This window comes from Streptomyces sp. NPDC102270, assembly GCF_044766405.1.
Classification (GTDB): Bacteria; Actinomycetota; Actinomycetes; order Streptomycetales; family Streptomycetaceae; genus Streptomyces.
On the sequence record NZ_JBIWLX010000012.1, the window covers coordinates 1 to 96,922 of the forward strand.

The 96,922-nt window shown below is 70.5% G+C and carries 71 protein-coding genes, 3 pseudogenes and 1 riboswitch; of the genes and pseudogenes, 45 read left to right on the plus strand and 29 right to left on the minus strand.

Features of this window, described 5'->3' with window-relative positions:
* Both ACIRP7_RS25095 and ACIRP7_RS25100 read right to left on the minus strand, forming a co-directional pair.
* A partial coding sequence (locus ACIRP7_RS25095) for a maltotransferase domain-containing protein (RefSeq protein WP_403663622.1) occupies positions 1-695 on the minus strand: 695 nt, incomplete at its 3' end.
* A 191-nt stretch (positions 696-886) separates the two neighbouring features.
* A complete protein-coding gene (locus ACIRP7_RS25100; protein ID WP_403663625.1) occupies positions 887-2,089 on the minus strand; it encodes a S8 family peptidase in 1,203 nt (400 codons plus the stop codon).
* 333 nt (positions 2,090-2,422) lie between these two features.
* Between ACIRP7_RS25100 and ACIRP7_RS25105 the strand changes: the two genes are divergently transcribed.
* On the plus strand, positions 2,423-5,041 hold the full coding sequence (locus ACIRP7_RS25105; RefSeq protein WP_403663628.1) for a glycosyltransferase family 1 protein: 2,619 nt from the start codon (positions 2,423-2,425) through the stop codon (positions 5,039-5,041).
* A gap of 31 nt (positions 5,042-5,072) precedes the next feature.
* Here ACIRP7_RS25105 and ACIRP7_RS25110 read toward each other — a convergent pair whose 3' ends face one another.
* The 13 genes from ACIRP7_RS25110 to ACIRP7_RS25170 form a co-directional block, all read right to left on the minus strand.
* Entirely contained in the window at positions 5,073-5,582 is a 510-nt protein-coding gene (locus ACIRP7_RS25110; protein ID WP_403663631.1) for a DUF1990 domain-containing protein, read from the minus strand.
* 71 nt (positions 5,583-5,653) lie between these two features.
* Positions 5,654-7,321, minus strand: coding sequence for a M4 family metallopeptidase (locus ACIRP7_RS25115; RefSeq protein WP_403663634.1), 1,668 nt, complete (start codon positions 7,319-7,321; stop codon positions 5,654-5,656).
* Positions 7,322-7,605: 284 nt separating this feature from the next.
* Positions 7,606-9,654, minus strand: coding sequence for a M4 family metallopeptidase (locus tag ACIRP7_RS25120; protein ID WP_403663637.1), 2,049 nt, complete (start codon positions 9,652-9,654; stop codon positions 7,606-7,608).
* A gap of 254 nt (positions 9,655-9,908) precedes the next feature.
* A complete protein-coding gene (locus tag ACIRP7_RS25125; RefSeq protein ID WP_403663640.1) occupies positions 9,909-11,663 on the minus strand; it encodes an ABC transporter ATP-binding protein in 1,755 nt (584 codons plus the stop codon).
* On the minus strand, positions 11,660-13,351 hold the full coding sequence (locus ACIRP7_RS25130; protein ID WP_403663642.1) for an ABC transporter ATP-binding protein: 1,692 nt from the start codon (positions 13,349-13,351) through the stop codon (positions 11,660-11,662). The genes ACIRP7_RS25125 and ACIRP7_RS25130 overlap by 4 nt, the downstream gene beginning before the upstream one ends.
* A 55-nt stretch (positions 13,352-13,406) precedes the next feature.
* Positions 13,407-14,708 (minus strand): DUF2087 domain-containing protein, encoded by a 1,302-nt coding sequence (locus ACIRP7_RS25135; RefSeq protein WP_403663645.1) that lies wholly within the window; start codon positions 14,706-14,708, stop codon positions 13,407-13,409.
* 23 nt (positions 14,709-14,731) lie between these two features.
* Positions 14,732-15,457 carry a hypothetical protein gene (locus ACIRP7_RS25140; protein ID WP_403663648.1) on the minus strand — a complete coding sequence of 242 codons (726 nt, stop codon included), beginning with the start codon at positions 15,455-15,457 and terminating at the stop codon, positions 14,732-14,734.
* Positions 15,454-16,785, minus strand: a complete 1,332-nt coding sequence (locus ACIRP7_RS25145; RefSeq protein ID WP_403663650.1) for an MFS transporter — start codon at positions 16,783-16,785, stop codon at positions 15,454-15,456. Before ACIRP7_RS25145 ends, ACIRP7_RS25140 begins: the two co-directional genes overlap by 4 nt.
* Positions 16,782-18,041, minus strand: coding sequence for a hypothetical protein (locus ACIRP7_RS25150; RefSeq protein ID WP_403663653.1), 1,260 nt, complete (start codon positions 18,039-18,041; stop codon positions 16,782-16,784). The genes ACIRP7_RS25145 and ACIRP7_RS25150 overlap by 4 nt, the downstream gene beginning before the upstream one ends.
* 87 nt (positions 18,042-18,128) lie before the next feature.
* A complete protein-coding gene (locus ACIRP7_RS25155) occupies positions 18,129-20,369 on the minus strand; it encodes a B12-binding domain-containing radical SAM protein (RefSeq protein WP_403663656.1) in 2,241 nt (746 codons plus the stop codon).
* A gap of 214 nt (positions 20,370-20,583) precedes the next feature.
* Positions 20,584-20,733: a hypothetical protein gene (locus ACIRP7_RS25160; RefSeq protein WP_403663659.1), complete on the minus strand. Its 150-nt coding sequence runs from the start codon at positions 20,731-20,733 to the stop codon at positions 20,584-20,586.
* Positions 20,734-21,019: 286 nt separating this feature from the next.
* A complete protein-coding gene (locus tag ACIRP7_RS25165; protein ID WP_403663662.1) occupies positions 21,020-22,882 on the minus strand; it encodes an ABC transporter ATP-binding protein in 1,863 nt (620 codons plus the stop codon).
* Positions 22,879-24,675: an ABC transporter ATP-binding protein gene (locus ACIRP7_RS25170; RefSeq protein ID WP_403663665.1), complete on the minus strand. Its 1,797-nt coding sequence runs from the start codon at positions 24,673-24,675 to the stop codon at positions 22,879-22,881. Before ACIRP7_RS25170 ends, ACIRP7_RS25165 begins: the two co-directional genes overlap by 4 nt.
* Positions 24,676-24,868: 193 nt before the next feature.
* On the opposite strand from ACIRP7_RS25170, the pseudogene ACIRP7_RS25175 reads away from it, so the two are divergent.
* Positions 24,869-25,051, plus strand: a pseudogene (locus tag ACIRP7_RS25175) (ABC transporter permease); the annotation flags it as partial.
* A pseudogene (locus tag ACIRP7_RS25180) lies at positions 25,045-25,155 on the plus strand (LuxR C-terminal-related transcriptional regulator); the annotation flags it as partial. The pseudogenes ACIRP7_RS25175 and ACIRP7_RS25180, both read left to right, overlap by 7 nt.
* Here ACIRP7_RS25180 and ACIRP7_RS25185 read toward each other — a convergent pair.
* A complete protein-coding gene (locus tag ACIRP7_RS25185) occupies positions 25,152-26,558 on the minus strand; it encodes a sulfatase (RefSeq protein ID WP_403663668.1) in 1,407 nt (468 codons plus the stop codon). The pseudogene ACIRP7_RS25180 and the gene ACIRP7_RS25185 overlap by 4 nt on opposite strands.
* 53 nt (positions 26,559-26,611) lie before the next feature.
* The gene (gene glgX / locus ACIRP7_RS25190; RefSeq protein WP_403663671.1) at positions 26,612-28,846 is read right to left on the minus strand and encodes a glycogen debranching protein GlgX; all 2,235 of its coding nucleotides are present in this window, start codon (positions 28,844-28,846) and stop codon (positions 26,612-26,614) included.
* A 254-nt stretch (positions 28,847-29,100) separates the two neighbouring features.
* Between glgX and ACIRP7_RS25195 the strand changes: the two genes are divergently transcribed.
* From ACIRP7_RS25195 to ACIRP7_RS25220, 6 genes are all read left to right on the plus strand, one after another.
* Positions 29,101-30,333, plus strand: a complete 1,233-nt coding sequence (locus ACIRP7_RS25195) for an Ig-like domain-containing protein (protein ID WP_403663674.1) — start codon at positions 29,101-29,103, stop codon at positions 30,331-30,333.
* Between the two features lie 162 nt (positions 30,334-30,495).
* The gene (locus tag ACIRP7_RS25200; protein ID WP_403663677.1) at positions 30,496-31,740 is read left to right on the plus strand and encodes an Ig-like domain-containing protein; all 1,245 of its coding nucleotides are present in this window, start codon (positions 30,496-30,498) and stop codon (positions 31,738-31,740) included.
* Positions 31,741-32,125: 385 nt separating this feature from the next.
* Positions 32,126-32,893, plus strand: coding sequence for an enoyl-CoA hydratase/isomerase family protein (locus ACIRP7_RS25205; protein ID WP_403663680.1), 768 nt, complete (start codon positions 32,126-32,128; stop codon positions 32,891-32,893).
* 262 nt (positions 32,894-33,155) lie between these two features.
* Complete coding sequence (locus tag ACIRP7_RS25210) at positions 33,156-33,659, plus strand: ATP-binding protein (protein ID WP_403663683.1); 504 nt, start codon at positions 33,156-33,158, stop codon at positions 33,657-33,659.
* 42 nt (positions 33,660-33,701) lie between these two features.
* The gene (locus ACIRP7_RS25215) at positions 33,702-34,457 is read left to right on the plus strand and encodes a polysaccharide deacetylase family protein (RefSeq protein ID WP_403663686.1); all 756 of its coding nucleotides are present in this window, start codon (positions 33,702-33,704) and stop codon (positions 34,455-34,457) included.
* Complete coding sequence (locus ACIRP7_RS25220; protein ID WP_403663689.1) at positions 34,457-35,665, plus strand: YncE family protein; 1,209 nt, start codon at positions 34,457-34,459, stop codon at positions 35,663-35,665. Before ACIRP7_RS25215 ends, ACIRP7_RS25220 begins: the two co-directional genes overlap by 1 nt.
* Here ACIRP7_RS25220 and ACIRP7_RS25225 read toward each other — a convergent pair.
* The gene (locus tag ACIRP7_RS25225) at positions 35,636-36,316 is read right to left on the minus strand and encodes a GNAT family N-acetyltransferase (protein WP_403663691.1); all 681 of its coding nucleotides are present in this window, start codon (positions 36,314-36,316) and stop codon (positions 35,636-35,638) included. The two genes, ACIRP7_RS25220 and ACIRP7_RS25225, sit on opposite strands and share 30 nt — an antisense overlap.
* A gap of 174 nt (positions 36,317-36,490) precedes the next feature.
* On the opposite strand from ACIRP7_RS25225, the gene ACIRP7_RS25230 reads away from it, so the two are divergent.
* A complete protein-coding gene (locus ACIRP7_RS25230) occupies positions 36,491-36,709 on the plus strand; it encodes an EF-hand domain-containing protein (RefSeq protein WP_007384825.1) in 219 nt (72 codons plus the stop codon).
* Between the two features lie 90 nt (positions 36,710-36,799).
* A complete protein-coding gene (locus ACIRP7_RS25235) occupies positions 36,800-36,958 on the plus strand; it encodes a hypothetical protein (RefSeq protein WP_403663694.1) in 159 nt (52 codons plus the stop codon).
* On the opposite strand, the gene ACIRP7_RS25240 is transcribed toward ACIRP7_RS25235, so the two are convergent.
* Together ACIRP7_RS25240 and ACIRP7_RS25245 are read right to left on the minus strand one after the other, a co-directional pair.
* Positions 36,955-37,497 (minus strand): MOSC domain-containing protein, encoded by a 543-nt coding sequence (locus ACIRP7_RS25240; RefSeq protein WP_403663697.1) that lies wholly within the window; start codon positions 37,495-37,497, stop codon positions 36,955-36,957. The two genes, ACIRP7_RS25235 and ACIRP7_RS25240, sit on opposite strands and share 4 nt — an antisense overlap.
* A 27-nt stretch (positions 37,498-37,524) precedes the next feature.
* Complete coding sequence (locus ACIRP7_RS25245; protein WP_403663700.1) at positions 37,525-38,082, minus strand: glycoside hydrolase family 25 protein; 558 nt, start codon at positions 38,080-38,082, stop codon at positions 37,525-37,527.
* Between the two features lie 717 nt (positions 38,083-38,799).
* Here ACIRP7_RS25245 and ACIRP7_RS25250 point away from each other — a divergent pair.
* The 3 genes from ACIRP7_RS25250 to ACIRP7_RS25260 all read left to right on the plus strand — a co-directional run bounded on the left by ACIRP7_RS25250 (position 38,800) and on the right by ACIRP7_RS25260 (position 40,327).
* Positions 38,800-39,219: a hypothetical protein gene (locus ACIRP7_RS25250; protein ID WP_403663703.1), complete on the plus strand. Its 420-nt coding sequence runs from the start codon at positions 38,800-38,802 to the stop codon at positions 39,217-39,219.
* Between the two features lie 174 nt (positions 39,220-39,393).
* Complete coding sequence (locus tag ACIRP7_RS25255; RefSeq protein WP_403663706.1) at positions 39,394-39,786, plus strand: hypothetical protein; 393 nt, start codon at positions 39,394-39,396, stop codon at positions 39,784-39,786.
* Positions 39,787-39,871: 85 nt separating this feature from the next.
* Positions 39,872-40,327: a hypothetical protein gene (locus ACIRP7_RS25260; RefSeq protein WP_403663709.1), complete on the plus strand. Its 456-nt coding sequence runs from the start codon at positions 39,872-39,874 to the stop codon at positions 40,325-40,327.
* Between the two features lie 155 nt (positions 40,328-40,482).
* On the opposite strand, the gene ACIRP7_RS25265 is transcribed toward ACIRP7_RS25260, so the two are convergent.
* The 4 genes from ACIRP7_RS25265 to gcvT form a co-directional block, all read right to left on the minus strand.
* Positions 40,483-41,850, minus strand: a complete 1,368-nt coding sequence (locus ACIRP7_RS25265) for an L-serine ammonia-lyase (RefSeq protein ID WP_403663712.1) — start codon at positions 41,848-41,850, stop codon at positions 40,483-40,485.
* Between the two features lie 56 nt (positions 41,851-41,906).
* Positions 41,907-43,169 carry a serine hydroxymethyltransferase gene (gene glyA, locus ACIRP7_RS25270; protein ID WP_403663715.1) on the minus strand — a complete coding sequence of 421 codons (1,263 nt, stop codon included), beginning with the start codon at positions 43,167-43,169 and terminating at the stop codon, positions 41,907-41,909.
* A 14-nt stretch (positions 43,170-43,183) separates the two neighbouring features.
* Positions 43,184-43,561 carry a glycine cleavage system protein GcvH gene (gene gcvH, locus ACIRP7_RS25275; RefSeq protein WP_031058756.1) on the minus strand — a complete coding sequence of 126 codons (378 nt, stop codon included), beginning with the start codon at positions 43,559-43,561 and terminating at the stop codon, positions 43,184-43,186.
* A 98-nt stretch (positions 43,562-43,659) separates the two neighbouring features.
* Positions 43,660-44,778 (minus strand): glycine cleavage system aminomethyltransferase GcvT, encoded by a 1,119-nt coding sequence (gcvT, locus tag ACIRP7_RS25280; protein ID WP_403663718.1) that lies wholly within the window; start codon positions 44,776-44,778, stop codon positions 43,660-43,662.
* A 165-nt stretch (positions 44,779-44,943) separates the two neighbouring features.
* Positions 44,944-45,041, minus strand: a riboswitch (glycine riboswitch).
* A gap of 182 nt (positions 45,042-45,223) precedes the next feature.
* Between gcvT and ACIRP7_RS25285 the strand changes: the two genes are divergently transcribed.
* From ACIRP7_RS25285 to ACIRP7_RS25360, 16 genes and pseudogenes are all read left to right on the plus strand, one after another.
* A complete protein-coding gene (locus ACIRP7_RS25285) occupies positions 45,224-45,892 on the plus strand; it encodes an AAA family ATPase (protein ID WP_403663721.1) in 669 nt (222 codons plus the stop codon).
* Positions 45,893-46,003: 111 nt separating this feature from the next.
* Complete coding sequence (locus tag ACIRP7_RS25290; protein ID WP_403663724.1) at positions 46,004-47,851, plus strand: amino acid adenylation domain-containing protein; 1,848 nt, start codon at positions 46,004-46,006, stop codon at positions 47,849-47,851.
* Positions 47,848-50,898: a type I polyketide synthase gene (locus ACIRP7_RS25295; protein WP_403663727.1), complete on the plus strand. Its 3,051-nt coding sequence runs from the start codon at positions 47,848-47,850 to the stop codon at positions 50,896-50,898. Before ACIRP7_RS25290 ends, ACIRP7_RS25295 begins: the two co-directional genes overlap by 4 nt.
* Before the next feature lie 92 nt (positions 50,899-50,990).
* Positions 50,991-52,061, plus strand: coding sequence for a 4-hydroxyphenylpyruvate dioxygenase (hppD, locus tag ACIRP7_RS25300; protein ID WP_403663730.1), 1,071 nt, complete (start codon positions 50,991-50,993; stop codon positions 52,059-52,061).
* The gene (locus ACIRP7_RS25305) at positions 52,051-54,483 is read left to right on the plus strand and encodes an aminotransferase class I/II-fold pyridoxal phosphate-dependent enzyme (protein WP_403663733.1); all 2,433 of its coding nucleotides are present in this window, start codon (positions 52,051-52,053) and stop codon (positions 54,481-54,483) included. Before hppD ends, ACIRP7_RS25305 begins: the two co-directional genes overlap by 11 nt.
* Positions 54,484-54,533: 50 nt before the next feature.
* On the plus strand, positions 54,534-56,402 hold the full coding sequence (locus tag ACIRP7_RS25310; RefSeq protein WP_403663736.1) for a BTAD domain-containing putative transcriptional regulator: 1,869 nt from the start codon (positions 54,534-54,536) through the stop codon (positions 56,400-56,402).
* 106 nt (positions 56,403-56,508) lie between these two features.
* Positions 56,509-62,781 (plus strand): amino acid adenylation domain-containing protein, encoded by a 6,273-nt coding sequence (locus ACIRP7_RS25315; RefSeq protein WP_403663739.1) that lies wholly within the window; start codon positions 56,509-56,511, stop codon positions 62,779-62,781.
* Positions 62,778-67,577, plus strand: a complete 4,800-nt coding sequence (locus tag ACIRP7_RS25320; protein WP_403663741.1) for a condensation domain-containing protein — start codon at positions 62,778-62,780, stop codon at positions 67,575-67,577. Before ACIRP7_RS25315 ends, ACIRP7_RS25320 begins: the two co-directional genes overlap by 4 nt.
* 7 nt (positions 67,578-67,584) lie before the next feature.
* On the plus strand, positions 67,585-68,937 hold the full coding sequence (locus ACIRP7_RS25325; protein ID WP_403663744.1) for an MFS transporter: 1,353 nt from the start codon (positions 67,585-67,587) through the stop codon (positions 68,935-68,937).
* A gap of 23 nt (positions 68,938-68,960) precedes the next feature.
* A pseudogene (locus ACIRP7_RS25330) lies at positions 68,961-69,167 on the plus strand (MbtH family protein); the annotation flags it as partial.
* Between the two features lie 276 nt (positions 69,168-69,443).
* Complete coding sequence (locus ACIRP7_RS25335; RefSeq protein ID WP_403663747.1) at positions 69,444-70,391, plus strand: thiamine pyrophosphate-dependent dehydrogenase E1 component subunit alpha; 948 nt, start codon at positions 69,444-69,446, stop codon at positions 70,389-70,391.
* The gene (locus ACIRP7_RS25340) at positions 70,388-71,425 is read left to right on the plus strand and encodes an alpha-ketoacid dehydrogenase subunit beta (RefSeq protein WP_403663750.1); all 1,038 of its coding nucleotides are present in this window, start codon (positions 70,388-70,390) and stop codon (positions 71,423-71,425) included. The genes ACIRP7_RS25335 and ACIRP7_RS25340 overlap by 4 nt, the downstream gene beginning before the upstream one ends.
* Complete coding sequence (locus ACIRP7_RS25345; protein WP_403663753.1) at positions 71,422-72,588, plus strand: 2-oxo acid dehydrogenase subunit E2; 1,167 nt, start codon at positions 71,422-71,424, stop codon at positions 72,586-72,588. The genes ACIRP7_RS25340 and ACIRP7_RS25345 overlap by 4 nt, the downstream gene beginning before the upstream one ends.
* A complete protein-coding gene (locus ACIRP7_RS25350; RefSeq protein ID WP_403663756.1) occupies positions 72,572-74,167 on the plus strand; it encodes a hypothetical protein in 1,596 nt (531 codons plus the stop codon). Before ACIRP7_RS25345 ends, ACIRP7_RS25350 begins: the two co-directional genes overlap by 17 nt.
* The gene (locus ACIRP7_RS25355; RefSeq protein WP_403663759.1) at positions 74,167-74,937 is read left to right on the plus strand and encodes a thioesterase II family protein; all 771 of its coding nucleotides are present in this window, start codon (positions 74,167-74,169) and stop codon (positions 74,935-74,937) included. Before ACIRP7_RS25350 ends, ACIRP7_RS25355 begins: the two co-directional genes overlap by 1 nt.
* Before the next feature lie 93 nt (positions 74,938-75,030).
* Entirely contained in the window at positions 75,031-75,843 is an 813-nt protein-coding gene (locus ACIRP7_RS25360; RefSeq protein ID WP_403663762.1) for a BTAD domain-containing putative transcriptional regulator, read from the plus strand.
* A 52-nt stretch (positions 75,844-75,895) separates the two neighbouring features.
* On the opposite strand, the gene ACIRP7_RS25365 is transcribed toward ACIRP7_RS25360, so the two are convergent.
* A complete protein-coding gene (locus ACIRP7_RS25365; protein WP_403663765.1) occupies positions 75,896-76,723 on the minus strand; it encodes a class I SAM-dependent methyltransferase in 828 nt (275 codons plus the stop codon).
* Positions 76,724-76,915: 192 nt separating this feature from the next.
* Here ACIRP7_RS25365 and ACIRP7_RS25370 point away from each other — a divergent pair, with 192 nt between their 5' ends.
* From ACIRP7_RS25370 to ACIRP7_RS25410, 9 genes are all read left to right on the plus strand, one after another.
* Complete coding sequence (locus ACIRP7_RS25370) at positions 76,916-77,716, plus strand: enhanced serine sensitivity protein SseB (protein ID WP_403663768.1); 801 nt, start codon at positions 76,916-76,918, stop codon at positions 77,714-77,716.
* A 110-nt stretch (positions 77,717-77,826) separates the two neighbouring features.
* Positions 77,827-78,621 carry an enhanced serine sensitivity protein SseB C-terminal domain-containing protein gene (locus ACIRP7_RS25375; RefSeq protein ID WP_403663771.1) on the plus strand — a complete coding sequence of 265 codons (795 nt, stop codon included), beginning with the start codon at positions 77,827-77,829 and terminating at the stop codon, positions 78,619-78,621.
* 335 nt (positions 78,622-78,956) lie between these two features.
* Positions 78,957-79,955 carry an ABC transporter permease gene (locus tag ACIRP7_RS25380; RefSeq protein ID WP_403663774.1) on the plus strand — a complete coding sequence of 333 codons (999 nt, stop codon included), beginning with the start codon at positions 78,957-78,959 and terminating at the stop codon, positions 79,953-79,955.
* A gap of 59 nt (positions 79,956-80,014) precedes the next feature.
* Positions 80,015-81,763: an ABC transporter substrate-binding protein gene (locus ACIRP7_RS25385; protein ID WP_403663777.1), complete on the plus strand. Its 1,749-nt coding sequence runs from the start codon at positions 80,015-80,017 to the stop codon at positions 81,761-81,763.
* Positions 81,764-81,832: 69 nt separating this feature from the next.
* Positions 81,833-82,840 carry an ABC transporter permease gene (locus ACIRP7_RS25390; protein ID WP_403663780.1) on the plus strand — a complete coding sequence of 336 codons (1,008 nt, stop codon included), beginning with the start codon at positions 81,833-81,835 and terminating at the stop codon, positions 82,838-82,840.
* Positions 82,837-83,928, plus strand: a complete 1,092-nt coding sequence (locus ACIRP7_RS25395; RefSeq protein ID WP_403663783.1) for an ABC transporter ATP-binding protein — start codon at positions 82,837-82,839, stop codon at positions 83,926-83,928. Before ACIRP7_RS25390 ends, ACIRP7_RS25395 begins: the two co-directional genes overlap by 4 nt.
* On the plus strand, positions 83,925-85,340 hold the full coding sequence (locus tag ACIRP7_RS25400; protein WP_403663786.1) for a dipeptide ABC transporter ATP-binding protein: 1,416 nt from the start codon (positions 83,925-83,927) through the stop codon (positions 85,338-85,340). Before ACIRP7_RS25395 ends, ACIRP7_RS25400 begins: the two co-directional genes overlap by 4 nt.
* Before the next feature lie 99 nt (positions 85,341-85,439).
* Positions 85,440-86,831, plus strand: coding sequence for a M1 family metallopeptidase (locus tag ACIRP7_RS25405; RefSeq protein ID WP_403663789.1), 1,392 nt, complete (start codon positions 85,440-85,442; stop codon positions 86,829-86,831).
* 22 nt (positions 86,832-86,853) lie between these two features.
* A complete protein-coding gene (locus tag ACIRP7_RS25410; protein ID WP_352389325.1) occupies positions 86,854-87,510 on the plus strand; it encodes a trimeric intracellular cation channel family protein in 657 nt (218 codons plus the stop codon).
* Here ACIRP7_RS25410 and ACIRP7_RS25415 read toward each other — a convergent pair.
* Positions 87,419-88,639, minus strand: a complete 1,221-nt coding sequence (locus ACIRP7_RS25415) for an alpha/beta hydrolase (protein ID WP_403663792.1) — start codon at positions 88,637-88,639, stop codon at positions 87,419-87,421. The two genes, ACIRP7_RS25410 and ACIRP7_RS25415, sit on opposite strands and share 92 nt — an antisense overlap.
* Before the next feature lie 145 nt (positions 88,640-88,784).
* Here ACIRP7_RS25415 and ACIRP7_RS25420 point away from each other — a divergent pair, with 145 nt between their 5' ends.
* Positions 88,785-89,639 (plus strand): thioesterase family protein, encoded by an 855-nt coding sequence (locus ACIRP7_RS25420; RefSeq protein WP_403663795.1) that lies wholly within the window; start codon positions 88,785-88,787, stop codon positions 89,637-89,639.
* Between the two features lie 499 nt (positions 89,640-90,138).
* Positions 90,139-90,519, plus strand: coding sequence for a hypothetical protein (locus tag ACIRP7_RS25425; RefSeq protein ID WP_403663798.1), 381 nt, complete (start codon positions 90,139-90,141; stop codon positions 90,517-90,519).
* A 79-nt stretch (positions 90,520-90,598) separates the two neighbouring features.
* Here ACIRP7_RS25425 and ACIRP7_RS25430 read toward each other — a convergent pair whose 3' ends face one another.
* Positions 90,599-91,225: a TetR family transcriptional regulator gene (locus ACIRP7_RS25430; RefSeq protein ID WP_403663801.1), complete on the minus strand. Its 627-nt coding sequence runs from the start codon at positions 91,223-91,225 to the stop codon at positions 90,599-90,601.
* Between the two features lie 133 nt (positions 91,226-91,358).
* Here ACIRP7_RS25430 and ACIRP7_RS25435 point away from each other — a divergent pair, with 133 nt between their 5' ends.
* From ACIRP7_RS25435 to ACIRP7_RS25445, 3 genes are all read left to right on the plus strand, one after another.
* Positions 91,359-91,523, plus strand: a complete 165-nt coding sequence (locus tag ACIRP7_RS25435; RefSeq protein WP_352389330.1) for a hypothetical protein — start codon at positions 91,359-91,361, stop codon at positions 91,521-91,523.
* 35 nt (positions 91,524-91,558) lie between these two features.
* A complete protein-coding gene (locus tag ACIRP7_RS25440) occupies positions 91,559-91,825 on the plus strand; it encodes a DUF4190 domain-containing protein (protein ID WP_403663805.1) in 267 nt (88 codons plus the stop codon).
* A gap of 66 nt (positions 91,826-91,891) precedes the next feature.
* On the plus strand, positions 91,892-93,061 hold the full coding sequence (locus ACIRP7_RS25445) for a cysteine desulfurase family protein (protein ID WP_403663808.1): 1,170 nt from the start codon (positions 91,892-91,894) through the stop codon (positions 93,059-93,061).
* Positions 93,062-93,100: 39 nt separating this feature from the next.
* Here ACIRP7_RS25445 and ACIRP7_RS25450 read toward each other — a convergent pair whose 3' ends face one another.
* Both ACIRP7_RS25450 and ACIRP7_RS25455 read right to left on the minus strand, forming a co-directional pair.
* Positions 93,101-94,651 (minus strand): multicopper oxidase family protein, encoded by a 1,551-nt coding sequence (locus tag ACIRP7_RS25450; RefSeq protein WP_403663811.1) that lies wholly within the window; start codon positions 94,649-94,651, stop codon positions 93,101-93,103.
* A gap of 175 nt (positions 94,652-94,826) precedes the next feature.
* A complete protein-coding gene (locus ACIRP7_RS25455; RefSeq protein WP_403663814.1) occupies positions 94,827-95,498 on the minus strand; it encodes an N-acetylmuramoyl-L-alanine amidase in 672 nt (223 codons plus the stop codon).
* A 60-nt stretch (positions 95,499-95,558) separates the two neighbouring features.
* Here ACIRP7_RS25455 and mnmA point away from each other — a divergent pair, with 60 nt between their 5' ends.
* Positions 95,559-96,683, plus strand: coding sequence for a tRNA 2-thiouridine(34) synthase MnmA (gene mnmA, locus ACIRP7_RS25460; protein WP_403663817.1), 1,125 nt, complete (start codon positions 95,559-95,561; stop codon positions 96,681-96,683).
* Positions 96,684-96,922 lie beyond the last annotated feature (239 nt).

A 96,922-nucleotide genomic window follows, 5' to 3' on the forward strand; every position in this document is an offset into this window, starting at 1 on the left:
CCGAACAGCGCCCGCTCCCGCTCCACCAGCAGCGGCAACGTCTCCGACGCCGTGATCAACTCCCGCAGCGGATGGCGGGCGAGCACCGCGTCCACCTCGGGCGTCAGCGCTGCGGCGAGGCGGGCGGCGGCCGGCCGGGTCTCGTCGCGGAGGGCGCGGACGGCCGCGAGGATCACGCCGCCCCGGCCGTCTTCGGGGACTCCGGCCGCGGCTCGTTCGTAGAGCCGGGCGCCCTCCTCCAGGACCAGTTCGGTGTCCATGCCGGCCGGGATCTTGATCTGGGCGTGGTGGCGCCAGGTGGTGATCGGGTCGCCCCAGGCCTCGACGGTGAAGGTCCACAGTCCGGGTGCCCCGGCGGTGACGGTGGCGCCCCAGCGGTCGGTGCCTGGGGTGAGTTCCCGCATGGGGGTCCAGGGTCCGGCGCGGTCTTCCGGATCCCTCAGTACGACATTGGCGGCGACCGCGTCATGACCCTCACGGAACACGGTGGCCGAGATCTCGAACGTCTCGCCGGTGACCGCCTTGGCGGGCCGGCGTCCTCGCTGGACGACCGGGCGGACGTCGAGGACGGGTATGCGGCCGACGGCCGTAGCCGGTCCCGCCTCCGTGGAGGGTCGCTCCTGGGGCGGTGGTCCGGGGTCGACGGGGCGTGTGCTGGACGTCAGGGGTGCTGACTGGTGGTGCGTGGCGGGCATGACCGCTCCTGTCCGCGTCAACTTCGGGTGGGCGGATGGATGTGGGAGGGGGTCCTGAGGCGTCTACCGCAGGAGCCTTCCCACCCTATTCGGGTGAGCAATCCGGCACTTTGCTAACTACTCACGCGTATGTCTTTACACAAAACCGGCCCCGTTCTGGCCGAACGGGGCCGACTTGCGGACGCCTTCCCCTAGGAACCGGGCACCTGAAGGAGTTTGTCCGGTGAACCGGCCCCCCGACCGGACACCGTCCCGGAGGCTGCCAGTTTGACCAACGCTTTGCCGACCTGGGCCGGAGTGGCCCTCGGATGGTCGGCCAGGTAGAGCGCGGCCGCGCCCGCCGCGTGCGGGGTGGCCATCGACGTACCCGAGTAGGTCGCCCTGGCGGTGTCACCGCTGATGCCCGCAGAGGTGATCGATACACCTGGTGCGAACAGATCGAGAGCCGATCCGTAATTGGAGAAACCCGCCCGCGCGTCCGTCGGGTCGGTCGCGCCGACCGTGATCGCCTGGGGCACGTCGGCGGGGGAGTACAGCCCGGCCGACCGTCCGTCGTTGCCCGCGGCGACCGTGTAGGTCACCCCGGACGCGATGGAGGTGCGGACGGCGGTGTCGAGCTGGGCGCTGTGGTGACCGGCCAGGCTGAGGTTGGCGACCGCCGGCTTGCGCGCATGCTTCGTCACCCAGTCGATACCCGCGATGACCTGGGCTGTCGTGCCCGATCCGGTGCTGTCGAGGACGCGTACGGCGACCACCTCGGCCCGTTTCGCGACGCCGTATCCGGTGCCGGCGACGGTGGCCGCGACATGGGTGCCGTGGCCGTTGCCGTCGCCCGCCGAGCGGTCGCCCCCGACGAAGTCCCAGCCGTAGGAGGCCCGGCCCCCGAAGTCCTTGTGGGAGATCCGGATGCCGGTGTCGATCACGTACACCGTCGTCCCGGCGCCCGCGGACCGCGGCCAGGTGTAGGACCTGTCAGGCGGCGCCTTCGGCTGGTCCAGGCGGTCGAGACCCCAGGACGGCGGGTTCCTCTGGGTGCCCTCCAGGGTCACCCGGGTGTCCTGGACGACCGAGGCGACCCGTGGGTCCGCCGCCAGCCGCCCGGCCCGTCTCTCGTCGGTCCGCACGGCGTAGCCGTTGAGCACCGCGCCATAGGTATGGCTGATTTTCGCCCCGTACTTCTCGGCGATGTCCTTTCCGGCCACCGACCGGGCCTGCGTTCCCCCCTTGAGTGTCACCAGGTAACTCCCGCTGACGGAACCGGGCTCTCCGGCGCCGAGTATCCGCCCCTCCGGTGCGGCGTGCGCGGGCGGGGTGATGGCCGAAAGTGCGGCGGCACAGCTCACCGCGGTCAGGCCCCCCACCCAGCGCAGACGCCGATTGCGCGTCCGTGCCATGACTTGAGTTCCCCTCCTCACCTCGGCGTACGGCAGCCGCGGCAGGCCGGGTGGACCCGGCGCCGGGCGGTACGCCATGGGGCAGCCTCTCGTGCGGTGTGAAGTACCACAAGGACGCCTACGGGGGTGTAATCGGCCATATCCGCTATGGGAGGACGTGGGGAGGTTGCGGCGATTTCCGGACTGTTCGATCCGGGAGGGCTTGAGGGCGACACGGCCTTCTGCTGTGAACCGCGCCGTGGTGACGACACCCTCCGCACGGATACCGTCAAGGCTGAAGACGGGACGCACACCGCCGTGTGTCCCACTCCGCTCCGCTCGCCGAGGTGGAATGTGAAGGCGATCCGTCGATTCACCGTCCGACCCGTACTCCCCGATGCCCTGCGGCCCCTGAGCGATCTGGCGCGCAATCTGCGCTGGTCCTGGCACGCGGAGACCCGTGATCTCTTCCAGTCCGTCGATCCGGAGCGCTGGGCCGCTTCGGGCGGTGATCCCGTACGGCTGCTCGGCAGCGTGCGCCCCGCCCGGCTCGCCGAACTCGCCGAGGACCGCCGTTTCCTGCGCCGGCTCACCGCGGCCGCCGACGATCTCCACGACTACGTCACCGGTGAGCGCTGGTATCAGGCCCACACCGGTGAACTCCCGGCCGCCGTCGCCTACTTCTCGCCCGAGTTCGGCGTCACGGCCGCCCTGCCGCAGTACTCCGGCGGTCTGGGCATCCTGGCGGGCGACCATCTGAAGGCCGCCAGCGACCTGGGCGTACCGCTGATCGGCGTGGGTCTGCTGTACCGCCACGGCTACTTCCGCCAGACCCTGTCCCGGGACGGCTGGCAGCAGGAGCACTATCCGGTCCTGGACCCCAACGAGCTGCCGGTGGCGCTGCTGAGGGAGGCCGACGGCACCCCGGCCCAGGTGTCGCTGGCCCTGCCCGGCGGCAAGCAGCTGCACGCCCGGATCTGGCTCGCCCAGGTCGGCCGCGTGCCCCTGCTGATGCTGGACTCCGACGTCGAGGAGAACGACCTCGGCGAACGCGGGGTGACCGACCGGTTGTACGGCGGCGGCAGCGAACACCGGCTGCTCCAGGAGATGCTGCTCGGCATAGGGGGCGTCCGGGCCGTACGGACGTACTGCCGGCTGACCGGGCATGTCGACCCCGAGGTCTTCCACACCAACGAGGGGCACGCCGGATTCCTCGGTCTGGAGCGGATCGCCGAACTCTGCGACCAGGGGCTGGACTTCGACGCCGGTCTGGAGGCGGTCCGCGCGGGGACCGTGTTCACCACGCACACCCCCGTCCCGGCCGGCATCGACCGCTTCGACCGTGAACTGGTCGCCCGGCACTTCGGCCCGGACGCCGAACTCCCGCGCATGGACGTGGGCCGCATTCTGGCGCTGGGCATGGAGACCTACCCGGGCGGCGAACCCAACCTCTTCAACATGGCCGTGATGGGTCTGCGCCTCGCCCAACGCGCCAACGGCGTCTCGCTGTTGCACGGGCAGGTCAGCCGGGAGATGTTCTCCGGACTCTGGCCGGGATTCGACCCCGAGGAGGTGCCGATCACCTCCGTGACCAACGGGGTGCATGCCCCGACCTGGGTCGCGCCCGAGGTGTTCCGGCTCGGTGCCCGGCAGATCGGCGCCCAGCGCACCGAGGACGCGATGACCGTCGGCGGCTCGGACCGCTGGGACGCCGTGGGAGACATCCCCGACCAGGACGTCTGGGAGCTGCGCCGCTCGCTGCGGGAGCAGCTGGTGATGGAGGTACGGGACCGGCTGCGCGCGTCCTGGCGTCAACGCGGCGCCGGTACAGCGGAGTTGGGTTGGATCGACGGCGTCCTCGACCCCGATGTGCTGACCATCGGATTCGCGCGCCGTGTCCCGTCGTACAAGCGGCTGACCCTCATGCTGCGGGACCGCGACCGTCTGATGGACCTGCTCCTGCACCCCGAGCGCCCGATCCAGATCGTGGTGGCGGGCAAGGCGCACCCGGCGGACGACGGCGGAAAGCGGCTCGTCCAGGAGCTGGTGCGGTTCTCCGACGACCCGCGGGTGCGCCACCGGATCGTGTTCCTGCCGGACTACGGCATGGCGATGGCGCAGAAGCTCTACCCGGGCTGCGACATCTGGCTCAACAACCCGCTGCGGCCGCTGGAGGCGTGCGGGACGAGCGGGATGAAGGCGGCACTCAACGGCTGTCTGAACCTGTCCGTCCTGGACGGCTGGTGGGACGAGTGGTTCCAGCCCGACTTCGGCTGGGCGATCCCGACCGCGGACGGCGTGGGGACCGACCCCGACCGCCGAGACGACATAGAGGCCGACGCCCTCTACGACCTCCTGGAACAGCGGGTGACACCCCGCTTCTACGAGCGCGGCCAGGGCGGCCTGCCCGACCGCTGGATCGAGATGGTCCGCCAGACGCTCACCCTGCTGGGCCCGAAGGTCCTGGCGGGCCGCATGGTCCGCGAGTACGTGGAACGGCTCTACGCCCCCGCGGCCGAGGCCCACCGCACGATGGTCCCGGACGCGGCGCGCGAACTGGCGGAGTGGAAGGCCAGGGTGCGGGCCGAGTGGCACGGGGTGACGGTCGACCACCTGGAGACCACGGCCGCGACGACCACGGCCGAACTCGGCACCACGCTGGGACTGCGGGTCCGTGTCGGTCTCGGCGCGCTCGGCCCGGACGACGTGGAGGTCCAGGCGGTCTCCGGCCGCGTGGACGAGGAGGACCGCATCGCGGACGCGGCGACGGTCCCGCTGAAGTCGGTGGGCGGCCCGGACCCGGACGGCCGCTGGGTCTACGAGGGCCCGCTGTCCCTGGACCGCACGGGCCCCTTCGGCTACACGGTCCGCATCCTGCCCTCGCATCGCCTGCTGGCGTCGGGCGCGGAGCTGGGAGTGGTGGCGGTGCCTTCGGAGGATGCGGTGGAGGGGGCCGGGGTGCTGCTGCGGTGAGCGGCGGGGGCGCGGGCCGGGCGGCTTCCGCTCAGCCCGCGTCCTCTCCGCCGCACAGCTTCCGCAGCACCGTCCCGCACTTGCGCGCGTACGCGTGCTGCAGGCCCCGGGTCGCCGGGCCGCCCGCCCTGGAGTACCACTTCGCGCCCCTGCTGAACGCCGACACCGTCAGCCACACGGTGCCGTCGCCCGTGCGGTCGACGACGAAGGACTCCTCGCCGCATTCGGGGTGGCCGGTCAGGGTGCCGTAGGCCCAGCCCGCGCGGCGGTGTTCCTCCAGCGTCCAGACCACCCGGCAGGGGGCCTTGATGACGCCGGCCAGGGTGACCGTCACGTCCACGTCCGGGGCCGCGCGGTCCGCGGTGGCGTCTATGCCGACGCCGAGGGCGCGGTGCATCTCCCAGGTCAGGACCGCCTCGGAGGCCTTCCGGAAGACGTCGTGGCCCTCGCCTATGCGCGTGCGGACATGCAGGGGGTGGAAGCCGGGCGGGCAGAATCCGCTCCGCCGGGTCGCGCCGACGTCGTCGTAGGTGAAGGACATGGGACCCAAGAGTAGGGCGGCACCCGGAAATGCCTTCGTTCCGGGTACCGCCCGTCGTGTCTCTCGTGGAGCTAGCTCACGTTGACCGCGGACCAGGCCGCGGCCACCGCCTTGTACTCGGTGCTGGTCGAGCCGTACAGGGCGGACGCCGCGGAGAGCGTGCCCGTGCGGGCCGACTTGTAGTTGGTCGTCGACGTGAAGTACGTCGTCAGCGCCTTGTACCAGATCTGCAGCGCCTTGGCGCGGCCGATGCCGGTGACCGTGGAGCCGTTGGACGTCGGCGAGTTGTAGGAGACGCCGTTGATCGTCTTGGCGCCGCTGCCCTCCGAGAGGAGGTAGAAGAAGTGGTTCGCCACGCCCGACGAGTAGTGGACGTCCAGGTTGCCGACGGAGGAGGACCAGGAGTCCGCCGAGCCGCCGTCCTTGCTGGGCTTGTCCATGTAGCGCAGCGGGGTGCCGTCGCCGTTGATGTCGATCTCCTCGCCGATGAGGTAGTCACCGACGTCGTTGGAGTTGGCCGCGTAGAACTCGACACCCGTGCCGAAGATGTCCGAGGTCGCCTCGTTGAGGCCACCGGACTCGCCGGAGTAGTTCAGGCCCGCCGTGTTCGAGGTGACGCCGTGGCTCATCTCGTGGCCGGCCACGTCCAGCGAGGTCAGCGGGCTGACGTTGCCCGACCCGTCGCCGTACGTCATGCAGAAGCAGCTGTCGTCCCAGAACGCGTTCACGTACTGGTTGCCGTAGTGCACGCGGGAGTACGCGCCGACGCCGTTGTTCTTGATGCCGCTGCGGCCGAACGTGGACTTGTAGAAGTCCCACGTCTCCTGGGCGCCGTAGGTGGCGTCCACGGCCGCGGTCTGGTCGGCGGTGGAGCTGGAGGCCGCGCCGGTGCCCCACACGTTGTCGGCGTCCGTGAACAGCGTGCCCGCCGACGAGCTGGTGCCGTGCGACTTGTTGTACGTCTTGTGGCTGCCGCGCGTGGCGTCCGTGAGGTTGTACGTCGAGCCGGACTGCGTGGTGCTGAGGCTGACCGTGCCCGAGTACAGGCTCTTGCCGGTGCCGGTCGCGTTCTCGATGCCCTGGTACTCGTAGAGCTTCTTGCCGGTGGCGGCGTCCGTGATGACGTGCAGCTGGTTCGGGGTGCCGTCGTCCTGGAAGCCGCCGACGATCGTCTCGTAGGCGAGGACGGGGGTGCCCGAGCCGGCCCAGATCACCTTGCGCGCGCCGTCGGCCGCGGCCTTGTCCGAACCCGCGGCCTTCGCGGCGGTCAGGGCCTGCGTCTCGGCCTTGGCGACGGTGACCTTGGGGGTCAGCGAGGCGACCTTGATGGTGGCCTTCGTCGCCTTGGAGACGCCCTCGGTCGCACCGGACTTCGACTCATGGACGACCAGGTCGCCGCCGAGGACGGGCAGACCGTCGTAGGTGCGCTCGTAGCGGGTGTGGACCGTGCCGTCGGCGTCTCTCACGACGTCCTTGACGACCAGCTTCTCCTTGGCGCCGAGGCCTATCTCCTGGGCCGTGGTGCCGGCGTCGGCCTGCTGCTCCTTGATGAGGGAGGTGCGCGCGGCCGCGGACAGCTGGACCGGGGCGCCCGCGAGGGTGGCCTTGCCGGTGCCTTCGGCCGGGGTCACGGCGGCGGCACTGCCGGTGGTCAGGCCGGTGGTGAGCAGGGCTCCGGCCGCCACGGCGGTGGCGATGGCCAGAGTGGTCCGCTTGTGACGCGCGTAGAGGGGGGTCACACAAGCTCCTTCGTGGGGGAGCCCGGACGGCGTGGGGTTGCCCTCCGGGGTGGTTGTGAAGTTGTGCGGCGGTTGTGAGGAAGCGTGGCATCAAGGCGCGTACATGTCATGACCCCCAAGTGATGTTGGCTGAAAGTCGACGGCTGGATGAACATTGCAGGCATGTAAACCGCGTTGACCTGGGCAAAGCCCCAACAAGCCATCAGTCATGGGAAGGTAAAAAGAGGGCGCCGCCCCGGGGATTCGAACCACCGGGACGGCGCCCTGACTTGAGGGTCGCGGACCTACGGGAAGGTCAGCTTCCAGCCGTTGATGTAGCCGGTGTCCTGGGCCGCGTTGTCCTGGACCCGCAACTGCCAGGTCCCGTTGGCGACCTCGGAGGACGCGTTCACCGTGTACGTGGTGTTGAGGTTGTCGGTGCTGCCACCGGTGCCGTACGCCTTGAGCGTGTACGCCGTGCCGTCGGGGGCGATCAGCTGCACCTGGAGGTCACCGATGTAGGTGTGCACGATGTCGACCGAGACCGCGAGGTTCGAGGGCGCGTTGCCCGTACGCCCTGAGACGGTGATAGGCGAATTGACCGCCGCCCCGTTGTCCGGAATCGATACGTCGGTGGTCGACTCGAACGAGGTGCCGCCACCGCCGCCACCGCCGGGACGCGAGCCGACCGCCACGCCCGCCCAGGCGTTCGCCACGGCCGTGTACTCGGCGCTCGTCGTGCCGTACAGCTCACCGGCCGCCGCGAGGGTGCCGGTGCGGGCCGCCGCGTAGTTGGTCGTGGAGGTGAACTTGGTGGTCAGCGCGCGGAACCAGATCTTCTCCGCCTTGTCCCGGCCGATGCCGGTGACCGGGAGGCCGTCCGAGGTCGGGGAGTTGTAGGTGACACCGTTGATGGTCTTGGTGCCGCTGCCCTCCGACAGGAGGTAGAAGAAGTGGTTCGCGGGGCCGGACGAGTAGTGGACGTCCACCGACCCGATCCCCGAGTACCAGCTGTCCTTGGACGCGCCGTCCTTGCTCGGCTTGTCCATGTAGCGCAGCGGGGTGCCGTCGCCGTTGATGTTGATCTTCTCGCCGATGAGGTAGTCACCGACGTCGGAGGAGTTGTTGGCGTAGAACTCGACGGCCGTGCCGAAGATGTCGGAGGTCGCCTCGTTCAGCCCGCCGGACTCACCCGAGTAGTTGAGCCCGGCGGTGTTCGAAGTGACGCCGTGGGTCATCTCGTGACCGGCCACGTCGATCGCCGTCAGCGGGTGGGTGTTGCCCGACCCGTCGCCGTACGTCATGCAGAAGCAGCTGTCGTCCCAGAACGCGTTGACGTAGTTGTTGCCGTAGTGGGCCCGGGAGTACGCGCCCACCCCGTCACCGCGGATACCCGAACGCCCCTGCACGTTCTTGTAGTAGTCCCACGTGAGCGCGGCACCGTAGTGCGCGTCCGCGCCGGCCGTCTCCGTGTTGGAGGCGCTGCCGTTGCCCCAGACGTCGTCCGGCCCCGAGAACAGGGTGCCGGTGCCGGAGGTGCCGTGGTTGAGGTTGTACGTCTTGTGGCCGCCGCGCGCCCCGTCGGTGAGGGTGTACGTCGACCCGGACTGCGTGGTGCCGAGGGTGACCGTGCCGCTGTACATGGTGGTGCCGGTGCCGGTCTCGATGCCCTGGTACTCGTAGAGCTTCGCGCCGGTCGCCGCGTCCGTGACGACGTGCAGTTCGTTCGGCGTGCCGTCCTCCTGGAGGCCGCCGACGACCGTCTCGTACGCCAGGGTCGGGGTGCCGTTGCCGGCCCAGATCACCTTGCGCGGGGCGCGGTGGGTGTCGGCCTTGTCGGCGCCGGCTGCCTTCGCGAGCGTGAGCGCCTGCTTCTCGGCCTTGGCGGCGGGCAGGGCCGCGGTCGTGGTGGCCGGCTTGATGGCCTTGGCGGTCGCCTTGACGACACCCTCGGTCGCACCGGACTTCGCCGTCTCCACGACGAGGTCGCCGCCGAGGACCGGCAGACCGTCGTAGGTGCGCTCGTAGCGGGTGTGGAGCGTGCCGTTGCCGTCCTTGACGACGTCACGGACGACCAGCTTCTCCTTGGCGCCGAGGCCGAGGTCCTTGGCGGTGACCGCCTTGGTGGCGTTCGCCTCGCGTATCAGCTCGGCGCGCTGGGCGGGGGTGAGCTTGAGGGACTCGGCGCCCGGGATCACCTTGCTCGCGGCCGACGGTGCCTTCGCCGGGGCTGCGGTGGCGGCGCCCGACTGGACGGCCGCGGCGATCAGGGCGGACACACCGACGAGGGCCACGGCGGCGGCCTTGCGGTGCAGGGTGTGGGGGGTGCGTCTGTGGGAGGACCTGTCTCTCAACACTGACTCCTTCTGCGCGGCCGCGGATCACGCGGCCAGGGGAGACCGGACGGTGGGTCGACCGTCCGGGCGGTACGCGGAACGAGGTGCAGGCGGCCGAGGATCGGAACACAGCGAGACGTCTGTGAGGTTGCTGTGAGGCGGCCGTGGGAAGAGTGGCACCGGAAAGCCCGTACTGTCAGGAGCGCGTCAGGAAGTTGGCCAAAAACGGTTCGTTGTCCGGTAGTTCATGTTCGATATACGGTCCCGTGGGATCAGCTCCCGTCCGGCCCTCCGTGCCACGACCCCCACAGCGCCGCGTACGCCCCGTCCGCCGCCACCAGCTCCTCATGCGTGCCGAGCTCGGTCAGCCTGCCGTTCTCCATCACCGCCACCCGGTCCGCGTCGTGCGCGGTGTGCAGCCGGTGCGCGATCGCGATGACCGTGCGCCCTTCGAGTACGGCGCCCAGGGCACGCTCGGTGTGGCGCGCGGTGGTGGGATCGAGGAGCGCGGTCGCCTCGTCGAGGATCAGTGTGTGCGGGTCCGCCAGCACCACCCGGGCCAGGGCCAGTTGCTGCGCCTGCGAGCCGTCCGTACGGTGACCGTCCTGGCCGAGCGCGGTGTCGAGCCCATCGGGCAGCTCCCGCACCCAGCCGTCGGCCCCTACGGCGGTCAGGGCGGCCCACAACTCCTCGTCCCCGGCGCCGGGTTCGGCGATGAGGAGGTTGTCGCGGACCGTGCCCAGGAAGATGTGGTGCTCCTGGGTGACCAGGACGACCTGGCGGCGCAGCTGCTCCGGGCCCAGGCCCACGACGGGGACCCCGCCGACGGTCACCGATCCGGAAGTCGGCGCGTCGACGCCCGCGAGCAGCCTGCTCAGGGTGGTCTTCCCGGCGCCGGACGGGCCGACCACCGCGAGCCGTTCACCGGGGCGCACGGTCAGGTCGACGCCGTGCAGGACCTCGCCGCCGCGGCCGTAGGAGTAGCGCACGCCGGTCACGTCGATGCGGTCGTCGGCGGGGACGGGGGAGTCCTCGGAGTCGGCCCGCGGGGCCGCGGCGAGACCCTCGACGCGGGCGAACGAGGCGCCGCTGGACTGGAGTTGCTCGATTCGTATGAGGATCTGGTCGAGCGGAGTGACCAGTTGCTGCAGATACAGGGCCGCCGCCACGACCGAGCCCAGGCTCAGCACGCCCCGCGCGTGCAGCATTCCGCCGACCAGGAGCACACCGGCCACGGGCAGGATGTACGCCACCTCCACCACCGGGAAGAACACACTGCGCAGGTAGAGGGTGTACAGCCGGGTGCGGCGGGACGTGTCGAGGGCCTCCCGGCTCGCCCGGACACGCCGCTCCTCGACACGCAGCGCCTCGACCGTGCGGGCACCGGACGCGGTGGCCGCGAGGATCTCGGCGACGTCGGAGGTGGCCTCGCCCTCGGCCAGATAGCCGTCCCTGGCCCGGCGCAGATACCAGCGCAGGACGAACCAGATGGGCAGCAGACCGAACACGCCGACCGCGCCGAGCAGCGGGTCCAGGACGAACACCGCGGCGAGCAGGAACACGAACTGCACGGAGTTGATGAGCAGTTCGGGGCCCGCGTCGCGGAGCGTGGTGCCGACGGTGGCGACATCGGCGGTGCCGCGGGCGGTCAGGTCACCGGTGCCGGCGCGTTCCACGACGGAGGCGGGCAGGGCGAGCGTACGGTCCACGAACTCCTCGCGGACCCGGGCCAGGGTGCGTTCGCCGAAGCGGTGGCCGACATAGCGGGCCCAGCGGGCCAGCAGGAGCTGGGTGCCCGCGCATCCCACGAGGACGAGGGAGAGCCGGTCCACCGCGGCCACACCCTCACCTGCGCGCACCTCGTCGATGATCCGGCCGAGCAGCCACGGACCGGCGAGGCCGGTGACGGCGGCGAGCGCGTTCAGGGCGAGTACGGCGGTGAAGGCGCGGGCATCCTTGCGGATCAGCCGGGCGGACGCGCGCCGTACGGTGGCCTGGTCGGCGACCGGCAGATGGCCCCTGCTCACTTCATGACCTCCACGTCCCGGGCGACCAGGGCGCGGTATCCCGGTTCCGTCGCGAGCAGTTGCTGATGGGTGCCGGTCGCCGCGAGTTTGCCGTCGACCAGGTACAGGACGGTGTCGGCGTGGTCGAGGACGAGGGGCGAGGTGGTGGTGACGGCCGTGGTGCGGCCTTCGCGGGCCTCGCGCAGGCGCTCGGCCACGAGGGCTTCCGTGTGGGCGTCCAGGGCGGAGGTGGGTTCGGTGGCGAGCAGGACCTGCGGGTCGGCGAGCAGGGCCCTCACCAGCCGGACGCGTTGGCGCTGGCCGCCCGAGAGGTTGCGGGCCTGGGCGTCGATCGGTGAGTCGAGGCCGTCCGGGAGACCTTGGACGATGTCGTCCGCCACGGCCGCGTGCAGGGCGGCCGCGGGGTCGCGGTCCCCACTCATGATCACCTCGCGCAGGGTGCCCGCGAACAGGTCCGCCTCGTGGTCCGCCATCAGGATGTGCTCCCTGATGTGGGGCAACCGGATCTCGTCGAGGGGGACTCCGGCCCAGGTCGCCTGCGACGGCGTGTAGCGGGCCACCCGGTCCAGCACCGCCGACGTGTCCGCGGGGTGGGCCGAGGCCAGCGCCGTCAGACGGCCCGGGAGGATGCGTACGCCCGACTCCGGGTCGTGCAGCACCGACGGCTCCGCCGGGGCGTCCCGCGTGCCCCGGTCCTCCAGCGGCTCCAGGCGCAGGAAGGCGACGACCCTCCGCGCCGCCACCACGCCCCGGCTCAGTTGGTACCCGCACTCCACCCAGAACGCCACCGGCCCCACCAGGACCGCGACATAGCCGTACACCGCCACCAACTCGCCCACGGTGATGTCCCCCTGGGCGGCCGGCCGGGCCGCGAGCCAGGTGACGACGGCGAGGAACAGGGTGGGCAGGCCCACACCGAGGGCCTGGACCCAGCTGGTGACCGCGCCGACCCGGTAGCCCTGCGCCTGGAGCCGCCGGCTGTCGCGGTGGAAGGCCTCGGCGACCAGGCCCTTGCCACCCAGGCCGTTGAGGACCCGCAGACCGCCCGCGAGGTCGGCGATGCGGGCGGTGAGGACGCCCTGGCGGTCGCGGTACTCCGTCTCGGCACCTTGGAGGCGGGACAGGAAAGGGCCCACCAGGAGGACGATCGCCGGGATGCCGAGGAGGACCACGGTCGCGAGGACCGGGGAGACCGAGACCAGCAGGGCGGCGACCGTCAGATAGGCGACACAGGCTCCGACGCCCGGGCCGACGACGGTCAGGGCCTGGGCGATCGTCTGCACGTCGCCCACCCCGATCGTGACGACCTCACCGGCCCCGGTCCGGCGAGAGAGCGCGGCGCCGAGCCGGACCGCCTGCCCGACGACCACCTTGACCGTGCGGAAGTTGGCGTCCATCCGCACCCGGGTCATCGTGCGGTGCCGCATGATGCTCAGCCAGGCGTTGAACGAACCGACCACGAACAGCGCGCAGCTCCAGCCGGCCAGCGCCGCCCAGTTCCCCGGCTCCAGCCCCTCGTCGATCGCCTTCGCCATCAGATACGGCGTCGCCGCCAGCAGCACCATCCAGGTGCTGCCCAGCAGCGCCCCGGCCACCGACCGCCCCGGCTGGCAGCGCACCAGCCACCACAGATACCGCCAGCCGCCCCGGACGTCCGGCGCGCCCGGATCTTCGTAGGAGTCGATCACACGTCCCCCTGGCCGTTGTTCCGGCGAGCTTGCGCGGGCCGTTCCTTCGGAACCCTCACAGGCGCCAATACTGCCCATCGGCCCGACCAAGCAGTTGTTCTTCCACCAGGTACCGGCGCAGCGCGGCCACATCCGGGTGGATCCTGCGCAACATTTCGTTGACCGAGCTTTCCGGGTACTGCCGTTGTGGCTCGAAGAGCTGTACCAGGTTTTCCAGGAACATCCTCCGCTTGCCGCGCTTCGAGGGAATCGTCGTCTGCAACGGTGGCTGCACAGGGCGGGACGGGGCTTGCCGCCAGATGTCCTTGACCGGGAACCAGCCGTCTTCCGTGTGCGTGACGAGTCCAGCCTGTTCCAGTGCGGCGAGAGCCTTCGCGCTGCGCGCGGGAGCCATCCTCAGGCGCTTCCCGACGCCCTGGGCAGTGTCGGCCTCCAGGACGATGGCGCTGTAGACCGCGCGTCGCGTTTCGTCGGCCAGCGCTGCGAAAATCCGGTCCGTGACGTTTCCTCCTGAGCCACTCGTCGGATTGGCGGGCAGTGAGCCCAACCGGGGTGGCTCGGTGGATCCTGTCTCTCCCAGGGCTTTGAGTTCCTCGGAGAACGGGGCGCCCCGGTCGCGTTCCCACGACGCCTGCTTGCGGAGTAGCAGGAGGCCCGTCTGGCGGTGCTTGTGTGGCTCGCTCAGGGCGAGGACGTCCATCCCGCTGCCCGGTGCGGCAGCCTGACGGCGGAGCTCCTGCAGTAGTGGTGTGGGCACAATCCGGCCTGTTACCCGGGTGCGGCCCTGCCTGTCGGAGTTCTCGACAGTGGTGGCCACGTACGGCTCGTGCAATACGACCGTGCCACCAGGTGACACGCGGGGCCAGAGGGATGTGAGGAATCCCGCGTCGTCAGCCTGGGTGCCGGCATCGAGCCAGACCAGGTCCAGCGGCCCCCAACGGTCGAGTTCCTCGTTCGTCAGTGCGAAGAAGTCGCGCTCGATGAAGGTGAGCATGTCATCGAGACCGAGAGAGTGGGCAGCTTTCCTCACCTGGTTCGCGGAGGTGCCCGGTACGGAGATGTCATCGATGACGAGTAGCTTCGGTGCGTAGTCTTCGATGACTGAACGGGGGTGCAGAACCGAGGCGCGTTCGTGCGCCGCGATCTCGCCGTTGATGATCCGTCGGTCTTCAGCTGCCTCGGAGCGGGCGTCGCGCAATCCCAGAAGGAGGTGAAGTGTCGATGAGCCGGCACCCACCTCGAGCACCGTGCCCGGGCGCAACATCGTGGTGAGTGCCCGCAGGGCGGGACCGGCGTTCTCCGTTCCCATTCCGGGACGGGTGAGAGCGGTCAACGCCTCAGAAGTCGGCTCACTCATGGATCATCCTCTCTTCCACTTACTCACGATCCGCAGTCAGCCGCCCTCACTGCCCGAAGCATGCCGGCGGACAGCATCTGGTCCGCCACATCGTGGAGCGGCGAGGGGAGAGAACTGGCAGGGATTCCGTCCCCGGACCCGGCGCACTGCCACAGACGGAGAGCCACCTTGCCGACCTTGAGGAAGTTACCGGTGGGGATGCTGGCGAGGATGTGCGCGCCGGGGGCTCTCTCCACAGCCTCCACCCAAGCCTCCTGTACCAGAAGCCGACTGCCCTGCCCCTCCTGCACAGCGGCCGGTGAAGGATCAGCGTTCAGCAAACCCAGGCGCAGCAGGCCTACCAGGAGGTGGTCCACGGCTTCTTCGGGCTGCTCCCATGCGTCGCGCACGGCAGCTACGGAAGTGCCACCCGCCAGGAGTTCGCCAACCGGCTCGGGAACTTCCGCGAATGCGGGCAGCTCCGTACCGAAGAGGGCTGTTACAGGGCCTCCGTCCCGCACGAACGGCACAGGCGTCCTCTGGACCCGCACACTCCGTGGCAGGCGAAGCCCGGTGCCGGCTGACAGCAGACGGGGCCACACGAGGCGGTCGATCTCCCGGGGGGCGGGCGGCGGCACGAGGCTGATCACGGTGTCCTGGGCCTGATCCTGTTGCGACCAGGCCAGCTCCCACGCGAGCGGTAGCGAGGCCCCGGTCTGGGCGCAGAACCGTGGGATGACAGGATCCAGGAGGATTCGGTGACGGGTCACGACGCCTTTTCCTCCGGCACCTGCAGAGTGGGGACGGACACGCTCCCGTCGGTCGGCGCGGAGGCGGTCAGTGCCCGTGTCAGAAGCCAACCGAGCGAGCCCGTGAGAAGGGCGACGGCGCCTCCGACGAGGATGCCCCAACGGGCCCAGGCGGCGGGGACGAGCCCAGCAAGAGCGAATCCGATCGCCACCGAGCTCTGCAGGGTCGCGCCGTAGGCGGCGCCCACGCGGCCCCGCACGCCCGGCGGGCAGTCGGCCATGACGTGCGTTCGCAGCGCCACGTTCTGTACCGCGTTGGCCATGCCGCCGCACAGGCACGCTGCCAGCATCACCCAGAGAACGAGATACGCGGCCGTCACCAGATAGCTGAGCCCGATGATCGAGGCCGCTCCGACCGCGACCACAGCCGTGGGCCGATCGCCGAGCCGGCTGCGCAGTACGAACGGCCCCACCACCAGTCCCACGCTCCAAGTGGCCAGCAGGGTGCCGTAGGAAGCCGTGCCACCTGGAATCTCGTGAGCGAAGAAGGGCATCAGCACGTTGACGACAGAGGTCGCTGCGACGGTCACGACGATGGTGGCGAGTGCGGCTCGCCGCTGCGGTCCCGTCCAGAGCAGGGACAGGCCGACGCGCATGCCGCCCTTGGCCGCTTCGTGCGGTTCCTGACCAGTGGTCTCCGTTTCCGTGGCCGTTTCGTCGACTTCCGCGGCGGGCGGAGGGGCGGGGTCAGGCGCGGGCGAGAGCTGCACGGGTCTGGCGGTCAGCCAGTGAGTGATGACGGGCACGGCCAGCAGGGCGAAGGCGAAAGTACCCGCGTCGACCGCCAGCGCCAGGCCGGTCCCGCCATGCGCGGTGAGCAGACCCACCAGCAGCGGGCCGACGATGTAGCCCGCGTTCCTGGTCGACTCCATGACGCCGTTGACCCTCAACTGCGCCTCGGAAGCCGGAAACAGCTGGGGTACGAGAGCCATCACGCATGTCTGGGCGACGGCTCCCAGAGCCCCCAGGAACAGCATGGTGGCGATAAGCAGCACCGCGCCGTCCGCGAACGCGGCGGCGGTCGCCGCGATCAGGCACTCGAGTACCAGCGTCACGCCCAGCACAACGTCAAGCCGGAAACGATCGACGATCCGCCCGATCGGACCGCCCAGAGCGATCCCCGGCACCAGACCGGCGAGCATCTGGGCCGACACCACCGACGTGAGCCCGGTACGGTCCGCGCCACGCAGTGCGAGCGCCACCAGGGCCACCTCGTCACCAACTGTGCTGATCAGCAAGGCGACGACGGCCAGCAGAGCCGCCCCCTTGCTCAGCCGCACCGACGTCACAGGACCGGCTGGGCGGCACCGGCGGTGCCGGATCCGGTGCTCTCGACGTGAGTCGCCCGCCAGGTCGACAGCCTGAGCAGGACGGCGTGCAAGAGGGGCACGGCGGCGGTGTCCGTCCCCTGTTCCCACCGGCCGAGATCGAGCGTGTCCCCTGAGGCCAGCGCGGCGAGAGCGGCTTCGACCCGAGGATGGTCGGCGACCCTCAAGGTGTGCCCCTGCACGGCGACGGCGCGGCGCCCGTCGGCGAGCGGCCGCTGGTGCATCACCACATTGCTGCGGAGCCGGACGCGGGCATCGCGGGGCACGGGCACGGGAGACTCGGACGGTCGGCCCATGCCCAGACCACCCGACGTCACCGTACGCATGCTGTGCTCCCAGACGGCGTCCTCGATCTCGCCTCCCGACAGGCCAGTCAGCGCATCGAGGGCCTCGGCAGCCGCGCCCGGTATGCCCTCCGGGACCTGCACGTCGGGGCCGGACCCGCGTGCTCCGCGTGCTCGGCCCAGCAGGCCGCCCACGGCTTCGAGAACGAGGGCGGCAGGATCACTCCTGGTGAAGAAGGCGATGTTCACGTTGACCGTGACCGTCTCGGGAGACTCGCCGACGTGCAGCTGCTCGGAGGGGAAGTACGTCAGCGCTCCGGGCACGCCTACCAGGACATCGGCCAGCTCGCGGGCCGACGCGTAGTCGGCGGTGTGCTGTGGGACCTGTTCGGCGTGGTCGGGTGCCCAGGTGAGAAGGGTCTTTCGGCCGCGCAGAGTGAAACCGAAGTTCCCCGCGTGGTCGACGTGCACACCGACATTGGTGGAGGTGTACCGGCCGATGAAGGTGTCTATGTCCACCCGGCCGGCGACCCTAGTTCCAGTGAACCGGAAGACATCATCGGACATCTGCTTGGCCCGGTCCCACAACGGCGCTGAGACTGCGTGGAGGCCGGACACCGCGATGCTCCACTCGTGGTCACGCATGGAGCGGTCCACCCGTGCGAGGTAGTCGTCCAGAGAACCGTCCTCGGGCAGCGGGAGAAAGGCCCGTGTGTCGATGGGCTGCGTTCGGCCGTCCACCGTCACCACGACTTTGGGCAGCCCGGACCCCTTGGGCCGGTTGTTCGCGTCGGCCGCCAGGACCAGAGCCCGCAGCAGCTCCTCGTCGCCGATGCCCAACTGGACAGGGGAAGCAGGCAGGGAGAGTGGCTCCTGCTCCCAGTGGCGGGAGGCGAATTCCTTCCAGAAGCGGTCCGTTTCGGATCCTGCCACGTGGAGGGGGTGGGGCACGGCTGAGACTCCTGAAATTGGGCCGCGACGTGCGGCGTTCGCTGGTGTGACGGTGACGGCGATCAGTCGTCAGCCGGAGCGTTGAGCCGCACCGGTCGGCAGAAACGTATCGAGAAGCCCTGGATGGAAGAAAGCCGACGCCAGGACCCCGTGTCCGGTCAGCTCATCCAGCAGCGGCATGAGCCGCTCTTCGGGCAGCCGGGTCCGGGTCGACAGTTCGGACGCAGTCGCGCCGTCGGCTGTGAGCAGCCAGGCGAGCCGACCCGCGGCGGAGACCCTGACCTGCTTGTTGGTCTCCGGGGAGGCCAGCAAGCAGCTTCCGTCAAGTCGGCTGTCCGCCACCTCATGTGGATGAGCGGCGTACCACAGCAGCGAGCGCTCTTTGAAGGTGTCGGCCGCCTCGACGGCCAAGGCTCGATGCGCTACGAGTCGTGCCAGCGTCGCTGCAGCAGTTCTGACGGAGGGCAGGCTCTCCAACAGGTCGGCCACAGTGCACGACTGACCGTCGAGCAGCCAGTGCCACTGCCGCGGTACGGCCAGCAGGGTGTCGCCCGATGGCACGTGCAAGAGGGTCCCTCGCCCGGTGGCCGACATCCGGACATGCACCTCGTCCGCGAGCCGTACGAGCGTCCCGGGATGCAACTCCGGGCGTGGAGCGACCGGTGTGGCTATCTTCCGGGCCGGCAGCTCCGCCTCGGCCATCGCCCAGAGGAACGACCACTCCTCCGCGTCCCCGATCCAGGTTGCCCTGTGGAATGCGGAGCCTGCGGAGCTGCTCGGTCCCCCTGAGGTGAGACTGGCTGCGTCCTCCTGCGTGAGGCCGCGGGCGACTGTGTAGTCGAGGTCGAAGGCGAGGTCCTCTCCCTCATCTGGCGGGATCAACTCGACGCCGAACAGATCAGGGCGTTCACCTACGGGGGAGAGCACGTCCAGGATGAACGGTCCATTGGCGGCCGTGGAATAAGGCACGTCATACTCCTCCACGGAACGGCGCAGCGCCTCCGTGGCGAACTCCTGGGTCCGGACGGCCTCTTCTTCCGTCTCACCGGGAAAGCCGGTCATGCAGAACAGGTGGACCGGCACCTTGTTGCTGAGCAGGGCGTCGAGGGAGGGCTCGATATCAGCAACCTTGGTGCCCTTGCGCATCAGATCCAGCACTCTTTGGTTGTAGGACTCCAGGCCGAGGTCGAGTCGGCGGCATCCCGAACGCCGCAGCGCGGTCGCCAACTCGTCGTCGAGTCCCTTGCTGAACCGCGTCTCTCCGTACCAGAAGAGCTCGTGCCCACCGTCGATCAGCTCTCGGGACACCCCACGCAGTGACGTGAGTGTCATGATTTCGTCCACGAACATGAAGGTGTCGGTGCCGTGTTTGGCAGCCAGGGCGGCCATGTCGTGTACGACGTGTTCCGGGCGCCGGATGCGGAACTTGTTGCTGGCGAAAGGTATCGAGCAGAAGGCGCAGTCCCATGCGCAGCTTCGCGACGCCTGGAGCGGGAGCACAGGACCGGGCGCGAAGTAGCGGTCCAGTGGCAAGCCGTCGAAGTCCGGCGTCGGCAGGTCGGAGACGTCGACCATGGCTGCCGGAGTGCGGAGCAGCCCGCCACGGCCGTCACGCTCCAGCAGCCCTGGGACGGGGCGGTCGTCGACACCGCTGATGCGATCGCAGAGCGCGGGTAGGGCGTCTTCTCCTTCGTATGACACGAAGGAGTCCACGTACTGGAAGAACGGGTGTTCTTCCTGCCAGCGGCCAACCATGCGTGTGGTCAGGTTGCCGCCCATGACCACATGGACATCGGGACGGGCATGCTTGACATGGCGAGCCACGGTGAGGGCCGCTATGAGCTGAGTGTCGGCGGACACCGAGATGCCGACCACAGCCAGGTCGGAATCTTCCAGCTCACGGATCGGCTGGTGTGCCAGAGCCCAGCCGTACACATTCCGGTCCGGTGATCTGGTCGCATCCAGGATGGAATCCGAGCGCCGGTGCGAAAAGCACGAGAAATTGCCCCGCAGGTCGAAATTGAGTCCGGGAAATGAAGCAGAGACACAACTGAGCCCATTGCGGACGACTGTCGCAGCGTCGGTGAAGGCGGCCGGATCCGTCAGGACGGAGCGAGACTTGAGTGTCGTGCGGGCGCTGTCGATGCGGGCGATGGTGTCGCTGAATACAGCGAGGGTCTCCTCATGGGCTTGCCGTTCGCCGGCGGGCACCTCGCCCAGACGTTGCTCGGCTTTCGGAAGCAACGCCGTCAGCCCCTCGCTGGAGAGCAGCCAGTCCGTCTGCTCGATGCTCAGATCGAGGGACGACACCTGCCATCCGTGCCGTCGCATCACCGCAGCCAGTAGCGGGACTGCGAGGTGAGGAGCGTAGACATTCCAGATAGGCGGGTTGACGAGAAGAATTCGGGGTTTCCGCATATGAGTTCTCGCTGGAGTCCGTTGCTGGATAGGGGAGTCGAGTAGTGGCCATCGGAGCGCGGACGGAGCGCGCTTCAGCGAGTCATTTTGATCAGCTCGTGGCTGGTCAGCTGTTGGCGGACTCCTGGAGAAGGGCGTACTTGCTGTTGACACGGTTCGGAACGATGGCCTCGACGGAGAGGGCCTCGTCGACCTCGGCGAGGGCGAGAAGGGCGTCGACGTCGAAGTCGTTGGGGGTCTCGGCGTTGAGGTTCATGAAGTTCTCCTCTTCGAGTGAAAGGTGCTCCGTGGAACGGTTACTTCTCGGCCTTCGCTCGGCTCCCCAGCCGTCCAGCGCCTGAATGAACGTATCTTCATGATCGATACAGCACTAGAGGACCTTGCGTCAGCGACACCGCGACTTTGAGCCATGTCAGCCTTGAGGTCTTTGGCGCAAGGCCATGAAGTTATGGGTCCGGTCGTGCCGCAACTGGGGTCTGATCGGGAAGGGCGCCGGACGCGGGAAGCGGGGCCCCGGTAGAACTGGCTGGACCCCTGGTCGCTCACGCCAGACTGTCCCGCCAGGCCCGGTGCAGTTCCGCGAACCGGCCCGTGCCCGCGACGAGTTCGGCCGGATTGCCGTCCTCGACGATCCTGCCGTGCTCCATGACGAGCACCCGGTCGGCGATCGCCACGGTCGACAGCCGGTGCGCGATCACCACGGCCGTACGGCCCTTGAGGACCGTCGCCATCGCCCGCTGCACCGCCCGCTCGCCCGGGATGTCGAGCGAGCTGGTCGCCTCGTCCAGGATCAGCACCGCCGGATCGGCGAGCAACGCCCGCGCGAACGCCACGAGCTGGCGCTGACCCGCCGAGATGCGGCCGCCCCGCTTGCGTACGTCGGTGTCGTACCCGTCGGGCAGCGCGCTGATGAAGTCGTGCGCCCCGATCGCCTTCGCGGCCTGCTCGATCTCCTCGCGGGTAGCGTCCGGGCGGCCGAGCGCGATGTTCTCGGCGACCGTGCCGGAGAACAGGAACGCCTCCTGCGTCACCATGACCACCCCGCGCCGCAGCTCGGGCACGGCCAGCTCGCGCAGGTCCACGCCGTCCAGGAGGACGCGGCCCTGCGAGGGGTCATAGAACCGGGCGAGGAGTTTGGCGAGCGTCGACTTCCCGGCACCGGTCGAGCCGACCACCGCGACGGTCTGCCCGGCCGGGAGTGTGAGGTCGAAGGGGGGCAGCACCTCGCCGCCGGTGCGGTAGGCGAACGAGACCCCCTCGAAGACGACCTCACGGCCGGGACGGTCCGCGGACTCCAGTGCCGGCAGCTGCCTGGGCGTCGACGGCTCGGGCACGGTCGGGGTCTGGGCGAGCAGGCCCGCGATCTTCTCCAGGGAGGCCGCCGCCGACTGGTAGGAGTTCAGGAACATCCCGAGCCGGTCGATCGGGTCGTACAGCCGCCGCAGATACAGCACCGCGGCCGCCAGTACACCCAGCTCCAGCGAGCCCTGCGCCACCCGGTAGGCACCCCACAGCACGATCCCGGCGACGGCCGTGTTGGCGACCAGCCGGGACCCGACGACATAGCGGGCCATCTCAAGGAGCGCGTCGCCGTTGACCCGCTCGTGCCGCTTGTTCAGTACGGCGAACTCGCCGTCGTTGGCCGCTTCGCGGCGGAACGCCCGCACCGGCCGGATGCCGTTCATCGTCTCCACGAACTTCACGATCACGGCGGCGATCGCGGTCGACCGCTTGCGGTACACCCGGCCCGCGCGCTGCCGGTAGACCCGCACGAGCAGATACAGCGGCACGAAGGACGCCACCGCGACCGCGCCGAGCCCGAGGTCCAGCCAGAGCAGCAGGGCGGAGATGTAGAGGAAGGACAGGATGACGGTGACGAGCTCCTGAAGCCCCTCGTTGAGCAGTTCGCGCAACGACTCCACGTCCGTCGTCGAGCGGGAGATCAGCCGGCCCGAGGTGTAGCGCTCGTGGAAGTCGATGCTCAGCGCCTGCGCATGGCGGAAGATCCGGCCGCGCAGGTCCAGCAGTACGTCCTGGTTGACGCGCGCGGAGGCCAGGATGAACGCGTACTGGAGCCCGCCGGAGGCCAGCGAGCACAGCAGATAGCCGGCGCCGACGGCGATCAGCGGACCGTTGTCGTGGTCGCGGAACGCGGGCACCGCGCGGTCGATGGCGTACGCCACCAGCAGCGGACCCGCCTGCACGGCCGCCTGCTGGAGCAGCAGCAGGAACGTGGTGAGGGTGACCCGCGCCCTCATCGGGCCGAGCAGGGAGCGCAGCAGGAGGGAGGTGGCGCGCGGGGGAGTGGGCAGGACGTCGTGGTCGAAGGCGTCCACCGCGTCCTCGTGGCGGCTCGCTTCCGGCTCGTCGTCCGCCGTGGGGGCGTTGGTGGTGGGGGCCGTCATCGGTCGTCCTCCGCTTCCCCGGTACCGGACATGAGGTGGGCGTACTCGGCGTTCGTGCGCAGCAGTTCGTGGTGGGTGCCCACGGCGGTGATACGGCCGTCGGACAGCAGCGCGACACGGTCGGCGAGCAGCACGGTCGAGGGGCGATGGGCCACGATGAGCGCGGTGGTCTCCGCGAGGACGTCGCGCAGCGCCGCCTCCACGGCGGCCTCGGTGTGCACGTCCAGCGCGGACAGGGGGTCGTCGAGGACGAGGAACCGGGGCTTGCCGACCACGGCCCGCGCGAGGGCGAGGCGCTGGCGCTGGCCGCCGGAGAGGCTGAGGCCCTGCTCGCCGACCCGGGTGTCGGTGCCGTGGGGGAGGGCGTGCGCGAAGTCGGCCTGCGCCACGGCGAGGGCGCGGTCCAGCTCCTGTTCGTCCATGCCCAGCAGGACGTTGTCCTTGACGCTGGCCGAGAAGAGGGTGGGCTCCTCGAAAGCGACGGCGACTTTCGAGCGCAGCTCTTCTCTGGACATGGCGGTGATGTCCTCGCCGTCCAGGGTGATGTGGCCGGATGTCACCTCGTGGAGGCGGGGGACGAGGGCGGTGAGGGTCGTCTTGCCGCTGCCCGTCGTGCCGACCAGGGCCATGGACTCGCCGGGGCGGATGTGGAGGTCGATCAGGTCGAGGACGGGCGGGGAGCCCTCGGGGGCGTCGGGGTAGCGGAACCGGACGTTTCGGAACCGGAGGCCATCGTTGTCGGCTGACGGCCGGTGGGGGCTGGTCGCGCCGTTCCCCGCGCCCCTTGAGTAGGTTTCCTGCTCCGGCACTTCATTGATCACCTCGAAATAGCGCTCCGTCGCCGTCACCGCCTCCTGAGTCATCGCCAGGAGGAAGCCGATGGACTCCACCGGCCACCTGAGCGCAAGTGCCGTCGACAGGAAGGCCACCAACGTGCCTGTCGACAAGTCCCCGTCCGCCACCTGCACACAGCCCAGAACCAGCGCGGCCCCGATGGCCACCTCGGGCAGGGTGGTGATGACGCCCCAGATCGTGGCCAGCAGCCGCGCCTTGTGCAGCTCGGTTCCCCGCAGCTTCCCGGTCAGCTCGCGGAACGCCCGCGCCTGCGACCGGTGTCGCCCGAACCCCTTGATGATGCGGATGCCGAGCACGCTCTCCTCGACGACCGTCGTGAGGTCGCCGACCTGGTCCTGGGCGAGCCGCGCCACCCGGTGGTACCGCTTCTCGAAGACCACGCACGTGATCATCACGGGGATGGCCGGACCCAGGATCACCAGCCCCAGCGTCCAGTCCTGGAGCAGCATGATGGTCACGCCGACGACGATCGTCACGGCGTTGACCAGCAGGAAGGTCAGCGGGAAGGCCAGGAACATCCGCAGGAGCATGAGGTCGGTGGTGGCCCGGGACAACAGCTGGCCGGACGCCCAGCGGTCGTGAAAGGCCACCGGGAGGCGCTGGAGGTGCCGGTACAGGCCCGCCCGCATCTCCGCCTCCACATGGGAGAGCGGTCTCGCCACCAGCCACCGCCGCAGCCCGAACAGCAGTGCCTCCGCGAACCCGAGCAGCAGCAGGTACAGCGCCCCGCGCCATACGCCCGCCGTGTCCCCGTCGGCGACCGGGCCGTCCACCATCCACTTCAGGACGAGCGGGATCACCAGCCCCGCGCAGGAGGCGAGGATCGCCACGAGCGCGGCGGTGAACAGTCGCGCGCGGACCGGGCGGACGTACGGCCACAGGCGCAGCAGGGACCTTACGGCCGATCGGTTCTTGGTGGTTGCATGTGTGAGGGACATCAACAGCGAGCCTACGGACCGGCACTGACAACGCCCACCTGGTTTTGGCCGGACCTGGATCGGCCGCTGGTCCTACGACCTGCATGTTCGAGGGGTCGTACGGCCGCATCCACCGATCGGTTGATGCCGGGTCGAGCGCGACGGGCGATGTGGCGGCGGGGTCCGGCCCGGGACGCCGGGGCCATGTCGGGTCGCTCTCGCGCTCGGCGCGGTCATCTCCGCCCTGTCCCGCACGACGGAGATCACCGGCGCCATCGGGTCGGCCGTGTTCTTCCCATCGATGTTCTGCGCGGGCGTGTGGGCGCCGGTGCAGACCATGCCGGACCTCCTCGCCCGGATCGTCGGGTACACGCCGTTCGGCGCGGCCGCATCAGCGAGGCGACCGTGAAGACCCACCTCACCCACCTGTACGCCAAACTGGCCGTCAAGGACCGCGCGGCGGCGGTCGCCGCGGCGTACGAGCGGGGGATCCTCGGCTAACCGGGATACGGCAGCAGCCCGGCGGCCGTCCTCTCCCATGCGGCCTTCAGTTCCGCGAGCAACTCCGGCTCGTCCGGGGCCAGGTCGGCCTGTTCGCGCAGGTCCGCGCCGAGGTCGTAGAGGTGGTCCTTGCCGGCCGCGTCCTGGTAGTACTTCCAGCGTCCGCGCCTGAGCGCCCGGTTGGCCCTGACCCGCCAGAACAGGGCCCGTTCCGGCAGCCGTTCGTTCCGCAGCAGGTACCCGGCCAGGCTCCTGCCGTCCAGCGGGTACGCCGGGTCGGGGCGGGCGCCGGCCAGCTCCAGGAAGGTCGCCGTCCAGTCGGGGGAGAAGTTCGGCTCGTGGCTGACCTGGTTGCCGTCGATGCGGTGCGGCCAGCGCACGATCGTCGGAACGCGGATGCCGCCCTCCAACAAGGAGGCCTTCTCGCCGCTCAGTGGCCACAGGTACGACCAGCGCTCGCCGCCGTTGTCGCTGGCGAAGTACACCAGCGTGTGCTCCTCCTGCCCGGAGCGGCGCAGCGCGGCGAGCACCTCGCCGACGGCCGCGTCCAGGCTTTCGACCATCTCGGTGTACTTCGCGACCGAGCCGCCGTCGTTGTGCAGGAGCGCGGCGGTCACCTCGGCCTGGCTGCCGGCACTGCGGATCTTCTCCGCGATCTCGGCACCCGTCTCCTCGTCGCCCTCCGCGAGCCACGGCCAGTGCGGGGTGGTGAAGTTGAGGTTGAGCAGCCACGGCCGGTCATGGTCGCGGCTCACGTACTCCACGGCCCGCTCGGTCAGGACCTGCGTGTAGTAGCGCAGGTCCTGGTACTCGGCGTCGCCCTCGTAGAGGTCGTAGTCACCGAGCTGCCCGAGCTTGGAGAAGTACTCCAGCACGCCGCCGTGGTTGCCGAAGAACTCGTCCCAGCCCGACTTGGTGGGGCTGTAGTCGGGCAGCCAGCCGCAGTGCCACTTGCCGATGAGCGCGGTGGCGTAACCGGCCTGCTTCAGCAGCGAGGCCAGCGTCGGGTGGTTCGGGTCGAGCCCCTGCGTCCTGTTGGCGATCGGTTCGGCGAGGCCGCCCTTCGTACGGCCCGGATACCGCCCGGTGTACAGACTGAACCGCGTCGGCGAGCAGGTCGCCGACCCCGAGTAGGCGTCGGTGAACCGCACCCCCTGCCGGGCCAGCCGGTCCAGGTTCGGCGTCCTGATGTGCGGGGCGCCGTACGAGGAGAGGTCGGCCCAGCCGAGGTCGTCGCCGAGGATGACCAGAAGGTTGGGCCGCTTTCCGGACCCGGAGGCGGCCCGGGCCCTGAACGGGCGCTCGGCGGGGGCGGCTTCAGCGGCAGTGGCCGTACCGGCGACGGCGGTCACGGCGCCGCCGCCGACGAGACCACCGAAGGCACGGCGGGATATCTCGGGCATGCGACCGAGTCTGATCAGCGGGTCGGTGCAATGGCCAGAGATCAAGCCGGGAGTTAATGCACCCGCAACAACAGCACCGCCCGCGCCGGAATCGTGATCGACGTCCCCGCCCGGTGCACCGCCCCCGGCGCCTCCCCCTGTTCCTCCCTCGACGTGTCGACGACCACCTCGTACCGCTCCGCCCACGGCGGCCCCGGCAGCAGGAAGGGCGCCGGGCGGTCGCCGGCGTGCAGGACGGCGAGGAAGCTGTCGTCGACGATCGGGGCGCCGCGTTCGTCCCGGCCGGGGATGTCCCGCCCCGACAGATACATGCCGAGCGTGGCGGCCGGCGCGTACCAGTCCCGTTCCGTCATCTCCGTGCCGCGGGCCGTGAACCAGGCCAGGTCCCGCAGCCCGTCCGCCGAGTGCGCCCGGCCCGAGAAGAACGCCCGGCGCCTGAGCACCGGATGCCGGTGACGCAGGTCGATCAGGCGGGCGGTGAGGTCGAACAGGGCCTTCCAGCCGGGGTCCTCCAGCAGCCCCCAGTCCACCCAGCTGATCTCGTTGTCCTGGCAGTAGGCGTTGTTGTTGCCGCGCTGGGTGCGGCCCAGCTCGTCACCCGCGACCAGCATCGGCACACCCGTCGACAGCAGCAGTGTGGTGAGCAGGTTCCTGAGCTGCCGGCGCCTGAGCGACCGTACGCGCTCGTCGTCCGTCTCCCCCTCCGTCCCGCAGTTCCACGCCCGGTTGTCGTCCGTGCCGTCCCGGTTGCCCTCGCCGTTCGCCTCGTTGTGCTTCCTCTCGTACGACACCAGGTCCCGCAGGGTGAAACCGTCGTGCGCGGTGATGAAGTTGACCGAGGCGTACGGCCGCCGCCCGCCCCACGCGTACAGGTCGCTGGAGCCGGACAGTCGGTAGCCGAGGTCCCGTACGTCCGGCAGCGCGCCCCGCCAGAAGTCGCGTACGGCGTTGCGGTAGCGGTCGTTCCACTCCGTCCACAGGGGCGGGAAGGCGCCCACCTGGTAGCCCCCGGAACCCACGTCCCACGGCTCGGCGATCAGCTTCACGCGCCGCAGCACCGGGTCCTGGGCGATGACCGCGAGAAAGGGGGACAGCATGTCGACGTCGTGCATGGAACGGGCCAGCGCGGCGGCCAGGTCGAAGCGGAAGCCGTCCACGCCCATCTCCGTCACCCAGTAGCGCAGGGAGTCGGTGATGAGCCGCAGCACATGCGGCTGGACCACGTGCAAGGTGTTGCCGCAACCCGTGTAGTCCGCGTAGCGCCGGGCGTCGGACTGCAACCGGTAGTACCCGCGGTTGTCGATGCCCTTCAGGGACAGCGTGGGGCCCAGCTCGCCCGCCTCCGCCGTGTGGTTGTAGACCACGTCGAGGATGACCTCGATCCCGGCGGCGTGCAGCGCGCGCACCATGCGCTTGAACTCGCCGACCTGCTGGCCCGTCGTACCGGAGGCGGCATAGGCGGCGTGGGGCGCGAAGTAGCCGATGGAGTTGTAGCCCCAGTAGTTCTTGAGACCGCGCCGCAGCAGATGGTCCTCGTGGGCGAACTGGTGGACGGGGAGCAGCTCCACGGCCGTGACGCCGAGCTTCACGAGGTGCTCGATCGCGGCCGGGTGCGCCAACCCGGAGTAGGTGCCCCGCAGTTCCTCCGGAATGTCCGGGTGCAGGGCGGTGAACCCCCGCACATGGACCTCGTAGATCACCGAGTCCGCCCACGGGGTCTTCGGCCTGTGGTCCTCCGCCCAGTCGTCGTCATCGTGGACGACCACACCCTTCGGGACGTACGGCGCCGAGTCCCGGTCGTCCCGTACGGTGTCCGCGACCTGCTGCTGGGGCCAGTCGCGGACATGGCCGTACACCTCGGGCGGCAGGCTGAAGTCGCCGTCCACCGCGCGGGCATACGGGTCGAGGAGCAGCTTCGCCGGGTTCCAGCGGCCGCCGGTCCACGGGTCCCAGCGGCCGTGCACCCTGAAGCCGTAGCGCTGGCCGGGCATGACACCGGGGACGAAGCCGTGCCAGATCTCGTGGGTCAGCTCGGTCAGCCGGGCCCGGGTCTCCTTGCCGTCCGCGTCGAACAGACACAGCTCCACGGACTCGGCGCCGCCCGCCCACAGCGCGAAGTTGGTTCCCGCGACCCCGTCCGGGCCGACCCGGAACCGGGCGCCCAGCGGGGTCGGCGCACCGGGCCACACCGGCACGGGCGGTACCCCCCGCCGCTCGCCGTTCACCAGCGCGGCGGGGCGCTCCTCGGCGGCTTCCGTCACCGCCTCCTGCTCGGCTGCGCTGGACACCGGTCGGCCTCCCACGGCTCGTGGAACGAGGTGGAAAAGAGCGCACGGCGTCCCAGCCGCGGCACCCCTCACGTCGTTCTCCCCACTGTTCTGCCCAGCGCTTGCCTCGCACTCACGGGTTCGCTCCGCCGGGTTGGGCGGGACGCCGGAGGATGTGCCGGGCCAGGTTGTCGCCCCTCAAGAGCGGTGGGTCCCCGTTGCCGTGGATCCAAAGATCACGTTTCCCCTCGGTGGGCCGCGTCGTTGAGCTGCTCGTGAGGCATGGACATGGGCGCGCTCGGCGCGCAGGGGCCGTTCTGGCCACCGTAGTGACATGGGCGGGACTGTTGGCCGGGGCCGTCGGCTGTACGGCGGGCGGGGACGGCGGGATCGGGGGTGTCGGGGGGTTCGGGAAGCCGCCCGCGCCCGAGGACGTGATCAGGGTCGTACCCGACGACGGCACCAAGGGCGTGCCGCCCGAAGAGCGGCTGCGGGTCCGGGTGCCGAGCGGCCGCCTGGAGTCGGTCACCGTCGTCAAGTCCCAGGACGCGCAGGACTTCCCGGTGCCCGGGCACATCTCCGACGACGGCCTGCGCTGGGAACCCGACGAGGCACAGCTGGCGCTGGCCGCCGAGTACACCGTCGACGCGGTCGCGCTCGACGCCCACGGCCGCCGCTCGGCCCGGCACACCACCTTCACCACCTACGTCCCCGAGGAGCGCTTCGTCGGGTACGTCAGCCCGGAGAACCGCTCCACCGTCGGCACCGGGATGATCGTCTCCCTGGAGTTCAACCGGGAGATCGAGGACCGCGCCGCCGTCGAACGCGCCGTACACGTCACCTCGAAGCCGCCCGTCGAGATCCGCCCGCACTGGTTCGGCCACGGCCGCCTCGACTTCCGCCCCGAGCACTACTGGACGCCGGGCACCCGCGTGACGGTGGCGCTGCGACTGCGTGATGTGGAGGGCGCGTCCGGCGTCTACGGCCTGCAGGACCGGACCTTCTCCTTCACCGTCGGCCGCAGCCAGGTCTCCCTCGTCGACGCGGCCCGGCACACCATGCAGGTCAGACGGGACGGCGAACTGCTCGCCACCGTGCCGATCACCGCCGGCGCCCCGAAGACGACCACCTACAACGGCAAGATGGTCGTCACCGAGATGCTCGAAGTGACCCGCATGAACAGCCGCACGGTCGGCTTCGGCGGCGAGTACGACATCCCGGACGTCCCGCACGCCCTGCGGCTGACCGACTCCGGCACCTTCCTGCACGGCAACTACTGGGCGCCCACCGCCCCCGGCAGGGTCAATGTCAGCCACGGCTGCGTGGGCCTCAGGGACGTGAAGGGCGGCAGTTCGGACACGCCCGCGGGCTGGTTCTTCGACCGCAGCCTCGTCGGGGACGTCGTCGAGGTCGTCCACAGCAATGACAAAAAGGTCGCTCCCGACAATGGCCTCGGGGGATGGAATATGGGCTGGAAGGAGTGGAAGGCGGGCAGCGCGGTGAAGTAACCGGGCAGGGGGGCGGCCCGGCCCGACTCTCCCCCGGAGTTGGGACGGAATGGTGACCTTGGACTTACATGATGCTCAAAAGTCTGCGGTTAATATTCGCCGACGCGTCGGTAGAACGCGTAGGGGAGCGGGCCTGAGCAGGCCCTTCGAGGGGAGAAACACTTGAACGTGCGACCGATATCGGGGGCGTCGGTTGACGCGCGGGGGCGCGGGGCCAAGGGATTGCTGGCGCTGATACTCGGCGTTCTGCTGCTGGCGGTCACCGCCTGCGGCGGGGGGGATTCCGGTTCCGGTTCCGGTGACTCCAAGGCCGAGAAGGGCGACTCGTCCGCCACCGGGACCAAGCAGTCCGAGGCGGTCGTCTCCATCACCCCGAAGGACGGGGCGAAGTCCGTCGACACCAGCGGTGCCCTGAAAGTCGGCGCCGCCAAGGGCAAGTTGACCGAGGTGCAGGTCAAGGACGCCAAGGGCACCGCGATAGCCGGGAAGATAGCCGCCGACGGCGCCTCCTGGACGCCGTCCACCCATCTCGCCTCCGGCACCAAGTACTCGGTGCACGCCGTCGCGAAGGACGCCGAGGGCCGCACGGCCGCCGAGGACTCCAGCTTCACCACCCTGACCCCGAAGAACACCTTCATCGGCACGTTCACGCCCGAGGACGGCTCGACGGTCGGCGTCGGAATGCCGTTCTCCGTCCGCTTCACCCGGGGCATCACCAGCCCCGAGGACGTCGAGAAGGCCATCACGATCAAGACCTCGCCGGCCGTCGACGTCGAGGGCCACTGGTTCGGCAACGACCGCCTGGACTTCCGGCCCGAGAAGTACTGGAAGGAAGGCACCAAGGTCACCGTCGACCTCAACCTCAACGGGGTCGAGGGCCGCGACGGCGTCTACGGCGAGCAGGACAAGACCGTCTCCTTCACCATCGGCCGCGACCAGGTCTCCGTCGTCGACGCCAAGAAGCACACGATGAAGATCACCCAGGACGGCCGGACCATCAAGACCCTCAAGGTCACCACCGGCAAGCCCGGTTACGACACCTGGAACGGCCAGATGGTCATCAGCGAGAAGCTCGCGGTGACCCGGATGAACGGCGAAACGGTCGGCTACGGCGGCGAGTACGACATCAAGGACGTCCCGCACGCCGCCCGTCTCACGGACTCCGGCACCTTCATCCACGGCAACTACTGGGGCGGCGACGCCTTCGGCAACTACAACGCCAGCCACGGCTGCGTGGGCCTGCGGGACGTCAAGGGCGGTTACGACAGCGGTGTCCCGGCCGCCTGGTTCTTCAACCACTCGATGATCGGCGACGTGGTCGTGGTCAAGAACTCCGACGACGCGACCGTCGCACCGGAGAACGGCCTCAACGGCTGGAACATGTCGTGGGAGAAGTGGAAGGCGTAGCCCGCACGACGACCAGCGGCCCCGACGCGAGGTACGGCACCGGGGCCGCTGCGGGGTAAGACACCGGGGCGCTGCGACGATCCCGCCAATGTGGGCGACCGCACCGGCCGGTCGTCGTCAGCCGCGTGCTGTGTCTGTCCGACGGCGACCCCTGGCCTCCGGCCGGCTGCGGGCGACGGTACCCGGCCGGTCGTCGTTGGCCGCCGTGCTGTGTCTGTTTGCGGGCACCCTCCGGACCTCCGGCCGAATGTGGGCGACCGCACCGGCCGGTGATCGTCGGCCGTCGGCCGTCGTACCGTGCCTTCCTGGGGGCTTGCACCAGCCCCCGGCCGAGTGTGAGCCACCGCACCGGCCCGTCGTCGTTAGCCGCCCTTAACCTGCTGGCATGACCGTGAATCTCGAAGTCGCCGAAGGTGTCGGCACCATTCGTCTCGACCGACCGCCCATGAACGCGCTGGACGTAACCGTCCAGGACCGGCTGAAGGAGCTCGCCGAGGAGGCGACCCGGCGCGAGGACGTGCGCGCGGTGATCGTGTACGGCGGGGAGAAGGTGTTCGCGGCCGGTGCGGACATCAAGGAGATGCAGGCCATGGACCACACCGCGATGGTCCTGCGCGCCCGCGCCCTGCAGGACTCGTTCACGGCGGTGGCCCGCATCCCCAAGCCGGTTGTCGCGGCCATCACCGGCTACGCCCTGGGCGGCGGCTGCGAACTCGCGCTGTGCGCCGACTTCCGGATCGCCGCGGAGAACGCCAAGCTGGGGCAGCCGGAGATCCTGCTCGGCCTGATCCCCGGCGCGGGCGGCACCCAGCGCCTCGCCCGGCTGATCGGCCCGTCCAGGGCGAAGGACCTGATCTTCACGGGTCGTATGGTCAAGGCCGACGAGGCGCTGACGCTCGGCCTCGTGGACCGGGTCGTGCCCGCCGAAGAGGTGTACGCGGAGGCCCACGCCTGGGCGGCGAAGCTCGCGAAGGGGCCGGCGATCGCGCTGCGCGCCGCGAAGGAGTCGATCGACACGGGACTCGAGACCGACATCGAGACGGGCCTCGCGGTGGAACGGAACTGGTTCGCCGGCCTGTTCGCCACGGAGGACCGTGAGCGGGGCATGAAGAGTTTCGTCGAGGAGGGCCCCGGCAAGGCCAAATTCCTCTGAACCCCTTGCAATTGACGCGATGTCTGATCCGGGTCCCTCGATGGGGCGGTTTATGGGAGCCTTAACGCAACCTTAAGTCTGCCTTGTCGAGGGAGCCCGTCGATTGCCTCCCAGCGAGCCTCCGCCGCAGGTCAGAAGGGCTATCGAAGACGCCGAAGTGCCCATGGCATATGCCGATCACCGCCAACGGAACGAAGCATTCCGGGGGGTGTATTCGTCGGGAACGGCCCCGGAGGGCGCTGTGGGCGGCCATGATGGGGGCATGGCGGGGCTGGAGGGTTTCGAACAGCCGCGGGGAGACAGCCGAACGACGGCGGCGCGCTGGTCTCCGGCGGTCGAGGACGAGTACGCACTGAAAGCACTCGAACTGTTCGGAAATCCCACGGAGGCCGAGGTCCCGCTGCCCTCCCGGCCGGAGTCCGCGGCGGCCGCGCGGCGCTTGACCCAGGTGATCGTCCTCCGTCACTGGGGGCTCGCTCCCAAGATGGCCGAGGACGCGGTGTTACTCGTGTCCGAGCTGGTCGGCAACGCGGTACGGCACACGGGCGCGCGGGTGTTCGGTCTCCGGATGCGGCGTCGGCGGGGGTGGATCCGGATAGAGGTCCGTGACCCGTCACGCGGACTGCCCTGTCTGATGCCGGTGCAGGAGACGGATCTCAGCGGGCGCGGACTGTTCCTCGTGGACAAGCTGTCGGACCGATGGGGCGTCGACCTGCTGCCTCGCGGAAAGACGACGTGGTTCGAGATGCGGGTGGCCGACAGATAGACGGTGGGTCGATCAGCGCCAATCTCCCACATAACCCCTTAAATGGGGCGAGTGACCGCTACCGATCGTCGGGCAGTGCTCCTCGCCACCGCTGGGCTGGCGCTGGCCGCGGGATGTGCGACCAGGAACGCCGTCGCTCACCCGGCCCACTCCGCCCACTCCGCCGGCACGGCCTCCGCCCAGCCCGCCCTGCCCGCCCTGCCCGCCCAGCTCACCCACGGCCCCCGCGACCGCCCCCGGGTCGCCCTCACCTTCCACGGCAACGGCGATCCCGCCACCGCCCGCGCCCTGCTCACCGAGGCCGAGAAGCATGGCGCCCGTGTCACCGTGCTCGCCGTCGGCACCTGGCTGGACGCGCATCCCGACATCGCCCGGCGTGTCCTCGACGGCGGACACGAGCTCGGCAACCACACCCTCCACCACCTTGACATCAACGCGATGTCCGAGGCCGAGGCCAGAGCGGAGATCGTCGGCTGTGCCGAACGGATCCGGCGGCTCACCGGGTCGGTCGGGACCTGGTTCCGCCCCTCCCGTACGCCCACCGCCTCCCCTCTCGTCACGCGGCTGGCCCGGGAGGCCGGCTACCCCCACGTCCTCTCCTACGACGTCGACTCCCTCGACTTCACCTCGCCCGGCGCCACCGCCGTCGCCCGCAAGGTACTCGCCGAGATCCGCGAAGGATCCGTGGTGAGCCTGCACTTCGGGTACGCCGACACGGTCGCCGCCCTCCCCGTCGTACTGGAAGAAGTCGACCGGCGCGGCCTGGCCGCAGTGACCACCACGGAGTTGTTCAGCTGATGCCCCCCATCCTCCTGAAGCGCCGCCTCGTGCGGAGCACCCTGATCGCGGGTGCCGCGTTCGTCGCCCTCGCCGCCTGCGGTACCGGGACCGAGAGCGGGGTGCACGAGGCCGTCGGCACCAAGGCGGCCGTCCCCGCCCCCGTGAAGCCGGTGGGACCGGTGGGGAAGCCGGTCCGCGGGCTGCCCGGGATGCCGCCCCTCCTCGACCCGAAGGACGTCTACGCGGCGGACCGGCCGAACAGACTGTCACCGGTGGTCAAGGACTTCCCATCGCGGGTCTACGTGCCCAACACCGAGTCCGACACCGTCTCCGTGATCGACCCGAGGACGTACGACGTCGTCGAGACGATCCGGGTCGGGCGGCAGCCCCAGCACGTCGTGCCCTCCTGGGACATGAAGACCCTCTGGGTCAACAACGACCGCGGGAACACCCTCACCCCGATCGACCCGAGCACCGGGAAGGCGGGCAGGCCGGTCGACGTGCACGACCCGTACAACCTCTACTTCACGCCGAACGGCAAGTACGCGGTCGTGATGGCCTCCCTCGACCGCGAGCTCGTCTTCCGCGACCCGCACACCATGGAACCCAGGAAGACCGTGCCGGTCAGCTGCTACGGCGTCAACCACGCCGACTTCTCCCTGGACGGGACGTACTTCATCGTGTCCTGCGAGTTCAGCGGTGAGCTGTTGAAGGTCGACACCGAGAAGATGGAGGTGGTCGGACAGCAGAAGCTCCCCTTCCACGGGGCCATGCCGCAGGACGTCAAGGTCTCGCCGGACGGGAAGCGGTTCTACATCGCGGACATGATGGCCGACGGGATGTGGGTCCTGGACGGCGACACCTTCGGCAAGCCGGCCCTGCTGCCCACCGGCAAGGGCGCCCACGGCCTCTACGTCAGCCGCGACTCCCGCGAGATGTACGTCTCCAACCGCGGCGAGGGGACCGTCTCCGTCTTCGACTTCACCGAGAACCGGCTTACCAGGAAGTGGCGCCTCCCCGGCGGCGGCAGCCCCGACATGGGCGGCGTCTCCGCCGACGGCAAGGTCCTGTGGCTGTCCGGCCGCTACAACTCCGAGGTCTACGCCATCGACACCCGCACCGGCGCCCAGCTCGCCCGTATCAGGGTCGGCAGCGGACCGCACGGGCTCGCGGTGTACCCCCAGCCGGGGCGGTACTCACTCGGTCACACCGGCATCTTCCGCTGAGCGGTCGAGGACCCGTGGGGCCGCGGCGAGCAGCACCGCCTCCGCGCCCACCGGACGGTAACCGGCCGCCTGGAACGCCCGCATGCTGCGGGCGTTCCCCGGGGACACCTGGGCCCACAGCGGCTCCGCGGCGAGATGCCTCGCCGCGGTCACCAGCGCACGACCCAGACCCCGGTGCCGTACGTCCTCGTCCACCTCGACCGAGACCTCCAGACGGCCGCCGACACCGCGCCCCGTCACCAGCACGCCGCCCGGCGCCGTCCAGGCGCGAATGCCGTCACGCCGCCTGCGGGCGTAGACGACCCGGGGGTGGTCGGGGTCCTCGATCTCCCTCAACGTGAGCGGCGGTTCGCCCGGGAGCGGGTCGCCGACCAGCATCGCGTCGATGGTCTCGGACCTGCGCCCGGTCCGGTCCAGGAAGGCGGCCAGGAATCGCGGGTTCATGGTCGCCGCCAGCGCGTCGCAGTCCGGGCCGCGCAGCGTGGCGTGCACCCACTCCGGGTCCTCGTCGGTGAAGACGACCGAGTGCGCCGTGAAGGACAGCACGCCCGCGTCCCGGTGGCACGCCTGCGGTACGACCGTCGTGCCGCCGTCCGCGGGCGGGAAGACCCCGCGGGCCGCCGCGTCGAGAATGTCCCGCAAGGTCTCCATCACACCGCTCCTCGAGTCGCCATCCAGTGGATGGCCCACCCTCGCAGACACGATCGAGGACGGCACCGCGGTTTTCCCCGGTGGTCGCCGTACTGGAGGTCCGGGCGGGCCGCTAATCTGACCTGCGGCAGCAAGCCAGCAGGACACGACAAAGGCAAGAAAAGGGGCGGACCGGTGGCGCACATCGACATCGAGGAAGCACGCAAGCAGTTCGAGCGGATCGATGCGGACGGTGACGGCACCATCACCGCCGCCGAGTTCAAGTCCGCCCTGGCCCAGGGTGGCGACTGGAACGTGACCGAGTCGGTCGCCGAGGCGATCATCAAGAGCCGCGACCTGAACGGCGACAAGCTCCTGTCGTTCGACGAGTTCTGGGCCTACCTGAACAAGTAGAGCCGACGGTGAGGGGGCGCCCCGACAGGCGCCCCCTTCGTCATGCCCGGCCCCGGTCCCGGTCCGGATCCGTACCGTCCAGCGGCCGTCGTGGCGCTCCAGGACCAGCGGCAGGTCGAAGCACTTGCCGACCTGGTCGCCGGTGAGCACCCGCGCCGCCGGGCCCTGTGCGAGGACCCGGCCCGCACGCAGCAGCATCGCGTGGGTGGTGCCGGGCGGGGCGAGCTGGAGGATCCGTTCGCGGGCTAGACGATGTCCAGCACCCGGTGCGGACCCTCTGGCAGCTCCACCCCCACGGCGTCCCCGGCCCGCACCACACCCCCGCTGACCACGACACTCATGATCCCGGACCGGAACAGCGCCCGGCCGTCGTCACTCCGGCCCACGACCTGCTTCAGCAGCCCCTTCTGGAACCCGTCGATCTGCGCACACGGATTCCGCAGCCCGGTCACCTCCACGACGGCCTCGTCGCCGAGGTGCAGCAGGGTCCCCACCGGCAGCCCCAGCAGATCGACGCCACGCGTCGTGACGTTCTCCCCGAGCTGCCCGGCGCCGACCTCGAACCCGGCCTCACGGAGCTCCTCGAACAGCTCCTCGTGCATCAGGTGCACCTGTCGGAGGTTCGGCTGCGAGGGGTCCTTCCTCATCCGGAAACGGTGCTTGACCGTCGCCCCGCCGTGGACGTCCCCCTCCACCCCGAACCCGGCGAGCAAGGTGATGCTCTCCCGGTTCGGCTTCGTGAACGAGTACGTACCGTTGCTGCTGACCGCAGTGATCGTCCCACCCATGCCCGAAGCCTATGCGCGGCCCCGGAGTCAGGCGTCGGTGGCCCACTCGCGCAGGGCCGCCTTGCTCGCGAAGTCGGCGACGTTCTTGTCCACGGGGTCGTCGGTGTACTGGTGGAAGCGCCACTTGGCCTTGATGCGGGGTTTGCCGGCCGTGACGTAGTCGGCGATCCAGAGGCCGTCGCCGGCATACGACGTGGTGTCGACCGTCAGCCAGTAGTGCCGGTTCGTGTAGAGCACGACCCGGTTGTTCGGGCGCAGCTGCTTCACCTTGCGGATGAAGCTGTCCTTCTCCGCGTTGCTCGCGTGGGTGCCGTCGCCCGTCGTCTCCCAGTCGACCGCGAGGATGTCGCCGCCCTTCTCGGGAGCGTGTTTGACGAAGTACTCGGCCTGGGCGGTGAGGTTGCCGGGCCACAGGAAGTGGTAGAAGCCGACGACCAGCCCGGTGTCGCGGGCGTGCTTGGTCTGGGCGGAGAGCTTCGGGTTCGTGTAGGAACGGCCCTCCGTCGCCTTGATGAAGACGAAGGAGAGACCCTCCGTGCTGTAGGAGGAGGACTGGTAGGCGCTGACATCGATACCGCGGAGCATGTGGGGGCTCCTTGAAGTGGGGTTGGGGGGACGGAAGTTGATGATGCCCCACCTGCCCGGCGGCAGAACCTCGCCCACCAGGATCCCCGGACCGGGGCGGCAGGTCCGCCTGCTCCGACCTCCACCTCCGTAAGAACGGTGGGGCGGAATGCGAGGGACACGCCGTACAGGTCTGTCATGCCCGAGGTGGAGCGGATTGTCGACCGCGAGGCGTACGGGCACGGCGGATCGACTTTCTCGCACGTTCCGTCAGCGGTGAAGGTTTTACCTCTCCCTGTTCCTTTCCCGGACGTCGAGTGGCCTTTGGGGCAACCGCCGCCCCGTTGTGGATCCCTTGCCCATTCGCTGATCTTTTGATCAACAAATCCTGTCTGGCTCTTTGCTCGTTGGAGATCACTTGTGGGTTGGTTTGATCCACTTGGTTCTGTTGAGAGTTCATTGACTTAAGGGATTGCTCAGGTTTTGATCGCCCGGCTGTGAACGGCGGTAAAGGAACTGTGATCGCGGGGGGTCGGGCTAAGTGGAGTGCCGGAAAACGGCTGAGATGGCTGGCGGCAGCCGCGTTGTCGGTGCAACTGGTGGGCGCGGCCGGCGCCCACGCGGTCGCCGACGCGCCCGTGTCGACGACGGCTTCGGCCACGGACGACCCCAGCGGTCTGTCGCCCGAGGCGGCCGCTTCGCAAAAAAAAGGCCGCTCGATCGGGTTCACCCGTCGCCGTGGACGCCGAGACGACGCCCGCCCAACTGGTCACCGCGCGGCCGGACGGCACGTTCACCGTCGAGTTCGACCCCGAACCGGTGCGGGTGCACCAGGCCTCGGGCTGGGTGCCTGTGGACACCGGCCTCACAATCGCCGCCGACGGCCGGCTCACCCCGAAAGCCGCCGCGGATGTCACCTTCTCCGGGGGCGGCGCGCACGACCCGCTGGCGCGTATCACCCAGGACGGCAAGACCTACAGCGAGGGCCGTGCCGGGCAGGACGTCCGGGTACGTGGCCGTGGAGCCGTCGAGTGTCGGCGACGGCAGCGTCCAGGGCGAACCGACTACGGCAAGAACCATCTGCCGGGCTGGGCCACCGGCGACCCGGCCACCAACTCCGCCTGGACGGCACCGGTTGGGTGCCGTCCGCTGTGGTGACGGTCCAGTACTCGCCGTCGTTGTCGCCGTTGGTGGCACCGGTGGAGTTGTGCCGGTCTGGGCTCCCACCACCAAGGTCGGTGTCATGCCGAGCCTCGGGTCGCAGGAACCGTTCCTGGAGCCTGGGGGGACCTGGCGGATGTTCCTTCCCATGGCGGGAGGTGCGCACTAGCCATGCTGAGAGTCGGGTTTGTTCGGGAGTTCTTCGAGGGGCCGGTCGATCTTCCCGGAATTCATGAACTCATGCGCGCGGACTCCGAGGAATGGCGCGAGACCGCGGCTTTCGCCGTCGCCTATCTCGCGGGCTCCCCGGCGGTCGCCGAATTCACCGAGACCGAGCAGTGTCTGCTGGGTTGTGGCGAGAACCTCGTGGGCTGCTCGTCATTGTTCACCGACGGTTCCTGGGTCTGGCGCGGTGACCTCGGGCATTACGTGGGACGCCATGGTGTGACGCTGCCACCGGAATTCGTCGAGCGGATGCGCGAGTTCGACTGGAAGCCGCCCGCCGATGCCGTCGACGCGTCGGTGGCGCGTCTGGCGTTGCCGACCGCGTGGCAGGTCGCCTGATGTGTGCACGGCATGACGGGGCGGATCACGGATGTCAGCCGCCGCGGGAATGCGTCGGCACAGTACCGAGAATGAGGACGATGTAGTGACAGGCTCACGCCCGGAACGCCGTTCCGCCGGCACCGAGACCCTGCTGGACGTGCTGCTGCGCTGGACAGGGATCCGGCGCCGCACCTCCGCACGGGACATCGCCGACTTCGACGGCGGTCAGCCGCTGCGGGTCGTCGGGTTCACGCATAGCCTCGGTGGCGAGGTCAGGGTCTTGGTCGGCGGGGGAAAGGAGATCGCGCGGCTGGGGCAGGGGTATCTGCGGCTCGCCCTGGGTGAGCCGCCGCTCTGGAAAGACGCGCGGGGCGACCGGACCGCGACCCTCCAGGCGCCGTTCCGGCTGAGGCCGGCGGGCGGGAAGGTCCGGCCGGCGCCGAAGTTCGAGCGGTACGAACTCGTCACGGGCGCGGGCACCTTCGACCTCGCGGTCCCGAAGAAGGACGGCGAACTGGTACGGCACGCGCTCGGCGGCGGGGCGGGGCCGACAGGATGAGCGACGGCTGAGTACTGCACGCACCAGGCCGAGTACGCCCTGGTCGGCCGTCGCCTTCGACCGCCAGACCGGAAGCCGCTATCTCAGGGGCACCCGGGTCACCGACTACGTCGACGTTCGGTGACCTCACACGACTCCGCTCGGGGCCTGTCCCCTCAGCACTCGATGATGTTCACCGCGAGCCCGCCCCGGGCCGTCTCCTTGTACTTCACGCTCATGTCGGCCCCGGTCTCCTTCATCGTCTTGATGACCTTGTCCAGGGACACCTTGTGCGAGCCGTCGCCCCGCAGCGCCATCTTGGCCGCCGTGACCGCCTTCACCGCGGCCATGCCGTTGCGCTCGATGCAGGGGATCTGGACCAGGCCGCCGACCGGGTCGCAGGTCAGGCCCAGGTTGTGCTCCATGCCGATCTCGGCGGCGTTCTCGACCTGTTCGGGGGAGCCGCCGAGGACCTCGGCGAGGGCGCCCGCGGCCATCGAGCAGGCCGAGCCGACCTCGCCCTGGCAGCCGACCTCGGCGCCGGAGATGGAGGCGTTCTCCTTGAAGAGCATGCCGATGGCGCCGGCCGCCAGCATGAACCGGACGACACCCTCGTCGTCGGCGCCGGGCACGAAGTTCATGTAGTAGTGGAGCACCGCGGGGATGATGCCGGCGGCCCCGTTGGTCGGGGCGGTCACCACCCGTCCGCCCGCCGCGTTCTCCTCGTTCACCGCCATCGCGTACAGCGTGATCCACTCCATGGAGTGCGCCAGCGGATCGCCCTCGGCGCGCAGTTGACGGGCGGTGACGGCGGCCCTGCGGCGGACCTTGAGGCCGCCCGGCAGGATGCCCTCACGGGACATGCCCCGCGACACGCACGCCCGCATGACCTGCCAGATCTCCAGCAGCCCGGCCCGGATCTCGTCCTCGGTGCGCCAGGCCCGCTCGTTCTCCAGCATCAGCGAGGAGATCGACAGACCGGTCTCCTTCGCCAGCCGCAGCAGCTCGTCGCCGGTGCGGAAGGGGTACTTCAGGACCGTGTCGTCCAGCTTGATCCGGTCCGCGCCCATGGCGTCCTCGTCGACGACGAACCCGCCGCCCACCGAGTAGTACGTCTTCGACATGAGCTCGGCGCCCGAGGCGTCGTACGCCCACACCGTCATGCCGTTCGCGTGGTAGGGGAGGGCTTTGCGGCGGTGCAGGACCAGGTCGTCGTCGAAGGAGAACGGGATCTCGCGCTCACCGAGCAGCTTCAGGACCCCCGTGGCCTTGATCTCCGCCACCCGGTCGTCCGCGCCCTCCACGTCCACCGTGCGCGGGGAGGCGCCCTCCAGGCCGAGCAGTACGGCCTTCGGGGTGCCGTGACCGTGGCCGGTCGCGCCCAGGGAGCCGTAGAGCTCGCAGCGCACCGAGGCGACGGAGGACAGCAGGTCCTCGTTGCGCAGGCGGCGGGCGAACATGCGGGCCGCGCGCATCGGGCCGACCGTGTGGGAACTCGACGGGCCGATGCCGATCGAGAACAGGTCGAAGACCGAGATGGCCACGGGAACTCCTTCACAAAGGGTGGGGGCACACGTCGCCGGGTGCCCCCACCGTGGAACTACTTGTTCAGGCCGGCGTACAGCGGGTGCTTGTCGGCGAGGGCCTTCACCCGGGCCTTGAGCGATTCCGCGTCGTACGACGGCTTCAGTGCCGCAGCGATGACGTCCGCGACCTCGGCGAAGTCCTCGGCCGTGAAGCCGCGGGTGGCCAGGGCGGGCGTGCCGATCCGCAGCCCCGACGTCACCATCGGCGGGCGCGGGTCGTTCGGGACGGCGTTGCGGTTGACCGTGATGCCGACCTCGTGGAGACGGTCCTCGGCCTGCCGGCCGTCCAGCTCGGACTCGCGCAGGTCGACGAGGATGAGGTGGACGTCGGTGCCGCCGGAGAGCACGTCGACCCCGGCCTCCCGGGCGTCGTCGGCCGTCAGACGCTCGGCGAGGATGCGCGCACCGTCCACCGTACGCCGCTGGCGCTCCTTGAACTCCTCCGAGGCCGCGACCTTGAAGGACACCGCCTTCGCCGCGATCACATGCTCCAGGGGGCCGCCCTGGAAGCCCGGGAAGACGGAGGAGTTCAGCTTCTTCGCGAACTCCTTCTTCGCGAGGATGATCCCGCCGCGCGGTCCGCCCAGCGTCTTGTGGGTGGTGGAGGTGACCACGTCCGCGTACTCGACGGGGTTCGGGTGCAGCCCGGCCGCGACCAGGCCGGCGAAGTGGGCCATGTCGACCCACAGGTACGCCTCGACCGCGTCGGCGATCCGGCGGAACTCCGCGAAGTCCAGCTGCCGCGGGTACGCCGACCAGCCCGCGATGATCACCTTGGGCCGGTGCTCCTTGGCCAGCTTCTCCAGCTCGGCCATGTCGACGAGGCCCGACTCGTCCACGTGGTAGGCGACGACGTTGAACTGCTTGCCGGAGAAGTTCAGCCGCATCCCGTGGGTCAGGTGACCCCCGTGCGCCAGGTCCAGGCCCAGGATCGTGTCGCCGGGCTGGGCCAGCGCGAACAGGGCGGCCTGGTTCGCGGAGGCACCGGAGTGGGGCTGCACGTTGGCGTACTCGGCGCCGAACAGCTCCTTGACCCGGTCGATCGCGATCTGCTCGGCCACGTCGACGTGCTCGCAGCCGCCGTAGTAACGGCGGCCCGGGTAGCCCTCGGCGTACTTGTTGGTGAGGACCGAGCCCTGTGCCTCCATGACGGCGAGCGGAGCGAAGTTCTCCGAGGCGATCATCTCGAGGGTGGACTGCTGACGGTCCAGCTCGGCGTCGACCGCGGCGGCGATCTCCGGGTCGAGTTCGTGCAGGGGGGTGTTCAGTGCGGACATCGGGTGCGGACTCCTCAGCCGGCGGAAAAGGCGGTGTACTCGTCGGCGGAGAGCAGGTCGGCCGGCTCCTCCGAGACGCGTACCTTGAACAGCCAGCCACCCTCGAAGGGGGCGGAGTTGACCAGTGCCGGGTCGCTGACGACGTCCTCGTTGACCTCGGTGACTTCACCGGAGACGGGGGAGTACAGGTCGCTGACCGACTTGGTCGACTCCAGCTCGCCGCAGGTCTCGCCCGCGGTCACCGTGTCACCGACCTCCGGGAGCTGGACGAAGACGACATCGCCGAGCGCGTTGGCCGCGTGCTCCGTGATGCCGACCGTCGAGACGCCGTCCTCGGCGCCCGACAGCCACTCGTGCTCCTTGCTGTAGCGCAGCTGCTGGGGGTTGCTCATGGCCTGAATTCTCCTGTACGCGGGGGAGTGCTGGTGAAGGGGGGACTGCGGAAGGCGTGCGTGAGCAGTGACTCTGTGCCCAGCATCACCTACGGCGGCTACTTCTGGCGCTTGTAGAACGGCAGCGCCACGACCTCGTACGGCTCGTGGCTGCCCCGGATGTCCACACCGACACCCGTCGTGCCGGGCGTCGCGTGCGCGGCGTCGACGTACGCCATCGCGATCGGTTTGCCCAGCGTGGGGGAGGGGGCGCCGGAGGTGACCTCGCCGATCACCTCGCCGGCCGCGACGACCGCGTACCCGGCCCGCGGGACGCGGCGCCCCTCGGCGACGAGCCCGACCAGGACGCGCGGCGGGTTCCCGGCGGCGCGGGAGGCGGCTGCCTGAAGCGCCTCGCGCCCCACGAAGTCCCCCTCCTTCTCGAACTTCACGACCCGCCCGAGCCCGGCGTCGAAGGGGGTCAGTTCCCGTGAGAGCTCGTGCCCGTACAGCGGCATGCCCGCTTCCAGACGCAGGGTGTCCCGGCAGGACAGCCCGCAGGGGACGAGCCCGACGCCCTCGCCGGCCTTGGTCAGCGCCTGCCACAGCTCGACCGCGTGCTCCGGCTTCACGAACAGCTCGAAGCCGTCCTCGCCGGTGTAGCCGGTGCGCGCGATCAGTGCCGGCACCCCGGCGACCGTGCCCGGCAGGCCGGCGTAGTACTTGAGGCCGTCGAGGTCCGCGTCGGTCAGGGACGCGAGGATGCCGGGGGACTCCGGTCCCTGTACGGCGATCAGCGCGTACGCGTCCCGGTCGTCGCGCACCTCGGCGTCGAAGCCGGCCGCGCGCTCGGTCAGCGCGTCCAGCACGACCTGGGCGTTGGAGGCGTTGGCGACCACCAGGTACTCGGTCTCCCCGAGCCGGTAGACGATCAGGTCGTCGAGGATGCCGCCGTCGGCCTGGCAGATCATGGTGTAGCGGGCCCGGCCGACACCGACGGAGGCGATGTTGCCGACCAGGGCGAAGTTCAGCAGCCCGGCCGCCTGCGGCCCGGTCACGGTGATCTCGCCCATGTGGGAGAGGTCGAAGAGCCCGGCTTTCGTGCGTACCGCGGTGTGCTCGTCGCGCTCGGAGCCGTACCGCAGGGGCATGTCCCAGCCGGCGAAGTCGGTCATCGTCGCACCGAGCGAGCGGTGCAGGGCATCGAGCGCGGTGAGACGGAGTTCAGAACTGCTCATCGGACGGTCGTCTCCAAGGATCCCAGGACATGGGTGTGACGGGCGAGGTATTCCTCCCCATCTGTCATCGGAACCTGAGAGGTTCGCCCCGGCCACACGAGTGGCCGGTGGCTTGCACCGTGGGTGGGGCCGCCGTCGAGTCGGCGGCCCGCTTTTCAGATGTGCCTCGCCCGCGCGGTAACGGGGCCTGAGAGATTCAAGGGAGGGACTTGCTCCTTCGGCGCCCGGGTACACGTACCCCGGGACTCTCCCGCGCGGATTCAAGCGGCCGGTATGCAGTTGGCGCCGACATCATTGCACGCATCCGACGCCCACGGCAGGGCCGCCTCGGCCCCTCCCTTCTGTAACCGGCTCGTGACGGTACGCGTACAGAAACACGAGAGATCATCCATTACCTTCTCTTTACGCTCGGTGGGGAGGGGAACCCCGACCCCGGAGGAGGACGATGACGGTGAACAGGACCACGGCGTACGCGACGACCTCGGGGCTCGCGCTGCCCGAGCAGCCCGCGGCCCCGGCGGTCGAGACCCCGGGGGCCCGCCCGGTCGTCCGTGACCTGCGCGACCGCGCGGGCCACAGTCCGCACGCCCTGCTCTTCGGCCCGGGGGACCTCGTCGTCATCACCGGCCTGCCCGGCAGCGGCAAGTCCACGCTGATGAGGCGTGCGGTCAGGGGCATCCGGATCGACTCCCAGGACACCCGCGACCGCTGGGACGGCCGGCTGGCCCGCTTACTGCCGTACGCCGCCTACCGCCCCCTGGTCCGGCTCGCGCACTACGCCGCACTGCGCCGCGCCCTGCGCTCCGGCGAGGGAGTGGTGGTGCACGACTGCGGGACGCAGGCCTGGGTGCGGGGCTGGCTGGCCCGCGAGGCGCGGCGCCGGGGCGGCACCCTGCACCTGCTGCTGCTCGACGTCACCGCGGACACCGCGCTGGAGGGGCAGCGCGAGCGCGGCCGGGGGGTCTCGCGGTACGCCTTCCTGCGGCACCGGGGGGCGGCCGCCCGGCTGATCCGCTCCGTGGAGCGCGGCGACCTGCCCCAGGGCTGCGGTTCGGCGGTGCTGATCGACCGGGCGGCTGCGGACGTCCTGCGGCGGATCGGTTTCACGAGCTGAACCCGACTCGGCCGCGGATTCCGGGATTCCGAGTTCGGCGAGAAGTCGCCGGTCGCGGCGCGTCATCGCCGGTTCAGCGCTGAGTCAGCGTGCGCCACGACGATCTCCTCCATGGGAGCCAAGCAGGGAACCACGCTGCACGAACTGATCGCTGCCCAGACGCGTGAGGACCCGTCGAGGATCGCGGTCACCGGACCCGAGGGCGCGCTCACCTACGGGGAGCTCGAACGGCGGGCCGAGGGGGTGGCCGTCCGGCTCGCCGCACTTGGTGTGGGAGCCGATCGTCCGGTAGGCCTGCTGGTTCCCCGGTCGGCGGCGATGATCGTGGGGATGCTCGGAATACTCCGGGCGGGCGGGGCCTATCTGCCGCTCGACCCCGAGCTTCCCGGCACCCGCGTCAACGCCCTGCTGTCGGCCGCGGGCGCGGCGGCGCTGGTGACGACGCCGGAGTCGGCGGAGCGGGCCGCGGACTTCGGGCTTCCCGTCGTCGTGCCGGGGGAGGAGCCGGAGGCCGGTGCGGCGAGCCCGGACCGGCCACCCACACCCGGCTCGGCCCTGTGCTACGTGCTGTTCACCTCGGGCTCGACCGGCGAGCCCAAGGCCGTCGCCGTCGAGCACCGCCAGTACGTCCACTACCTGAACGGTCTGTACGAGCGGATCGAGCCGGGGTGGTCCTGGGCGCTGGCGTCCACGTTCTCCGCGGACCTGGGCAGCACCAACGTGTTCGGGGCGCTGACCACCGGCGGTTGTCTGCATGTGCTGTCCCGGGAACAGTCGATCGATTCGGAGGCCTTCGCCGCGTACTTCACGGAGCATCGGATCGACGCGATGAAGCTTGTACCGAGTCACCTCGCGGCTCTGGCGGGCGCGGGAGGCACAGAGCTCGACAGGGTGCTGCCGCGGCGCCTGCTGATCTGCGCGGGCGAGCCACTGCCGCCGAACCTGGTCCGCCGGGTCAGATCCGCCCGGGCCGATCTGACCGTCGAGAACCACTACGGTCCGACCGAGACCACGGTCTCGATGCTCGCCCACCGAGTGCCGCGGGACCTGCCGGAGTCCGCGACGGTCCCCCTTGGCCGTCCGTTCCGGGGGGTGCGCGTGCACGTTCTCGGGCCGGACCGGGAGCCCGTCCCCGACGGGGTCACGGGGGAGCTGCACATCGAGGGGGCGAACCTGGCCCGCGGCTATCTCGGCGCCCCCGCCGCGACCGCGGCCGCCTTCACCCCGTGCACGGCAGGCCCGCCCGGGGCGCGCATGTACGCGACCGGCGACCTGGTCCGGCGGCTGCCCACCGGAGACCTGGAGTTCGCCGGGCGCGCCGACGACCAGGTCAAGGTCATGGGATACCGGGTCGAGCCCGGCGAGGTAGCGGCGGTCCTGGCTCGCCATCCGAGCGTGGAGCAGGCCGTCGTCTTGCCGTACGGCGCCGCCGACGAGCTACGGCTGGCCGGTTATGTGACCGGATCCGGCCTCACCGGGGCGGACGTGCGAGCCTTCGCTGCGGATCGACTGCCCGACCACATGGTGCCCGCGGTCGTGATGGTGCTCGACGCCATGCCGCTGACCGGGAACGGCAAGGTCGACCGTGGTGCCCTGCCGGCCCCGGTCGTCGAGCGGACCGATCACCAAGGCGCGCCGCGTGCGGGCCTGGAGGAGGAGATCGCCGCGGTCTGGGCCGCGACGCTCGGCCTCGAGAACGTCGGCGTGCACGACAGCTTCTTCGACATCGGCGGCACCTCGCTGCTGCTGATGCGGCTCAGGGTTCGGCTGGTCAAGTCGCTCGACCGGGAGATTTCGATGGTCACGCTCTTTCGCAACCCGACCGTGCGCCTGCTGGCGCGCCATCTGGAGACGGCCGAGGAACCCGCGTCCGAGGCGGACCGGGGCAGGGCACGCAGCAGGCTGACCACGGCCGCCCGCGCCCGGCGGCGCGCCGCGATGGGCGGGGAGGAGCGATGACCGAGCAGCAGGCGGAGCCGACCGGCCTCGAGATCGCCGTGGTGGGTATGGCGGGACGCTTCCCCGGCGCGGACTCCGTCGGGCGGTTCTGGGACAGTGTGCTGGACGGTGGTGAGCGGATCACGTCGTTCACCGCGGACGACTCCATAGCCGCCGGTGTGGCCCCGGAACAGGCCAGGCACTCCGACTACCGCCATGTCCACGGTGTACTCGACGGCGTCGAGTACTTCGACAATGTGCTGTTCGGGTACACGCCACGGGACGCCGCCCTGCTCGACCCGCAGCAGCGCGTCTTCCTCGAATGCGCCTGGGCCGCGATGGAGGACGCGGGATACGCCCCCCGTACCGGAGGAGGCGCGCCCGTGGGCGTCTACGCCGGTGCCAGCCAGAACGCCTACCTGCTCAGCAACCTGCTGCGGACCCCCGGGGCGCTGGCGAACACGAGCCCGCAGGAGTTGTTGCTGGCCACCGAGAAGGATCTGCTGGCGGCCCGGGTCTCGTACCACCTCGACCTGCGCGGGCCGAGCGTCAGCGTGCAGTCCTCCTGCTCGTCGTCCATGGTCGCCGTGCACATGGCCTGCCAGGCGCTGCTCGCCGGCGAGTGCGAGATGGCCCTGGCCGGCGGCGTGACGATCCATGTGCCTCAGCACGAGGGGTACCTGCACACGGTCGGCTCGGTGTTCTCCTCGACCGGGCACTGCCTGCCGTTCGACGCCGGGGCCGACGGGACGGTCTTCGGCAACGGCGTGGGGGTGGTCGTACTGAAGCCGCTGGCGGACGCCCTCGCCGACCGCGACTCGATCCACGCCGTCATCCTGGGGTCGGCGGTGAACAACGACGGCGCGCGGCGCCTCAGCTTCACCGCTCCGGGGGTGGACGGGCAGGTGGCCGTCGTCCGCGCGGCGCATCGTGTCGCGGGCGTGGACCCCCGGACCATCTCGTACGTGGAGACGCACGGGACGGGCACGTCCCTGGGGGATCCGATCGAGTTCGAGGCGCTCACCGAGGCTCTCGGCCGGGATGGTGCTCCGTGCACGCTCGGGACGCTGAAGGCACAGATCGGTCACCTCTCTTCCGCGGCCGGAGTGGCCGGCCTCATCAAGACGGTGCTGGCGCTGAAGCACCGCGTCCTGCCACCCAGCCGTCACTTCACCCGGCCCAACCCGGAGATCGACCTGGACTCCGGCCGATTCCGCCTGCTCACCGAGGCGACGGAGTGGCCGGAGTACGGCGGGCGGCGGCGGGCGGCGGTCAGTTCCTTCGGGATCGGCGGGACGAACGCTCACATGGTCCTGGAGGAGCCTCCGCCCCCGACGCCACACTCCGTCGCGCGCCGCGAACACGAGGTGCTGCTCCTGTCCGCCCGTGAGGACGAGCCGCTGCTCGAACTGGCGGCCCGTCTCCGGGAGCACCTGGAGACGCACCCGGAGGCCGAGCTGTCGGACGTCGCCGGCACCCTGCAGAGCGGTCGTACACCCCAGCGCCGCAGAGCCGCGGTCACGTGCACGGACATCGACTCGGCGACCGCCGCCCTGGCCGCCGTGCGTCCGCCGTCGGCGGACGCACGCGATCGTGGCGTGGTCTTCATGTTTCCCGGGCAGGGCAGCCAGCGGGTGGGCATGGGGCGGGAACTGTACGAGACGGAGGAGACCTTCCGGGCCTGGATCGACGCCGCGGACGAGCGCCTGGACTTCGACCTGCGCGACCTGCTGTACGCGGGGGATCCGGTCGAGAACGCGCGGACGCTGGCGCACACCGGCTACACACAGCCGGCGCTCTTCGCCGTCGAACACGCCCTCGCCCGCCTGTGGATGGAGCTGGGGCTCGTGCCCAGGGCGATGATCGGGCACAGCCTCGGCGAGTACGTGGCGGCGACCGTCGCGGGGTGCATCGACTTCGCGACGGCACTCGATCTGGTCGCCGCACGGGCGCGCCTCATGCAGGATCAGCCGCCCGGCGCCATGCTCACCGTCAACCTGCCGGTGGCCGAGATACGGCCTGTTCTCGACGCGGAGACCGCGGTCGCGGCCGTCAACGGTCCCGCCCTCTGCGTCGTATCCGGCCCTGTGCCGTCCGTGGAGATGCTGGAGAAGCGGCTGCGGGCGGCCGGGGCCACATGCCGTCGGCTGCGCACGTCTCACGCCTTCCACTCCCCGATGATGGAAGCGGTGGCCGCGCCATTCGTGTCGAGGCTGCGGGAGGCCGTTCTGCGGCCGCCGGAGATACCGTTCGTGTCCAACCTGACCGGCGACTGGATTCGCGCCGAGGAGGCCGTGGACCCGGAGTACTGGATCCGTCACATGCTGGCCCCGGTCCGCTTCCACGAGGGGGTGGGGCGGCTGCTGAGCGGCCCGGCGTCGGTGCTCCTCGAAGTCGGGCCGGGAACCACCCTGCGTACCCTCGTCGGCCGGGCCGGCGACGACCATGTCCTGCTCGGCGGCCTGCCCGACCCGGAGCGCGCGGCGGACGGCGGTGCCTACCTGGCCCGTACGGTCGGCCGGCTGTGGGAGGCGGGGGCACCTGTGGACTGGAGCCGATGGCGCCGGGACGGGTGGTCGCGCGTGTCGCTGCCGACGTATCCGTTCCGGCGGCTGCGGCACTGGGTGGAGCCGACGCCCGGCTCCGGCCCGGCCCCCGCGGTGGCGGCGGCACACGACACGTCGGACGCACGGCCCCTCCTCGGTGCTGAGACGACCGGTGCGGAGGGGGCGGGAGCGGGCCTGTCCGAGACCGTTCTGCGTATCTGGCGGGAGTTGCTCGGCACCGACGACGTCGGTCTCGACGACGACTTCTTCGAACTCGGCGGCCACTCGCTGCTGGCGACCCGCATCATCGCCAAGGTGGCCGACGCGACCGGCACCGGGCTTCCGGGTGACGCGCTGTACTCGGCGCCTACGCCCCGCGAACTGGTCGCGCTCGTCGAGCAGCGAGAAGTCCCGCTCGTCGCGGCAGTCCAGGAGGACTCGGAACTGATGGCCCAACTGATAGCGGACATCGCGGAGTTGTCGCCCGAGGAAGTGGAACAGCAGCTACGCGAGGGGAGTTGACGGCTCCGCTTCTGTTCAGCGTGACGTAAAGACACCAGTGTGAAGATGATGTCGGCCCGGTCCACAGGGGCTCGGGCGTTACGGGGGTAACCATGGAGCGTGCAAGGCTCAGCCATGTCCACTTCTACGTGGGTGACGCCTGCCAGGCGGCCTACTACTACTGCAAGGCCTTCGGCTTCCGCCCGATCGCGGAGTCGCCTTCGGGCCGACAGTCCCAGACGATTCTGCTGGCCCAGGGCCGCATCCGTCTGATGTTCACCTCGACCACCGACCCGGGTGATCCGGTCGCCCGCTACGTGGCCGCGCACGGCGACGGTGTGGCCGACATCGCGATCGCTGTGCCCGACGTCGTGCGGACCTTTCGCACAGCGGTGGCGAACGGCGCCGATCCGGTCATGGAGCCGGCGTCCCGTACCGGCTCGGGCGGCACCGTCATGAGTGCCGCGGTGCGCGGTTTCGGTGATGTCATGCACACGCTAATCGAGGAGGGTGCGCCACTTCTGCACCCCGACCTCTCGCCCGTCGCCGAACCGAGCCCCGCGGCCCCGGACGGTGAGCTGCTCAGGGACATCGACCACTTCGCCGTCTGCGTCCCGGTCGGTGAACTGGACAAGACGGTGAGCCTGTACCAACAGATGTTCGGCTTCGAGGAGATCTTCTCCGAGTTCATCGAGGTAGGTCAGCAGGCCATGCTGTCCAAGGTGGTGAGCGACCTGTCCAGCGGAATCACGCTCACCATCCTGGAGCCCGACGCGACACACGAACCTGGTCAGATCGACACCTTCCTGCGGTCCCACGGCGGGGCCGGAGTCCAGCACGTGGCCTTCGAGACCGGGGACATCAGGGAGGGAGTGCGGCGCCTCGACGCCCAGGGCGTCGAGTTCCTCACGACTCCCGCCGCCTACTACGACCTGGTCGAGGACCGGGTCGGGGAGCTCGGCACCGAACTCCCCGACCTGCGAGCGAGGGGAATCCTCGCCGACCGCGACGAGTGGGGTCTGCTTCTGCAGATATTCACCCGGTCCCCGTACGCCCGCAGAACGCTGTTCCTGGAGCTGATCGAGCGGCGCGGGGCGCGCACCTTCGGCAGCGGCAACATCAAGGGACTCTACGAGGCGGTCGAGCGGGAGCAGAGCGGCGAGGGAGCCACCGATGCGGGCTGAGCCGGGGCTCCGCGAGACACCTCTGGCCACGCTCGCCGACTACGCCGAGGCAGCCCGCGCCGCGCTCGACCCGCCGACCTGGGACTTCATCTGCGGAGGCGCGGGCGACGAGCGGGCGGTCACCGCCAACACGGCGGCCTTCGAGGCGGTACGGCTCGCGCCACGGGTGCTGTCCGGGGTGGCCACGGTCGACCTCTCGGTGCGCCTGTTCGACCAGCCGTGGGCGATGCCGGTCGCCGTCGCCCCCATGGCCCATCACACGATGGTCCATCCCGACGGAGAGGTGGCGACGGTACGGGCGGCCGGCCGCTTCGGCATCCCGACCGTGGTCAGTACCTTCGCCGGCCGCACGTTCGAGGAGTTGGCGGCCGTCGCCACCAGTCCGCTGTGGCTGCAGCTGTACTGCTTCCGCGACCGCGGGCTGACGCGCGAGCTGGTCGAGCGTGCTGTCGCCGCGGGCTTCGCCGGACTGGTGCTCACCGTGGACTGCCCGCGGCTGGGCCGGCGCCCCCGCGACGTCCGCAACGCTTTCCGTCTGCCCGACGACGTGCGACCGGCGAACCTGCCGGCCTCCGCCGCGTACTCCTCGACCGACGTCTACGCACGCTCGGATCTCGACCCGGCGCTGGACTGGTCGGTCGTCGACCGGCTGCGGTCGATCTCCCCGCTGCCCCTGCTGCTCAAGGGAATCCTCACCCCCGCGGACGCGACTCGGGCGGTCGAGGCCCATGTCGACGGCATCATCGTGTCCAACCACGGGGGCCGCCAACTGGACGCGGCCCCCGCCACGCTCGACGCGCTGCCGGCCGTCGCCGAGGCCGTCGGCGGCCGCTGTCCGGTCCTCCTGGACGGCGGGGTGCGCGCAGGCCGCGACATCGCGGCCGCCCTCGCCCACGGCGCGGACGCCGTACTGGTCGGGCGGCCCGTGCTGTACGGCCTGGCCGCGGCCGGCGAGGAGGGAGCCGCAGGCGTCCTCGACGTCCTCTCCGGCGAACTCACGGACGTGCTGTTGCAGACGGGCCGCCGGAGCCCGGCCGACCTGGACGCCTCGCTGCTGTTCGACGCCCCCGCCAGGGCCGTCCACGCCCCGGCCGCGGGCGGCCCCGTCGACACGGTCGGCGGGCCGCTGTCCAAGGAGGGGCTGCATTCGAGCGTGTCCGAACCGGTGATGGACACGATGAACTTCCTCAACGAGATCACCCTGCGCCACCCCGACGCGATCTCCTTCGCGCCGGGCAGGCCGCTGGAGGACTTCTTCGAGACCGAGCAGCTGTTCCGGTGGCTGCGTCACTACATCGACCACCTGGCGGGCCTCGGCCGGTCCGAGGAGCAGATCCGCACCACGCTGTTCCAGTACGGCACCACCGCCGGGGAGATCAGGGGCCTGGTGGCCCGCACGCTGGCCGACGACGGCATCACCGCGGATCCCGCCGACATCGTGGTCACGGTCGGGGCACAGGAGGCGATGTTCCTCATCCTGCGGACACTGTTCGCCTCCCCACGTGACGTGCTGCTGGTCGCGAGCCCGTGCTACGTCGGGATCACCGGGGCGGCCCGCATGCTCGACATCGCGGTGGCCGAGATCCCGGAGGAGTCCGACGGGCTGACGGCGGCGGCGTTCGAGCGGACGGTGGCGGAGGTCCGGGCCCAGGGGAAGAGGCCACGCGCGTGCTACGTCGTGCCCGACTACTCCAATCCCTCCGGCAGCACCATGCCCCTTCGGGCGCGCCACGAGCTGCTGGAGGCCGCCGCCCGGCACGGCGTCCTCATCATGGAGGACAGCCCGTACCGGATGGTCAGCTCCGCCGAGCCGCTGCCGCTGCTGAAGGCGCTCGACCCGGCGCGATGCGTCGTCCACATCGGGTCCTTCGCCAAGTCCGCCTTTCCCGGCGCTCGGCTCGGTTACCTGGTCGCCGACCAGGAGGTGGCGGACAGGAACGGCAAGTGCACCCGCCTCGCCGACGAGATCTCCAAACTCAAGAGCATGCTCACCGTCAACACCCCCAGTCTGAGTCAGGCGGTGGTAGGAGGCCTGCTGCTGGAGTCGGGTTTCGACCTGCGAGCGCGGAACGCGGCGGCGGCCTCCACCTACGACGCCAACCTGACCGCGGTCCTGGACACGTTGAGCCGGTTGTTCCCCGAGCACGAACGGGCGGCGCACGGCGTCTCCTGGAACCATCCCGCGGGCGGCTTCTTCCTCGCGGTGACCGTGCCGTTCGCCGCCGACGACGCGGCGTTGGCGGTTTCCGCCGAACGGTACGGGGTCGTCTGGACGCCCATGCGCTACTTCCATCCGAGCGGCGGCGGCGAGAACGTCATCCGGCTGGCGTGGAGCTACCTCACGCGGCGGCAGGCCGTCGAGGGCGTCGAACGGCTGGCCGCCTTCGTCACCGACCACGCCCGGCACGTCGGCGTTTCCTGACACCCGGAGCCCGATCCGACCTCGGGCCGGCCATAGGGACACGAGGGAGCATGATGGAATTCCGGATCCTCGGTTGCCTCCAGATACGGGATGGCAACCGACTGATCGACATCGCCGCCGACAAGCAGAAGACCGTGCTGGCCGTCCTGCTGCTGCGGGCCGGCCAGACGGTGCCTGTGCACGAGCTGGAGGACCAGGTCTGGGGGGGCGCTCCCCCCGCCAAGGCCAAGAACACCCTGCAGGCCTACGTCTACCGGCTCCGCCAGGTCCTGAAGTCCGACTCGGACACCGCGCTGGTGACCGAGGCGGGCGGCTACCGGATGATGATGCCCGACGGTGCACTCGACCTCCACCGCTTCGAGGAGCTGACGGCCGGCGGACGCGCGGCGATCAAGGCCGGGCGGGTGGACGAGGGGTTCGTCGCCCTTCAGGCGGCGTTGGACCAGTGGCGGGGGCCCGCCTTCGCCGATGTGTCCGCCACGGCACTCCAGGCCGACGTCCAACGCCTGGAGGACCAGCGCATCGCGGTCGCGGAGGACGCCGCCGAGGCGGCGCTCGCGCTGGGGCGCCAGGCGACGATGGTGCCGCGGCTGGAGACCCTGGTGGCCGCGCATCCCTACCGTGAACGGCTGTGGGCACTGCTCATGGTGGCGCTCTGCGGCACCGGCCGCAGGGCCGACGCCCTGGCGGCGTACGGGCGGCTGCGTGCCCGGTTGCGGGAGGACCTGGGCATCGAGCCAGGGCCCCAGCTGCGGCAGCTGCAACGGGACATCCTGTCCGCGCGGGCCGTCGGCAGGACGGGGGACGCCGACGGCTTCTGGTTCGTGGGGGCGGCGGCCGCCCGGACTCGCTCCGAGGTCACCGGCGGGCAGGTCCGGCCGGCCGCCGAACTGCCTCGTGACACCTCGACGTTCGTGGGCCGCCGGGCCGAACTGGCGGAGGTCTGCGGCTGGTTCTCCGAGGAACGGGTGGGGCGGGTCGGAATGATCAACGGTTCGGCGGGGGTCGGCAAGACCACGCTCGCCGTGCACGTCGCGCACCGGCTCGCCCCGCGGTTTCCCGACGGCCAGTTCTACGCCAACCTGCACGGAGACGACGACACCGTGCAGGAGCCGGTGGAGATCCTCAGGCGCTGGCTCCCCATGCTGGGCGTCCCCGCGGCGCCCCGCACCGTCGAGGAGTCGGCCGCGCTGTTCCGATCGGCGCTGGCGACCCGGCGCGTGCTGATCGTGGTGGACGGGGCGGTCGGCCTCAGCCACGTCAGCCCGCTGCTGCCCGGGGCCGGCAACTCGGCCGCGCTGGTCACCGGGAAGCGCGCGCTCACCATGATCGACGGTTCCGCGCATCTCACTCTGCGTGCCCCGGACGACGAGGAGGCGCTGGACCTGCTGCGCCGTACGGCCGGACCACAGCGGGTCGACGCGGAGCTCATGGCCGCGCGGACCGTCGTCCACCTGTGCGAGAACCTGCCGCTCGCCATCCGTATCGTGGCGGCGCGACTGGCCGCCCGACCGGAGCTCTCGCTCACCTGCATGGCCGGTCAACTCTCTGACGAGCAGCGGCGCCTCGACGAACTGGCCTTCGGCGGGCTGACCCTGCGGGCCCGCATCCGAGTGGCTTACGACCGGCTGTTGTCGGCGGACGGCAAGAAGATGTTCCGGACGCTCGGTGACTGGCCGCAGGTCGACTCCGTGGGCGTGGCCTCACCCGCGATCGCCGCACGCACCGGGCTCACGCTCTCTCGCGTGCGCGCCGCCCTCAACGGCCTCGCCGACGTGCACCTCCTCCTGGCGCAGCGGGACGGGCGATACCGGATGCCCACGCTGGTCCGGCTGGTCGCGGCCGAACTGGCACCCGAGCCCGGGGGCGTGCGGCGGCTGCCCGCGGTCGGCGCGGGCAGCCGTGCCGACGGCGCGTGAGCGCGTCAACGGCGGACCAGTGGGCCGTCAGCGGCGCGCCAGAGCCGCAGGCGAGGCTGGGCACCGCGGTCCGCTGCCGGACCGCAGGGAGGTGGACCAGCCAGCCATGACCAGCGCCCATGACCACCCGAACGGCGTGGACACCCTGCACGGCCTGTTCGAACGCCAGGCCTTGGCGACCCCGGAGGCGGTCGCGGTCGTCCAGGAAGGCACCGTGCTCACCTACGCCGAGCTCGACGAGGCGGCCTGCCGGCTCGCCGCGCGGCTGCGGGAACGCGGCGCCCGTCGGGGCGGCTGCGTCGGCGTTCTGCTCGACCGCTCTCCCGAACTCGTCGTCGCACTGTTGGCGGTGCTGAAGTCCGGCGCCGCGTACATCGGGCTGGAGACGGCGTATCCGCCCCGTCGGCTCGGCGTCATGCTCGACGACGCCGGCGTCGCCCTGGTGGTCACCCGGACGGATCTCGCCGACCGGCTGCCCACCGACGCCTGCCCTGTGGTGCTGGCCGACGAGCGCGTCGGCCCCCCGCCCGGTGACGGCCGCCCCCGCCCGTCTGCGCGTCCCGGAGACCTGGCGTACGTCATGTACACCTCCGGTTCGACCGGGCGGCCGAAGGGCGTCATGGTCGAACACCGGTGTGTGACCGCCTTCCTCGCCGGGATCGGCAGCCGTGTCGGCTTCGGCCCCGGGACCCGGACCCTGCAGTTCGCCGGGATCACGTTCGACGCGACCATCGGGGAGATCTTCGGGCCGCTGGCCAACGGGGGCGCGGTGGTGCTCCCGCCGCCGGGCGCCGACCTGATCGGCCCCGGACTGGCGCGACTGCTCGAACAGGAGCGCGTCACGACGGCCTTCCTGCCGCCCTCGGTCCTCGCGGTGCTGCCGGACGCCGAGCTGCCCGACCTGCGCACCCTGGTGGTCGGCGGCGAGGTGGTCCCCCCGGAAGTCGTCGAACGCTGGGAACGGGGACGGCACTTCCACGTCGCCTACGGACCCACCGAGACGACCTTGATCGTCACCACCGGCGATCGGCGGCTCCCGGACCGGCAGCCGCCGATCGGCCACCCGCTCCCCGGTGTGGAGGCATACGTCCTCGACGCCGACCTCTGGCCGGTCGCACCCGGGACGGTGGGTGAGCTCTACCTGGGCGGCCCGACGGTGAGCCGCGGCTATCTGGGCCAACCGGCGCTGACCGCCGACGTCTTCGTCCCGCATCCCTTCGCCGAGCGGCCGGGCGCTCGGCTCTACCGGACAGGCGACCTCGCGCGCGTTCTGCCCGACGGCCAACTCGAGTTCGCCGGCAGGACCGACGACCAGGTGAAGATCCGCGGCGTCCGAATCGAACCCGCCGAGGTGGAGCGGGTGATCTCCACTCTTCCCGGCGTGCGCCAGTGCGCGGTGGTCGCCCGCGGTGACGGTGCCGACGCCCGGCTGGTGGCGTTCGTCTGCGGTACCCGCATCTCGGCCGCCCGGCTTCGCCGCGAAGCCGCCGCCGCCCTGCCGCCGACCATGGTTCCCTCGCTGTTCGTGCCACTCGCGGCGCTGCCCATGCAGACGCACGGGGGGAAAGTCGACCGCGCGGTGCTGCGAGCGCTGGAACTCAGCAGCCGGCCGGACGGTGCACCCTTCGAGGAACCATCGGACGACCTCGAACGCGCCCTCGCCGCCATCTGGGAGGACGTGCTCGGCGTGCGGCCCGTGGGCCGGGCCGACGGCTTCACCCGGCTGGGCGGCAGTTCCCTGCAGGCCGCCCGTGTGCTCACGAGGATCGCGGCCGACCTCGGGGCCCGGCCGACCCTGCGGGAGTTCCTCGCGGCCGAGTCGCTGGCCGTTCTCGCCGTCCTGGTCCGCGCCGGGGACGACGGACGAGCGTCCCTCCCGGAGGTCACGCCGTCGGACGCGCCCCGCGTCCCGGCGCCGGGACAGCGCCGGCTCTGGTTCCTGTCCCACCTCAATCCCGCCGCCGCCCCCGCCTACAACGTGCCGTCCGCGCTGCGGTTGCGCGGCCCCCTGGACACCGCAGCCCTCGCCAGGGCGCTCGCCGCGCTCGTCGACCGCCACGACGCGCTGCGGTCGGCCTTCGGACTCGTCGACGGCAACCTCGTCGTGTCCGAGACCGCCGAGGACGTCGCCCCGCCGACTGTGGTCGACGCGGCCGGACGTTCGGTCGAGGAGGTCCTGGCGGAGGCCGCGGCCGAGGCCGCGCGCCCCTTCGACCTCGGCCGTGCGCCGCTGGTCCGGGCCACCCTGTACGCGTTCGCGCCGGACGACCATCTGTTCGTGGTGGTGATGCACCATCTGGTCACCGACGGATGGTCGCAGAACGTCTTCGACCGCGATCTGGCTCTGCTCTACGCCCGGGAAACGGGGGAGGGCGGTCACCCGAGTCCGCCCGCGCTCCGTTACGCCGACTTCGCACGGTGGCACGACGGGCTCGCCCACTCCGGCGCCCTGGAGTCCGGCCTCGTGTACTGGAGCGAGGCGCTGAGCGGTGCTCCCACCCGCATCGAGCTGCCCACGGACAGGCCCCGGCCACCGGTCCAGACCCACGTGGGCGGCCGGGTCACCACGACGCTGACGGCGGACCAGGCAGCCGCCGTCGCCGCCTTGGCCGCCGCAGAGAACGCCACCCCGTTCGCCGTGTACCTGGCCGCGTTCGGTGCGCTGCTTCGTGTCGTCGGCGCGGGGGACGACATGGTGGTGGCCGCGCCGACGGCCGGGCGGCCGAGCCTGCAGACGGAGGACCTGGTCGGTTTCTTCACCAACACCGTGCCGCTGCGCCTGCGACCGGACGGCCGGCAGACCTTTCGCTCGTTTCTCCGGGGGGCCCACGACCTCACGATGGACGCGCACGAGCACCAGTACGTCCCTCTCGACGCCGTCGTGGCCAAGGTCGCGCCCGACCGCGACCTGTCCAGGCAGCCGATCGCGCAGGTGGCGTTCGCCTACCAGGGGCCGCTGCGGCCGCAGGCCGGACTGCCGGGGCTCGACGTCGAGCCGGTCGCCCTCGACAACGGCACCGCGAAGTTCGACCTCACCCTTGAGCTCGACGAGCTGCCGCAGGGCGTCCGGGTCACGGCGGAGTACAGCGCCGACCTGTTCGAGCGCGCCACGGCCGAGCGGCTCCTGCGCTGGTACACACGGCTCCTGGATGCGGCCGTGGCCGAACCCGGCGCCCCGCTGGGCACCCTGCGGCCCACCACCGAGGCCGAACGCGGTGTGCTCCTCCCCACGCGGACGCCCGGCCCCGAGACCTGTCTGCACGAGCTCTTCTCCGCCCAGGCCGGCCGTACCCCGGACCGGGTGGCCGTCAGCGACGGCCTCACCCGTCTCACCTACCGGGAGCTGGACCTGGCGTCCAACCGGCTGGCGCACGGGTTGCGGGCCCGCGGCGCGAGGCCGGAGACGCTGGTCGGAATCTGCCTCGACCGCGGGGCCGACATCGCCGTCGCGATCCTGGCCGTGCTCAAGGCCGGCGCGGGCTACCTGCCGCTCGACCCCGGCTATCCACCGGAGCGTCTCGCGCTGACCGTCGAGGACTCCGGCTGCCGCACGGTCGTCGGACACCGCCGACACGCGGACCTGGTACCCGGGTCCGACTTCGTCGACGTCGCCGACGCGTACGACACCACCGCGCCCGACGCCCCGCCGGACAGCGGCGCGAGCCCGGAGAACATTGCCTACGTCATCTACACCTCCGGCTCGACCGGACGCCCGAAGGGCGTGGCGGTGACGCATGCCAACGTGTCCCGGCTCTTCACCGTCACCGCCGGGGACTTCGCGTTCGGACCCCAGGACACCTGGTCGCTGTTCCACTCCTTCGCCTTCGACTTCTCCGTGTGGGAGCTGTGGGGAGCACTGCTGCACGGCGGCCGGGTCGTGGTCGTTCCCTACGCGGTGAGCAGGGATCCCGAGGCGTTCTGGGAGCTGCTGAGGAACGAGCGCGTCACCGTCCTCAGCCAGACACCCTCGGCGTTCCGGCAGCTCGCCGCGGTCGCCGCCGACCGCGGCCATCCGGCGACGGACCTGCGCCTCGTCGTCTTCGGTGGGGAGGCGCTCGAACCCGCCAAACTGCACGACTGGCTGGCGCACTACGGCGACCGGACCCCACGCCTCGTCAACATGTACGGAATCACGGAGACGACCGTCCACGTGACGCTCCGGCTCCTGGACGCCGCGGATGCCCAGGCGCCGGGCAGCCCCATCGGCGCTCCGCTCGCCGACCTCGGGCTGGCCCTGCTGGACGCCGACCTCGAACCGGTCCCGGTCGGCGTGCGGGGTGAGTTGTACGTGAGCGGTGCGGGCGTCTCGCGCGGCTACCTGGGGCGGCCCGGTCTCACCGCGGAGCGGTTCCTGCCCGACCCCTTCACCGGTACCGGCGCCAGGATGTACCGGACCGGCGATCTCGCCGTCCTGCGACCCGACGGCGAGCTCGAGTTCTGCGGGCGCGCCGACCAGCAGGTACAACTGCGCGGCTTCCGGATCGAACCGGGGGAGATCGAGGCGACACTGCTCGCCGTGCCGGAGGTGCGTTCAGCGGCCGTGGTGGTGCGGGCCGACGGGGAGGGAACGGAACGGCTCGTCGGCTACGTCGTCCCGACGCCGGGCGCGCGACCGGACGTCGCCGCGCTGCGACGACGGCTCGCGGAGCGACTGCCCGCGCACATGGTGCCGGCCGCGCTGGTCGTCCTGGACCGTCTGCCGCTCACCGTGAACGGCAAGCTCGACCGGGCCGCGCTCCCCGCCCCGCGTGCGGGGCGGCCCGCGGCCGCGCGACCGGACGCGTCCGCCGCGGCCACGTTGTCCGGCATCTGGGCGGACGTGCTCGGCATCGAGCGGGTCGGCGAGGACGACGACTTCTTCGTACTCGGCGGTGACTCCATGCACGCCGTCCAGGTCGTGGCGGCTTCGCGGGCCGCCGGGCTGACGATGACGGTCGCGGATCTCTTCACCCATCCCACGGTCGCCGAGCTGGTGGAGGCGGTCCTCGGCGGAGGTGACGCGGCCCACCCGGAGGCGGGCGGGGAGTCGGCAGGAGAGCCGGCGGATCACCTGCCCGGCGGCCCGACGGACGGGCTGGTGGCCGCCTACCCCGCCGCGACGCTGCAGACCGGAATCATCTACGAGTACGAGATCCGCGACGATCCGACCCTCTACCACGACCTGAGCACCGTCCGCCTCGCCGGACCGCTGGACCCCGCGGCACTGGGCGACGTACTGAACGCCGTCTCGGCCCGGCACGACCTGCTGCGCGCCTCGTTCGACCTGCTGCACGACGACGGGCCGGTCCTACGGGTGCACAAGGAGGCTCCGATCCCGCTGACGGTGCTTCAGGCGCCGGTCCCGCCGACGGGCGACCACGCGGCGGCGGTGCGCGACTGGTGGATGCCGAACTGGCACGAGTGGTTCGACCTCACCCGGCCTCCGCTGGCCCGGTGTCACGCGCTGGACCACGGCGACGGCTCGTGGACGCTGGCGCTGTCGGTGCATCACGCGGTGATGGACGGATGGAGCCTCGCGGTCTTCCTCACCGAGGTCGTGCGGGGCTACGACCGCCGGATGTCCGGGCGCGGCGTGGGCACCGCGGAGCCGTCGCGGGCGGGCGGTTACCGCGAGTTCGTGGCGCTCGAACAGCGCACGGCCGACGACCCCGGCGCCGCCGAGTTCTTCACGGCGATGCTGAAGGGGCACGCTCCCGCGCCGGCGGTGACGGCGCGAGCGCGGCCCGCCTCGGACCCGTCGGCCGATCCCGACGTCGACGCCCGGCACGTGCTCGACCCCGAGGTACTGCGGAGCGCGCGGGCGGCGGCCGCGCGGCTGGCCGTGCCGGTCAAGAGCGTCTTCCTCGGGGCGCACCTGCGGGCTCTGGCCGAGCTGAGCGGCTGCGGAGACGTCGTGACCGGTCTGACCGTCAACGGCCGCGTCGAGACGGACGGCGCGGACCGACTGATCGGCATGTTCGTCAACAGCGTGCCGCTTCGCGTCCGCACCGCGGACGCGCCGACCTTCGGCGACGTGGTCGCCTCGGCCTGGGCCGCGGAACGCGAGGTCATGCCCTATCGCAGATTCCCCCTGGCCACGCTCCGCGGCGCCCTCGGCTCGGCACCGTTCGACGTGCTGTTCAACTATGCCGACTTCCACGCCTACGACTCCCTCGCCGACCTCCGGCACATCCGGCCGCTGCAGTTCTGGTACTCCGACCGCAACGACTTCCCGATGACCGTCACGATCGCGCGGCGGCCGCTCACGGAGAAACGGGAGTTGATGGTCCGGGTACGGCCCGACCTGGTCGGCGACGGGCTCGCCGGCCGCATGGCCGATCTCATGCTCGCGTCGATCAGTGACGGGGTCGCGGAACTCGAAGGGCGGACGGTGCGATGACCAAGGACCTCGGCGAGCTGCTCGACGGGCTCACCCCGCAGCAGCACAGGTTGCTCCAGGCCAGGCTCGCCCAGCGAGGCACCGCCTCCGCACCGACCCCCGGGAACGGTGACGGGGATGCGCTGCCCCTGTCGCCCGCACAGGAGCGGCTGTGGCTGGCCGACCAGCTCTCTCCCGGCAGCGCGGTGCCGGTGACGTTCGCGATCCGGCTGACCGGTCCGCTGAACCGGTCCGCTCTGCACGCGGCGACCGGGGACGTCGTCACCCGCCAGTCGGCGCTGAGAACGGTGTTCCGGAAGACCCCCGACGGGCCTCGCCAGATCGTTCTCGACTCGTTCCTGCCGCCCATGCCCGTGGTCGCCGTGGAGGCGACCGGACCGGACTCACCGGCTCTCGCACGGCTGGTCGCCGAGCGGGTCCGGCCGGTGTTCGACCTGACCGCCGCTCCGCCGGTGGCCGTGACATTGCTGGAGCTGGGCTCGCGAGAGCACCTGCTGTTGGTCTGCGCCCACCACATCGTCATCGACGGCTGGTCCACCGAGGTCTTCCTGGACGACCTGGTCGCCTGCTACGCCCGCCGCACCGGCGGGGACGCCGAACTGCCCGAGCTCCGGCTGAGGTTCGCCGACCATGCCGCGGCCGAACGAGAGGCGGCCACCGACGAACGGCTCGCGTCGCAGTTCGCCTACTGGCGCGAGCGGCTGGCCGGCACTCCGGCCCTCTCGACCGTTCCGGAGGACCGGCCCCGCCCGTCCCAGCAGAGCGGGCGGGGAGCCCACGCGGAGTTCGCTCTCGCCGCCGACGTGACCGACCGTCTGGTGGCGGTGGCCCGGCGGGCGGGGGTCACCCTCAACAGCGTCGTCACCGCTGCCTTCGCGACGCTGGTCCACCAGGCCACCGGGCAGGACGACGTGCTGTTCGGCACGCCGGTCGCGCGTCGGCGGCGTACGGAACTCGAACCGCTCGTCGGCTGTTTCGCCGACACACTGGTGACCCGCGTCGAGCTGTCCGGCAACCCGTCAGGCGAGGAGCTGATGCGTCGGGTCCAGCGGTCGGCCGTCGCCGCGGCGGCGCACCAGGACGTGCCCTTCGCCCGGCTCGTGCGGGAGCTCGCCCCCACCCGGCGGCCCGCGTACAACCCCCTGTTCCAGATCATGCTCAGCGTCAGCGAGATCGGCTCGACGGAGCCCCGCGAGGCGGGCGGCGTCACGTTCACGCCGGAGCACGTCGAGACGGGCACCACCGACTTCGACATGTTCCTGACGCTGCGCCGCTCGGCCGGCGGGCTGACCGGCTTCCTCGGCTACAGCACTGACCTCTACCTGCACGAGACCGCGCGGCACGTCCTCGACGACCTGGCCGCCGTACTGACCGGGCTTGCCGAGACGCCCCACCTGCCGATCGCCGAACTGGTGCCGGTGCGCCGCCGCACGGTCCAGGTCGCGGCGTCGTTCACGGCCGAGCCGATGGGCGAGACCATGCGGTTCTGGTCCGGTTTCTCACGCGTTCCGTTCCATACGCGATTCGCGCCCTACGGCCAGCTCCTCCAGCAGCTCCTCGGCGGCGACGCCAGCGACGGGCAGGTCGTCCTGCTGCGCTGGGAGGACTGGTCCCGCCACCGTCTCGGCGGCTCCTCGGCGGACCACCTCGCCGCAGTGGTCGACGAACTGCTCGCGGGCGTCGTCTCCTTCCGTTCCCGGACGAACGCGCCGCTGCTGATGATGGTCTGCCCGTCCCGGGAGGGGACCGACTTCGGCGCGGCCGACGAGAGGCTGGCCCGGGGCCTGGCCAAGGTGCCCGGCGTCGAGGTGACGTGGCCCGAGGAGTTCGCCGCCGGGCTGGGGGTCACCGAGATCGCCGACTCCGCCGCCGACGCGTTCGGGCACGTTCCGTACACCGAGGAATTCTTCGCCGCACTCGGGACGCTCGCCGCCCGGCGGATGCACGCCGCATGGCGGGCAGCGCCGCCGGGGCCCGAACGCGCGGACCACACGGCGGCCCACCTCGCCACCGCGGCGCAGATCATGAAGTCGGTGAGGCGCCCCGCGGAGCCCGCCGCGGAAGTGGATCCGCAGGAGTACGTGCCGCCGCGGACGGAGACGGAGAAACGGCTGGCGGCGCTGTGGGCCGAGCAGCTCGACATCGACACGGCGGTCGGCACGCACACCAACTTCTTCGCGCTGGGCGGTCACTCACTGCTGGCCACCAGGGTGCTGGCCCAGGTGCACCGGGAGTTCGGTGTGACCGTGCCGTTCCACGAGTTCTACGCCGACCCCGTGATCACGGCGCAGGCCCGCGCGATCGACCTGGCGGGCGCCTCGGAGGAAGAGGACGCACCGGAGCCCGGTGGCCACCCGGCGGTCGTGCCGGCGACCCGGGACCGGCCCGTCGAGCCGACCCCGACCCAGCGGCGGATGTGGGCGCTCGCCCAACTGGGCACCCGCTCCGCGGCGATCACCTTCGCGGCCACCCTGACCGGGCCTCTCGACGAGGCGGCGCTGCGCGGGGCGGTGGACGACGTCGTGCGGCGGCACGAGGCCCTGCGCACCACGTTCGGCTTCGAGGAGGGCCGCCCCGTCCTGGTCGTCCATGACCGGCTCGACTGCTGGTGGCCCACCGCACGGACGGACGACGTCACCGGGCGACCGGACGAGCCGGCCGCGGCGATCCGGGCGCACGCGGCGCAGCCGTACGACCTGCGGACGGGGCCACTGCTGCGGGTACGGCTCCTCAAGGACGGGCCCGACCGGCATCACCTGTTGATCGGCATGCACCACATCGCCTGCGACGACGGATCCTGGCACATCTTCCTTACGGACCTGTCCGCCGCCTACCGGGCCAGGCTGGGGCTGGGCGAGCCGCTGCCCCGGCTGCCCGTCCAGATGACGGACTACGTGGTGTGGGAGCAGAACCGGCTGGCCGGTGAGGCCGCCGATGCCGACTCGGCCTACTGGACGGACCGCCTCCGGGACGCGCCGCCACGACTGGTACTGGCCCGCGCCGGTGAGAACGCCTCGGCGGCGGGGGAGACCGGTGCGGTGACCCGGCCGCTCGGCGGCGACCTCGGTGCACGTGCCGCGGAACTCGCCCGGGTGTGCGGCGTCAGTACCTTCGTCGTGCTGCTCACCGCGTACGCGGTGGTGCTGGGCGAGGAGAGCCGCAGCGGCGACGTCGTGCTCGGCATGCCGTCAGGGGGCCGGGACCGCCCCGAACTGCAGGGCCTTGTCGGCCGCTTCGCCAACCTGATGCCACTTCGCCTGGACCTGTCGGGGGCCCCCACGTCGCGGGCGCTGCTGCGCCGTGTGCACGAGACCGTGCTGAGCTCGCAGCGACACCGGGGCCTGCCGTTCGCCCGGATCGTCGAGGAGGTCCGGCCGCCACGCGACCCGTCGCACCACCCGGTCTTCCAGCACGCGTTCAACGTGGTGGACGAGCCGTCGGTCGGCCTCGACCTGCCGGGGGTGTCCGTGCGGACGCACGAGGTGCCGGCGGCGGCCACCGCGTTCGAGTTGTTCCTCCACCTGCGTCGGCGGGACGGAGTACTGGAGGCGGAAGTGGAGTACGACCCCGCCAGGCTCGGCGGGGACGTGGTGGACGATCTGCTCTCCCGCTTCGAGTCGGTCGTGGCGCGGATGAGCGACGCGCCCGACGGCGCCGTCCCCGGGCCACCGCTGCCGGAACCCGCCCGCGTCCGGTCGCGTACCGGCGTGCCGAGGCTGGCCATCGCCACGACCTGTGCGGCCGAGCCGATCCGCCGGGAGACCGAGCGGCCGCTGGCCCGCTTCGGCCCCGCGCCCGGCCTCGCCATCACCTCCCGTGTGTTCGGGACCCTTCTCGACCCCGCCGGCGCCTTCGCGGCCGGGTCCGAAGGGCTCAACGCGGTCGTGCTGCGCTGGGCCGATCTGATCGGGTCACCGGTGCCCCGACGGCTGGGCGGGCTGGTCCGTCGCCTGGACGACGCGCTGACCGACGTTGTGGCGGCGGTCAGGGCGTACCGGTCCCGATCCAGCCGTCCGCTGGTGGTGCTGAGCCGGGCCTCGGAGGGGCTGCTGGAGCCCCGGCTCGAGGCCCGCATGGACGCCCGGCTGTACGTGGAGCTCGCCGCGCTCCCCGGGACGGAGGTGCTGACCGGCCCGTTGCCGGCCTCGGTCGGCGAGACGGTCGTGCGGCGGCTGCACCAGGCGTTCCGCGTCCCTCCGGTGAAGTGGGTGGTCACCACGGCGACGGGCTGGTCACGGGCCGACCTGGTACGGCTGGCCGCGCTGCAGCACGGCCACGGCCGCCGCCTCGTCGTCTGCGTGCCGCCCGGCACCGAGGCGCCGGCCCGCCTCGGCGATGACGAAGTTGTCCGGATGATCACTGGTGATGTGGACGTGGCGCTGGCTAACCTCACCGCCGTGGTCGGCACTGAGCCAGCCGAGTGCGCGGTGCTGTTTCCCGAAGGGGACGATCCTTGGGCCTCCCTGGAGAGACGGTGGGAGCTGGATTCGCCGATGACGACGTCCGGCTGGTCACCGGCGGTGCCGCTGACCCTGGCGGAACAGACGGGCGAAGGGCCCCGCGACGAGCGGGAACTGACACTGGCGCGCATCTGGGCCGACCTGTTGCACCTGGACGTGGCCCGGATCGGCGTCCACGACGACTTCTTCGCCCTCGGCGGCGACTCGATGCTCGCCATCCAGGCGGCCCACCGGGCGAACCAGGCCGGTGTGCCCCTCACCGCGAGGCAGTTCACCGACCGTCCCACGATCGCCGACCAGGCCCGTGAGGAAACACCTACAGAGGGAAGGACATGAGTCACCTGTGAAACGTGCCTCGGGTTTCACCGGGTTCACCGTGATGTGGACCGGCCAGATGCTGTCGGCTGTCGGCACCCGGATGACCAACTTCGCCATCGGCATCCGTGTCTACGAAGATACGCACTCGGCCCTCAACGTGACTCTGCTCTCGTTCGTTGCCTTCGGTGCGACCGTCATCTTCTCGCCCATCGCGGGGGCGCTGATCGACCGCTGGGACCGCCGCGTCACGATCATCGCCTCGGACGTGGGCGCGGGGGTCGTGACCGGGCTGCTGCTCCTCGTCTACGTGTTCGGGGACCCCCAGCTGTGGCAGCTGTACGCGGTGAACTTCCTCACCGGAGCGTTCCTCGCGTTCCAGGCCCCCGCGTACGGCGCCACCATCACCCTGATGATCGAGAAGGGTGGTTACACCCGGGCCAACGCGATGATGACGATGCTGCGGGCGGCGCCGTACGTGGTCGCCCCCGCCCTGGCCGCGCCCCTGGTGTCGGCGATCGGGATCGCCCCGGTGCTCGCCGTCGACACGGCCTCGTGTGCGCTGGCGGTCGCCGCGGTGTTCGCAGTCACACTGCCGCCCACCCCCCGCCGCGACCACACCACGGAGGCGGCTTCCGGGTTCCGGCGCGAGATAGGCACGGCCTTCGGCTACATCGCGCGCCGGCCACCCCTGGTCGGACTCCTGTGCATCATGCTCTCGATCAGCTTCCTGTCCGCGTTCGGCTGGGTGCTCTTCCCGCCCCTGATCCTCGCCCGCACGGACGACTCGGCCAGTGCGCTGGGCATCGTCCAGGCCATCGGGGCGATCGGCGGGACGGGGGCGGGCATCTGGCTGGCCATGCTCAAACCCACCGACAAGAAGATTCTCCGCATGCTCATCGCGATCCTGGTCCTGGCCGTTCCGGGGCGGATCTTCTTCGGCTTCGACGGCATCTGGATCTGGTCGATCGCGCTGTTCCTCGGCTGGGGTGCCCTCCCCTTCATCGACGGCTACAACCAGAGCATCTGGCAGGAGAAGACCCCGCCCCACCTCCAGGGGCGCATCTTCGCCGCGGTCCAGATGACCGAGAACATCGCGAGCCCGCTCGCCTATCTCTCCGCCGGCGTGCTCGCCGACCAGGTCCTCGAACCCGCCATGCGGCCGGGCGGGTGGCTCGCCCCGGTCTTCGGTCCCGTCACCGGCACCGGACCGGGCAGCGGGATCGCCGTCCTGTTCATCCTCTCCGGCCTGGCCGCGGTCGTCCTCGCCGTCATCGGCTTCCTCACGCCCACCATCCGGCACGCAGAGGCCCTGCTGCCGGACGGAGGCGGTGAGACGGAGCCCGTGGCCGCGACTTCCGACTCCGCACGTGCCACCTGAGCGTCCCCTGGAAGGAGACCTCCATGACCGACACCGACTCGGCCGCCCCCACCTACCGGGTGGTCGTGAACGACGAGGACCAGCACTCCATCTGGCCTGACCACAAGGAGAACCCGCCGGGCTGGCACGACGCCGGGAAGACGGCGAGCAAGCAGGAGTGCCTCGCCTACATCGAGGAGGTGTGGACGGACATGCGGCCACGGTCCGTCCGCGAATCCGCGCCCGACGCCACGCCGCTGGTCCGGCTCATCGCCGAGGTCCTGGAGACCGACCCGGCGGAAATCGACGACGAGGCCGGGCCGGGCAAGTCCGGCGCGTGGACGAGTCTCAAGCACATCCAGCTCGTCATCGCGCTGGAGCACACCTTCGGCATTTCGTTGGCGCAGGCCGAGATCCGCGGCCTGACCTCCGTCGCAGCCATCCGGGACACGCTGCGGGCCAAGAACGTGCTCGCCTGACCGAAGCGTCCGGCTCGCCCACCGCAGACACGGGGAGAGAACGAGTAAATGACCGACGACATGGCCACGACGGCCATCGCGACGCCGCCGGACGGCGTCGACAGCCTCCTGCCACCGGCGGACGCCGACCTGGCGACGATGTTGCTGATCCGCCACTTCGAGCTCGCCCTTCTCGAACTGTTCGCACGGGGCGAGCTGCACGGCACGACACACACCTGCCTGGGACAGGAGTACGTCCCGGTCGCGCTGGCGCCCCTGCTGGACGAGCGTGACTACGTCTTCAGCAACCACCGCGGCCACGGTCACTACATCGCCAGGTTCGGCGACCCGGCCGGCCTGCTCGCGGAGATCATGGGCCGGGAGGGTGCCGTCTGCAACGGCGTCGGCGGCAGCCAACACGTTCTCCGGGACCGCTACCTGTCCACCGGTGTGCAGGGGGAGAGCCTGCCGGTCGCCGCCGGGGCCGCCCTCCACCTCAAGCGGCACGAGCCGGGAGCCCTCGCCCTCACCTATGTCGGCGACGGCACCTGGGGTGAGGGCGCCGTCTACGAGGCGCTCAACCTGGCGGCGCTGTGGCGGCTGCCGCTTCTCGTCGTCGTCGAAAACAACGGCATCGCCCAGTCGACGCCCACCCACGCGCAGATGGCGGGCACGATCCAGGCCCGTGCCGCCGCGTTCGGCATCGCCCACCTGCGCGTCGAGAGCACCAGCCCGACCGGGATACGGACGGCGGCGGCGCCGCTCGTCGAGAAGGTGCGGTCCGGCGCTCCGCTGGTCCTGGAACTCGTCACGCACCGGCTCGGCCCGCACAGCAAGGGCGACGACACCCGGACGGACGCGGAACTGCGGCAGGTACGCGCGGCCGACTGGCACGCGCGGTACCGGGAGACGCTCGGGACGCGGTTCGCCGAGGCCGACGCGGTCGCGGCGGCACGCGTCGCCCGGCTGGTGGACGAGGTGGCCGCGCGGCCGTCGTCGGTCTGGAGCGTGGCGTGAACGGGCGGCCGGTACGGGTGGTGGAGAACCTCAACAGCGCGCTGCACGAGCGCATGCGGGCCGACTCCCGGCTGTACGTGCTCGGCGAGGACATCGCCGACCCCTACGGCGGGGCGTTCAAGGTGACCCGCGGACTCTCGCAGGCTCATCCGGACCGGGTGATCACCACGCCGATCAGTGAGAACGGCATCGTCGGGGTCGCCGCCGGACTCGCCCTGACCGGGGACACGGCGATCGTCGAGATCATGTTCGGCGACTTCGCCGGCCTCGCCTTCGACCAGGTGCTCAATTTCGCCAGCAAGTCCGTGTCCATGTACGGGCGGCCGTATCCCATGCGCCTGATGGTGCGCTGTCCGTCCGGCGGCGGCCGCGGTTACGGTCCGACGCACAGCCAGACCCTGCTGAAGCACTTCATCGGGATCCCCGGGCTGTCCCTGTTCGAGCTGTCACCGTTCCACGACAACCGGACGTTGCTGGCGCACATGCTGGCACTCGGCGAGCCGTGCGTGTTCATCGAGGACAAGGTGCTCTACACGCGCCGGACGGCCGTGGACGGCCAGGTCGACGACCTGTTCGACTACGACTTCCTCGGCACGGACGACATCGCCCCCGCGCATGTGTACGCCGACGCCGAGGGCGACGTGGACTGCCTCATCATCGCGCCCGGAGGCATGGCGGAGCGCGCCCTGGCCGCCATGCGCGACCTGCTGCTGCGCCACGAGATCGGTTGCCGGCTCGTGGTCCCCTCCCGGCTCTACCCGGTGGAGACCGAGGCGCTGCTGAGCGCGGCGCGGCGCGCGGCGTACGTCTGCGTCGTCGAGGAGAGCACGGCGGGCGGGACCTGGGGTGCGGAGGTCGCGCACGTCCTGCACGAACAGTTGTGGGGACGGCTCACCCGACCCGTCCGGCTCATCCACTCCGCCGACAGTGTCATTCCGGCGGCCGTCCATCTCGAACGCGAGGTCCTGGTCCAGGCCGACACGATCCGCGACGTCGTACTCGCGGACCTGCGGGGCGAAAGGAGCCCGGTGTGATCGACATCGAGGTGCCGAAGTTCAACAGCAACGACACCGCCTACGTGCTGGTCGAATGGCTCGCCGAGGACGGGCAGCAGCTGAAGGAGGGCGATCCGGTCGCCGTGATCGAGACCTCGAAGGCGGCCGATGAGCTGGCCTGCGAACACGACGGCATCCTGCAGAGGCTGGTCGCCGCTCCGGCCGACTGCGGTCAGGGCGACATCATCGCCCACCTCTTCGCGTCGGAGGCGGAGCGGCAGGAGTTCCTGGCGGGGCGGCTCGCACAATCCGCGCCCGGATCGGTGGCCGACGTCGCCGAACGGCTCCCCACGCTCACCGAACCCGCGCGCCTCCTGGCCGAACAGCACGGCGTGCAGCCGGCCGCTCTGTCCCGGCTGGGCCTCAGGGTGGTGCGCGAGGCCGACGTGCGCCGATTGCTGAGCGAAGCGCCGCAGAGCGCCGAGACGAGAACGCACACCCCGAACCGGGTGCAGCGCGCGGTGGCCGCGGCGGTTTCGCAGTCCCATCGGGAGATCCCGGCCGCCTTCACCGCCGTCGTCGTCACCGTCGACTCCGCGCTGGCCGCCGCCAGGGAGCTGTCGGAGCGGACGGGAGCGCTCATCGGGCTCCCCGAGCTGCTCGTGGCCGTGCTGGGCCGCCTGCCCGAGCGTTTCCCCCTCTGCTACGGCACCCCCACCCCCGAGGACACGCTGCTGCTGCCCGAAGCGGCACACGTCGGTGTCACCGTCGACGTCGGCCGAGGACTTTCCGCGCCGGTGGTGAAGAACGCGGGCGAACGGACGCTCGCCGATGTCGCCGGCCTGCTGATGGACTACCGCATCAAAGCCATGCGGGAGTCCTTCCAGACGGACGATCTGGACGGCGCCAACATCCTCCTGTCCCTGAACAACGACGACGACATCCTCTTCGCCCAGCCCATCGTCTTCCCGGGCCAGACCTGCGCGGTGTCGCTGGCCGGCGTCCGCCGCGAGGCCGTGTTCGCCGCCGACGGTGCCGTCACCCCGCGCTCCGTGGCCGTCGTCGGGCTCGCCTACGACCACCGATTCGTCAACGGCAGCACCGCGGTGGAGTTCCTGAAGGCGATCAAGGAGGCGCTCGAGTCGCCCGCCGCGCTCGGCGTACACGACGAGGAGGCGGGTTCCGATGCCGTCGGCCGCTGAGCGGGACGTCCCGGCCGCCGCGGCCGCCGCGCGGACACGTCGCCGGAGCCTGCCGGCCGCCCCGGTCGTCCTGACCGTGGGGCTGTTGGCCTCCTACACGATCGACCCGGTCGAGCCGTACCTGCACGTGGCGCTCGTCGACGCGGGTCTGGCCCCGGAGATCGTCGTCGGGCCGTTCAACCAGATCATGCCCGAGTGCCTCGACGACCGCGGGCAGATGGCCCGGCTCGACCCCGACGTGCTGGTCGTCGTCCCTCGCTGGGAAGAGATGCCGGACGGCGAGGAGGAAGGCGAACTCCTGCGGCTCGCGGACGCCGCGCTGGCGGCGACCGACCGGAGGCAGACGTGCCTGGTGTTCGTGCTCCCCGCCCTTCCGCAGTTCCGGGGCGGCGTGGCCGACGCCGGGCGGTCCGACGGGGTCGCCGCGGCCGTCACGGCGGCCAGACAGCGGCTGCGGGACCGGTTCACGGGCCACCCCCATGTGCTGGTCGCCGACGCGGAGGAGGCCGTGCGCGATGTCGGGGCGCTGCGTGCCCACCACCCGGGCCTCTTCGCGTTCGCCCGCATCCCCTATACCGAGGAGGTGTTCTGGCGGCTCGGGGTGGGCATCGCCCGGCTGCTGCGGGCCCGCTTCGGCGGCGTCCCCCGCGCCATGGTCCTCGACGGTGACATCGTGACGCAGGCGTCGTACGCGGAGGTCCTCCGCGACCCGCTGCTCCGGCTCGGTGAGGCCGGCATGCGCCTCGCCGTGGCCGCGCTGGACGACCGGGACACGTTGGTGGAGGCGCTGACCGGCGACTGGGCCCCGCTGGCGCCGTACCTGGCCGGCGAGTGGCCGGGGGGAGAGGGCGCCGAGCCCTTGCGCGCGGTGGCCGGCCGTCTCGGACCGAGCCTGCTGCTGACCGCGGACCCCGAGCTGGCGGGCGCGGCCGAGGCGGTGGACGGACTGGAGCCGGTGCTCCTCGGCCCGGCCCCCGAGTCCTGGCCGGCGGAACTCCAGGAGGCCGGCGTCTTCGACAGGCCTTTGGGAGGGCGGTCCGGCACGGACGGTGCGGCCCTCCCGCTGCCTTCGGGGGAGTCAGCTCGGACGCTGTCGCTGGAGGACTTCGTGGCCGGTCTCGACGTCTCGGTCACCTTCGACGAGCCGGGCGAGGCCGTGTACCCGAAGGTGACCGAGGTGCTCGTGCGGGCCAAGGACTTCGTGCTCGGCCCGGTGCCCGACGGGTTCGAGCCCGCGCACTTCGCCGGAAGGGAGGACCGGCTGCTGCTCACGGCCGACGTGTGCGACCGGTTCGGCGACTACGGTCTGGGGGCGGTGGCCGCGCTGGAGTTCTCCGCCGGGGTCTGCCGAGTCGAGGTGTTCTCGGTGTCGTGCCCGGTGATGGGCCGAGGTGTCGAGCCGCTCGTCCTCGGCGAGATCGTGAAGAACGCGGGACGCCACGGCTGTGCCACGGTCGAGCTCGTCCTGACCTCCACCGGGCGCAACGGCGTCGCGCTCGAGTTCGCGGCCGAGGCACGGGAGCGCACCTGGAAGGATGGCGACGGCCGGACCGTCACGGTGCGGGCGGTGGAGCGGTGATGGTGAGCCGCAGACGACTCACCCCGTCGCTGTGGCGGTTCGGTGACGCCGGTGACGCGGACGGCGTGACCTTCGTGCTCGCCCCGTTCGCCGCAGGCAGCGCGTACTCGCTCGCCGACCTGCCGCCCCGGCTGGTTCGGCCGGGCGACACCGCGCTGGTGATCCAGTACCCGGGACGCGGGCCCCGCATCACCGAGCCGCACGCCACAGACCTGTCCGAGCTGGCGGAGCAGGCCGCCCGCGACATCGTCCGGCACAGCACCGGCCCGCTGGTGCTGGCCGGTCACAGTATGGGCGGCGTTCTGTGCTACGAGATCGCCTCGCTGCTGACGGCGATGGGTCGGGCACCGGCCTGGGTGGTCGTCTCGGCCGCCCGCCCTCCCGACCTGGTGCGTATCAGCTCCGAGAAGGTGCTCTCCATGGGGCGCGGGGATTGGCTCGCGGAGATCGCAGAGGGCGTGGTCGCGATGGGATCACCGGCTGAGGCGGACGAAGTAGCCGACCTAGTGATTCCGGTCATGAGGGCCGACTACCTGATGCTGGCACGTTACCGGCCCCGGCACGGCCCTCTGTCGGTCCCGCTGCTCGCGCTCGGCGGGGCGGCCGATCCGTGGGTGACCGATGACCATCTCGCGGGCTGGCAGGCCTGGACGGTCGGCGACTTCGGGTGCGGGACTTTGCCCGGTGGCCATTTCTACTACCGTGAACAGCTCGCCGAGTTCTGCGGGGCGGTCCGGAGCGGGCCCCTCCGTAAATCCTCGGTGAATTAATACTTTTTCGAGTTTCGCATACGTCTTGCGCAAGCCCCAAGGTTCGGTACAGGCAAAGCAAAAATCGGCCGACCGTGTGTATAGTCCCAAGTCGTGATCGCCTATGGTGTCGATAATGTTTCGGGTAATTATGTCCGTATTCTCGGTCCGGTCGGCATCCTTGCCGCAGGTCAAGCAGTTCCTTTGGTCCGGCGCAAGCAGCGCCTTTTGCTGGCGTTACTCGCATTAGAATCCAACAGGCCCGTTTCCTTCTCGCGCATCGTCAGTATTCTGTGGCCTGCCCATGTGCCTGCCGGTGCCCGTAACCAGGTTCACGTCCATATATGCGCTCTCCGTCGGGCATTGGCCGCGATCGCCGGCGGAGAGGAGTGCCTGGAGACGAGGAATGACGGATATGTGCTCAACGTTCCGCCCGTCGACGTGGATGCGCACCGCTTCGAGCGGGCCGTGACCGACAGCGAGCGCGCGTGGGCGAGAGGCCGTCAGGTCGAGGCCCACCGCATCCTGTGTGCCGCGCTCGACCTGTGGCACGGGACACCTCTCGAGGGTCTGGACGGGGTGTTCGCCCTGTCGGAATCGGCCCGGCTGCAAGAGCGCCGGCAGATGATCCTCGAACGGCGACTGGACCTCGATCTGGCCATGGGCAAGCATGCCGAAGCCCTGGCCGAACTGGCCGCGCTGGTGGCCGTCGATCCGCTGCACCAGGGCTTCCAGCGCCGTCGCATACTCGCCCTGCACTGCTGTGAGCGCACCGCCCAGGCCCTGTCCGCCTGCCGAGGCGTACGCCGTCTGCTCGTCGACGAGCTGGGCATTGAAGCGGGGGAACAGATCAACTCGCTGGAGCTGGCCCTCCTGCGCGGCGTACGGGCGGAAGAACTGGTGGCCGAGGCCGTCGGCCGGGTATAGACGCCGAGGCCGGTCACGGACCGTGACCGGCCTCGGGCCGCCATGGTGCGGGCTACTCCGGCTTGCGTGCCGAGAGGGTCCACGTCAGCGGCAGCGGGTCGCCGGGCAGACGCCAGAACCCCTCGTCCTCCTCGTCGCGGACCATGGACTTGAGGCGCTGCCGGCAGTCGACCGGGACCTCGGTGAACGTCTCGATCTGCAGACCCGCCTGGATCAGCGCCGTGAAGACGGTGGAGAGGGTCCACGGCCAGGCGTACTGCTTGTACGGATCGATCTCCCGCGCCTCCTCGTAGGCGTCTCCGTAGGTGAGGCCGACCTCGTACTCCCGGACCCCGCTCTCGAACAACTCCGAGCGGAGCCGCAGCTCACCGTCGACCTCCGCGAACGCGCCGAGGATCGGGTGGATCTCCACGATGTGGAAGACGCCACCGGGCTTGAGGAAGTGCGCTATGACCTTGGCCCAGCCGGACAGGTCCGGCAGGAGGTTGAGCACGCCGTAGTCGGTGTAGACGATGTCGAAGGAGCTGTTCAGCACCTCCGGCAGGTCGTAGATGTTGGACTGGACGAAGTTGATGTCCACCTTCAGGCCCTCGGCCAGGTCACGGCCGATCTCCAGAGCCTGGTCGGCGAAGTCCACCGCCGTGACGTTGGCGCCCCGCCGGGCCCAGGAGATGGCGTTCAGCCCGATGTGGCACTGCAGGTGCAGGAAGTCCTTGCCGGATACGTCACCGAGCGCCTCCAGCTCCAGCGAACGCAGGCTGCTCTTCCCGGCCCGGAAGGTGTCGAGGTCGTAGTAGGACGAGTCGATGTGTGCCAGGGCTCGCCGGTTCCAGCCCTGCTGGTTGCTCTGCATACGGTCGCGGTCAGTGGCGGTGTCCAAGGGAGGCCTCTCTTCGATGTGACGGCCAGCGTCGGGGTGCGTCCTACCGCCGATCCTCGCCACGGCCGCTGACTCGGTGCTGAAGTGAACCGTCCCGCTGAGTCGAGCCGGGTAGCCGTGGGGCAGTCGGGCGTGCGTCCGCACCCGCTAGCCTTGCCAGCCACAGCAGGTTCTTGAGCAGGCGGTAGGCAGATGGACTTCCCGGCGGATCTCCCCCCGGACTTCTCGGAGTTCCCGGCACGGTCGGCACACCCCCATCCGCACGGCGGATGGCCCGGCAACGAGCTGGAGGAGGTGCTCTCGGCCTCCCTCGGCATGCCCTCGGCGGGCGGCCGGATCATCGAGGTGCTCGGCCGCAGCTTCGTCTGGATCCCCCTGCCGAACGGCGGCGGCCCGCACAGCGGCCCCCTCGACCTGCCCACCCTGGAGATCGAGGGCCAGGCGTTCGTCCCGGTCTTCAGCTCCGAGGAGCAGTTCCGCCAGGTCGTCGGCAGCCATTTGTCGTACACCATCGCCCCGGCGGTCGAGTTCGCCCGCGGTCTGCCCCCGCACGTGGGCGTCGCGGTGAACCCCGACGGCGTGGTCGGCGTCCCCCTCCCGCCCGCCGCCGTCGCCGACCTGTGCCGGGTGGGCCGCACCCCGCTGGACGGCTCCAACACCGGCGGGCGGGTCAAGCTCTACGAGCCGGACTGGCAGGACGACCCGGTCGACTTCCTGGCAGCCGCGTCCGCCGAGTTCGCGGCCACGGGAGTGGTCCTCACGGCCCGCCGCTGCCTGGCCGCCATCGAGACCGCCGACCCGGTCATGTTCGTGGGCGTGGAACTCTCCCAGTGGGAGGGCGACCTGCGCACCCTGCCGATGGACGCCCTCGGCCGGGCCCTGGGGCGGACCCAGGTGCACTGGCCGGTCAACCTGGTCCTGCTCGACGTGGCGGACGACCCGGTGGGCCACTGGATGCGCGGGCAGGTACGGCCCTTCTACACGCGGGGCTAGCGCGACAAGCCACGGACGACCCGCACTCGCCGACGACGCACAGGTCCCGAGCTCGTGGGCGCTTAAGCTGGTTTCATACTCGGGGAACTTTCAAGAAGGGGCGATACGACGTGAGCGCCAGCGGCACCGCGACCGGCACGGTCGAGCACATGCTGCGCCAGGTGACGCCCGGGCGCTACGACGCCTACGAGGCATTGCTCAAGGCACTCGCGACCCCGGGCTCCGGCCAGATCTGGATGCTCCTGTGGCACGGCCAGTCCGGCTCCCCGGACGCCCAGTACGCGAACATGGAGGTCGACGGCTACGGCTACGCCCCCTGTGTGACCTCGGCCCAGGAGCTGAGCGCCAGCGGCTGGAACCGTTCGTACGAAGTGGTCGACGGCATCGACGTGGCCCGCACGCTCTATCCCGACCACTACGGCCTCTGGCTCAACCCGCACGCCCCCGGCGGCGGGGTCGGCATCCCCTGGCTCGACCTGCGCCGCATCGCGACCGGCCTGGAGCGCCAGCCCGCGGGGCCGCTCAGGCTGTCGGAACCCGGCATCGAGGTCCCCCAGTTCTACGCCCTGCTCGTGCAGAACGCCCACCGCACCCCGGCGGTCCGCTCGCTGCGCCGTGCCTGGGTGCAGCCGGCGCTCGGGGCGCCGTATCTGGCCATCGGCCTGGACGTGTACGACACCAGCCCCTCGGCCGTGGACTCGGTGCGCGCGATGATGCAGCAGTCCATCGGCGCCGTCCCGGACGGGCTGCCGGTGTCGACCGTGGCGATGTCCGACGAGTACGACCCGGTGGCGCTGTGGATGCGCGCCGGGGCCCGTCCGTTCTACGACCGTGAGGCCCACGGATCCCCGGCCCAGGCGCCGGCGGCCGGGTACGGCTACCCGCCGGCCCGTGGCGGTTACTGAGAGCGATGACAACCTGTTCGCCTCGTTTACGTAACAGCCACATTTCTTCGCGCGTAGATAGCGGCGGATCATCACGATCGTCGCCTATTGTGCCGTTCTGTCCCAACTGGCATGCGTCCGGGGGGCGTTACCCGCTGTTCGGATAACGGAATCCTTCGTACTGCATCACGGTTACGCATACTTTCTTCGTCAGGCCTGGCGGGTGATCGCAGCGAAGCTGAAGACTCCCCAGGCAGACGCAGGATCAGACGTTCCTGTGCGCTGAGCAAGTCGACAAAGCCGTAATCCACGGCAGGTGTAGGCCGGTCACCACCGGCGAGAGGGGTCGGGTCACTGTGACCGCACCGATCGAGACCACCGGGGCGCAGGCCGGGGCACAGCCGGAGGCTGTCCTCGTCGGCGTCGGCAAGGGGCAGATCGAGGGCCGTTCCCTGGGGCAGATCGCCTGGTCCCGGTTCAAGAAGGACAAGGTGGCGGTCGCCGGCGGTGTGATCGTCATCCTGCTGATCCTGCTCGCGGTGCTCTCGCGTCCCATCCAGGCCATGTTCGGCCTGGACCCGAACGCCCTGCACCAGGACCTGATCGACCCGAACACCTCGCTGCCCAAGGGCGACTTCGGCGGTATGAGCTGGTCGCACCCGCTCGGTGTGGAGCCGAAGTTCGGCCGCGACATCGCCACCCGCATCCTCGAGGGCTCCTGGGTCTCGCTGGTGGTCGCCTTCGGCGCCACGATCCTGTCCAACACGATCGGCGCCGTGCTCGGCGTGGTCGCCGGCTATTACGGCGGACGGGTCGACACGATCATCAGCCGGCTGATGGACACCTTCCTGGCGTTCCCCCTCCTGCTGTTCGCCATCGCCATCTCGGCCACGCTCCAGGGCGGCGCCTTCGGCCTGGAGGGTCTGCCGCTGCACATCAGCGTGCTGATCTTCGTCATCGGCTTCTTCAACTGGCCCTACCTGGGCCGCATCGTGCGCGGCCAGACGCTGGCCCTGCGCGAGCGGGAGTTCGTCGACGCCTCGCGCGGGATGGGGGCCAGGGGGCCGTACATCCTGTTCCGGGAGCTGCTGCCGAACCTCGTCGGCCCGATCATCGTCTACTCGACGCTGCTCATTCCGACCAACATCCTCTTCGAGGCGTCGCTGAGCTTCCTCGGCGTCGGCATCCAGCCCCCCCAGGCCTCCTGGGGCGGCATGCTCAACCAGGCCGTCGACTTCTACCAGGTCGACCCGCAGTTCATGATCGTGCCTGGTCTGGCCATCTTCGTGACCGTCCTGGCGTTCAATCTGCTCGGCGACGGTCTCCGCGACGCTCTCGACCCGCGCAGCCGCTGACCCGCGGCCGCGGTGAGAGTCCACAAGATTTCCGACAATTGAAGGGGAAGCAGACCATCATGCGAAGGTCAGCGCTGGCCGTAGTAGCGGCCATCGGCAGTGCGAGCCTGTTGCTCTCGGCTTGCAGCAAAGCCGATGACAACAGTGGAGACGGAAACAAGTCGGCTGGGGCCAACGCGGCGACCAAGGGTGTCGTCAACGTCTCCACCCAGAAGGGTGGGACGGTCACGTACGAGTACTCCGACGTCCCCGACTCCTTCGATCCGGGCAACACGTACTACGCGTACATGTACAACTTCACCCGGTTGTACGCCCGTCCGCTGATGACCTTCCAGCCCGGTCCGGGCGAGGAGGGCAACAAGCTGGTCCCGGACCTCGCCGAGAAGGCGGGCGAGCCGAGCGACGGCGGCAAGACCTGGACGTACAAGATCCGCTCGGGTCTGAAGTACCAGGACGGCACCCCGATCACCTCGAAGGACGTCAAGTACGCCGTCGAGCGCTCCAACTTCGCGCGTGATGTGCTCTCCCTCGGCCCGAACTACTTCCAGCAGTTCATGGAGGGCGGCAAGGCGTACAAGGGTCCCTACAAGGACAAGGGCGCCGAGGGTCTGAAGTCCATCCAGACGCCGGACGACACCACGATCGTCTTCAAGCTCAACCGTCCCTTCCAGGAGTTCGACTACCTGGTCGCGACGCCGCAGACGGCGCCGGTCCCGAAGGCCAAGGACACCGGCATCGACTACGTCAAGAGCATCGTGTCCTCGGGCTCGTACAAGTTCCAGAGCTACGACGAGGGCAAGCAGGCCGTCCTCGTCAAGAACGAGAACTGGGACCCGAAGACGGACCCGCTGCGCAAGCAGTACCCGGACAAGATCGTCGTCAAGCTGAAGGTCAACGCCGAGACGATCGACCAGGACGTCCAGGCCGGTGACGCGATCGACCTCGGCGGTACCGGTGTCCAGGCCGCGACCCAGGCGAAGGTCGTCAACGACGCCAAGCTGAAGGGCAACACGGACAACACCTACGGTGGCCGTCTGGTCTACATGGCGATCAACAACCAGGTCGCGCCGTTCGACAAGCTCGAGTGCCGCAAGGCCGTCGAGTACGCCATCGACAAGGTCTCCGTGCAGACCGCCGAGGGCGGCCCGATCCGCGGTGACATCGCCACCACCGTTCTGCCGCCGGACATCACCGGCTACCAGAAGGCCAACGTCTACGAGACGACCGGCAACAAGGGTGACGTCGCCAAGGCCAAGGAGCAGCTGAAGGCCTGCGGCAAGACGACGATCAACACCAACCTCTCGGCGCGCAGCGACCGTCCGCAGGAGATCGACGCGGCCACCGCGATCATCGCCTCGCTGAAGAAGGTCGGCATCAACGCCAGCCTGAAGCAGTACCCGTCGGGCAAGTACTTCACCGACTACGCGGGTGTGCCGACGTTCGACAAGAAGCAGAACATCGGCCTGCACATGATGCAGTGGGGTGCCGACTGGAACTCCGGCTACGGCTTCCTCCAGCAGATCCTGCACGGTGACGCGATCGGTGCCTCCGGCAACACCAACCTCTCGTATCTCAACGACAAGCAGATCAACGAGATGCTGGAGAAGGCCATCGCGACCGAGGACGACACCGCGCGCAACGCCATGTACGGGCAGATCGACAAGCGTGCGATGGACCTGGCGGCGCTCGTCCCGCTGACCTACTTCAAGGTTCTGCTGTACCGCCCCGCGGGCTTCACCAACCTGGTGTCCACGGCGGCCTTCAGCGGTGAGTACGACTACCTCAACATCGGCACGACCAAGAAGTAGCCCCGGAAGGCAGGTGAAGGCATTGGTGCCCGTGGGCCTCGCGGCCCGCGGGCACCAGCGCCGATCCCCGTGATCTCGTACATCCTCCGTCGGACGTTCGCGGCAGTGATCCTGCTGCTGGTCGTCACCGCGGTCACCTTCGCGATCTTCTTCCTGCTGCCGCGGATGGCCGGCCAGACCGCCGACCAGCTCGCGCAGCAGTACATCGGAAAGAGTCCGACGAAGGCCGACATCCTTGCGGTCAAGCAGAACCTCGGTCTGGACCAGCCCCTGTATGCCCAGTACTGGCACTTCATCAAGGGGATCGTGTCCGGCGCCACCTACAACCTGGGCCCCACGACGGCGCACTGCGACGCGCCGTGCTTCGGCTACTCCTTCAAGAACCACCAGGCGGTCTGGCCACAGCTCACCTCGCGCATCCCGGTGACCGTCTCGCTGGCCGCCGGTGCCGCCGTGATGTGGCTGGTGTCCGGTGTGGTGATCGGTGTGATCTCCGCACTCAAGCCCCGCAGCTTCTTCGACCGCACCTTCATGGGCGTCGCGCTCGCCGGTGTCTCGCTGCCCATGTTCTTCACGGGCAACCTGGCCCTGCTGCTCTTCACCTACCAGTGGCCGATCTTCGGGCGGACCTACGTGCCGTTCACCGAGAATCCGGCCCAGTGGGCCAACACGCTCTTCCCGGCCTGGTGCTCGCTCGCGCTGCTGTACTCCGCCATCTACGCGCGGCTGACCCGCTCGGGCATGCTGGAGACGATGAACGAGGACTTCATCCGCACGGCCCGCGCCAAGGGCCTGCGGGAGCGCAACGTCGTGGCCCGGCACGGGCTGCGGGCCGCACTGACCCCGATCATCACCGTCTTCGGCATGGACCTGGGTCTGCTGCTCGGCGGTGCCGTGATCACCGAGACGGTCTTCTCGCTGCCCGGCATCGGCCAGTACGCGGTGCAGGGCATCACCGACAACGACCTGCCCCCGATCCTCGGCGTCACCCTGTTGGCCGCCGTCTTCGTCGTAGTCGCAAACCTTCTGGTGGACCTGTTGTACGCCGCCGCCGACCCGCGCGTGAGGCTCTCGTGACCGAACTCTCCAAGACCGGTGCCGCCCTGGGCGAGCCGGCTCCCGGGAACGCCCCCGACGCCTTCCTCGCGGTCCGCGACCTCAAGGTGCACTTCCCGACCGACGACGGCTTGGTCAAGTCCGTGGACGGGCTCAGCTTTGAGGTGGAGAAGGGCAAGACCCTCTGCATCGTGGGCGAGTCGGGCTCCGGCAAGTCGGTGACCTCGCTGGCGATCATGGGACTGCACCGGCTCGGGGCACAGGGCAAGCACGTCCAGATGTCAGGCGAGATCTGGCTGGACGGCAAGGAACTGGTCTCCGCCGACCCGGACGAGGTGCGCCGGCTGCGCGGCCGCGAGATGGCGATGATCTTCCAGGACCCGCTGTCCGCGATGCACCCGTACTACACGATCGGCAACCAGATCGTGGAGGCGTACCGGGTCCACCACAACGTCAGCAAGAAGATCGCGCGCAAGCGTGCGATAGAGATGCTCGACCGGGTCGGCATCCCCGAGCCGGACAAGCGGGTCGACGGCTATCCGCACGAGTTCTCCGGCGGTATGCGCCAGCGCGCGATGATCGCCATGGCCCTGGTCAACAACCCTGAGCTGCTCATCGCGGACGAGCCGACGACCGCCCTGGACGTCACCGTCCAGGCGCAGATCCTCGACCTCATCCGGGATCTGCAGAAGGAGTTCGGCTCCGCGGTCGTCCTCATCACCCACGACCTGGGTGTGGTCGCCGAGATCGCCGACGACGTGCTGGTGATGTACGGCGGGCGGTGCGTGGAGCGGGGCAGCGTCGACGATGTCTTCGAGCGGCCGCAGCACCCGTACACCTGGGGTCTGCTGGGCTCGATGCCGCGTATCGACCGGGAGACCTCCGAGCGGCTCATCCCCGTCAAGGGCCAGCCGCCGAGCCTCATCAACGTCCCCTCGGGCTGCGCCTTCCACCCCCGCTGCCCGTACGCGGACATTCCCAAGGGCGATGTCACCCGTACCGTGCGCCCGGAGCTCCAGCAGGTCGGCGGCGGGCACTTCTCCGCGTGCCACCTCTCGTTGGAGGACCGCACGCGGATCTGGACCGAAGAGATTGCGCCGAAGCTGTGAGTGAGACGAAGAAAACCGACGTCGCTCCGGAAGAGCGTGAGGTCCTCCTCAAGGTCGAGGGGCTCCAGAAGCACTTCCCGATCCGCAAGGGCGTCCTCCAGCGCCAGGTCGGCGCGGTCAAGGCGGTCGACGGCATCGACTTCGAGGTGCGCAAGGGCGAGACCCTCGGCGTGGTCGGCGAGTCGGGCTGCGGCAAGTCGACCATGGGCCGGGTCATCACCCGCCTCCAGGACCCGACCGGCGGCTCGATCCACTTCGAGGGCCAGGACATCACGCGGCTGAACTCGGCCGGGATGCGTCCGCTGCGGCGGGACATACAGATGATCTTCCAGGACCCCTACGGCTCCCTGAACCCCCGGCACACCATCGGCGGCATCGTCTCGGCGCCGTTCCGGCTCCAGGGCGTGGAGCCCGAGGGCGGGGTGAAGAAGGAGGTCCAGCGCCTGCTGGAGCTGGTGGGCCTGAGCCCCGAGCACTACAACCGCTACCCGCACGAGTTCTCCGGCGGCCAGCGCCAGCGCATCGGCATCGCGCGCGCCCTGGCCCTCAAGCCCAAGCTGGTGGTGGCGGACGAGCCGGTCTCGGCCCTCGACGTGTCGATCCAGGCGCAGGTCGTGAACCTGATGGACGACCTGCAGGCGGAGCTCGGCCTCACGTACGTGATCATCGCGCACGACCTGTCCGTCGTACGGCATGTCTCGGACCGCATCGCGGTGATGTACCTCGGCAAGATCGTCGAACTCGCCGACCGCACCTCGCTGTACGAGGCGCCGATGCACCCGTACACCAAGGCCCTGATGTCGGCGGTCCCGGTGCCGGACCCCAAGCGCCGGGGCGCCAAGTCCGAGCGCATCCTGCTGCGCGGCGACGTCCCGTCCCCGATCTCCCCGCCCTCGGGCTGCCGCTTCCACACGCGGTGCTGGAAGGCGACGGAGATCTGCAAGACGACGGAGCCGCCGCTGATCGAGCTGCGCCCCGGGCAGCGCGTGGCCTGCCACCACCCCGAGAACTTCGAGGACCAGGCCCCGCAGGACACCGTGCTCCTGTCGGTCGCCAAGGAGGCGGCCGGACTGGTCGCCGAGGAGGTCCTGGCGGAGTCGGCCGAGACGTCGGCGGCGGTGGCGGCGGAGGTGAAGGGCTCCAAGGAGGCAGCGCCCTCCGAGGGGGCGGCCGAGAAGCCCGCGGCCGAGAAGCCCGCGGCCGAGAAGCCCGCGGCCGAGAAGCCCGCGGCCGAGAAACCCGCGGTCGAGGTCACGGCGGACGCCGAGGCCACGACCGGGAAGACCGGCCCGGGAGCGAGGACCACGCCTGCCGCCGGCGCCCAGGTGCCTGCCGCCGCCGAGGTGCCCGTCTCCGACACCCCCGGCTCGCCGGAAGCGGAAGACGACCGTCAGGAGCCAACCGACAAGTAGCGCATGACGAGTTGGCAAAGTCATGCACATGCCCGAACGGGAGAGTGAAGAGTCGTCCGTGTCCGACTTATCGGCACACGCTCGAAAGGGACGACACCCATGACACTCTCCCGTTCGGCACGTTTAGGAGCCGTCGCGACCGCGGCGGCTTCCTTCTTTGTCATCGCCGCCGCCCCCGGCCCGAAACCCGGCGCCCCCGGCATCGGCGACCCCTACTTCCCGAACCTCGGCAACGGCGGCTTCGACGCCCTCCATTACACCCTCGACGTGGCGTACAACCCGGACACCGACCGGCTGGACGGCCGTACGACACTCACCGCCCGTGCCACCCAGAACCTCTCGTCCTTCGACCTGGATCTGCAGAAGTTGCAGGTCACGAGAGTCGAAGTGGACGGCAGACGGGCCCGGTTCACGCGGGACGGCGACGAGATCCGCATCAGCCCCCGCCAATCCCTGCGCAAGGGCCGGGACTTCACGGTCGCCGTCACCTACGGCGGGATCCCCGAACCCCTCAACGGGCCCATCGTCTTCGGTTCCGACTACGGCTGGATGAAGACCCCCGACGGCGTCTTCGTCGCTTGCGAACCCAACGCCGCCTCCACCTGGTTCCCGTCCAGCGACCACCCCGCGGACAAGGCCACCTACGACATCCGCATCAGGACCCCGAAGGGCCTGACCGCGGTCTCCAACGGCCGGCTCGTGTCGACGTACGACAAGGGCGGCTCGACGTACACCCACTGGCGCGAGAAGAAGCCGATGGCGACCTACCTGGCGACCGCCACCATCGGCAAGTTCGACGTCCGCACCGGGGAGACACCCGGCGGGATCCCCATCTACACGGCCATCGACCCGGTCCTGGAGAACAGCAACAACGTCGACGTGTACGGCGTCACCGCCGAGGCCACCGACTACTGGTCGCAGGTCTTCGGGCCGTACCCCTTCGAGGAGACCGGCGCGATCGTCGACGACATGCCGCAGGCGGGATTCTCGCTGGAGGTGCAGACCAAGCCGGTCTACTCGGCGGTGCGCAGCGAGACGACGATCGTGCACGAACTGGCCCACCAGTGGTTCGGCGACTCCGTGAGTGTCGAGCACTGGAAGGACATCTGGCTCAACGAGGGCTTCGCCACCTACGCCCAGTGGCTGTGGGCCGAGCACAGGGGCACCCGCAGCGCTCACGACTCCTTCGTCGCCGCCTATGACGCCCGCCCCGCCGACAACCCCTTCTGGCAGATCACCGTCGGCGACCCGCAGCGGGACACGATGTTCGCGTCCGCGGTCTACCAGCGCGGCGCGATGACCCTCCAGGTGCTGCGCGAACGGATCGGCGACAAGGCGTTCTTCGAGCTGCTGCCGGCCTGGACGAGACTGCACCGCTACGGCAACGCCGGCACCGCCGACTTCGTCCGCCTCGCGGAGAAGGTCGGCGGGCAGCAGCTGGACGACCTGTTCCACACCTGGCTCTTCACGACGGGCAAACCGGTCCGGTAGGAGACCTGCGCAAGAATGCGGTGTGCTCCAGCAACTGTTCAGTCCTTCCGTCCAGCACACGCTCGACCTCGTCGGCATCTTCGTGTTCGCCATCTCCGGCGCGCTGCTGGCCGTCCGCAAGAACTTCGACGTCTTCGGCATCGCCGTCCTCGCCGAGGTCACCGCGCTGGGCGGAGGGCTGTTCAGGGACCTGATCATCGGCGCGGTACCGCCCGCCGCCTTCACGGACCTGGGCTACTTCATCACCCCGCTGCTCGCCGCCCTCCTGGTCTTCTTCCTGCACCCGCACGTGGAGCGCATCCAGGCCGGCGTGAACGTCTTCGACGCGGCCGGCCTCGGCCTGTTCTGCGTCGCCGGGACGACGAAGGCGTACGAGTACGGGCTCGGCCTCACCCAGTCGGCGACCCTCGGCCTCGCCACCGCAGTCGGCGGCGGTGTGCTCAGGGACGTGCTCGCCAACGAGGTCCCGTCCCTGCTGCGCTGGGACCGCGACCTGTACGCGGTCCCGGCGATCGTCGGCGCCACCATGGCCGCCCTGTGCATCCGTTACGACGTTCTCTCTCCGTTCACCAGCGGGCTCGCCGCGCTCACCGCCTTCGTGCTGCGCCTGCTCGCGATGCGGTTCCACTGGCGAGCTCCGCGGGCGTGGAACCGCCGGTCGACCGTGCGTGAGGAGTAGCGCCCGCCCGGCCGTGCAGCAGCCCCATCTCCTCGGTCAGCCAGCGGAACGCCGGGACCACCTGCGGCTTCCACAGCGCCATGTTGTGGCCGCCCGCGCTCTTCGGGATGTAGACCACGTGCACGGTCGTCGGTGCCTTCGCGATCTGTTCGAGGCCCATGGCCGCCTCGTACCCGTCGCCCGGCTGGCCGGACTGGTAGAGCGCGATCGCGGGCGGGGTGCGGGCGTCGCGCAGCAGCACGTAGGGGTTGTTGGCGCGCCGCAGGGCGGGGGTCTCGGCGGCCAGTGAATTGCGTTCGCCGATCGGGTCGTTGTAGCCGGACATGCTGACCGCGGCCCGGTAGCGGTCGGGGTGCGCGACGGCGAGCTTCGTCGCGCAGTGCCCGCCCGCCGAGTACCCGGCCGCGGCCCAGCCCGCGGGACCCGACTGGGCGCGGAAGTTGTCCGTGACCATCTTCGGCACGTCGACGCTGAGCCAGGTGTCGGCGTCGACCGTGCCGGTGATATTGGCGCACCCGGTGTCGACCCCGGCCAGCAGGTTCATGCGCGGGGCGACCAGGATGAACGGCGCCACCCGGCCGTCCCGCATCAGCGGCCGCAGTTGGCCGACCGCGTGCAGTGACCCGAACCAGGCCTTCGCCGAGCCCGGATAGCCCGACAGCAGCTCCACCACGGGGAATGTGTGGTGCCGGTAGGCGGGCTCGGCGTACTGCGGCGGCAGCCAGACGTAGACCTCGGCGTTCACCCCCGAGACCCGGCCCTTGAGCTGGGTCACCCGCACGCCCGTCATGCCGGGTCCCGAGGCGCGGGTGAAGTGCTGCCTCACCCTGGGCAACCGTTTCAGCGAGATCCCGCCGGTGCCGTCGGCGCCCAGGTTCGCGGCCTGCTGGACGTGGTTGCCGGTGCCGAGCAGGTCGGCCCAGTTGTCGTACAGGCTGTTCTCGTTGTTGACCAGCACGAAGACGAGGGCGACGGCCGTGCCCTGGGCGAACAGCACCATCAGTACGCGGGCGGCGGCGCGGGCGATCCTGGGTCCCCGCAGCCGCGACCACAGGGCGAGCGGCAGCACGAGGGTGACGACGGACAGCACGATCAGCGTGTAGAGGAACGCGGTCCCGGTGAGGCTCATGTCCCTGTAGAGGGGGAGGCCCGGTCATCGGTCACGGACGAGTACGGACACTTACCGAGAAATAGCGCGGATCTCACCTGGGCTGGTCGGCGAGGCCGACCTGGAAAAGCTACCGCTTAGTAGCGAGTTGTTGTACCGTTCAGCCATGCCAGAAGCAGCCTCCGTCACCCGCGCCAGGATCGGCGACAGCGAGTTCGATCGGGACACCGCGGTCACCCGCCGCGCGCCCGGCGTCTACGACATCGACCTCTCCGCGGGCTGGACGATCATCAGCGCCGTCAACGGCGGCTACCTCCTGGCCGTCCTGGGCCGCGCCCTGGCGGACGCCCTGCCGCACGCCGACCCGTTCACGATCTCCGCGCACTACCTGACCGCGTCCCAGCCCGGACCCGCGGTGATCCGCACGGACGTCGTCCGCACCGGCCGCACCCTCTCCACCGGCCAGGCCTCGCTCTTCCAGTACGACGACGAAGGCAAGGAGGTCGAGCGCATCCGCGTCCTCGCCTCCTACGGCGACCTCGACGCCCTCCCCGACGACGTCCGTACGACGGCGAAGCCGCCGGTGATCCCGCCGATGGACCAGTGCTTCGGCCCCGAGGACGGGCCCGCCCCCGTCGAGGGCAGCTCCGCCATCACCGACCGGCTGATGCTCAAACTGGACCCGTCCACCCTGGGCTGGGCCCTGGGCGCGCCCTCCGGCAAGGGCGAGATGCGGTCCTGGTTCGGGCTCGCCGACGGCCGGGACGCCGACCCCTTCTCCCTGCTCCTCGCGGTGGACGCGCTGCCGCCCACGGCCTTCGAGATCGGCCTCAAGGGCTGGGTGCCCACGGTCGAACTCACCGTCCACGTCCGCTGCCGCCCGGCCCCCGGCCCGCTGCGCGTCTCCATCACCACCCGCAACCTCGCCGGCGGCTTCCTGGAGGAGGACGCCGAGGTCTGGGACAGCGAGGACCGACTGGTCGCACAGTCACGGCAGTTGGCGCGGGTGAGGCTGGGCTGAGCGGAGGTTCTGGGGGCCTGGTGGGTCGGTCCTGGGTTGGCACCGTCCACGACGGGCGCGGGCGGCGCGGCGGCATCGGACTCCACGTCGGCTTCCGCACGGACGTCACCGACCTGACCGCTGGCGACTCCCGCGCCCTGGCCCCCCAGGCGCCCACGCGGCCTGGGCCTGGACTCATTCTTCGGCTCGGCTCGGCACCGAGCGCTGATGGCCGCCCTTCCCGCACGGCGCGGGCCGGACGACCCCGTCAGGCGTGGCCCGGGGTGAACTCGCCGACGCCCGGGAGGTGTTGCGCCGTCGCGACAGCGCCGCTTCTGTCACGGGCTTGTACCAGCGAGTAGGTGAGCGATCCGTGCGGAACCCCAGCTCAGAGGGGCTGCTTTAGCCGCGCTTTGCCTGCCGCACAGGCGAGGGACAGACCGGACTCAACGAAGGCTCAGGGGCCGTTGCGAGAGTTCCCGGCCTCAGGCCTTCCTCATCCTCCCTGGAGCTGTCTCTCATGAAGCGTGTGCGTCTCCTCCCCGCCGTGGCCCTGCTGGCGCTCTCGCCCCTCGCCCTGGTGGCCTGCGGCTCGGGCGACTCGTCGTCGACCTCGAACAACGGCACCTCGGGCCGGCAGCAGAACTGTCAGGCCCCGACCGGCAACGCGTCCGGCAGGCCCACCGGCGCCGCCTCGGGTGCCCCCACCGGCAACGCGACCGCGCGGCCGTCGGGCGCGCCCAGCGGCAACCCCTCCGGCATGCCGAGCGGCGGCCCCGGCGGCGGCCAGGGCGGTCAGGGCGGCCCCGGCGGCGGCATGGGCGGCTGTGGCGGCCCTGGCGGCAGCGCGGGCGGCGCGGCTCCGAGCGGTGCGCCCAGCGCGGCGGCGACGAAGAGCTGACAGGGCGCAGGACGTCGTACGGCAGGGGCGGTACTCCCGGTGAACGCGGGTGCCGCCCCTGTGTGTTGCCGGACCGGCCCTAGTCCGCCCAGTGTTCGCGGCCGATGCTGATCAGTCGCAGCTGACGCTCCGCCACCTGGCAGACGCGCTCCCGCTCCTCCGGCGATGCCTCCAGGGCCTCCAGGAACAGTGAGGCCGTGATCAGCATCTGGTCGACGTAGAGGTTCGCCAGCATCAGCAGGTCGTCGTCGCTCCAGCCCTCGGACACCGGGTCCTTGGCCAGCTCGTCCTTCACCTCCTGCCCGAACCGGGCGAGTTGCTCCCGGATGGCCTCCCGGACCGGTTGGACACCGCCATGTCGTTCCCGGGCGATAAAACGGACATGAGCGGGGTACGCGTCTACGTGACCGGCGATCAACTCGATGGCGCGCGTGATGCGTTGAGCGTGGTCGTCGGCCGCGGACACCGTCGTCCGGATCATCGGGTGCAGGCTGCCCAGCGCCTCCTCGACGAGGGCCACGCCGAGGTCGGCGGTGGAGCGGAAGTGCCGGTAGAAGGCAGTGGGTGCGACGCCGACGGCACGCGTGACCTCGCGCAGGCCCAGGCTGCTCAGGCTCTGCTCCTCCAGCAGAGTCAGCGCCGCGTCCAGGAGCGCCTGCCGGGTCTTCTGCTTCTGTGCCTGCCGAATGCCGAGGGTGTGACTCATGTCATCCAGTTAACAACTGTTCTCCGTAATTGAAAAGCCGTGCGACACGCTAGACTTCAAAGTCAGTGAACAACTGTAACTACAATTGTTCACTCAAATGTAACGACAGCCGTCCCGGAGGGGGATCCGTCCCATGCTGTTCCTCGTCGCCGCACTCATGCTGCTCGGCGTCGTCCTGGGCACCGTCGCCCACGCGCCGCTCACCTTCACCGCCGTCGCCGCCGCCGTGATCGCCGTCTGGCTGGGCGTCTTCGCGCTCCGCGAGCGTCACTCGCGCCGCCGCACCCCGAGCCACTGACCGCCGCCCCACCGTCCCCAGGAGCACTGATCACCATGCAGCTCACCGCGCAGGCCACCGACCGAACCGGCGCCCGTGACGCCGACGGCATGGCCGTGGCGTCCTTCATCCTCGGCCTCATCGGCCTGCTCGTCCTCAACCTCTTCCTCGGCCCGATCGCCATCGTCCTGGCCTCGGTCGCCCTGTGGCGCGGCACCGCCCGCCGCGGCCGCGCCTACCTGGGCCTCGGCCTCGGAGTGGCCGACCTCCTGGTCCTGGTGGCCTTCATGCAGCTGGACAGCACGCCGTCCTGGAGCTTCTGAGGCCGCCGGCACCGGCCGGTCCTGGCCCGAGGGCGCTCACCCGCGACCCGTAGAATCGGCGTCACCATGGCATACCTCGACCACGCCGCGACCACCCCGATGCTCCCCGAGGCGGTCGAGGCACTCACCGCGCACCTCGGCGCCACGGGCAACGCCTCCTCCCTGCACGCCTCCGGCCGCAGGGCCCGCCGCACGGTCGAGGAATCCCGCGAGACCCTCGCGGAGGCGCTCGGCGCCCGACCCAGCGAGATCGTCTTCACCTCCGGCGGCACGGAGGCCGACAACCTCGCCGTGAAGGGCCTGTACTGGTCCCGGCGCGACGCGGACCCCGCAAGGACGCGGGTCCTCGCCAGCCCCGTCGAACACCACGCCGTCCTCGACGCCGTCCACTGGCTCGGCGAACACGAGGGCGCCACCGTCGAGTACCTCCCCGTCGACAAGCACGGCCGGGTCCACCCCGACGCCCTGCGCGAGGCCATCGCACAGAGCCCCGACGACGTCGCCCTGGCCACGGTCATGTGGGCCAACAACGAGATCGGCACCCTCATGCCGGTCCGCGAACTCGCCGACGTGGCCGCCGAGTTCGGCGTCCCGCTGCACTCCGACGCGGTCCAGGCCTTCGGTCAGGCCCCCGTCGACTTCGCCGCCTCCAGCCTCGCCGCGATGACGGTGTCGGGCCACAAGATCGGCGGCCCGTACGGCATCGGCGCGCTCGTCCTCGGCCGCGAGTGGACTCCTGTCCCGGTCCTGCACGGCGGCGGCCAGGAGCGCAACGTCCGCTCCGGCACCCTCGACATCCCCGCCATCGCCTCCTTCGCGGTGGCCGGCCGCCTCGCCGCCGAGCAGCGCGAGTGGTTCGAGGCCGAGATCGGCGCCCTGCGCGACGCCCTGATCGAGGCGGTCCGTACGGCGGTCCCGGACGCGATCCTCGGTGGCGACCCGGCGCCGGGCGGCCGCCTTCCGGCCAACGCCCACTTCACCTTCCCCGGCTGCGAGGGCGACTCCCTGCTCCTGCTCCTGGACGCGCAGGGCATCGAGTGCTCCACCGGCTCCGCCTGCACCGCGGGCGTCGCCCAGCCCAGCCACGTCCTGCTCGCCACCGGCACCGACCCCGACCTGGCCCGCGGCACCCTGCGCTTCTCCCTCGGCCACACCTCCACCGAGGCGGACGTCGAGGCGGTCGCGAAGGCCATCGGCCCGGCGGTGGAACGCGCCCGCGCGGCGGGGCTGACGTAACGCCGCCGCAGCGGGACACGCCGGGCCAGGTGCTTCCGGTCAGCTCTCCGTGACCATGAGGGAGGCCATCATTCCCTCGTCCTCGTGCTGCAGCAGATGGCAGTGGAGCATGTACATGTAGGTGTCGTCGGCGAAGTCGGTGAACTCCATGGCGATCACGATCTTGCCGCCACCGACGACCTCGAACGTGTCGTACCAGCCGAGTTCGACCCCCGTGGGCTCCTCGCCGTTGATCGAGACGAGCTGATAGGGCACGTCATGCAGATGGAACGAATGCTCCAGCTGGCTGGCGTTGGTGATCGTCCAGATCTCCTTCGCACCCAGCGTCGTGCTGATCATGGTCATGCCGGCCGTGGTGAGTCCGGCCGAACCGTTGATCTTCATCGTGGCACCCGTGTTGCTGAGCGTGATGGTGCGCGCGGTGAAGTCGGAGGTGTCGTACCGGTCGATCGTGTTGAGGGTGCTCGGCAGGTCGTCCGGGGTGTCGGTGCCGCCCGCCGTGACGGTGAGGAAGTCGTAGGTGCCGGAGCCGCCACGGATCCAGCCGGTCGTGATGACCACCTGAAGCGTGACGTCGGCGGTGACGTCCATGACGAACTCGGCGCGCGCCCCGGCCACCAGCCGGATCGTGGTCACCTCGGCCGCCTCCGCCAGAAAGCCCTGGTCGGTGGCGATCTGGGTCAGCGTGCCGCCGTCGCTGCGCTGGATGGTGATGATGTCGGAGGGGGAGGCGTTGAGCGCCCGGAAACGGTTGCGGGTCCTGGTGGCGGCGAAGGCGAGGGTGGTGTCGTCGACGTTCTCGCCGTTGACCAGCACCGGGAAGCTGAGGCCGGAGCTGAGATAGCCGCTCTGGTCGTACTTGATGTCGCCGGCGCTGTCCACGGCCAGGCACTGGAAGATCAGCGGGATGTCGTCCACGCCGTAGTCACCGGGCAGGGCGGCGGAGACGTCGGAGTCGTCCTCCACGATGATCATCCCGGCCAGGCCGTGGGTGGCCTGCTTGGCCGTGGTGCCCAGGGCGTGCGGGTGGTACCAGAGGGTCTTGGCCTCGTCCAGGACGGTGAAGGTGGGGGACCAGGTCGTGCCGGCGGCGAAGGCGTTCTGCGGGCCGCCGTCCATCCTGGCCGGGACGTGGGCGCCGTGGAAGTGGACCGTGGTGTCCTCGGAGAGGCCGTTGGTGATGTTCAGCAGCACGGTGTCGCCGTTGGTCCACTTCAGCGTGGGGCCGAGGAAGGACTGGTTGTAGCCCGCCGTGCTGCTGGTGACGCCGCTGAGGACCTCGGCGGTGCCGGTCTGCGCCGCCAGGGTGAAGGTGGTGGTGCCGTCGGAGGTGGTGCCCTCCAGCAGCTCGGGGATGGTGAGGGTGCCGTCCGTCGCGGCGGCCGCCTTGCTGCGGGTGCCCTCGGTGAGAAGGGAGAAGGTCGCGCCGGCCGCCCCCACGGCCCCCAGACCGATCCCGGCCATCCCGCCGAGGAACCTCCGCCGGTGCAGGCCCTTCTTGCGGCCCCCCCTCTCCTTGGTGTGCTCGCCCTTGGCTCCCTGGGCGTCTCGTGCGTGCGCGCCTCTGTCCGGCTCTGTGGTGTGTGTCATGGTCGGGGAGCCTCGACGTAAGGGCTATGTGAACACTGGGGCGAACCTGGGCCTGGGCCCGGGAAGCTGTGAAGGCGGGGCTCGGATCAACTCCCCTTGGGGGATCGGAAGTTGACGGACCGCAGGTCATGATCGACGCGCGGGACATGTCGGGCGCGTGGTCCGCGCCGAAAGTTCATAGCCAGGCGGAGGCCGTCCGGGCACTCCGCACCAGCTTCATGTACCGGTCCCAGTCCCAGTGTTCGCCCGGGTCGGTGTGGTCCGTCCCCGGCACCTCCGCATGGCCGATGACGTGTTCGCGGTCGACGGGGATGGCGTACCGCGCGCATATCCGGGCCGTGAGCCGCGCCGAGGCCGCGTACATCGCGTCCGTGAAGTCCTCGGGCCGGTCGACGAAACCCTCGTGCTCGATGCCCACACTGCGTTCGTTGTAGGCGCGGTTGCCCGCGTGGTACGCCACGTCCAGCTCGCGGATCATCTGCGTGATGTGCCCGTCCTTGCGGACGATGTAGTGCGCGGCCGCTTTGTGCCCCGGGTCCTGGAACACCTTCACCGCGCTGTCGAAGCTGCCCTGGGTGACATGGATGATCACCATGTCTATGCCGTAGTCGTCGGGCCGATCCGCGCGGCGCCAGTTCGCTTCGGAGGCCGCCACCCACTGCGCCCCGCTGAAGTCGACCGCGCCCTCGACCCGCGGCTTCTCCACCCCCGGCGTCCGCCACCACAGCCGCGCCAGCTCGTCACGGGCCAGCACCGCCGAGCCCAGGGCGGCCGCCGTCCCGCCGATGAGCAGGGTCCGTCGGCCGATGCGCCGGTCGGTGTCCTTGGAACCCTCTGTCGCCCCCATGTGGTCGACAACGGATACCCGGCGGCCCCGGTTCCCGCTTCCCCGTACTCTTGAAGGGTTATGACTGACACCACGCAGCGCCCCCTTCGCGTTCTCGCCGCCATGTCCGGAGGAGTGGACTCCGCCGTCGCCGCCGCCCGCGCCGCCGAAGCCGGCCACGACGTGACCGGCGTCCACCTCGCGCTCTCCGCGAACCCGCAATCGTTCCGCACGGGCGCGCGCGGGTGTTGCACCATCGAGGACTCGCGCGACGCCCGCCGTGCCGCCGACGTCATCGGCATCCCGTTCTACGTCTGGGACCTCGCCGACCGCTTCCGCGAGGACGTCGTCGAGGACTTCGTAGCCGAGTACGAGGCCGGCCGCACCCCCAACCCCTGCCTGCGCTGCAACGAGAAGATCAAGTTCGCGGCCCTGCTCGACAAGGCGCTCGCGCTGGGCTTCGACGCGGTGTGCACCGGCCACTACGCGAAGGTGCTGGTCCGCGAGGACGGCTCCCGGGAGCTGCACCGCGCCTCCGACATGGCGAAGGACCAGTCGTACGTCCTCGGCGTCCTGGACGAGAGGCAGCTGGCGCACGCCCTGTTCCCACTCGGCGACACCCTCACCACCAAGGACGAGATCCGCGCCGAGGCCGAGCGCCGGGGCCTCGCGGTCGCCAAGAAGCCCGACTCGCACGACATCTGCTTCATCGCCGACGGCGACACCCAGGGCTTCCTCGCCTCGCGCCTGGGCAGGGCCGAGGGCGACATCGTCGACGAGTCGGGCACGAAGGTCGGCACCCACGAGGGCGCGTACGGCTTCACCATCGGCCAGCGCAAGGGGCTGCGCATCGGCACCCCGGCCGCCGACGGCAAGCCGCGCTACGTCCTCGACATCTCGCCGGTCGACAACACGGTGACGGTCGGCCCGGCCGCCGCGCTGGACGTCACCGGTCTGCGGGCCGTCAAGCCGCGCTGGTGCGGGGCTGCCCCGACCGGCCCCGGCACCTACACCGCCCAGCTCCGCGCCCACGGCGGCGAGACCGAGGTCACGGCGGAGCTGGTGGACGGGGAGTTGCAGGTGTCCTTCGTGGAGCCGGTCCGCGGGGTGGCCCCCGGCCAGGCGATCGTGCTGTACGACGACACGCGCGTGGTGGGCTCGGCGACGATCGCGTCCACGGTGCGGGTGACGGCAGGCGTGGCCTGACGACCCGCGATGGATGCCGGGCCTGCGTCCGACCCCTGACGTAGCGGGCGCGCACGCGCGCGTGCCGGTGGATGCCGCCGGCCCTTGTGCGTCCGCGCGGTATCGGCGCGCACGTCGACCGTCCCGCGCCGCACGCCCGGACGGGCCCCGGCACGCGCGCGTGCCGGGGGTTGTAGGAGGCGCGTCGGCAACGGGCGGGTGGCCGGGGAGCGCCTCCGTGGGCTGGCGAGGCCCGCGGG

Coding starts and splice junctions, on each gene's coding strand:
- ACIRP7_RS25100 (WP_403663625.1), bottom strand. CDS start 2,089: ATGGCACGGACGCGCAATCGGCGTCTGCGCTGGGTGGGGGGCCTGACC.
- ACIRP7_RS25110 (WP_403663631.1), bottom strand. CDS start 5,582: ATGTCCTTCACCTACGACGACGTCGGCGCGACCCGGCGGAGCGGATTC.
- ACIRP7_RS25135 (WP_403663645.1), bottom strand. CDS start 14,708: ATGAGTGAGCCGACTTCTGAGGCGTTGACCGCTCTCACCCGTCCCGGA.
- ACIRP7_RS25160 (WP_403663659.1), bottom strand. CDS start 20,733: ATGAACCTCAACGCCGAGACCCCCAACGACTTCGACGTCGACGCCCTT.
- ACIRP7_RS25165 (WP_403663662.1), bottom strand. CDS start 22,882: ATGACGGCCCCCACCACCAACGCCCCCACGGCGGACGACGAGCCGGAA.
- ACIRP7_RS25170 (WP_403663665.1), bottom strand. CDS start 24,675: ATGTCCCTCACACATGCAACCACCAAGAACCGATCGGCCGTAAGGTCC.
- ACIRP7_RS25185 (WP_403663668.1), bottom strand. CDS start 26,558: ATGCCCGAGATATCCCGCCGTGCCTTCGGTGGTCTCGTCGGCGGCGGC.
- ACIRP7_RS25205 (WP_403663680.1), top strand. CDS start 32,126: ATGACCGTGAATCTCGAAGTCGCCGAAGGTGTCGGCACCATTCGTCTC.
- ACIRP7_RS25210 (WP_403663683.1), top strand. CDS start 33,156: ATGGCGGGGCTGGAGGGTTTCGAACAGCCGCGGGGAGACAGCCGAACG.
- ACIRP7_RS25215 (WP_403663686.1), top strand. CDS start 33,702: ATGGGGCGAGTGACCGCTACCGATCGTCGGGCAGTGCTCCTCGCCACC.
- ACIRP7_RS25220 (WP_403663689.1), top strand. CDS start 34,457: ATGCCCCCCATCCTCCTGAAGCGCCGCCTCGTGCGGAGCACCCTGATC.
- ACIRP7_RS25225 (WP_403663691.1), bottom strand. CDS start 36,316: ATGGAGACCTTGCGGGACATTCTCGACGCGGCGGCCCGCGGGGTCTTC.
- ACIRP7_RS25240 (WP_403663697.1), bottom strand. CDS start 37,497: ATGGGTGGGACGATCACTGCGGTCAGCAGCAACGGTACGTACTCGTTC.
- ACIRP7_RS25245 (WP_403663700.1), bottom strand. CDS start 38,082: ATGCTCCGCGGTATCGATGTCAGCGCCTACCAGTCCTCCTCCTACAGC.
- ACIRP7_RS25255 (WP_403663706.1), top strand. CDS start 39,394: ATGCTGAGAGTCGGGTTTGTTCGGGAGTTCTTCGAGGGGCCGGTCGAT.
- glyA (WP_403663715.1), bottom strand. CDS start 43,169: ATGTCCGCACTGAACACCCCCCTGCACGAACTCGACCCGGAGATCGCC.
- gcvH (WP_031058756.1), bottom strand. CDS start 43,561: ATGAGCAACCCCCAGCAGCTGCGCTACAGCAAGGAGCACGAGTGGCTG.
- gcvT (WP_403663718.1), bottom strand. CDS start 44,778: ATGAGCAGTTCTGAACTCCGTCTCACCGCGCTCGATGCCCTGCACCGC.
- ACIRP7_RS25285 (WP_403663721.1), top strand. CDS start 45,224: ATGACGGTGAACAGGACCACGGCGTACGCGACGACCTCGGGGCTCGCG.
- ACIRP7_RS25290 (WP_403663724.1), top strand. CDS start 46,004: ATGGGAGCCAAGCAGGGAACCACGCTGCACGAACTGATCGCTGCCCAG.
- ACIRP7_RS25295 (WP_403663727.1), top strand. CDS start 47,848: ATGACCGAGCAGCAGGCGGAGCCGACCGGCCTCGAGATCGCCGTGGTG.
- hppD (WP_403663730.1), top strand. CDS start 50,991: ATGGAGCGTGCAAGGCTCAGCCATGTCCACTTCTACGTGGGTGACGCC.
- ACIRP7_RS25305 (WP_403663733.1), top strand. CDS start 52,051: ATGCGGGCTGAGCCGGGGCTCCGCGAGACACCTCTGGCCACGCTCGCC.
- ACIRP7_RS25310 (WP_403663736.1), top strand. CDS start 54,534: ATGATGGAATTCCGGATCCTCGGTTGCCTCCAGATACGGGATGGCAAC.
- ACIRP7_RS25315 (WP_403663739.1), top strand. CDS start 56,509: ATGACCAGCGCCCATGACCACCCGAACGGCGTGGACACCCTGCACGGC.
- ACIRP7_RS25320 (WP_403663741.1), top strand. CDS start 62,778: ATGACCAAGGACCTCGGCGAGCTGCTCGACGGGCTCACCCCGCAGCAG.
- ACIRP7_RS25335 (WP_403663747.1), top strand. CDS start 69,444: ATGACCGACGACATGGCCACGACGGCCATCGCGACGCCGCCGGACGGC.
- ACIRP7_RS25350 (WP_403663756.1), top strand. CDS start 72,572: ATGCCGTCGGCCGCTGAGCGGGACGTCCCGGCCGCCGCGGCCGCCGCG.
- ACIRP7_RS25355 (WP_403663759.1), top strand. CDS start 74,167: ATGGTGAGCCGCAGACGACTCACCCCGTCGCTGTGGCGGTTCGGTGAC.
- ACIRP7_RS25370 (WP_403663768.1), top strand. CDS start 76,916: ATGGACTTCCCGGCGGATCTCCCCCCGGACTTCTCGGAGTTCCCGGCA.
- ACIRP7_RS25385 (WP_403663777.1), top strand. CDS start 80,015: ATGCGAAGGTCAGCGCTGGCCGTAGTAGCGGCCATCGGCAGTGCGAGC.
- ACIRP7_RS25405 (WP_403663789.1), top strand. CDS start 85,440: ATGACACTCTCCCGTTCGGCACGTTTAGGAGCCGTCGCGACCGCGGCG.
- ACIRP7_RS25415 (WP_403663792.1), bottom strand. CDS start 88,639: ATGAGCCTCACCGGGACCGCGTTCCTCTACACGCTGATCGTGCTGTCC.
- ACIRP7_RS25420 (WP_403663795.1), top strand. CDS start 88,785: ATGCCAGAAGCAGCCTCCGTCACCCGCGCCAGGATCGGCGACAGCGAG.
- ACIRP7_RS25425 (WP_403663798.1), top strand. CDS start 90,139: ATGAAGCGTGTGCGTCTCCTCCCCGCCGTGGCCCTGCTGGCGCTCTCG.
- ACIRP7_RS25430 (WP_403663801.1), bottom strand. CDS start 91,225: ATGAGTCACACCCTCGGCATTCGGCAGGCACAGAAGCAGAAGACCCGG.
- ACIRP7_RS25435 (WP_352389330.1), top strand. CDS start 91,359: ATGCTGTTCCTCGTCGCCGCACTCATGCTGCTCGGCGTCGTCCTGGGC.
- ACIRP7_RS25440 (WP_403663805.1), top strand. CDS start 91,559: ATGCAGCTCACCGCGCAGGCCACCGACCGAACCGGCGCCCGTGACGCC.
- ACIRP7_RS25445 (WP_403663808.1), top strand. CDS start 91,892: ATGGCATACCTCGACCACGCCGCGACCACCCCGATGCTCCCCGAGGCG.
- ACIRP7_RS25450 (WP_403663811.1), bottom strand. CDS start 94,651: ATGACACACACCACAGAGCCGGACAGAGGCGCGCACGCACGAGACGCC.
- ACIRP7_RS25455 (WP_403663814.1), bottom strand. CDS start 95,498: ATGGGGGCGACAGAGGGTTCCAAGGACACCGACCGGCGCATCGGCCGA.
- mnmA (WP_403663817.1), top strand. CDS start 95,559: ATGACTGACACCACGCAGCGCCCCCTTCGCGTTCTCGCCGCCATGTCC.